The sequence below is a fragment of the Photobacterium minamisatsumaniensis genome (assembly GCF_050336695.1).
In the GTDB taxonomy this organism is placed as follows: Bacteria; Pseudomonadota; Gammaproteobacteria; order Enterobacterales; family Vibrionaceae; genus Photobacterium; species Photobacterium minamisatsumaniensis.
In genome coordinates this window covers 1-115,343 of the sequence record NZ_JAKJSI010000023.1, presented here as the reverse complement: position 1 = coordinate 115,343, position 115,343 = coordinate 1, and the positions used below count along the sequence as shown (strand labels likewise).

At 43.3% G+C, this 115,343-nt stretch carries 89 protein-coding genes, 6 pseudogenes and 1 riboswitch (1 of these 96 running past the window's edge); of the genes and pseudogenes, 61 read left to right on the top strand and 34 right to left on the bottom strand.

The window, feature by feature from the left end; genetic code table 11:
* The 4 genes from L4D78_RS13175 to L4D78_RS13160 form a co-directional block, all read right to left on the bottom strand.
* Nucleotides 1–154 carry the 5' portion of a GntR family transcriptional regulator gene (locus tag L4D78_RS13175; RefSeq protein ID WP_428467346.1) on the bottom strand. The gene continues 578 nt to the left of window position 1, outside the view, so the window shows 154 of its 732 coding nt (coding positions 1–154); its start codon is at nt 152–154; the stop codon falls past the left edge of the window.
* A gap of 218 nt (nt 155–372) precedes the next feature.
* Complete coding sequence (locus L4D78_RS13170) at nt 373–657, bottom strand: DUF1330 domain-containing protein (RefSeq protein ID WP_428467345.1); 285 nt, start codon at nt 655–657, stop codon at nt 373–375.
* 126 nt (nt 658–783) lie between these two features.
* The gene (locus L4D78_RS13165) at nt 784–1,815 is read right to left on the bottom strand and encodes an LLM class flavin-dependent oxidoreductase (protein ID WP_428467344.1); all 1,032 of its coding nucleotides are present in this window, start codon (nt 1,813–1,815) and stop codon (nt 784–786) included.
* Nucleotides 1,816–1,892: 77 nt separating this feature from the next.
* Entirely contained in the window at nt 1,893–3,506 is a 1,614-nt protein-coding gene (locus L4D78_RS13160; protein WP_428467343.1) for a BCCT family transporter, read from the bottom strand.
* 516 nt (nt 3,507–4,022) lie between these two features.
* On the opposite strand from L4D78_RS13160, the gene L4D78_RS13155 reads away from it, so the two are divergent.
* The 9 genes and pseudogenes from L4D78_RS13155 to mog all read left to right on the top strand — a co-directional run bounded on the left by L4D78_RS13155 (nt 4,023) and on the right by mog (nt 11,525).
* The gene (locus tag L4D78_RS13155) at nt 4,023–4,625 is read left to right on the top strand and encodes an amino acid synthesis family protein (RefSeq protein ID WP_428460168.1); all 603 of its coding nucleotides are present in this window, start codon (nt 4,023–4,025) and stop codon (nt 4,623–4,625) included.
* A gap of 9 nt (nt 4,626–4,634) precedes the next feature.
* Nucleotides 4,635–5,477: an alpha/beta fold hydrolase gene (locus tag L4D78_RS13150; RefSeq protein ID WP_428467342.1), complete on the top strand. Its 843-nt coding sequence runs from the start codon at nt 4,635–4,637 to the stop codon at nt 5,475–5,477.
* Nucleotides 5,467–6,945: an aldehyde dehydrogenase gene (locus L4D78_RS13145; protein ID WP_428467341.1), complete on the top strand. Its 1,479-nt coding sequence runs from the start codon at nt 5,467–5,469 to the stop codon at nt 6,943–6,945. Before L4D78_RS13150 ends, L4D78_RS13145 begins: the two co-directional genes overlap by 11 nt.
* 13 nt (nt 6,946–6,958) lie before the next feature.
* On the top strand, nt 6,959–7,474 hold the full coding sequence (locus L4D78_RS13140; RefSeq protein ID WP_428467340.1) for a flavin reductase family protein: 516 nt from the start codon (nt 6,959–6,961) through the stop codon (nt 7,472–7,474).
* 98 nt (nt 7,475–7,572) lie between these two features.
* Nucleotides 7,573–9,021 carry an NAD-dependent succinate-semialdehyde dehydrogenase gene (locus L4D78_RS13135; protein WP_428467339.1) on the top strand — a complete coding sequence of 483 codons (1,449 nt, stop codon included), beginning with the start codon at nt 7,573–7,575 and terminating at the stop codon, nt 9,019–9,021.
* Between the two features lie 56 nt (nt 9,022–9,077).
* On the top strand, nt 9,078–9,467 hold the full coding sequence (locus L4D78_RS13130; RefSeq protein ID WP_428467338.1) for a carboxymuconolactone decarboxylase family protein: 390 nt from the start codon (nt 9,078–9,080) through the stop codon (nt 9,465–9,467).
* A gap of 53 nt (nt 9,468–9,520) precedes the next feature.
* Nucleotides 9,521–10,111: an NUDIX hydrolase gene (locus tag L4D78_RS13125; RefSeq protein ID WP_428467337.1), complete on the top strand. Its 591-nt coding sequence runs from the start codon at nt 9,521–9,523 to the stop codon at nt 10,109–10,111.
* A 43-nt stretch (nt 10,112–10,154) separates the two neighbouring features.
* Nucleotides 10,155–10,775, top strand: a pseudogene (gene ribB, locus L4D78_RS13120) (3,4-dihydroxy-2-butanone-4-phosphate synthase); the annotation flags it as partial.
* A gap of 216 nt (nt 10,776–10,991) precedes the next feature.
* Entirely contained in the window at nt 10,992–11,525 is a 534-nt protein-coding gene (gene mog / locus L4D78_RS13115; protein WP_428467336.1) for a molybdopterin adenylyltransferase, read from the top strand.
* Between the two features lie 132 nt (nt 11,526–11,657).
* Here the strand turns inward: mog and L4D78_RS13110 are convergent, their stop codons facing one another.
* Entirely contained in the window at nt 11,658–12,119 is a 462-nt protein-coding gene (locus L4D78_RS13110; RefSeq protein WP_428467335.1) for a hypothetical protein, read from the bottom strand.
* Nucleotides 12,120–12,447: 328 nt separating this feature from the next.
* Here L4D78_RS13110 and L4D78_RS13105 point away from each other — a divergent pair, with 328 nt between their 5' ends.
* A complete protein-coding gene (locus tag L4D78_RS13105; RefSeq protein WP_428467334.1) occupies nt 12,448–13,422 on the top strand; it encodes a DUF1852 domain-containing protein in 975 nt (324 codons plus the stop codon).
* Between the two features lie 57 nt (nt 13,423–13,479).
* Nucleotides 13,480–14,508, top strand: a complete 1,029-nt coding sequence (locus L4D78_RS13100) for a methionine synthase (RefSeq protein WP_428467333.1) — start codon at nt 13,480–13,482, stop codon at nt 14,506–14,508.
* 87 nt (nt 14,509–14,595) lie between these two features.
* On the opposite strand, the gene L4D78_RS13095 is transcribed toward L4D78_RS13100, so the two are convergent.
* Entirely contained in the window at nt 14,596–14,982 is a 387-nt protein-coding gene (locus L4D78_RS13095; RefSeq protein WP_428467332.1) for a hypothetical protein, read from the bottom strand.
* A gap of 207 nt (nt 14,983–15,189) precedes the next feature.
* On the opposite strand from L4D78_RS13095, the gene L4D78_RS13090 reads away from it, so the two are divergent.
* The gene (locus L4D78_RS13090) at nt 15,190–15,564 is read left to right on the top strand and encodes a hypothetical protein (RefSeq protein WP_428460180.1); all 375 of its coding nucleotides are present in this window, start codon (nt 15,190–15,192) and stop codon (nt 15,562–15,564) included.
* Nucleotides 15,565–15,864: 300 nt separating this feature from the next.
* Here L4D78_RS13090 and L4D78_RS13085 read toward each other — a convergent pair.
* Nucleotides 15,865–16,080 (bottom strand): annotated as a pseudogene (locus L4D78_RS13085) (helix-turn-helix domain-containing protein); the annotation flags it as partial.
* 54 nt (nt 16,081–16,134) lie between these two features.
* Here L4D78_RS13085 and L4D78_RS13080 point away from each other — a divergent pair.
* The 11 genes and pseudogenes from L4D78_RS13080 to L4D78_RS13030 all read left to right on the top strand — a co-directional run.
* Nucleotides 16,135–16,447, top strand: a pseudogene (locus L4D78_RS13080) (acetyl-CoA carboxylase, carboxyltransferase subunit beta); the annotation flags it as partial.
* A gap of 315 nt (nt 16,448–16,762) precedes the next feature.
* Entirely contained in the window at nt 16,763–17,695 is a 933-nt protein-coding gene (locus L4D78_RS13075) for a glycosyltransferase (protein WP_428467331.1), read from the top strand.
* Nucleotides 17,692–19,638 (top strand): Gfo/Idh/MocA family protein, encoded by a 1,947-nt coding sequence (locus L4D78_RS13070; RefSeq protein ID WP_428467330.1) that lies wholly within the window; start codon nt 17,692–17,694, stop codon nt 19,636–19,638. Before L4D78_RS13075 ends, L4D78_RS13070 begins: the two co-directional genes overlap by 4 nt.
* On the top strand, nt 19,635–20,804 hold the full coding sequence (locus tag L4D78_RS13065) for an MFS transporter (protein ID WP_428467329.1): 1,170 nt from the start codon (nt 19,635–19,637) through the stop codon (nt 20,802–20,804). Before L4D78_RS13070 ends, L4D78_RS13065 begins: the two co-directional genes overlap by 4 nt.
* Before the next feature lie 73 nt (nt 20,805–20,877).
* Nucleotides 20,878–21,384: pseudogene (locus L4D78_RS13060) on the top strand (acetyl-CoA carboxylase carboxyltransferase subunit beta); the annotation flags it as partial.
* A gap of 421 nt (nt 21,385–21,805) precedes the next feature.
* Nucleotides 21,806–22,738 carry a hypothetical protein gene (locus tag L4D78_RS13055; protein WP_428467328.1) on the top strand — a complete coding sequence of 311 codons (933 nt, stop codon included), beginning with the start codon at nt 21,806–21,808 and terminating at the stop codon, nt 22,736–22,738.
* Complete coding sequence (locus tag L4D78_RS13050; RefSeq protein ID WP_428467327.1) at nt 22,722–23,447, top strand: hypothetical protein; 726 nt, start codon at nt 22,722–22,724, stop codon at nt 23,445–23,447. The genes L4D78_RS13055 and L4D78_RS13050 overlap by 17 nt, the downstream gene beginning before the upstream one ends.
* 47 nt (nt 23,448–23,494) lie before the next feature.
* A complete protein-coding gene (locus L4D78_RS13045; protein WP_428467326.1) occupies nt 23,495–24,070 on the top strand; it encodes a hypothetical protein in 576 nt (191 codons plus the stop codon).
* Between the two features lie 696 nt (nt 24,071–24,766).
* Entirely contained in the window at nt 24,767–25,537 is a 771-nt protein-coding gene (befA, locus tag L4D78_RS13040) for a beta cell expansion factor BefA (RefSeq protein WP_428467325.1), read from the top strand.
* 263 nt (nt 25,538–25,800) lie between these two features.
* Nucleotides 25,801–26,061, top strand: coding sequence for a hypothetical protein (locus L4D78_RS13035; protein WP_428467324.1), 261 nt, complete (start codon nt 25,801–25,803; stop codon nt 26,059–26,061).
* A 90-nt stretch (nt 26,062–26,151) separates the two neighbouring features.
* Entirely contained in the window at nt 26,152–27,171 is a 1,020-nt protein-coding gene (locus L4D78_RS13030) for an adenosine deaminase (protein ID WP_428467323.1), read from the top strand.
* A gap of 324 nt (nt 27,172–27,495) precedes the next feature.
* On the opposite strand, the gene L4D78_RS13025 is transcribed toward L4D78_RS13030, so the two are convergent.
* On the bottom strand, nt 27,496–28,047 hold the full coding sequence (locus L4D78_RS13025) for a hypothetical protein (protein ID WP_428467322.1): 552 nt from the start codon (nt 28,045–28,047) through the stop codon (nt 27,496–27,498).
* Between the two features lie 165 nt (nt 28,048–28,212).
* Between L4D78_RS13025 and L4D78_RS13020 the strand changes: the two genes are divergently transcribed.
* On the top strand, nt 28,213–28,695 hold the full coding sequence (locus L4D78_RS13020) for a glutathione peroxidase (RefSeq protein WP_428467321.1): 483 nt from the start codon (nt 28,213–28,215) through the stop codon (nt 28,693–28,695).
* A gap of 115 nt (nt 28,696–28,810) precedes the next feature.
* On the opposite strand, the gene L4D78_RS13015 is transcribed toward L4D78_RS13020, so the two are convergent.
* From L4D78_RS13015 to L4D78_RS13005, 3 genes are read right to left on the bottom strand one after another with little or no spacing between them, the layout of a single operon-like run.
* Complete coding sequence (locus L4D78_RS13015) at nt 28,811–29,656, bottom strand: DmsC/YnfH family molybdoenzyme membrane anchor subunit (RefSeq protein WP_428467320.1); 846 nt, start codon at nt 29,654–29,656, stop codon at nt 28,811–28,813.
* Between the two features lies 1 nt (nt 29,657).
* Nucleotides 29,658–30,275, bottom strand: a complete 618-nt coding sequence (locus L4D78_RS13010) for a DMSO/selenate family reductase complex B subunit (RefSeq protein WP_428467319.1) — start codon at nt 30,273–30,275, stop codon at nt 29,658–29,660.
* A gap of 10 nt (nt 30,276–30,285) precedes the next feature.
* On the bottom strand, nt 30,286–32,721 hold the full coding sequence (locus L4D78_RS13005) for a DmsA/YnfE/YnfF family dimethyl sulfoxide reductase (RefSeq protein WP_428467318.1): 2,436 nt from the start codon (nt 32,719–32,721) through the stop codon (nt 30,286–30,288).
* Between the two features lie 343 nt (nt 32,722–33,064).
* Between L4D78_RS13005 and dmsD the strand changes: the two genes are divergently transcribed.
* Nucleotides 33,065–33,649 (top strand): Tat proofreading chaperone DmsD, encoded by a 585-nt coding sequence (gene dmsD / locus L4D78_RS13000; RefSeq protein ID WP_428467317.1) that lies wholly within the window; start codon nt 33,065–33,067, stop codon nt 33,647–33,649.
* Between the two features lie 27 nt (nt 33,650–33,676).
* On the opposite strand, the gene L4D78_RS12995 is transcribed toward dmsD, so the two are convergent.
* Nucleotides 33,677–34,648, bottom strand: coding sequence for a CHAD domain-containing protein (locus L4D78_RS12995; protein WP_428467316.1), 972 nt, complete (start codon nt 34,646–34,648; stop codon nt 33,677–33,679).
* 218 nt (nt 34,649–34,866) lie between these two features.
* Here L4D78_RS12995 and hppD point away from each other — a divergent pair, with 218 nt between their 5' ends.
* Nucleotides 34,867–35,946, top strand: coding sequence for a 4-hydroxyphenylpyruvate dioxygenase (gene hppD, locus L4D78_RS12990; protein ID WP_428467315.1), 1,080 nt, complete (start codon nt 34,867–34,869; stop codon nt 35,944–35,946).
* A gap of 59 nt (nt 35,947–36,005) precedes the next feature.
* Here hppD and phnA read toward each other — a convergent pair whose 3' ends face one another.
* Genes phnA through L4D78_RS12965 form a run of 5 tightly spaced genes read right to left on the bottom strand, consistent with a single transcriptional unit; the run spans nt 36,006 to nt 40,448 of the window.
* Nucleotides 36,006–37,232, bottom strand: coding sequence for a phosphonoacetate hydrolase (gene phnA / locus L4D78_RS12985; RefSeq protein ID WP_428467314.1), 1,227 nt, complete (start codon nt 37,230–37,232; stop codon nt 36,006–36,008).
* Between the two features lie 18 nt (nt 37,233–37,250).
* Nucleotides 37,251–37,958: a GntR family transcriptional regulator gene (locus L4D78_RS12980; protein ID WP_428460794.1), complete on the bottom strand. Its 708-nt coding sequence runs from the start codon at nt 37,956–37,958 to the stop codon at nt 37,251–37,253.
* Between the two features lie 16 nt (nt 37,959–37,974).
* The gene (gene phnE, locus L4D78_RS12975; protein WP_428467313.1) at nt 37,975–38,766 is read right to left on the bottom strand and encodes a phosphonate ABC transporter, permease protein PhnE; all 792 of its coding nucleotides are present in this window, start codon (nt 38,764–38,766) and stop codon (nt 37,975–37,977) included.
* On the bottom strand, nt 38,753–39,580 hold the full coding sequence (locus L4D78_RS12970) for a phosphonate ABC transporter ATP-binding protein (RefSeq protein ID WP_428467312.1): 828 nt from the start codon (nt 39,578–39,580) through the stop codon (nt 38,753–38,755). The genes phnE and L4D78_RS12970 overlap by 14 nt, the downstream gene beginning before the upstream one ends.
* A 1-nt stretch (nt 39,581) precedes the next feature.
* Nucleotides 39,582–40,448: a PhnD/SsuA/transferrin family substrate-binding protein gene (locus tag L4D78_RS12965; RefSeq protein ID WP_428460791.1), complete on the bottom strand. Its 867-nt coding sequence runs from the start codon at nt 40,446–40,448 to the stop codon at nt 39,582–39,584.
* 344 nt (nt 40,449–40,792) lie between these two features.
* On the opposite strand from L4D78_RS12965, the gene L4D78_RS12960 reads away from it, so the two are divergent.
* On the top strand, nt 40,793–41,563 hold the full coding sequence (locus L4D78_RS12960; RefSeq protein ID WP_428467311.1) for a DeoR/GlpR family DNA-binding transcription regulator: 771 nt from the start codon (nt 40,793–40,795) through the stop codon (nt 41,561–41,563).
* Nucleotides 41,564–41,634: 71 nt separating this feature from the next.
* Nucleotides 41,635–43,467 carry a glutamine--fructose-6-phosphate transaminase (isomerizing) gene (glmS, locus tag L4D78_RS12955; protein WP_428467310.1) on the top strand — a complete coding sequence of 611 codons (1,833 nt, stop codon included), beginning with the start codon at nt 41,635–41,637 and terminating at the stop codon, nt 43,465–43,467.
* Nucleotides 43,468–43,720: 253 nt separating this feature from the next.
* On the opposite strand, the gene ltrA is transcribed toward glmS, so the two are convergent.
* The gene (ltrA, locus tag L4D78_RS12950; RefSeq protein WP_428467309.1) at nt 43,721–45,193 is read right to left on the bottom strand and encodes a group II intron reverse transcriptase/maturase; all 1,473 of its coding nucleotides are present in this window, start codon (nt 45,191–45,193) and stop codon (nt 43,721–43,723) included.
* Nucleotides 45,194–46,135: 942 nt separating this feature from the next.
* On the opposite strand from ltrA, the gene L4D78_RS12945 reads away from it, so the two are divergent.
* From L4D78_RS12945 to L4D78_RS12875, 15 genes and pseudogenes are all read left to right on the top strand, one after another.
* Nucleotides 46,136–47,893 (top strand): ABC-F family ATP-binding cassette domain-containing protein, encoded by a 1,758-nt coding sequence (locus L4D78_RS12945; protein WP_428467308.1) that lies wholly within the window; start codon nt 46,136–46,138, stop codon nt 47,891–47,893.
* A 14-nt stretch (nt 47,894–47,907) separates the two neighbouring features.
* The gene (locus tag L4D78_RS12940; RefSeq protein ID WP_428467307.1) at nt 47,908–48,702 is read left to right on the top strand and encodes a class I SAM-dependent methyltransferase; all 795 of its coding nucleotides are present in this window, start codon (nt 47,908–47,910) and stop codon (nt 48,700–48,702) included.
* Between the two features lie 739 nt (nt 48,703–49,441).
* Nucleotides 49,442–49,539, top strand: a riboswitch (guanidine-I (ykkC/yxkD leader).
* Nucleotides 49,540–49,599: 60 nt separating this feature from the next.
* On the top strand, nt 49,600–50,673 hold the full coding sequence (locus tag L4D78_RS12935) for a putative urea ABC transporter substrate-binding protein (RefSeq protein WP_428467306.1): 1,074 nt from the start codon (nt 49,600–49,602) through the stop codon (nt 50,671–50,673).
* Nucleotides 50,674–50,706: 33 nt separating this feature from the next.
* Nucleotides 50,707–51,519 carry an ABC transporter permease gene (locus L4D78_RS12930; protein ID WP_428467305.1) on the top strand — a complete coding sequence of 271 codons (813 nt, stop codon included), beginning with the start codon at nt 50,707–50,709 and terminating at the stop codon, nt 51,517–51,519.
* A gap of 10 nt (nt 51,520–51,529) precedes the next feature.
* A complete protein-coding gene (locus L4D78_RS12925) occupies nt 51,530–52,315 on the top strand; it encodes an ATP-binding cassette domain-containing protein (RefSeq protein WP_428467304.1) in 786 nt (261 codons plus the stop codon).
* A 10-nt stretch (nt 52,316–52,325) separates the two neighbouring features.
* On the top strand, nt 52,326–53,090 hold the full coding sequence (locus L4D78_RS12920; RefSeq protein ID WP_428467303.1) for an urea amidolyase associated protein UAAP1: 765 nt from the start codon (nt 52,326–52,328) through the stop codon (nt 53,088–53,090).
* 11 nt (nt 53,091–53,101) lie between these two features.
* Nucleotides 53,102–53,740 (top strand): urea amidolyase associated protein UAAP2, encoded by a 639-nt coding sequence (locus L4D78_RS12915; RefSeq protein ID WP_428467302.1) that lies wholly within the window; start codon nt 53,102–53,104, stop codon nt 53,738–53,740.
* Nucleotides 53,741–53,830: 90 nt separating this feature from the next.
* Nucleotides 53,831–57,424, top strand: coding sequence for an urea carboxylase (uca, locus tag L4D78_RS12910; protein WP_428467301.1), 3,594 nt, complete (start codon nt 53,831–53,833; stop codon nt 57,422–57,424).
* A gap of 18 nt (nt 57,425–57,442) precedes the next feature.
* The gene (gene atzF / locus L4D78_RS12905) at nt 57,443–59,236 is read left to right on the top strand and encodes an allophanate hydrolase (RefSeq protein ID WP_428467300.1); all 1,794 of its coding nucleotides are present in this window, start codon (nt 57,443–57,445) and stop codon (nt 59,234–59,236) included.
* A gap of 999 nt (nt 59,237–60,235) precedes the next feature.
* Nucleotides 60,236–62,179, top strand: coding sequence for a PTS mannitol transporter subunit IICBA (locus L4D78_RS12900; protein ID WP_428467299.1), 1,944 nt, complete (start codon nt 60,236–60,238; stop codon nt 62,177–62,179).
* A 77-nt stretch (nt 62,180–62,256) separates the two neighbouring features.
* Nucleotides 62,257–63,402 carry a mannitol-1-phosphate 5-dehydrogenase gene (locus tag L4D78_RS12895; protein WP_428467298.1) on the top strand — a complete coding sequence of 382 codons (1,146 nt, stop codon included), beginning with the start codon at nt 62,257–62,259 and terminating at the stop codon, nt 63,400–63,402.
* 83 nt (nt 63,403–63,485) lie between these two features.
* The gene (locus tag L4D78_RS12890; protein ID WP_428467297.1) at nt 63,486–63,842 is read left to right on the top strand and encodes a hypothetical protein; all 357 of its coding nucleotides are present in this window, start codon (nt 63,486–63,488) and stop codon (nt 63,840–63,842) included.
* A 133-nt stretch (nt 63,843–63,975) separates the two neighbouring features.
* Nucleotides 63,976–65,004: pseudogene (locus L4D78_RS12885) on the top strand (PTS mannitol transporter subunit IICBA); the annotation flags it as partial.
* Nucleotides 65,005–65,147: 143 nt separating this feature from the next.
* Nucleotides 65,148–65,678, top strand: coding sequence for an MltR family transcriptional regulator (locus tag L4D78_RS12880; protein WP_428467296.1), 531 nt, complete (start codon nt 65,148–65,150; stop codon nt 65,676–65,678).
* A gap of 215 nt (nt 65,679–65,893) precedes the next feature.
* Nucleotides 65,894–68,758, top strand: a complete 2,865-nt coding sequence (locus tag L4D78_RS12875) for a TolB family protein (protein ID WP_428467295.1) — start codon at nt 65,894–65,896, stop codon at nt 68,756–68,758.
* A gap of 284 nt (nt 68,759–69,042) precedes the next feature.
* Here L4D78_RS12875 and L4D78_RS12870 read toward each other — a convergent pair whose 3' ends face one another.
* Together L4D78_RS12870 and L4D78_RS12865 are read right to left on the bottom strand one after the other, a co-directional pair.
* Nucleotides 69,043–70,299, bottom strand: a complete 1,257-nt coding sequence (locus L4D78_RS12870; RefSeq protein ID WP_428467294.1) for a maltoporin — start codon at nt 70,297–70,299, stop codon at nt 69,043–69,045.
* Nucleotides 70,300–70,518: 219 nt separating this feature from the next.
* Nucleotides 70,519–71,433, bottom strand: coding sequence for a LysR family transcriptional regulator (locus L4D78_RS12865; protein WP_428467293.1), 915 nt, complete (start codon nt 71,431–71,433; stop codon nt 70,519–70,521).
* Nucleotides 71,434–71,647: 214 nt separating this feature from the next.
* On the opposite strand from L4D78_RS12865, the gene L4D78_RS12860 reads away from it, so the two are divergent.
* Nucleotides 71,648–73,297, top strand: coding sequence for a glycoside hydrolase family 13 protein (locus L4D78_RS12860; protein ID WP_428467292.1), 1,650 nt, complete (start codon nt 71,648–71,650; stop codon nt 73,295–73,297).
* A 130-nt stretch (nt 73,298–73,427) separates the two neighbouring features.
* The gene (locus tag L4D78_RS12855) at nt 73,428–74,525 is read left to right on the top strand and encodes a tyrosine-protein phosphatase (protein ID WP_428467291.1); all 1,098 of its coding nucleotides are present in this window, start codon (nt 73,428–73,430) and stop codon (nt 74,523–74,525) included.
* A 45-nt stretch (nt 74,526–74,570) separates the two neighbouring features.
* Here the strand turns inward: L4D78_RS12855 and glgX are convergent, their stop codons facing one another.
* Entirely contained in the window at nt 74,571–76,520 is a 1,950-nt protein-coding gene (gene glgX, locus L4D78_RS12850) for a glycogen debranching protein GlgX (protein ID WP_428467290.1), read from the bottom strand.
* A gap of 368 nt (nt 76,521–76,888) precedes the next feature.
* Between glgX and L4D78_RS12845 the strand changes: the two genes are divergently transcribed.
* The 6 genes from L4D78_RS12845 (at nt 76,889) to L4D78_RS12820 (ending at nt 86,964) form a co-directional block, all read left to right on the top strand.
* Nucleotides 76,889–78,244, top strand: coding sequence for a carbohydrate porin (locus L4D78_RS12845; protein WP_428467289.1), 1,356 nt, complete (start codon nt 76,889–76,891; stop codon nt 78,242–78,244).
* Nucleotides 78,245–78,380: 136 nt separating this feature from the next.
* The gene (locus L4D78_RS12840; protein ID WP_428467288.1) at nt 78,381–79,262 is read left to right on the top strand and encodes a MalM family protein; all 882 of its coding nucleotides are present in this window, start codon (nt 78,381–78,383) and stop codon (nt 79,260–79,262) included.
* A gap of 132 nt (nt 79,263–79,394) precedes the next feature.
* Nucleotides 79,395–81,215 (top strand): alpha-amylase family protein, encoded by a 1,821-nt coding sequence (locus tag L4D78_RS12835; protein ID WP_428467287.1) that lies wholly within the window; start codon nt 79,395–79,397, stop codon nt 81,213–81,215.
* Nucleotides 81,216–81,448: 233 nt separating this feature from the next.
* Nucleotides 81,449–82,636, top strand: a complete 1,188-nt coding sequence (locus L4D78_RS12830) for a potassium/proton antiporter (RefSeq protein ID WP_428467286.1) — start codon at nt 81,449–81,451, stop codon at nt 82,634–82,636.
* A 211-nt stretch (nt 82,637–82,847) separates the two neighbouring features.
* Nucleotides 82,848–84,032 (top strand): maltose/maltodextrin ABC transporter substrate-binding protein MalE, encoded by a 1,185-nt coding sequence (gene malE / locus L4D78_RS12825; RefSeq protein WP_428467367.1) that lies wholly within the window; start codon nt 82,848–82,850, stop codon nt 84,030–84,032.
* A 124-nt stretch (nt 84,033–84,156) separates the two neighbouring features.
* Complete coding sequence (locus tag L4D78_RS12820) at nt 84,157–86,964, top strand: amylo-alpha-1,6-glucosidase (protein WP_428467285.1); 2,808 nt, start codon at nt 84,157–84,159, stop codon at nt 86,962–86,964.
* Nucleotides 86,965–87,093: 129 nt separating this feature from the next.
* On the opposite strand, the gene L4D78_RS12815 is transcribed toward L4D78_RS12820, so the two are convergent.
* The 3 genes and pseudogenes from L4D78_RS12815 to malK all read right to left on the bottom strand — a co-directional run bounded on the left by L4D78_RS12815 (nt 87,094) and on the right by malK (nt 89,471).
* A complete protein-coding gene (locus L4D78_RS12815; protein ID WP_428467284.1) occupies nt 87,094–87,276 on the bottom strand; it encodes a hypothetical protein in 183 nt (60 codons plus the stop codon).
* Nucleotides 87,277–87,387: 111 nt separating this feature from the next.
* Nucleotides 87,388–88,188, bottom strand: a pseudogene (locus tag L4D78_RS12810) (alpha/beta hydrolase).
* A gap of 173 nt (nt 88,189–88,361) precedes the next feature.
* Nucleotides 88,362–89,471 carry a maltose/maltodextrin ABC transporter ATP-binding protein MalK gene (gene malK, locus L4D78_RS12805; protein WP_428467283.1) on the bottom strand — a complete coding sequence of 370 codons (1,110 nt, stop codon included), beginning with the start codon at nt 89,469–89,471 and terminating at the stop codon, nt 88,362–88,364.
* Between the two features lie 610 nt (nt 89,472–90,081).
* Here malK and malE (L4D78_RS12800) point away from each other — a divergent pair.
* The 3 genes from malE (L4D78_RS12800) to malG all read left to right on the top strand — a co-directional run bounded on the left by malE (L4D78_RS12800) (nt 90,082) and on the right by malG (nt 93,811).
* Entirely contained in the window at nt 90,082–91,263 is a 1,182-nt protein-coding gene (malE, locus tag L4D78_RS12800) for a maltose/maltodextrin ABC transporter substrate-binding protein MalE (protein ID WP_428467282.1), read from the top strand.
* A 65-nt stretch (nt 91,264–91,328) separates the two neighbouring features.
* A complete protein-coding gene (gene malF, locus L4D78_RS12795) occupies nt 91,329–92,909 on the top strand; it encodes a maltose ABC transporter permease MalF (RefSeq protein WP_428467281.1) in 1,581 nt (526 codons plus the stop codon).
* Between the two features lie 11 nt (nt 92,910–92,920).
* Nucleotides 92,921–93,811 (top strand): maltose ABC transporter permease MalG, encoded by an 891-nt coding sequence (gene malG / locus L4D78_RS12790; protein WP_428467280.1) that lies wholly within the window; start codon nt 92,921–92,923, stop codon nt 93,809–93,811.
* A 488-nt stretch (nt 93,812–94,299) separates the two neighbouring features.
* Here malG and L4D78_RS12785 read toward each other — a convergent pair whose 3' ends face one another.
* The 3 genes from L4D78_RS12785 to L4D78_RS12775 form a co-directional block, all read right to left on the bottom strand.
* On the bottom strand, nt 94,300–95,562 hold the full coding sequence (locus L4D78_RS12785; protein WP_428467279.1) for a GGDEF domain-containing protein: 1,263 nt from the start codon (nt 95,560–95,562) through the stop codon (nt 94,300–94,302).
* A gap of 152 nt (nt 95,563–95,714) precedes the next feature.
* Nucleotides 95,715–96,269: a DUF1415 domain-containing protein gene (locus tag L4D78_RS12780; protein ID WP_428467278.1), complete on the bottom strand. Its 555-nt coding sequence runs from the start codon at nt 96,267–96,269 to the stop codon at nt 95,715–95,717.
* A gap of 97 nt (nt 96,270–96,366) precedes the next feature.
* Nucleotides 96,367–98,367, bottom strand: coding sequence for an exoribonuclease II (locus L4D78_RS12775; RefSeq protein WP_428467277.1), 2,001 nt, complete (start codon nt 98,365–98,367; stop codon nt 96,367–96,369).
* A gap of 322 nt (nt 98,368–98,689) precedes the next feature.
* On the opposite strand from L4D78_RS12775, the gene L4D78_RS12770 reads away from it, so the two are divergent.
* The 3 genes from L4D78_RS12770 to L4D78_RS12760 all read left to right on the top strand — a co-directional run bounded on the left by L4D78_RS12770 (nt 98,690) and on the right by L4D78_RS12760 (nt 104,487).
* Nucleotides 98,690–100,381 carry a sensor domain-containing diguanylate cyclase gene (locus tag L4D78_RS12770; protein WP_428467276.1) on the top strand — a complete coding sequence of 564 codons (1,692 nt, stop codon included), beginning with the start codon at nt 98,690–98,692 and terminating at the stop codon, nt 100,379–100,381.
* 301 nt (nt 100,382–100,682) lie between these two features.
* Nucleotides 100,683–102,581 (top strand): DEAD/DEAH box helicase, encoded by a 1,899-nt coding sequence (locus L4D78_RS12765; protein ID WP_428467275.1) that lies wholly within the window; start codon nt 100,683–100,685, stop codon nt 102,579–102,581.
* A gap of 202 nt (nt 102,582–102,783) precedes the next feature.
* The gene (locus L4D78_RS12760; protein WP_428467274.1) at nt 102,784–104,487 is read left to right on the top strand and encodes a phospho-sugar mutase; all 1,704 of its coding nucleotides are present in this window, start codon (nt 102,784–102,786) and stop codon (nt 104,485–104,487) included.
* Between the two features lie 114 nt (nt 104,488–104,601).
* Here the strand turns inward: L4D78_RS12760 and L4D78_RS12755 are convergent, their stop codons facing one another.
* Nucleotides 104,602–105,057: an exoribonuclease R gene (locus L4D78_RS12755; protein WP_428467273.1), complete on the bottom strand. Its 456-nt coding sequence runs from the start codon at nt 105,055–105,057 to the stop codon at nt 104,602–104,604.
* Between the two features lie 229 nt (nt 105,058–105,286).
* On the opposite strand from L4D78_RS12755, the gene mrcB reads away from it, so the two are divergent.
* From mrcB to L4D78_RS12740, 3 genes are all read left to right on the top strand, one after another.
* Nucleotides 105,287–107,653 (top strand): penicillin-binding protein 1B, encoded by a 2,367-nt coding sequence (gene mrcB, locus L4D78_RS12750; RefSeq protein ID WP_428467272.1) that lies wholly within the window; start codon nt 105,287–105,289, stop codon nt 107,651–107,653.
* A 99-nt stretch (nt 107,654–107,752) separates the two neighbouring features.
* Entirely contained in the window at nt 107,753–108,301 is a 549-nt protein-coding gene (locus L4D78_RS12745) for an NUDIX hydrolase (protein ID WP_428467366.1), read from the top strand.
* Nucleotides 108,302–108,623: 322 nt separating this feature from the next.
* Nucleotides 108,624–109,919, top strand: a complete 1,296-nt coding sequence (locus L4D78_RS12740) for an L-cysteine desulfidase family protein (RefSeq protein WP_428467271.1) — start codon at nt 108,624–108,626, stop codon at nt 109,917–109,919.
* A 23-nt stretch (nt 109,920–109,942) separates the two neighbouring features.
* On the opposite strand, the gene L4D78_RS12735 is transcribed toward L4D78_RS12740, so the two are convergent.
* The 3 genes from L4D78_RS12735 to L4D78_RS12725 all read right to left on the bottom strand — a co-directional run bounded on the left by L4D78_RS12735 (nt 109,943) and on the right by L4D78_RS12725 (nt 112,357).
* Nucleotides 109,943–110,230 carry a Rho-binding antiterminator gene (locus L4D78_RS12735; protein ID WP_428467270.1) on the bottom strand — a complete coding sequence of 96 codons (288 nt, stop codon included), beginning with the start codon at nt 110,228–110,230 and terminating at the stop codon, nt 109,943–109,945.
* Nucleotides 110,231–110,510: 280 nt separating this feature from the next.
* A complete protein-coding gene (locus L4D78_RS12730; RefSeq protein ID WP_428467269.1) occupies nt 110,511–111,296 on the bottom strand; it encodes a RelA/SpoT domain-containing protein in 786 nt (261 codons plus the stop codon).
* A gap of 257 nt (nt 111,297–111,553) precedes the next feature.
* The gene (locus L4D78_RS12725) at nt 111,554–112,357 is read right to left on the bottom strand and encodes a nucleotidyltransferase family protein (protein ID WP_428467268.1); all 804 of its coding nucleotides are present in this window, start codon (nt 112,355–112,357) and stop codon (nt 111,554–111,556) included.
* Between the two features lie 346 nt (nt 112,358–112,703).
* Between L4D78_RS12725 and L4D78_RS12720 the strand changes: the two genes are divergently transcribed.
* Nucleotides 112,704–113,036: a hypothetical protein gene (locus tag L4D78_RS12720; protein ID WP_428459006.1), complete on the top strand. Its 333-nt coding sequence runs from the start codon at nt 112,704–112,706 to the stop codon at nt 113,034–113,036.
* Nucleotides 113,037–113,159: 123 nt separating this feature from the next.
* On the opposite strand, the gene L4D78_RS12715 is transcribed toward L4D78_RS12720, so the two are convergent.
* The 3 genes from L4D78_RS12715 to L4D78_RS12705 all read right to left on the bottom strand — a co-directional run bounded on the left by L4D78_RS12715 (nt 113,160) and on the right by L4D78_RS12705 (nt 115,112).
* Nucleotides 113,160–113,525 carry a HopJ type III effector protein gene (locus tag L4D78_RS12715; RefSeq protein ID WP_428467267.1) on the bottom strand — a complete coding sequence of 122 codons (366 nt, stop codon included), beginning with the start codon at nt 113,523–113,525 and terminating at the stop codon, nt 113,160–113,162.
* Nucleotides 113,526–113,591: 66 nt separating this feature from the next.
* Nucleotides 113,592–113,984, bottom strand: coding sequence for a DUF2750 domain-containing protein (locus L4D78_RS12710; RefSeq protein WP_428467266.1), 393 nt, complete (start codon nt 113,982–113,984; stop codon nt 113,592–113,594).
* A gap of 120 nt (nt 113,985–114,104) precedes the next feature.
* Entirely contained in the window at nt 114,105–115,112 is a 1,008-nt protein-coding gene (locus L4D78_RS12705) for a transporter (protein WP_428467365.1), read from the bottom strand.
* Nucleotides 115,113–115,343: the final 231 nt, after the last annotated feature.

Sequence of the window (115,343 nt, the reverse complement as noted above, 5' to 3'; positions counted from 1 at the left end):
CGCCTAGCATGTCGCAGAGATCTCGCTCAACTAATCGATCGCCCGGCATTAGCTGGAAGTTCGTGATAGCGGTTCTGAGGGTTACTAGCACTTTCTCTCGTAAAGGAATGCGGCTATTGTCAATCTTGGTTATTTGCGAAGGTTGCCTGATCATGCTGTATTCTCACTACTGTTGAGCATTCCATTAGCAAACTGCTGGGAAGCTGAGTAAACCATTGCCTTTTTGTGTATTGCTTTGATTATACGTTGTTCTACACTGGCGATTATAAGTGATTGTTAATGCTTATGTTGATTTATTTTCTATCGACATTTAGCTCGTGGAGAGGTCATTTCGACCCGTTTTCGGAAGGTAAGGTTAAATGCGGCTTTAAACTAAGCACCTTCCACTATAGCCACTTCTGCTGTTGCGACGCCTTTGCGCTGAGCCGCTGCTTGTTGATAAGCATCAGAATGATAACACTCAAGAGCTGCATCAAACGACGGAAATTCAATGACGACATGGCGCTGACGCTCTTCGCCTTCTAATTGTTGGTAACGGCCACCACGAGCAAGTAATTTACCGTCATATGCGGCGATAGCTTGAGGGGCTAGTGCGGTATAGCGTTGGTATTGTTCTGCGTCATGCACGGTGACATGCGCAAGCCAGTATCCTTTCATGGTGTACTCCTATTTGACTAGGTGGGTATACATTCTTGAGGTATACAAAGAGAAAAAGGCCCCACGCGAATGGGGCAAGCTAGGAAAGCGAGATTGTTACAAGTGCAGTAGTTATGAATGCTATCTTCAGTTAAATTTAGGCATTACTTTGTCAATGAACAGCTGCAGAGACTTTTTCTTTTCTTCAAAACTTAGGTTGTTATCAGCCCAGTAACTGTATTGGCTGATACCTAATGTTTCGTAGTACTTCAAGCGAGCAACCATTTCATCTGGTGTGCCGATAGCAAGATTGTTGCGCAGTACTTCTTTGCTGAAGCTTTCGCCTAAGTCTTCACTGCTTAAGTGTTTTACAAAGCCATCTTTAGGCGTTTGGTTGTTACGCGCCCATGCCATGAACATGGAATACCAGCGGTGCAGGGCATCGGTACCCGCCGTCAAATCTTGTTCGTTTTCACCCACGAACGTATGGCGGAGTAACATGATGTCAGGGCGTTCAACCTGAGGGTTATTTGCACAAGCATCGTTGAATTTGTTCATTAAGTCTTGGACTTCTTCATCATCTTTTTGCAGTGGTGTCACCATCACGTTACAGCCATTGCTGATAGCAAAGTTGTGCGAGTCAGGATCGCGTGCTGCAACCCACATTGGTGGGTGTGGTTGCTGTATAGGCTTTGGTACGCTGGTGGTGGTTGGGAACTGGAATAATTCACCGTCATGGGCATAATCGCCAGTCCATAGCTTTTGCAGTGCAGGCACCATCTCGCGGAGGTATTTGCCACCATCTGCCGCAGGCATACCATTCATTAAACGGTCAAACTCGGCTTGGTAAGCACCACGGGCAATACCAAATTCCAAACGGCCATCACACATGATATCTGCTAGTGCTGCCTCTCCTGCTAATTTCACCGGGTGCCAGAATGGGGCAATAAAGGTGCCAGCGCCTAGGCGAATGGTGCTGGTTTTATTGGCAAGGTAGGTAATGTAATTAATTGGGTTTGGCGCAATGGTAAATTCCATTCCATGGTGTTCACCAACCCAAGCCATTTCAAAACCACCTTTTTCGGCAATTTGTACTAATTCGGTGAGCTCTGCCAATGACTCTTGGTGAGTCTTATTGTCATCGTAGCGTTCCATGTGTAGGAAAAGAGAGAATTTCATAGCAGTGTCCTTTCTGAGATGTTTTGTAAGAGGCTGGCAAGCAGCCTCATTCTTTTCTATTTATTGTCTGCAATATCTTATTTCGATAACGCAGATGCGGGCTCTAACGATTCTGTTTCATTTCTGACTAATGGTTGCGGTGACTCTTGATACTCCGTACCAGCGTACAGATCTTTCATAAAGCAATAAGCCATCACAATTAACACCATCGAGAATGGTAGTGCTGCGGCGATAGAGGCTGCTTGTAAGCCTTCAAGGCCTCCGGCCATTAGTAGAATTCCCGCTACTAGGCCAAGCCCAGCACCCCAAACAACGCGCATCTTAATCGGTGGGTGGTTGCCACCCATTGACAATATGGTACAGATAACCAGCGTGGCTGAATCAGCAGATGTCACAAACCAAGAAATAATCATGATTGTTGCAAGTGCAGCCATTGGCCATGTTAGCCAGTGAACATTCAGCGCTTCGATTGTGCTGTAAAGCACCATTGTTAGGTTTTCATTTACAACGGATGTCAGGTCGCTTGCGGTGTATAGCTCAAGGTAAGTCGCGGTACCACCCATGATGGTGATCCAAGTAAATGCACCGAGTGTACTTGCTAGAATCCCACCGAGCATGAGTTCACGAATCGTACGTCCTTTCGAGATACGTGCGATAAAAATACCAACATACGGACCCCAGCTTAACCACCAAGCCCAATAGAATACTGTCCACCAACCTTGCCACTGACGCTCAGGCTGCGGGTCAACCCAAAGAGACATACCGATGAAGTTGGCAAGGTAATCACCCATATTGGTGAAGAAAGTACTGAATAGATAAACCGTTGGTCCAGCAATTAAGAAGAAGCCGAACAAGACGCAACTAATTCTTACGTTCCATTGACTCAGGAACTTGATGCCTTTTTGCAGCCCTGATACGGCGGAGAAGGTAGCAATCGAGCCAACAACGACAATCAGGATTAATTGGTTAACAGAGTTTATTTCAATACCAAAGAGGTAATTAAGCCCGGCATTCATTTGTGATACGCCAAGACCAAGCGTCGTTGCGGTACCAAAAAGTGTACTGAAGATTGCGAGTAAATCGACCGCGTGCCCGATTGGTCCGTATATGCGATCACCCAAAATAGGGTAAAGCGCTGAACGAATGGTAAGTGGTAAGCCTTTACGGTAAGCAAAATAAGCTAAGATCAAACCAACAAGTACATACACACTCCAGGCATTCAAACCCCAGTGGAAAATAGTTATACGCATACCAATTTGAGCCGCTTCTGGTGTGCTAGCCGCGACATTTGCCATTTCAGCAAAAGGGTTACCTTGGATATAGGTAAGTGGTTCTGCAATACTCCAGAACATTAAACCTGTACCCACCGCGGCACTGAATAGCATCGCGAACCAAGTAAAGTTGTTGAACTCTGGTCGGTCAGAATCTTTGCCTAAGCGAACTGTCCCGAACTTACTAAATGTCACCCATACCGAGAAAACAAATATTACGGCAACAGCCCCAATGTAGTACCAGCTGAAGTTTGTCGTGATCCAATTTTTTACGCCACTGTAGACAGTATTGGCTAAGTCAATTTGTAACACTGAAAAGAGGACAAATACTGAAACCATTGCCAATGAGGCGATGGTCATGGTTTGGTTAACCCCTTGAAATATTCCTTGCTTGTTAACCATATTACGATTGGAAATCATAGCAGGATTGCTCCTTTATACACTGTATGATTGTGCCTTGGATAAACTGCAGCAGCCCTCAGACTACATTACCTTCGAACACCCCTTTTTTATGTCACCAGCACATTTCTCAGCGAATGCTGTATGTGTTTTGTTGGTATACCATAACATCATAAAAGTGGACTTCAACCATTTTGTTTAACAATGAATTAACATCAATATCAATTTAAGTTATTGTATTTTAAGTATTAATTGTTTCACTTACCGAATTTCAACAAGTTTCACTCGCGACACTAATTTAACATTTTGTGATCATTGTAGATTTTTTGATAAAAGTGCCAGTAGTGGCTTAGTATAATAAACTTAACATAACTGATTGATTTTTATTGTATTTAGTCGATTTTTGTTAAAGTTACCTCTTAATCTTTGGATTAAAACGCTTTATTTTTATACKGAAAGTTTGGTATACCATAATACAGGTTGAGCGGTGGTATTGTTTCTATCGCTACAAAACATACATGAAAGAAGGAAAACGCAATGGCTTTTAATATCCGTAAGATCTGTACCTACATTGAAGAAACGCGCATTGAAGGCGGTAAAGCTGGTGATAAGCCTGTCACTATGGCAGCAGTAGCTGTTGTTATTGAAAACCCTTGGCACGGTAAAGGATTCGTTGAAAACCTACGCCCTGAAATTACAGAGCATTGCTCAGAGCTTGGTGCTCTTATCGTCGACAAGCTTATTGGTGTTATGGGTGGTGCGGAAAATATTGAGGCTTACGGTAAAGCGGCTGTTGTGGGCATGGAAGGTGAGATTGAGCATGCGTCAGCAGTTATTCATACATTACGTTTTGGTAACCACTATCGTGAAGCGGTTGAAGCAAAAAGTTACTTAAGCTTCACAAATAAGCGTGGTGCTGGTGGTACATCAATTCAAGTACCAATGATGCATAAAGATGACGAAGGTCTTCGTTCTCACTACGTTACGCTAGAAATGAAAATTGAAGATGCGCCAGCGGCGAATGAAATTGTTGTCGTATTAGGTGCTTCTGACGGTGGACGTGTTCACCCACGTATCGGTAATCGTTATATCGATCTTGAAGAAATCGCCCAAGAGAAAGCCGCCCAACAGCAGCAATAAGGAAGCGATATGGATAGCATGAAATTAGTTGATGGAACCAGCTACTTTTCATGTGGAGATGGCGAAACCGTCATCTTCATTCATGGGGTAGGTCTGGACAAATCAATGTGGGGCGGCCAAGTGGCTGGCCTCATGCAAAATTACCATGTTATTGGTTATGACATGCTTGGACACGGCGATAGCCCAGAGCCAGAAACGAATGTCTCTATTGAAGCGTATGCTGACCAATTAGAACGCTTGATAACAGCGTTGAAGCTCGATAAGCCAATCACCGTTGTTGGTTTTTCTATGGGTGGTTTGGTTGCTCGTGCGTTTGCTTTGAAGTATTCGCACCGTATTGCTCGCTTGGTGGTTTTAAACAGCGTGTTTAACCGTACCGATGAACAGCGTCAGAATGTACTTTCTCGTTGTAAAGAAGTGAAAAAATTAGGCCCAGGTGCCAATGTTGAAGCCGCCATTGAGCGTTGGTTCAGCAAGGAGTACCGAGGTGCAAGCCCTGCGCAAATTGATGCATTTAAAGCGCGCATTGTCACGAATAGCAAAAATGGTTATTTACAGACCTATCAGTTATTTGGTGAAAATGATAATTATGGTATTTCGCAACTAAACACATTGCATTTACCGGTGCTGATCGCAACAGGTGAATTTGATGTGGGTTCAACCCCTGAGATGGCCTATGGATTGGCGCGGTATTTACCCAATGCCGAGGTGGTTGTACTTGATCAACAGCGTCACATGATGCCTGTTGAATCCCCACAGTTAGTGAATGACATGCTAATAGCTTTCCTTGATGGTCAGCAGCACAGTCAACAAGAGCAAGTGACACTACAGGAGGTCGTCAATGGCGCTTGAACAATTTCAAATGCTAATCCACGGTGAGTGGGTTTCAGCACATAGTGGTAAAACATTCGAGAGTATTAACCCTGCCAATGAGCAGGCATGGGCAACATTCCCATATGCTGATGAGCAAGATGTAGAGCAAGCGGTACAATCGGCACATGCTACGTTTTTATCGCCAGAATGGGCATCTACTACCCCAGCTCAGCGCGGTAAATTACTTCGTCGCCTTGGTGATTTGATTGCTGAAAACAAAGAACAGTTAGCACAGTTAGAAAGCCGTGATAACGGTAAGTTAATTCGTGAAACCCTAGGGCAAGTGGGTTATTTACCCGAGTTTTTTTACTACTTTGCAGGCTTGGCCGATAAAGTTGAGGGTGAAACGCTGGCGCTCGATAAATCCGACATGTTTGGTTATACCGTGCGTGAACCTCTAGGCGTTATTGCTGGCATTATCCCTTGGAACTCACCACTTTACTTAACCGCTATAAAAATTGCGCCAGCGCTAGCTGCGGGTAACACCGTTGTGTTAAAGCCGTCTGAGCATGCGTCTGCCACTCTACTTGAGCTTGGTCGACTGGTACTTGAAGCGGGATTCCCTGCTGGTGCTGTAAACGTTATAACAGGTTACGGATTACCATGTGGTTCAGCACTGACTCGTCACCCATTAGTTCGCAAAATTGCGTTTACTGGTGGTAGTGAAAGCTCTAAGCATGTTATTCGAAATTCGGCTGAAAACTACGCTAAGTTATCGTTAGAGCTTGGTGGTAAATCCCCAAACATTATCTTTAATGATGCCAATATTGATAGCGCAGTAAATGGTGCGGTAGCGGGTATTTTTGCCGCGGCAGGCCAAAGCTGTGTGTCGGGTTCTCGTTTGTTGGTACAGCAAGACATTTATGATGAGTTTGTTGCCAAGTTGACAGCACGTGCTGAACAAATTGTGATTGGCGATCCGTCACAAACTGAAACAGAAATGGGTCCAATGGCGACGAAAGCTCAGCTTGAAACAGTTGAACGTTTTGTCGATATTGCCCTTACCGAAGGTGCCAAGTTACGCACTGGCGGTAAGCGTCCTGATATTACGCCGGGATGGTATTACACTCCGACTATCTTAGAGTGTACCAATCACAATGCCACCGTGGTTCAAGAAGAAATTTTCGGACCTGTCGCGACAGTCATTCCATTTGCAGATGAAGCGGAAGCGCTAGCATTAGCAAACGACAGTAAATACGGTCTTGCAGCAGGGATCTGGACTGAAAACTTAGCCAAAGCACACCGCATGATTAAAGGCATTCGCTCTGGCATCGTATGGGTTAATACCTACCGTGCGGTCTCAGCCTCTGCACCAATTGGTGGTTACGGTCAAAGTGGCTATGGCCGAGAATGTGGCAGTGATGCGATTAATGAATTCACGCAGTTGAAAACTGTCTGGATTAATACTTCATCAGAGCCAATGGCTGACCCATTTACCATGCGTTAAGAAGGGAATCACAATGACAACACAACAAATAGAACAACAAGCTGTATCGACTGATTTATACAAAAATATCATGGGTCAGTTTCCAACAGGCGTTACTGTGATCACCGCTTATAACGATCTTGGCGATATTGTCGGCTTCACCGCAAGTGCGTTTAGCGCATTATCGATGGATCCAGCTTTGGTCTTGGTATGCCCAAGCTACACCTCAGATTCATATCCAGTGATTCGCGACACCAAGAAATTTGCGATTCATATTTTGGCTGATGATCAGCAAGCCGTGGCTTACCAATTTGCTAAAAAAGGAATTGATAAATCAGAAGGTTTGAATATTCGTAAGAGTGAACATGGTCTACCTGTTATCGAAGGTGCTTTGGCTGTGCTGGAATGTGACCTATGGAACGATTATCCCGGTGGTGATCATGCTATTTTGGTCGGTCAGGTTGTGAATGCTGAACTGGCGAATACTGAGGAACAGCATCCATTGCTTTATTGCCGCAGTAAAATGGGCAGTCTGCCTGAACTGGGTTAAAAGATTAAGTAGCTGGCTTATCGTCTGTGGTACCAATATGGTGAGAATAAGTCGCTTGGCACAAAACTAAATAAAGATGCTAGAAGGAATAATTCACCATGAAGCTAATTGATTCGAGTTTACTAAAGCAGTCATGTTACATCGCTGGACAATGGGTAAAAGCCACAAACGATGCCACTGTACCGGTATTGAACCCATCAACAGGCGAAATTATTGCTTACGTACCAGAGCTGGGTCGTGAAGAAACGCTGTCAGCAATTGAAGCGGCAGAGCAAGCGCAGAAAGCGTGGAAGAAAACCACAGCCAAAGAACGTTCAGTAATTTTACGTAACTGGTATCAACTGCTTATTGAAAATGCAGATGACTTAGCTGCAATTTTGACCGCAGAGCAAGGTAAGCCGCTCGCTGAAGCGAAAGGTGAAATTACTTACGCGGCAAACTTTATTGAATGGTTTGCAGAAGAAGCCAAGCGTACTTACGGTGAAGTAATTCCAAGCCATAAGCCTAATTCTCGCCTTGTGGTCAGCAAGGAACCTATTGGTGTTGTTGGGGCGATTACCCCGTGGAACTTTCCTGCAGCGATGATCACCCGAAAATGTGGTCCAGCCTTTGCCGCAGGCTGTGCGGTGGTTTTGAAACCTGCACCAGAAACACCATTAACCGCACTCGCGTTGGCAGAGCTTGCCGAGAGAGCAGGGTTACCCGCTGGGCTATTTAGTGTTATTACGGGCAAGGCGGTTGAAATCGGCGGCGAGTTAACCAGCAGTAAAACCGTGAAGAAAATCTCTTTCACCGGCTCAACGGCTATCGGTAAATTGCTGATGGAGCAATCGGCATCTTCGGTGAAGAAGATGTCTCTTGAGTTAGGTGGTAATGCGCCGTTTATTATCTTCGACGATGCCGATCTTGATGCGGCGGTTGAAGGCGTGATGATTGCCAAGTTCCGTAACGCCGGACAAACCTGTGTTTGTGCTAACCGTTTGTATGTACATGATGCTGTTTATGATCAGTTCGCACAAAAGCTGGTTGCACGGGTCGCCGAGTTAAAAGTTGCAGATGGTTTTGAGGCTGGGGCGACAATAGGTCCATTGATTAATAGCGCTGCGGTTGCCAAGGTACAAAGCCATGTTGATGATGCACTTAGCAAAGGTGCGAAACGTATTTTCGGTGATGAGCAGCCGCAAGGTACTAATTTCTTCCCACCACAGATCCTCACAGAAGTCACCGATAACATGCTGGTGGCAAGAGAGGAAACGTTCGGTCCATTAGCGGCGTTATTCCGCTTTACAACCGATGAAGAAGTGATTACCCGCGCAAATGATACAGATTCAGGGCTAGCTGCTTATGCCTACACTCGTTCATTGCAGCGTGCATGGCGAGTAAGTGAAGAGCTTGAATCTGGCATGGTTGGGATTAACGAAGGATTAATCTCGACCGAAGTTGCACCATTTGGTGGTGTAAAAGAGTCTGGCCTTGGTCGTGAAGGTGCTCGTCAGGGGATAGAAGATTACATGGAAACTAAGTATGTGATGATGGGAGGCCTTTAGGCCCCCCACTCAATAATGCCTCTAAAAAGAATGATCAAATCAATAAGGAAGTGAAAATGAGCGATAAGTTTGAGGAAGGCTTAGCCATTCGCCGTCAGGTATTAGGCGCTGATTATGTTGATGCATCTATTAACAATGCGACCGACTTTACAATGCCAATGCAGGAGTTAGTCACTAAATATTGCTGGGGTGAAGTATGGGGACGTGACACGTTGCCACTGAAAACCCGTAGCATGATTAACCTTGCAATGATCACCGCCCTAAATCGCCCGCATGAGCTTAAGCTGCATGTTCGTGGTGCGCTAAATAATGGTTGTACCAAAGAAGAAATCCGCGAAGTGCTTCTGCAAACTGCGATTTATTGTGGTGTGCCAGCCGCGATTGATGCTTTCCGTACCGCCAAAGAAGTGATTGATGAGTACGAAAGTGAAACACAGCCAGCTTAAGCATCATTAACTGTAACGGCGCTTGATACCGACATAACACCAAGGAGGAAGGTATGCTGCATAAAACAATTAACTTTTGCTCACAGTGTGGGGGCGATAAGGTACTGATGCAGGTACCTTCTGGTGATACACATCAAAGGCCAGTGTGCCAGCTATGTGGTCATGTTGTGTATCAAAACCCAACGGTTATTGCGGGTTGCATTATCGAACATGAAGGTAAGTTTTTATTAGGTAAACGCGCGATAGAGCCGATGAGTGGTAAATGGAGTATTCCGGCTGGGTTTATGGAAAACGGCGAAACCGTTGAACAAGCTGCTGTACGAGAAGTGCTTGAAGAAACTGGCGCAACCGTTGAAGTGCTTGGCCCTTATTCAATCTTCAGCGTTCCGCAGATGAATCAGGTCTATATTATCTTCCGTGCACGATTCGTTAGTTTTCAGCAACCCTTTGGCGATGAGACCGAAGAGGTTGCCTTTGTGACTAAAGACGAAGTACCATGGCAGGCTTTGACGTACCCTGCGATAGGCCAAATACTTAGCCGTTATATTAATGAAGAAGATCACGGTCAATTTGGTTTATACATGGGGTGTTATGAGCAAGGGTTGGTACATCCGTTTGGCAACAGTAACCCTTGTTTGAATTAAATTATTTGAAGCTACAAATTCCACACGGTTCAGAGGACGTAACATGGCGATCAGTAACATCGAAGACATCATTGAAGATATTCGATTAGGAAAAATGGTGATCTTAATGGATGACGAAGGTCGAGAAAACGAGGGTGATCTTGTTATGGCGGCCGAGTGCGTGACGCCTGAGCACATTAACTTTATGGCGCGTAAGGGCTGTGGACTGATTTGCTTAACTCTGACTGCAGATCGTTGTGAACAGCTTGATTTGCCTATGATGGTTGAGAACAGCACTGACCCACAAGGCACTGGCTTCACGATTACTATTGAAGCTGCAGAAGGTGTAACAACCGGTATTTCGGCTCATGATCGTGCTCATACTGTACTCACTGCCGTTCGTAAAGATGCGAAGCCTTTAGACTTAACACGTCCCGGTCATATTTTCCCACTAAAAGCACGCGATGGTGGTGTATTGGTTCGTGAAGGGCATACTGAGGCTGGCTGTGATTTAGCACGTATTGCGGGTTTTGAGCCAGCAAGTGTAATTGTTGAGATCATGAACGAAGATGGCACCATGGCACGACGTCCAGAGCTTGAAGTGTATGCGCAAGAGCACGGCTTGAAGCTGGGCCTGATCTCTGATCTTGTGGCGTACCGCAAGCTGACAGAGCAGCAACTTGAAGAAAGTGTTGCTTAGGCACAGTTGTTGTCACGGCTGCTAAATTGAAATAATGGCAAGTATATAAAAGCTCTGGTAATTACCAGGGCTTTTTTATTTTAAGGTGTTTATCATTGCAAGATAATTTCTTAAACTTGCATCTGAAATGATTTATGACTAACTAGAATAAATTGCTGGTTAGTTGGAAACAAAAGCAAGGCTTAGCCTGAGGAATAACAAATGACTAAAGCAAAAATCGGTATTGTTACCGTTAGCGACCGCGCGAGTGCAGGTATTTACGAAGATATTTCAGGGCAGGCAATTATCGAGACTCTGAACGATTACCTGACATCAGAGTGGGAACCAGTATATGAAGTTATCCCTGATGAGCAGGATGTCATTGAAGCAACGTTGATCAAAATGGCTGACGAGCAAGATTGTAGCCTGATTGTTACCACTGGCGGCACTGGCCCAGCAAAGCGTGATGTAACACCAGAAGCAACTGAAGCGGTATGTGACCGTATGATGCCAGGTTTTGGTGAGCTAATGCGTGCGGAGTCGTTGAAATTTGTACCAACGGCTATTTTATCTCGTCAAACAGCAGGCCTTCGTGGTGACAGCCTAATTGTAAACCTGCCAGGTAAGCCTAAGTCAATTCGTGAGTGTTTGGACGCAGTATTCCCTGCTATTCCTTACTGCATCGATCTGATGGAAGGTCCATACCTAGAGTGCGATGAAGCAGTAATTAAGCCTTTCCGCCCAAAGAAAAAGTAAAGAAAACAGCTAGCGTTGCTAGTTTGTCTGATAGATAAAACGCCGACTTAATGAGTCGGCGTTTTTGTGTTACACCTAGAACAGAAGTCTCTATTACTTTTGTATTGAAGTCATAGCGGACAGAAATACAAATTATTTTTGCTGATTTAAGGTAAACCACACCTCAGTGATGACTTCACTGGTGATACCGTTTTGTTCGGTAATCACTCGGTTGCCACCAACCAATATTCTCTCACCACCTGATAAAGGTAGCCGTGACGATAATTTCTGGGCTGAATGGTTAAGCCCCATGTTCAAGTTGCTTTCAAAGGTTACGGAAGAATCAATAAATACAATGAAATCTTTTCCGGGTACTTCAGAACGCTTGACTAAGATTGTGCTAGTTTCAGCGCTGTTATCTCCTAATTTGAAAGATGCAGAATCATCCATGTTAATCACGAAAGTACTTCTCTGTTCTTGGCCGTTGCCAAGCCGTACAGGTTCAATTATGGCTTGGTACGATGGATTATCTGATGCATCTATAATTACCAAATTATCTGCGATAACTGGAATTGAAAAAGTTAATAAACCTGCAATTAGAACACGTATTATCATAGTGACCTACTTCCTCCATTTATAGCTTTCTAGTTTATCAAAAGCGTGTGTTAGCTTCTCAAGAGCAAAATACACTCAGTTATTCCACATCATGAATTTCTCTCATGTTCTATGTGAAACAAAAGCAATTTTATTCAACTAGCGAACCAAGTATAAAAAAGACTGCTCTTAGCGTTAGGCAAATTACAGTCGTTTTAAATCAGACTATTCATCGTAAATAGCAAAAGACTGTGAAAATTAACGATTGGGAAAATAAAAACAGAACAACTCCCATTAAAAGCAAGAAATAAGTTCAGTTTTTTCTAAGGAAATAGGATACCAAATTACTATGAATAACGATTTCACATTTGCAATTAAGAGTATTTGTTTTGATGAAAATTATCAACCATCAGACAATACTCGTACCACGACTAACTTCGCTAATTTGGCTCGAGGCAATAGCCGCCAAGAGAATCTGCGTAATGCACTAAAAATGATTGATAATCGTTTTAATGCCTTGGCGCATTGGGATAACCCTAAAGGTGACCGTTACTCTGTCGAGCTTGAAATCATTTCTGTTGATATAGGTATACAAGGCTGTGGTGAAGCCTTCCCGTCGATTGAAGTACTGAAAAATAACATCGTTGACCACAAGACTAACGAACGCATTGAAGGCATCGTAGGGAATAACTTTTCCTCTTACGTGCGAGACTACGATTTTAGTGTTCTCTTGCTGGATCATAACAAAAACCAACCCCAATTCAGCATTCCGAATAACTTTGGCGATCTGCATGGAAAGCTCTTTAAGTATTTTGTTAAATCAGACTCATATAAACAGCATTTCAAAAAGCCACCAGTGATATGCCTGAGCGTATCTGATAATAAGGTTTATCATCGCACCGACAATCAACATCCCGTTTTAGGCTTTGAGTATCGGCCAAATGAATCTTCTTTGACCGAACAATATTTCAAAAAGATGGGATTGCAGGTTCGCTATTTTATGCCGCCGAATAGCGTTGCACCTTTGGCTTTTTATTTCTTTGGTGATTTGCTGAATGATTATTCTAATCTAGAGCTCATAAGCACCATTAGCACGATGGAGACCTTCCAAAAGATCTATCGACCTGAAATCTATAATGCCAATGCTGTTGCAGGTAAGTGCTACCAACCAAATTTGAAGAACTTGGATCATTCATTAACTCAAATTATTTATGACCGTGAAGAACGCAGCCAGCTAGCGGTTGAGCAAGGGAAATTTGCCGAGGAGAATTTCATCAAACCATATCAAACGATTCTTGAGCAATTGTCTGCAAATTACGCTTAATCGATAACGAGAACCCATATCTAGAATCCATACTTTGAATCACGGGCAGCATTGACTATGAAAACACTATTACCGACTTCAACAGCTGGCAGCTTACCTAAGCCATCTTGGCTAGCTCAACCTGAGACACTTTGGTCACCTTGGAAATTACAGGGTGAGGAACTCATTGATGGCAAGCAGGATGCTTTACGTTTGTCTTTTCAAGAACAGCAATTCGCAGGGATTGATATTGTCAGCGACGGAGAGCAAACACGCCAACACTTTGTGACTACGTTTATTGAGCACCTTAGCGGCGTTGATTTTGAGAATCGTAAGACGGTTAAGATTCGTGATCGCTATGAGGCGAGCGTCCCGACCGTTGTTGGTCCTGTGACCCGCCAAAAGCCAGTATTTGTCGAAGATGCCAAGTTTCTACGCCAGCAAACCACGCAGCCTATTAAGTGGGCTTTACCAGGCCCGATGACGATGATCGACACGCTTTATGATAACCATTATAAAAGTCGCGAAAAGCTCGCTTGGGAATTCGCCAAGATCCTTAATCAAGAAGCTAAAGAGTTAGAAGCGGCGGGTGTCGATATCATCCAGTTTGATGAGCCTGCCTTTAATGTGTTTTTTGATGAGGTCAACGAGTGGGGGATTGCTTGTTTAGAAAGAGCAATCGAAGGACTTAAGTGCGAGACGGTTGTTCATATTTGCTATGGCTACGGTATCAAAGCCAATACCGATTGGAAAAAGACGTTAGGATCTGAGTGGCGACAGTACGAAGAAGTGTTCCCTAAACTGCAGAAATCGAATATCGATATTATCTCGCTAGAATGTCACAACTCACATGTACCTATCGAGTTACTTGAACTTATTCGAGGTAAGAAAGTGATGGTAGGTGCGATTGATGTCGCAACCAACACAATTGAAACGCCAGAAGAGGTCGCCAATACACTGCGAGAAGCACTGAAGTATGTTGATGCCGACAAGCTTTACCCTTGCACCAACTGCGGTATGGCTCCTTTGTCTCGCGAAGTGTCTACAGCCAAGCTCAATGCCCTAAGCGCAGGTGCCGAAATTGTTCGAAGAGAACTATCTTCTTAGTAGTAATTGAAACTACTCATGTTAAGGAAAACAAAACCAAGAGCCACTCTCTTGGTTTTGTTCTTTGGCACTAAACAACTAGCCCAATCACTCAACAGTTTCAAAGTAGAATTTGTATTCACGTACACCATCTATCTGAACACCTTTTTCTCTCAACTCAAGGTACTGCTGAATCTTAACCGTTCTGAAATCCATATCCTTCAGCGCAAGGATTATCCGTAGTTCATCCATTGAACGTGACTTAGCAGCAGAACTGCAAGTACCGCAGATAACATGAGCCTTTGCCTTAAAACCTGTTTTATCAAGCCAGTTAAGCTCTTTCGGTTCTTTACGCTTACCACAGAAGTAACAGTGGTTATTTTGCTTTAATGCTGCCTGCTCCCTTAAAGCTTTAGGGCTAAGTGATTTGTTAGCTGGGGCAGTGTTGGTCTTCTTACTACCACTGAACATAGAAAACTGAACTACATTAGACATTTGGATAACTCTTACTAATCAAGGTGTATTCGTTTAGTTGACAGCGTATAGCTGAACATTATTGTTACGTGCCTTTGTATCCTATTTCTTGTGCATTCAATTAGTCAAATAATCCACGGCAATCCAGCCTTCAATGTCTATTGAGATAGTATTTTGCTAGAAAATGCGCATAATCGTGCTATACAACACTCAAAGAAGAAATTACCTATGACTGATTTTCAATATTACTTTCACCAACTGCCTTGTTTTAACTGTAAAAAAACCAAAGTAAGCACTGATCTTGGTTGGTTAACGGCTGCGATGAAAGATGATGTTCAAGCGCAAGTGGCTGCGATTATCGCGCAAGGCAACGTTAAGCCAGATCTTTCGGTGAACGTATCATGTACTAAAGACGAAGCGCGTGATTACTTATTGTTGAATTTCTACGGTTACTCAGAAGAAGAACTAGCGAATCAAGTTGAAGCGGAAGATGAGCAAGAAGTGGCGGATGAAATAACAGAGCTACTGGCAGATGGTAACGATACAGCAGTCTTCGAACACGAAATCGCACTGCAAAGTTGTACTGATTGCGACATTGATTAAGAGTCCAACCAAGCGTAATCATTAAATTTAAGCATGTGCATCATGCATAACATGATGTTCAATTTATTTAAGGCGCTAGCAGAGTAGAGTTTGCTAACGCCTTTTTCGTTTCTGCGGTTTTAGTTAAGCACAATTCATGGAGCAGGTATTGCTTTTTTCCTATCGCAACTTCCTATTACTGACTTACTTTTCTCCAGAGGTGAGTTAACCTCGTAGATCGGCTAAGAAGGTTCTGTCGGGTGTTACCAAGTGCCGTCTCCCTAAGAACCCAGCGTGCAACTAAGCCTCCACAAAGGCATCGTGATGACCGGCATCCGTCGGGGCTATTCTCCGTGTGGTTCTGTCGAAAAGTCGTGTATCTAGACGTTCTTCAAGCAAAGCTATATGACGGCTTACATTTGATGTCGGTAATCTAAGAAATTCCGATGCTCGTTTAAAGCTCTTTTTCTCAGACACACAGTGAAAGCTCCTAAGCCACTGCTGGTCAATCTTATCAAGCGCTCTCAATAGTCCCATTATGTAGGATAATAAAGCCAATAATCACCACTTTATTACCGGAAATAGGCCTATATAATACCAGAGGGTGTATGGACTAAATGTCCCTCATGTAATTAGCCCCTTTACCGTATGGCTCTTAAGGGGAACCTAGAGGTATGTCTGAAATGCAATCATCATATGAGAATGGCTGCACGATGCCGCTTAGACAGCTTTCTGGGTAAAAAGGGGGGGAAGTCGAGATTACCAGTGAACATGAGCCTAAAGACATACTGAATTTTAAGGATCTGAAACGTTACAAGGAACGCCTTGCTCTAGCCCAGAAAGGTACAGGGGAAAAAGATGCCTTAGTTGCGATGAAGGAAAGCTTCTGGGCTTACCAGTTGTTGGGGTATTGCGCACATTTCATCGAAAAGTTCATTTCAACGACTTAAATCTAAAAGAGAATTTCTCAACCATCCTGAATCGGATATTAACTCTAATTCCTTGGAGCTTCTCTCATTAATTAATGCGCCCGTGGGATCATGGGTCGCTTACCCACGTTCCATAAATGTCAGAGATTTGAACTGCATCCCACCGAACTCATATTGACAAGACAAACTTGAGAACTAACACCCATGAAGTAGTGCACTCAGTTGCTTAATGGCTATTCACGATTAGATTAATGGCTTTCCTAAGTAGTTAAGTAACGAAAGGTGTATCAATGAAGTTAAGTGTAGTTATACCTACATATAGTTGCCCTGCTTTGCTCCAAGGCACATTGGAAGCATTATCCAACCAAACTATATCTAAAAGTGAGTTCGAAGTTATCATCTGCGATGATGGTTCCACGTGCGACAACCAAGCCATTGTGGCTATGTTCTCCCATAAACTGAATGTACAGTACTTGTGGCAAGAGGATAGAGGTTTTCGAGCAGGTGAAGCCCGAAACAAGGGAGTAGAGCAATCATGTAGCCCCCTCATACTCTTTCTGGACTCAGGTGTTCTCCCACATCAACAGGCACTTGAACATCACATTCAAATCCATAATACACACCAAAATCGAGTAATTATCGGCTATGTATATGGCTATATGTCAGATTATTTAGATCAAGCTTGGGGGATAAAGTCCAGTGCTGACTTATCAGACTTCGTCATATCTCCATATAATGTTGCTAACACAATCAGAGCCCTAAAGTTCAACTTAATCATGGATGTCCGAGAAGGCCGCTACCTACGATACGGGGACAGGATTCAGGAATGGGAGGTGCCTTACGACATTTTCTGGACTTGTCACGTATCCATGACCAAACGTACCTTTCAGCAAGCCGGTGGCTTCAATACCAGATTCAACGAATGGGGCGGAGAGGACTTCGAGCTTGGAGTGAGACTGCACCAACAAGGAGTGCAGTGGTCATTAAATCGGGAGTGCTGTTCTATCCACCTGCCGCATAAACACGAGGTTAAAAACGAACAAGCCAAAAAGCAACGAATCCGAAAGTGTATCGCCTCTGTAGTTGAAGAACATGCTAACACCGAACTCGATTGGTATCGAAAAGCACTCGATGTTCAGTCTGACCATATCGATGTCAATGGGTTTGCTATGAGTAGCAAAATTAGGCAGCTAAAAAAACAAGACTTAGGAGAATGCGCATGAACATAGCGATATTAGGTTGTGGGTATATTGCCTACTACTACAGCATGGCTTTAGTAAACCATTCTTCCGAGATAAACGTAATAGGGTACTTCGACACAAATCCTGAGAGGTGCAAAAAAACCGCGGAACACTTTAACAAGTATGCATACCGAAGTTTCGCTGAACTACTGAATGACAATCAGATAGATTTGGTTGTCAATCTGACAGTTCCTGGCGAACACTTCTGGACCAACATGGAAATCATCAATGCTGGCAAAAATGTGTATTGTGAAAAACCACTCGCAGGGACATTAGAAGAAGCAGAAATTTTGAAGGAAACCTCCGAACGACTCGGTGTAATCCTTTCTGGTGCACCATGTAGCCACATGGCCGAATCGGTAGCAAAAGTGGCTGAACTACTGGCTGAAGATGCAATCGGGAAAGTTCGCTTTGCTGAGCTGAACATGCATGATTTTCGAGTCGATAGTAATCGACCGGATCTGTGGTTCAATCCGTTGAACGTGCCATGGAACTATCACAATGAGTTCGAGGTAGGGTGTACTGCGGAGCACTGTTCATATTCACTATCAATAGCCACAACTCTTTTTGGTCCAATCAGAGAGGTTGCCAGCAGCGCGCACATTGTAGTTCCGGAGAAAAAAATAAACGATGATGAAACTGTTCACTGCACCACGCCTGACTACACAAATGCGGTACTAACATTTGACCATGGTGTATATGCGCGCTTGGAGTGCGGGATAGTAACAAACAAACCTGATCGCTCTGTAGTTATCCATGGTGACAAAGGCACTATAAAAATTGTTGACTGCTGGGACTATCTTTCCCCTATTCAGGTGATGCAACTAGAGAGAGACGCATACGGGAGAGGATCTAAAGAGTATGAGATCACATTTGACAGAAATAACTCATTTATTCACGACTATGGCTTAAACATGGACCAAGGTCGGGGACTAACTCATATCCTGAATAATATAACTAATTTTCAAGATGTTATTAGTTCCACTGCGCAGATTATACACATCACTGAACTGACGCAACTCATTAGTGAAGGGAAAACATGTACCCCGACAACAGCTTTTCGACACATTGAACTTTGGAAGGCAATCACACAGATACGAGCTACCTGGCTAAGTAGAGCCAAACATCATTGGTCGGTGGTACCCGAAAGTAATCAGCCGCTGGTAAAGCACCAACTAGCTAGCATACCAAGCACAATACTGTCAGAAGCAAACTTGGTAAACAACAAGCTAATCACTTCCCGTATTGAAGACAATGATCAATCTCTACTTTTGTGGCTAAGTGATCCAACACAAACGGCATACCTGCCACTCAACATGATTGAATTGTTATCTTCCCCTAGCTTATGGGAGCACTGTACAAACAGATTATATCTTGGGGATGGCTTTATGTATGATTCAGCGACTAAGAGTCAGCTAAGGGAAAAGTACCCCAATGGTAAGCTGAAAAGCTTGTCAGCTAACGTTACTGTAAATACAACCAACTGGAACAACATCACTTGCGAAGGCAAAATTATAGCTCTTCAACAGCTTCTGCTAAGAATGTTCTACATCAGGGAGCATCAAGCAGTGCAGGCCGTCACGCTTGTAGAGTGCGCAGAATCTTCACTCACAATTGAACTCCATTGGCAAAAAGGCTCTGTCGACATAATCACAATCACCATGGACGATTCGCCGCAGACTACCCCATTTCGCCTGCAGGCAAACTTTGTAGACTTCGACAAAGTAAGTATAGACTTGAGTTCAGGGTCAGCATTGGACTTCACTTTCGAATCAGGCATTACATCTGTAATCAACCATATCAACTGGGCGAACATGGGCCACTGCAAAGTGAACAGAGTTTGGGATCAGGATATCTTGAGCACTTTTCTATCGACACTGCTCGCTGTGCGCGAAAGTATATTACAAGCGAGGCCTGAACTATGAATATTAAGTTTGTTATGTACCTCTCCCCAGCCTTATTCCTGGGACTAGGGGCTGCTTTCTTCAACCCATTGCAAAGCACTTTTTTTATCGCGGGTAAAGGTTTAAGCCCTGATATCGTGGGAATCTACTTGGCTTGTTCTACGGGTGTTGCGCTAATCACTAGCCAAATAGTAGGTGCGCTGTCCGATAAAGGACTTAACCGGCGTTCGATTATCCAAGCGTCAGCGGTTTGTGGAATGATCGGGTTCAGCCTCATGGGTAGCCTAGACAACATCATCGCGCTGATGGCTGTAGGCCTGACTTTTGTTTGCTTAGCTACGATTGGCGCCCCGCAGGTTTTTGCTATGGCCAAAGAGAAGTATGAAGGTGATAGCACGTTCCTCCTTGCCGCTATGAGGGCTTGTATTTCTCTGTCTTGGGTATTCGCTCCACCTCTCGCTTTCTTGGTCGGAGCCATCTATGGATATGAAACCGCGTGCTTCCTCACATCTGGGATGTACGGCTTAGTCCTCATATCAAGCTTCACCTTGCCCTCATATAAAAGCTCCAAGAAAAAAGAACCCCAAAAAGAATATGAGACTAGTTCAAACAATTCACTATATGTGGCTATACCAAGCTTGGCTTTACTGTATATGGCAGTCAACAATTACATCATGCTGATGCCGGTCTACATAACAGAGACATTAGGGTTCGAGAGTTGGGTACCTGGTATGCTTTTTGGAGTTACGGCGGGTATTGAGATCCCGATAATTCTCCTTACCGCAAAACTGACAAAATACATAAGCCATTCAGCTCAAATGATAATAGCGTCAGTAACCGGCTTGATATATTTCACTTTGTTCAGCACTGCCTTCGATTCTATTGAATACCTAATTGCAATCCAGCTATTCAACGCAGTCTCAATTGCATTCAGTTCAACTTCTGCTCTGCAGATCATGCAGCAGATACTTCCAACTAGGATTGGCTTTGCTTCTACCGTTTATTCGAACAGCATCGCTGGCGGAATGGCTTGTGGTGCGTTGCTAGGCGGGCAAGTTGCATCCACTATGGGGTATGAAGCTGCTATGTTCTTTAACGCGGCACTATGCATAGGATCAGTTTGTTTTTCGCTGATTCTTTGGCAGAAACTTTCACCGAATAAAAAAGTCATGGCGTACAGCAAATAGCTAAGAAGCTGACTCCAGAGCGATATGACCTCGCTTCTGGCGAAATGAACTTTTCGATGAAATGTGCGCAAAACCCTTTGTTGCCTGTGCATTCGAATTCTCGTTCATGGCTGGCTCAATGGGTTCAGTTGTCGGAGCTCGCTTCGTTCGGGCAGTTGAAGCCGCTATTGATGCAAATTGTGGGTTAGTTTGCTTTTCTGCCAGTGGTGGTGCTCGTATGCAAGAATCCCTAATGTCGTTAATGCAAATGTCAAAAACCAGCGCTGCGTTAAATAGTTTATCCAGTGAAGGACTGCCTTATATATCTGTATTAACAGACCTAACATTGGGTGGTGTATCGGCGAGCCTAGCCATGCAGGGAGATATTAACATCGGTGAACCAAAGGCAATTATCGGGTTTGCAGGGCGTCGCGTCATAGAGCAAACCGTTCGTGAGAAATTGCCCGAAGGTTTTCAGCGAAGTGAATTCCTTTTAGAGCATGGCGCTATCGACATGATTGTGGATAGACGCGACATGCGTAAACGAGTAGGAGGGCTAATGGCTAAATTGACTAATGCAACTAATTCACTAGAGGCGTAGTTTACAGGTGTTGTTGTGAGGTTGTCCTATCGAACTGAATTTTTTGCCAAATCTGCATGAAATATTTCGAGCTATACAAGGTTACGATGATCACTTTTGTCCCGAACCTTGCAAACCGACAACGATGGTGTTTGACGTTTTGGGATACGAGAAGTTATCTGAGGGCGGGAATCTTGGCGGTTTACTCTAACGAGCTTCTGTCCATTTTCAACTTAGTAAGAAGCTTATACAGCTGAGTTTGCACTGCACCGAGATTAGGCAGAACTAAAAAGAAGGATTCAGGTAAACGTCGTTGTGAAGCTTTTCTGAACCAGATATCGCAGTGTTGATATATGCAATAAATTGTAACAATAAAAAGAAAGTTCGATATCTCGCGATAACATCGTTGTTGCTGCCCACTGTCTCGGTGGCATCGATTGATATGCCTCATCCCACATTGAAACTCTCCGAGTCTCGCTCTCTGCTTCCCAGCGGGTCCATCGATTTCTCCGACAACCCGGACGGCTATCCCTATCATGATTATGTGCCAATGGATGCGTCTTTGATCCTTGAGAGCGGGGGTACCTTAAATGAATACCTGTTTACTTCGGGTTACGAGCTTTCCGCCGAGAAGGCTAATGCAGCACTAGATAAAGAAAGATTTACTTCTTCAACGGTCGGTATTCACGATTTTTATCCGCCGTATTTTGTAAAAGCCGATCTGAAGCCAACTGTTCATTTTCAGGATTTCTACAACCCCTTTTGGCATCAAACCCCAAATGCAAGGCAGTACTGGCTCTACTATATAAACAACATCTGGTTCTTTAACCACATCTCCGACTGGGAGTCTGTCGCTTACTTCTTTGACAAAGACTTCCAGCCTGTTGATGCGGTTTATTCCACGCACTATGAAGCCAATAAACACAGTTGGGCTAATGTGAACAAGGTGGGAGGGTCACCACTGATCTATGTCTCTAACGGCGGTCACGGCAGTTATGCACACAGAGGTGAAACTAAGTTTGGTGTGTTTACGGACTATCACCGCGGTGAGAAAGAATCGGTCAGTATTTCTAATGTCGTTAATTTGTCCTCTACTGCTGGCGCGGGTGTTTTGGCTTTCTCAGCACCTTGGGGAGCCACTGGTGACGGTTCGGCCCCGCAGGGTCCAAGGTTGAGAGTGGACAAAGATCAAGTGGTTCTTGATTCATACCGCGCGAGAAATCCATACAAAAACTGCGAGACCTATCCTGATGTTGAAATGTATGGGACATCAGTCAGTTTGCCGGAATACGGCGTAGCGATTGTTGAAAGTAGCAACCGAGATGCGTCTAAAGAGAAAATAGAGGCGCTGCTAAACTATGGCCCTCATCGTTGAGGTCATTGATAACCCTTATGTGGGGCTCAATGACTATGAAGTATACGAAGCGTTTACCAAAGACGTGAATGGCAGTTTCTATTATGTACCGGAGATCAAACGTGGTGACAGTACGCGTTTCGCTGAGGCATTAGATGAAGCGCTTACTGCAGCTTTGACGCCAGTGATCTCATCAGTTACCCCTAATGTGGTAAAAGCCAATAACAAAGATCAGAGTGTCAACGTGAAACTGCTCAATGTAAGTTGGACGGGCAGCGAATCGGTTGAATTTGGCGATGAGTCGGACCTGCGCATCCCTGGGGTTCTGGGTGAATTTGATGGACAACTTGCAACCGTGAGCTTCAATGTTGCTCGAGCGTTAGAGGCGAAGTGCTATAACCTTTACGTTTCCGGCGCTGACTACCAAGTTGAGTCTGAATGTGCGTTAGTGGTAGAAGAAAGTCCTGTTGATATTTACTCTTTGTTGGCAGAGTTGCGAGCGATCGTTAAAATTGCAGATATCTATGACTCAATTGAAGGTATGTTGTTGTATCGTATCGATATTATATATATCCATATTGCCAATGGAGACTTTACAGTCGCGCAAAGCTATCTGGCTGACTTTAGTCAGTGGGTTGAAGCTCTTAGCGGTTTCCTAGTGCCTACTGAGGATGTGAGCGCCATAACATCAAAAGTTGATGAGGCGATTGACGAGCTTGACGCGATGTAAGTCGTATCTGACTGATAAGTCGGTCATTTAATTTGAGGAGACCAGCAATGTTTAAAGTAAAAGAATGCCGATGGGAAATTCTTTACGCCACATTATTGCTGGTCTCTTTTGGTTATTTGGTGCTTGTCTTGCGCGCAAGTCGAAGCGCAGACTTTTTCTTAACTCAACTTAGCCTCGGAACCCCGCTTTACCTTGGCTACTACATCCTGTCTTCTGACTGGTTGAAATCCAATTTAATCAAGATGCTGACTATTGGTTCTGGCGTTGGTGTTGGTTTGCATGCGACTGCCGGTATTCATTTGCAGTTAGATAGTTATGTTCTAGAGGCGCTGGCGATGGTTGCTCAACTATCTGTCGTTGTGCTCGTGAATTTGTTATTGGTCTCGACGTGGTTTCGTCTCTTTCCTGCGGCAATCCGCTCTCCTTGGTTTGCTGTCGCGACTTTACTTATCGGTGCCTTGCTGGCATTCAAATTGATTATGCCGCAAACTATTTGGGGCGCAATTGTGTCTGCGGCTCAAACTCAAACTATTTCTCTCTCCTTGTTTGACCCACTGATGCAAATTTTTGTGGTGCAGGGGGGGGCTGGCAGTGCTTATTCTTCCTTTTCAGATCGCAACTAAGCTACGGGGCTGTCCTCTCGACACAACCGTGTCTTTGTGTGCAACAACGACCATGGCGGTGAATGGTATGGTGGGCTATCTTACGATGTTTGGCTTGTACTCGAACTGATTCTGCCAATGGCTCGAAAGTTTGCGAGGACTGGAAGTAATGGAGTTAATTAAATCGATGTATTCAAAACTTGATTCAAATCGTATCACCCCTCGTCGCGTCGGTCTCCAGGAGAGAGTCGCAATTAGGAATGAGCAGTTAACAAACTACTCTGGCGTTAAATATGTTTTTCGTAGTCTCACATATTCAAGCGAATTTTTCGTCTATTTCAGTAAGTCGCTAAATCATTTATGTCCAAAAACGATTTACGATTCCATAAATCAAAAAATGCTCTTAGACGACTAAGGGAGTTTTGACGATGAAATATCGGTAGGGTTACTTTTGTGGACTATGCCTTATTGGCTTCGTCGTAGCCTTTACGGCGGTTGATAAAATAGTCAACAATGTAGATCCCCGAAATTGGCGGGGTAGCAATGACATGATATCCCCAAGATTATCTTGTAGTTATGCTGGCGAGACTACGATCTTAACGAAGTTAAAACATATATAGTATTCTTATGGTTAACAATAAACGGAATGAATTATATTTTTGTACACTTGATATTCTAATTGCTGAATTAGAATAATGCTGTACGAGGAGATATAAAATGAAGTTAAGAACACTAGTGATTGCATTGTCACTTGTTACCGCTCCGGTACATGCGGGGTGGGATGAGATAAAAGATGCTGCTTCGACGCTTGGCGATGAGGTAGGAAAAGGATCGAAAGAAGCGTGGGATAGCGTGTCTGATTTCTCTAAAGAGACATGGGATTCAGTCTCTGAGTGGGGAGAAGATGCTTATAACACTGCTGGTGAATGGACTGATGCATCTGTCGAGACCAGTAAAGAATGGCTAGATGCAGCAGATGCTAAACTCGACGAAATGCTAGAGCCCGAAACGGCAGAGGAAGCAAGGCTTGCACTCGATACAATGGCTGATACTGCGTTAGTAAGGCTGTTTAATGAGCAACCATCAGCCAAGCTATTGTTTGATAGTGCATACGGCTACGCGGTATTTGACTCCCGTAAGTTCTCGCTCATGCTGCATACTAATCAAGGTGCTGGTGTGGCGGTTAACCGTCAGAACGATCAGCATACTTACATGAAGATGTTTGGCGCAGGTTTAGCCGCGGGGTTTGGTGGCAAGTTCTACCAGCAAGTGATTTTGTTTGAAGATCAAGAAACCTTTGACGGCTTTGTTAAAGATGGCTGGGAAGCCACTTCTGAAGCTGGTGCCGTTGCAGGTACAGAGAGCGCAGAGCTGACGGCTAAGTACAATGGCGGTATGGCCATTTACCAAATTGGTGAAAAAGGGTTATTGCTTGATGCTAATATATCGGGTTCCAAGTACTGGATTGATGATGATTTAACGCAGTAACGTTGTTACAGGAACATGCTTCCATAGCCTCAAGGCTATCGCTTGTACGCTAAGATATTTTTAGAAGTGTCTACCTTGAGGCTACCGTTTTTCCTACATGTTATTTCTCGGCTCACTTCAAATAAAGTATGCAAAATCAAATGCCTTGGTAGAATAGTTATATAGATGTCAGTAAGTGATCATATTTTTATCAATTAGCTTTGAAACCCACTATTTTACTTATTATAACTAAACCTCAAGACTAATTTGATGAGGGTTAGGCAATGGATAGTAAACGTACTTGGGGCTATATATCATTGATGTTAGGCTGCGTTTCTTTGTTGTGGGGCGGTATCGCAATTAGCGGTTTTCTTGGTCAATCACAGGTTACTCACGATATCGGAGGGCTACTTGCCATTACTGGGCAGGAAAGCATTTATGCCGTTGCTGATATCAAAAACAAGTATCAGCTTGTTGCGACAATAGGGCTTATTCTTTCACTGTTCGGAGCATGGATGATGAAAGGGCAGTGGGATAAGCACTAATCTGTCGATGCCTCTAGGTTATGCCTTTCCGCTCAATGAGTTCAATAAGCTACACTCATTCATAACATAACTGTTAGAAGGTGGTGAGCGATGAAAGGATTTGTGAGCGGATTACCTAAAGTTGAATTGCATGTGCATATAGAGGGTACACTTGAGCCCGAACTCATGTTTACTCTCGCGAAAAGGAATGGGATCGCATTATCTTACGACTCAGTGGAAGCGGTAAAGCTGGCCTATGAATTTGATGACTTGCAATCGTTTCTTGATCTTTATTATCAAGGCGCACAAGTTTTAAAGACTGAGCAGGATTTTTACGACTTAACTTATGCCTACCTTCTTCGTTGTAAAGAAGAACATGTTATTCACACTGAAATTTTCTTTGACCCTCAAACCCATACTCAGTCTGGTGTTAGCTTCGATACGGTGATCAAAGGCATTGATCGTGCTCTGATTGATGGCCAAGAGAAGCTTGGTATTTCTAGCCAGTTGATCATGTGTTTTCTTCGTCACCTCAGTGAAGACGCGGCGATTGAGACCCTGCGCCAAGCATTGCCATATAAAGACAAGATAATTGCTGTTGGGCTTGATTCGTCTGAACAAGGGCACCCACCCGAGAAGTTTCAGCGTGTTTTTAAGATGGCGCGAGAAGTGGGCTTTTTAACCGTGGCGCATGCAGGGGAAGAAGGGCCCGCAAATAACATTGTCAAAGCGATTGAGCTGTTGCATGTATCACGGGTTGATCACGGGGTGCGATGTACTGAAGATGCACAGTTGGTACGACAGCTAATTCAATCAAAAATGCCGCTGACAGTTTGTCCCTTATCGAATACGAAACTCAAAGTTTTTGCTGACATGTCAGAACATAACATTGTCCAACTGCTTGAGCAGGGTGTACGTGTAACCATAAATTCAGACGACCCGGCTTATTTTGGGGGGTATATGAATGCAAATTTTATGGCCATTGCCACGACATTCAATTTGTCAAAGCAGACTGTTGCACAGTTTACAGAGCATGCTATAGAGGCGAGTTTTATTAGTGATACTGAAAAATCAGTACTGCATGAGCGTCTTCAGCATTACTTAGCGATTCAATTTAAGCCTGTGATTTAGTTTATTTTTGGCTTGGAAGGAAGAAATTAAGATAAAAAAAACGCCTATCAAATCCATGATAGGCGTAGAAAAATAATTAAGGAACAACATATTTGAAGTGCATGCATAATATCGACTGTTTAAAAATCACACAACGATCGATTTTGTAAAAGTTGTATGTACTTATGTTAAAACGCTTTGTGCTCAAAAGCTTGCCAATAAGATTATTTTTCAGTCAATGTGCTTTTTTCATAAACTTGGCATTAAACCCTTATCTATGTAAGGGCTTAAAGCGCTGAGTTATCAAATTTGTTACAGTTTGAAGACACTGAAGAGGAGAAAGACTTACGAAAATAGACGCTTCAATGCATTTTTGATTGTTAATAAAAAATCCGAATTGGGCTTATTTTTGTGATTGAATTCAATACCCGTGTAATAAGCTTGCATGAAGGCTTGACGCTGAGCATGGAATTGCTGGTCATCTGTGTCAGTTAGCAGTGTATTACTCAGCTCGATTGCTTGTTCGTTTGTATAGCTCACTTCAATACCGCAATATCCTTGTGCTAAAAACCACATCTGAGCAATAACGGATAACTCAAGGTGATTCATGGTTTTGAATTTACTTGCATGCTCTTTACCCACATGCTGACTGAATATTTGATTCATATCGGCGATTTTGTTTTGTGTTGCCGTGAATTCTTCTGTTGTTACCTGTACTGATTGCGTTAGTAAGCCAAGGGCAAGATCATGCTGGGGCTTATCGGGCTTTTGTTCGCATACTTGGGTAAAAAATGCAGAACGATGCGCAATAAACTGAGTCGCATAATCACGTTCGTCGGTATTGAGAGGAAGTTGGTCAAGGCCAATCAGATTCAGCGTGTCTTCAAGCGTTTTCATGAATAAGTCGATAATCAAAAGCAGTTAGGAAGAGTATACGTAATTCATAAATCGAAGTAACCTTAATCCATAGCCATTGTAATGGGGTAATGATGAATCAATTAGAACCCTCTTTCTAATTGATTCGCATACACTGGCGAATAACGACAAATGAAGGGAATAGGTATGTCTGGTTTTTATGAATTATCTGCTAAACGCATCAACGGCGATCTAGTATCGATGAATGAATACGAAGGCAAAGTGGTGCTGGTAGTGAATACCGCGAGTGAGTGCGGTTTTACGCCGCAATATCAAGGGTTACAAGAACTGTTTGCTAAGTATGAAGAGCAAGGGCTGATTATTTTAGGCTTTCCTTGTAATCAGTTTGGTGGTCAGGAGCCCGGAGAGAATACCGATATCGCTCAAGCCTGTCAGATCAATTACGGTGTGAGCTTTCCAATGTTCGGGAAGGTGGATGTTAATGGCCCTGATACTCATGAAGTCTTCCAGTATCTAAAAAAATCATTACCGGGCTTAATTGGGCAAAAGGTGAAATGGAATTTTACTAAGTTTCTAATTGGCCGAGATGGCAAACCTGTGAAACGTTATGCGCCAACTAAAACGCCAGCTGCAATAGAAAAAGATATTGAACGCGCTTTACGACGTTAATACAAGGCTGCACGTTCTAGAGTATTAGATAGAAGAAGGGTGAAATGACAATGTCATTTCACCCTTCTGGCTTATTTTCGGCAAAGCTTATGTTAACAATACCTATGAATAGGCATTAAATTCCAACTGTCATGTGTAGGCCATAGAAGACGCCGCGACCAATAAGCTCTGATAGTAGGATCAGAGCAAAGCTAAGTGCCATAACAGGCACGCCTGGGCGGCTATTCATTAAATTTGGAATAAACCATACCGCGAGTGCAGCCAGCAATAGGCCGACACGAATGATTTGTAGCTGTGCCAGATTAGGGATCAGTTCTGCTGCTGTGGTAACAGAAGTCTGTATTTCACTAAGGCCGATCATTTGGCTAACCAACGCCATTAGGCTTAGCATAACGGCTAATGACCCAACAAAAGGTAGAGCTCGGTCTAAGCCTGCCATTTTATGCTGTGAACTGGTCAAAAGTAGATGACCGAAAATCAAACCTGAAATCACCATGGTGCTCATGAATGCAATCGGTGTATAGACGGTGTTCCAAGTTGGAACCGTGTCTAACAAGTACAATTTAGTCATCGAGAACATGAAGCCACCGCCAACAACCATCGCGGCAAGTAGCAATAGTTTACGTACTTTCTCTGGGCCTTTATCAAGCACTTCCAGCAGCCAGTAACCACCACCTAAAGCAAAGAATAAGCTACCGGTAAAAATCTCATTCGATAACCAAGAGCTTCCGACCATATTCAGCGCATTAAAAGCGCGCAGCGGGCTGCCTAAATGAAGTGTTGAGGCCGCAAAGCCTAGCCCCATAAGTACCCAAACAAAGAACATGGCTTTATGCAGTCGGTCACTAACACCAAAACATAATTTGCCGCTCAAGACCACGGCAGCCAGTAGAATAAATGCACCGACTGCCGTTTGCGCTAAGACGGTGAATAGAATTAACGGCCATTCATGCCAAGCCATGTTATACCTCCTTCGGATTTGCTAGGAATCCGCTGCGGTCACCAGTAGGGCGGGCGTGGCGGTTTGATTTAATCACAATGTTTGGTTTGGTTTTCAACGATGATGGTAATGGAGCCACATCAGCATTGGTACCATATTTTGCTCTCAGCTCATCAATAGGGCCAAACTCAAGTGCACGTAATGGGCAAGAGCCTACGCAAATTGGTTCGAGACCTTGGCCGACACGTTCGTAACAGCCGTCACACTTAGTCATGTGGCCTTTTTCTGCATTGTATTGTGGCGCACCATATGGGCAAGCCATTGAACAGTACTGGCAGCCGATACACTTGTCTTCGTCTACGATGACTAAGCCGTCTTCTTTCCGTTTGTGCATAGCACCTGATGGACATACCTTGGCACAGGCTGGTTCATCACAGTGGTTACATGCGATTGATAGGTAATAAGAGAAGACATCTTGACGGAACGTCGCGCCTTCTTTCACCCAGTTACCCCCAGTGTATTCATAGACACGGCGATAGTTTACGCCGATATCCAAATCTTTGTTATCTTTGCACGATAGCTGACACGTTTTACAGCCTGTGCATTTGCTTGAATCAATATAAAATCCGAGTTGTTTCATGATCTAAACCTTATGACTTCTTCACCAGCTGCACGTCGACTAAATTGGTATGTTGTGGATTACCTTTTGCCAATGGGCTCGGGCGTAGGGTAGTCAGTACGTTCATGCTACCACCGTGATCCACCCCGTTTTTGTCTGGTGCATACCAAGCACCTTCACCGACAGCCATGACGCCAGGCATCATCCGAGGGGTAACTTTTGCTGTTAGGTGTGTTTCACCACGTTCGTTGAAGATGCGGATAGGGTCATCGTTCTTGATCCCACGCGCTTCGGCATCCATAGGGCTGATCCACACTTGTTGAGGTGCAGCTTCCATTATCTGGGTGATGTTTCCGTAAGTGGAGTGAGTACGAGATTTATAGTGGAAGCCCGTTAATTGCAGCGGGTATTTACTGCGTTTCGGATCGTCCCAACCATCATGTGTTGAGGTATAAACGGGTAATGGGTGAATTACATCGTCTGATGGAAGCTCCCACTCGGCAGCAATATTTGCTAAACGCTCAGAGTAGATCTCAACTTTACCTGACGGTGTATTAAGCGGGTTGCTGTCTGGGTCTTTACGGAAATCGGCGTGCGCAACAAAATGTTCCATCTTGCGCTTGTAAATGCCTTGCTCACGCATCGCGTCAAAGCTTGGTAAAGCAGGATCAATCTTACGGGTTTCTGCATATAGGTGACGTAGCCAACCTTCTTGATCTCGGCCTTCAGTAAACTCTTTTTCTATACCAAGACGTTTAGCAACCTCTGTACAAATGTCATAGATGCTACGCGCTTCGAATACTGGCTCAATAGCTTTGCTGGCGAAAATGAAATATGGCATGTTTGCCGCTGCGCCATCCATACAGAAATCGGACTGCTCAGAGGTCGTAAGATCTGGCAGGATGATATCAGCGTACTTTGCAGAAGACGTCATGTGGTTATCAATGACCACAATCATTTCACAGGCTTTGTCATCTTGCAGGATTTCATGAGTACGGTTGATATCAGAGTGTTGGTTTACCAAGCTGTTACCTGCGTAGTTCCAGATAAATTTAATTGGTACATCTAATTTGTCTTTACCGCGAACACCGTCAGCTTTAGCCGTCATCTCTGGGCCACGGAAGATAGCATCGGTCCATAAGAAGAAAGAGATGGCTGTTTTAACGGGATTCTCAGGAATAGGGAAGCGAACAAATGGAATAGATGCGTTACCTTCACGCGCTCCTGTACCGCCACCCGGAATACCGACATTACCTGTTAGAATTGATAGCATCGAAATCGCACGGGCAGAGAGTTCACCGTTGGCATGACGCTGAGGTCCCCAACCTTGGAAAATAGCACATGGCTTAGCTGAACCGATCTCTCGCGCTAGTTTGATGATGATATCAGCGGGAATCCCTGTAATATCAGCAGCCCAAGCAGGGGTCTTTTCTAGGCTATCAGCGTCACGTCCTAGAATGTAGGATTTGTAGTCAGAATTTGCTGGCGCAGAGGCTGGCAAGGTCTTCTCGTCATAGCCCACACAGTATTTATCAAGAAATGGCTGATCAACCAAATCTTCAGTGATCATCACATGCGCCATACCAGCAACAAGCGCGGCATCAGTACCTGGACGAATTGGGATCCATTGATCTTCACGGCCACCAGCGGTATCGGTATAGCGCGGATCAATCACGATCATTTTTGCGTTTGAACGCTGTTTTGCTTCTGTTAAGTGGTGAATTTGACCACCACCAGACATACGGGTTTCTGCTGGGTTGTTACCAAACTGGACAATCAGTTTAGTATTCTCAAGATCTGAGAATGAATTATTCGCGCCGCTACCATAGGTGTAAGGCAAGCTTGCTGCGATTTGTGCTGTTGAATACGTACCGTAGTGGTTTAGATAACCACCGCTAAGGTTCATTAGGCGAGCAAGTAAACTTGAACCCGGAGGCCATGACTTAGTCACCGTACCGCCTAGCGTACCTGTACCGTAGTTCAGGTATACCGCTTCACTGCCGTACTCTTTGCGGATACGAGTGAGGTTGTTGGTGATATCGTCAAAAGCTTCATCCCAGCTAATGCGCTTAAATTTGCCTTCACCACGCTTACCCACACGTTTCATTGGGTATTTCAGGCGATCCGGATTGTAGACGCGGCGGCGCATAGAACGCCCACGTAAGCAGGCACGTACTTGGTGATCACCATAAGTATCGTCACCGGTGTTATCGGTTTCGACCCATTTAATTTCACCATCCGCGACATGCATTCGCAATGGGCAACGGCTACCGCAGTTAACGGTGCAAGAGCTCCATACCACTTTATCGTCGGTATTTGTTTGCGTTGAAGCAGCAGCAGGGCTTGATTTAAAGGGTAGGGATATAGTTCCAGCGACAGCGGCAAGTCCACCTATCGCTGAACTTGTCTTAACAAATTCCCGACGAGTAAACTTTGGTGCTAATAGCTGTTTTAATTTGGTTTTCATAGCACGACATTCTCTGTGTTATTAATGACACATGTATTTAGATAGGTCGCCTACTTATTTAGAGGTAGGTGACTTTTGTCTATTTTTCTCATGCCGTGCTACTGGTTAACTTTGTTTTCTGTCAATAAATGGTATATATGCGAGCACATCGAATAGTTGCATACTTAATACGTGAGGAGTATCTCATTTTCAAACAGGGCATCTGCAGGTAATGAGAATCATTAATTTACTGTAGGTGTTTAATAGCATTGAAGTTTGTTTTAGAGCAAGTTACTCGCTTTAGTGATCAGATAATGTGTTTATCAATAAAGGTATATCGCTGTCGATATTATTGAGAGGTAGCATGAACAACATTGCAACAATTGCGCGGATTTTAGGTAGTTTCTTTTATTTTCCGTTATCGCATGAGAACAATGCACAGCTGCTGGCTGCATTAAAAGAAAGTGATGATATTAATGAATCACCGTTTGGCGAGTTGGTTGAGCTAATAGCAACAACAGAGCAAGAGGCTGTTGCGCTGGACTTCCAACAATTATTTGAAGGCTGTGAAGTCATGCCTGCTCCGCCATGGGGATCTGTATATCTGGATCGTGAGCAGATTGTTTTTGGTGATTCAACCATTCGTTATCGTCACTTTTTAGCAAGCATCAACATGTCACTTGATACGGGAATGCGTGAACCAGAAGATCAATTTGGTCTGATGTTAATGGCGATAGCGAATATTATTGAAGAAAAGCAAGATGTTGAATTGGTAAAAGTACTTTTGGCTGAACATATACTACCTTGGGCAACGCATTATTTAGAGTTGGTGCAAAAACATGCACAGACCAAGTGCTATTCATTGCTTGCTGAAATTGCACAAGCATGGCTGGGTATGTTGCAAGAAGAGCTTGAAATAACGGCAAAAGATTTAAAAATTTACTTCTAATGCCTTGATAACGGTATGCACGTACTTCTATAGATCGGGTTCTACCTTCAATGAACGATAAGAATCGAGATTAACGGGTAACATAAAAGTGGTGAGTTGCTCAATGGCTTGGTTACGTACAGTAAGGTGATTAGTTTGAGTTATATTCAATAACTCGCTGATTGCCTGATAACGTTTGCTGCTGACTTTCTTCTTCGTAAGGTAGTCAGCAAAGAATGCTAATTGCACTGAAGAATCATTAAATTCGCCGAGCTTATCTTGTAACTGCTTCAGTTGATTGATTTGTTCTTTCACCGATTTCTTCGGTAATAAAGGACTAAAAAACTCGAGTAAATACCGAAGTTTTTTACAGTTAATTCGTAGATGATGGAGATCTGTGTCGGGGCTTTGCTGTGTGATATGCAAGCAACAATGCTCTACCTGTGTGAAGTGATGCCATAATATTGACCGCCCCTGTTTAAAGTCATTACTTATGGCTGAGCGTTGTTTCGGTGTTTTTAATTCTTCTAATTGTTCACTGATATGTTGGCATTGTTGTTGGTACTGATCTTCCTTTAACCACTTTTTAAGCGCTTTAAACGCAATACCTCGTTGATCTTGTAACTCATCAAAAAAAAGCGTTAATCCTTGGTGATAACAGTGCTCAAGATCGTAGAAGTAATCATCCATTTTCAAAAGAAAAACATCCAGATCCCGTAGTTGATTGGTATTTTGCATCAAGATCTTAAGAACATCTTTAAGGTCACTTTTCTGCTGCTTGGTAAATAAGGGCTTTAATAAGCTGATTAAAGCCCGACAGCGGCGTAAAGACACACGGTATTGATGTAAAAACTCAATATGGTCATCGCGGATGATCCCTTTTTCGTGTTGTCGTGCATGTTGAAACTCAGCGCTTAGGAAATGGTAAGTCGGGAGGGAATACTCAGTGTTATGCGTTAACGAAACGACTGCTTTTTTACGTTTGGGTAATTTTAATTGATCACGTTTTGTAACTGTCATTATCCACCTCAAGCAGCTCTGTATAACCTTAGCGCTTAATTGAATTCATGGTGAGTAAAAGGATGAGAATAATGATGAAAAACTACAGCTGCCAGCTAAGCGGGATATTGGCAATATGACTTTACGCACTGACTTTACATTTCATTAACACTGTTTGAATTGATGACTTCTCATCTTTAGCGACTTACTGCTAATTCTATAGTAAGTCGATAAAAAGGATGAGTGAGATGACTGATAACCCATTAGGTACAAATGGCTTTGAGTTTGTTGAATACACCGCACCAACCCCTGAAGGCTTGGCGAAGCTAAAGCAGCTATTTCATTTGATGGGCTTTGCGGAGGTCGCGCAGCATAAACACAAGTCGGTTTGGCTGTATCGTCAAGGGAGCATTAATTTTATCGTGAACGGTGAAGCGCATTCACAAGCCTCTGGATTCGCAGGTGTGCATGGGGCAAGTGTTAACGCAATGGCTTTTCGTGTCGCAGATTCAAGCCAAGCGTTAGCTTATGCAGTTTCGCAAGGGGCGACAGCGTGTCCTGCACAAGCAGGGCCAATGGAACTTAATATTCCCGCAATTTATGGCATCGGTGAATCATTAATTTATTTAGTTGATCGCTATGGTGATCACGACATCTATGAAGTTGATTTCGATTATTACCCGGATTATCAAAAACGGCTTGCTGCATGCGATGCTGGTTTAGGGGTTATTGACCATCTTACCCATAACGTAAAACGCGGCAATATGGATCTGTGGGCAAGCTTTTATGAACGCATTGCTAACTTTAGGGAAGTACGTCACTTTGACATTAAAGGTAAAATGACCGGTTTATTGTCACGCGCAATGACAGCGCCCTGCGGTAAGATCCGTATACCGATTAATGAGTCGAGTGATGACAAATCTCAGATAGCCGAATATTTAGAGCAGTATAATGGTGAGGGGATCCAACATATCGCCTTAAGTACTGACGATATTTTTGCGACTGTCACCAAGTTGAAAGCAAACGGTGTCGGTTTTATGAATACGCCTGATACTTATTACGAAGGGATCAGCAAGCGTGTACCGGATCACCACGAAGATGTTGCTAAGTTAAAGGGACTAAAAGTCCTAATAGATGGTGATGAAACTGGTATTTTACTGCAAATATTCACGGATACGGTTATTGGCCCTGTGTTCTTTGAAATTATTCAGCGCAAAGGTAACGAAGGGTTTGGTGAGGGTAATTTTAAAGCCTTGTTTGAATCTATCGAGTTAGATCAAATTCGACGTGGTGTACTGAAGGTTGGGAATGAATCCTGAATAGCAGTATGTGCAATGTCATTTAGCCGGTTAGACCGGCTAAATGATTTTAATCGTACTTATTCAGTCATCGCGAGGTAGTAAGCATCAAAGTTTCTTAATGGGCTTAAAATTTCATTGTTCAGATTAAAGTYTGTCACCAATGGAATTTGCTGTTCACTGATCCCACCATGAGAGCGCAGCGTCCCACGAAGGTGGCTTAAATCATGATGCTCGCGTGATTTACCCACTACATAGTTTTCTTCCGTAACAATTATAATGTCACCAATGCGATCTTCCGCTAGTTCAAAACGTAGTGCCGCTTCATTTTTTGTAAGAACCTCTGACACCCCTTCGACTTGCGATAGATATACTCTGATATCTTCAATTAAGTGGCTTTCTTCAACATATACCGCGGCAAAAGATCCTAGCGCACTGTGGTGGGCAACATAAGGGTCAGTAATTGGCAATATGGTTCGGAATGATCCGGTATCGAAATGTGCAGTTAAGATTTCATCAATGAACACAATATTCGCCTTTCCTTCATGGTCAGTTTTTGCGTTCATGCCATGATCTGCAGTGATCACCAATTTAGCACCGAGTTGATCGAGTTGGCTAAAATAGCTATCTAGCATGGCGTAAAAGCTTAGTGCACCTTCTTGCTCTGGTGCATAGGTATGCTGGATAAAGTCGGTTGTGGTCAGGTACATTAAATCGGGGGTTTCTTGCTTTAACAAGGCAACGCCAGCCTTGAATACGAATTCACTGAGCTCTGGGCTATATACATCAGGTGTCTCCATACCAATAACAGCCTCAGCATTATCGATACCATGCTCTGCGAGTGTGGTTTGGTTCGCAAGCTCTGAAGAGAAACAAATAGCTTGTTTTTGGCTGCAATCAAGGCCGTGACTAAGCATGGCACGTAGTTTGTCTTTTGCTGTAATCGCGATGACTTTAGCACCAGCATGGTGAAACTCACTTAAAATCGTAGGAACGCGCAGTAGCTCAGGGTTTGTCATCATGACATCTTCAGTGCCATTGAAGTAAAAGTTACCGCAAATACCGTGTTCTGCTGGTGGTGTCCCCGTAATAATCGACATGTTGTTCGGGTTGGTGAAACTTGGGATCACACAATGTGAAATGTGGTTAAGCTGTTTTTGATACAGGCTTGCCATGTATGGCATTCGCCCCTGCTTAATTGCTTCTTCAAAGTATTCTGGGGCATTGCCATCAATACAAATAACAACAACAGGTTGAGATGGTAGACGGTATTGACGATTGTTAATTGTGAGTGCGATGTTTTTCATTTTTTCTTTTCCTTAAGATTAAAATACCAATTCAATGCTGTTGTGAGGCCAACAACCGTCGCTAAATTCTATTAATGTGCCATCTTCAGCTACATTGAGCGAAGTGGTAAGTAATGCAGGTGTTGCAGAGCTTTGCTCTAGCCACTTTGCATCTTCTTCGTTTAAGAAGCCTACGCGTACTCTTGTTTCCAAGCGTTGGTAATGCTCAAAGCCGTAATGCTTATAGACACTTGTGACACTTTTATCTTCTGCGTAGATTCGATCAAATTCAGGGAAAATATGTGTCGGAAAATACTTCCTGTTGAGCAGGGTGGGTAATCCATTGACATACCTTAGGCGCACAAGTTGCCAGACCGGTTCAAATTCTTTAATCCGTAATTCATCAGCAATATTAAATGTTGCTGGAATTATGGTTAAAGAAAGGGTTTCCGATTCAACCTCCATATCAGAGGCTTCTAACCCAGTAGCAAATCGTTGGTCGCCTCGGATTCGGTACTGGCTTAATCGTTGTTTAACAAATACGCCTTTACCGTGAATGGAATAGATAACGCCTTGCTGTTGCAATAAGTTAAGAGATTTACGAACGGTCATTCTTGTCACGCCAAATCGTTCTGCCAAGATATTCTCACTTGGAAGCGCAGTATTTGGCGGATAGATATCTCGTTTGATTTCATTCAATAATGTTTCGTAAATTTCTCGCCATATGGCTTTTCTTTTTGTATTCATATTCTTCTATAGCTGACTATTTAATTATTTTTCTACGTAAAAAGTTACTTAATTGTTCGACTGATAACACAAGAACAAAAATCATTAAGATAATGGTTGTTGCAGTGCTGTAGTTAAACATGTCCATGGCAACTTTTAGTTCAATGCCTATCCCACCTGCACCCACTAACCCGAGAATAACGGAGGAGCGGGTGGCTTTTTCCAGAGCAAAGATGGAATCATTAATAAATGACGGCATCGCGTTAGGAATAACCGCGGCAAAAGTGACATCTAAGGTGTTACCTCCCATGGTACGTATTGCTTCTTGTGGTCCTTTATCTTGCTCTTCCATTGATTCAGCAAAAAACTTACCTAAGAATCCAATGGTATCAATTGCAATTGTCATGGCTCCGGCAATCGGCCCTAAACCGACGGTAATAACAAACACTAATGCCCAGATGAGATCGGGTACCGTCCTGAAAAATGAGATAGTATTTCTCATAACAAAGCGTATTGCCGGATGAGATGAAAGGTTTCTTGCGGCAAGTATGGCCATCGGAATACTGACGATGATACCGATAACGGTGCCACACAGTGCCATCAAAAACGTTTCCCATAGCAATTTGCTGAGCATCTCAATACGCGTGAGGTTGGGCGGGAACATTTGATCGATTAAGCGACCAATTCTAGGTGCACCATCAAGGATGGTTCCAAAATTAAACCCTATTTGGGTAAATGCGGTATACACCAAAGCAAACGCCACAATACCGAGTACAAAGGATAGCGATGATGGTGTTTCAAGACGCTTTGGTAGCTTAAGCGTAGTCATAAATCGCCCCTAACTTCTCAACAGTTGTATCGCTACTGGCAACATCGAGATCGACTTTGCCATTTTTTAGTCCAATAATGCGATCTGCATATTTCACGGCATGGGATAGGTGGTGAGAAATAAACACCAAGGTTACATTTTTCTCTGATGCTAATTTAGAAAATAACGACATAATTTCTTCACCGGCTACAGGGTCAAGGCTGGCGACAGGTTCGTCGGCAACGATTAAGGTAGGTTGTTGCATTAAGGCTCGGGCAATTGCAACTCGCTGAGCTTGACCACCTGATAAGCTGCCTGCAGGGCGAGCGGCGAAATCAGCTAGGCCGACTTGTTTCAGGCACTCTATCGCTTCTTCTCTAAGGTGCTGTGGAGCGGTAGTCTGAGTCCAACACAATGGCCGAAAACGTGTTCGACCTAATGCACCGTGAAGGACATTAGAAAGCACGGATAAGCGCCCCATAATATTGTGTTTTTGGTGAACAAAACCGACCTTCGCTAATATTTGTTTATTTGCTCTGCTACCTTGGTTGATATGAAGCGATTGGCCAAAGAAACTCACTTCTTTAGCTCGGCTTTCGATAATGCCAAGACAAGCGCGCATTAGTGTTGATTTCCCCGCCCCGTTAGAGCCGATGATGGCAATTTTATCACCTTGTTCAATATCAAGATCTAAGCCTTGATACAGGTAGTCAGTTCCATTAAATGTGACGTGAAGATCCCTGACTTTCAACGCTTGCACACTGGCTTGGGTTTGCGCTTGTGGACATGCAATATCAAACAGAGAGTGCTCTTGTAATGTATTTGCAGCTGACATGTTATTCTCCGAGGAACTTGTCAAATGACATCAGGCCTACAGATTGGTACATACGACGAATGTAGTCATAATCGCTATCGTCAACGTCTGTGAGGAAGCGCCCACCAGTGTACTTTTTATTCATTTCAGCACTCATGATAGCGTTAAGCATTTCTTCCTGATTGTCTGCAAAGGCACGGCGAACGAGTTCGATGTCTGATTGTGATACATGCTTACCTGCAACAATTTGGTCATTCGGTAGGTCGGGGCCACGGCCGATGACCTTAAAGCCCTCATTAGGGAATAGCTTTCTGATGCCATCGAGGTAGGCACTACTAATAGCAACGGCATCGACATCACCACGTAGCATGGCTTCGACAGATACATTGCGATGTAGGTTTAATGCTCGGTAATCAACACCTTGTTTCAGGCCATGATCAGATAATAGCTGGGCAGGAGCGAGGTGTTGAGAGGTTGAACCAACATCACCAAAAGCGATGGTTTTCCCTTTGAAGTCCGTCAGACTATTCAGCTCTGAATCTGCAGTCGTAAAAATTTTGCCGAAGTAATTCATTCGCTGCCAACCGACGACTGGCGTTGCTTTTGCTCTTTGACGAAAAATCACATATTCAGCAGGGCCAACTAAAGCAAAATCGAGTAGTTCACTATTCAGAGCTTCAACCGCAGAGTTACGGCTGCTAACGGGATAAAATTCGACACTCTTTCCTGTGAGTTCTTCTAATTTTGCTTTGAATGGCCCGAAATTTGTATGTAAAGCCTCAAGCCCAGCAACTTCGGTCGCGGCAAATTTAATGGTATCAGCGGCTAGCGCGACCGGACTGATTATAAGCGAGCAAGCAACAGCGAATTTCTTAAATGACGACTTCATATTTAGCATCCTGGCTATAGAAATTGAATATAGGTAAAAATGGGTCTTGTATACGCTTGTCACCACTTGTGTATACAAGGTGTATTATTGATTGAGTTTATGACAGTGAGATAAATATCCGTGACATTAAGATGATGCTTTTATGTCTTTACGCAGCGGGTCTATAGAGAGTGCTGTTTAATTAAAGAGCAGTTCAAATCGGCAATAAGTTTCGAAGCGAAACTTATTACCTTGGTTTTGGCTCTTTTAATGCCTTGATAATAGGACTTTAAGCAAAATAATTGTGCTTTAAGTTATGTTGTGAAATAATTTACCTATAATTTAAGTTCTGAAGTGAAATTTAAGTGCGTAAACGAAACACTCAAGTAAGAAGGCATTCGATTACTCAGCTGGTTCAGCAAAAAGGTGAAGTCAGTGTTGAGGCGCTTTCTGAGCTATTCGAAACATCGGAAGTTACGATTCGAAAAGATCTCACTTATCTAGAAAAAAGCGGCCAACTTCTTCGACGCTATGGTGGGGCGATAGCTTTGCCACAAGAAGCGGTCGATGAAGTATTGAATGAATCTGATCACACCTCTGCCGCGAAAGAGTGTGTTGCCGATGCTGCCATCGCGTTAATCCGAGACCATAATCGCATTGTGATTGACTGTGGCAGCACAACGGGCGCATTAGTGTCTAAGCTTGGTAGCAAGAAAGGCTTAGTGGTTATGACGAACTCATTGCCTCTTGCGAATGCAATTAATGAACTTGAAAACGAACCAACACTTCTGATGACTGGCGGAACTTGGGATAGTCATTCTGATTCGTTTCAAGGTCAAGTGGCCGAGTCGGTACTTCGTTCTTATGACTTTGACCAACTATTTATAGGTGCAGACGGTGTTGACCTTTCCCGTGGCACAACAACATTTAACGAATTAATTGGCCTTAGTAATGTCATGGCAGAAGTTGCTCGTGAGGTCATCGTAATGATTGAGTCTGAAAAGGTTGGAAGAAAAATTCCCAACCTAGAACTCGGTTGGGATGCCATTGATATCCTTGTTACAGACAATGGCTTACCCCATGAATACAAAACTCAAATTGAATCTCATGGCGTAAAAGTTATTTGCGCCAAGTAATAATTAATCTCCCCCATTTCCCAATTTAGTCGGTTTCTATGGGGCAACAATATTTAAAATGGAGAAATAACATGTGTGGAATCGTAGGTGCGGTAGCACAGCGTGATGTAGCAGAAATTTTAGTAGAAGGTCTACGTCGTCTTGAATATCGCGGATATGACTCAGCAGGTGTGGCTGTTGTTGACAGTGAATCGAACCTAACGCGCGTTCGTCGYCTAGGTAAAGTGCAAGAGCTAGCAGACGCAGTAGAAGCACAAGAAGTGCTTGGTGGTACTGGTATCGCACATACTCGTTGGGCAACACACGGTGAGCCTTCTGAAGCTAACGCCCACCCACACATGTCTGGTGACATTGCGGTCGTACACAATGGTATTATCGAAAACCATGAAGCGCTACGTACTATGCTGCAAGGCCGTGGTTATGAGTTTACATCACAGACTGATACTGAAGTAATTGCTCACTTAGTAGAGTGGGAGCTTCGTACTTCAGATTCTTTGGTTGAGGCGCTACAGAAAACAGCTAAGCAACTTGATGGTGCTTACGGTACTGTTGCGGTAGACCGCAAAGATCCAAGCCGCATTGTGGTTGCTCGTTCTGGTAGCCCAATTGTAATTGGTTTCGGTGTGGGTGAAAACTTCCTAGCATCAGACCAACTTGCTCTATTAAGCGTTACTCGTCGCTTCATGTACCTAGAAGAAGGTGATGTCGCGGAAATAACCCGCCGTGAAGTCACTGTTTTTGATGCTTTTGGCGAACGTGTTGAGCGTGAAATCGCAGAGTCGAACGCTGAGCATGATGCAGGTGATAAAGGTCAATACCGTCACTTCATGCAAAAAGAGATCTTTGAACAACCAACAGCATTGATCAATACAATGGAAGGTCGTATTACGGACAATGCAGTTGTTACAGAAAGCATTGGTGTTAAAGCGGTAGAGATTCTTAATAAAGTCGAACACGTTCAAATTATTGCCTGTGGTACTTCTTATAATGCAGGTCTGACGGCGCGTTATTGGTTTGAATCATTGGCTGGTGTTAGCTGCGACGTTGAGATTGCCTCTGAATTCCGCTACCGCAAGTTCGTGACTCGTCCAAATAGCTTGTTGATTACGCTTTCTCAGTCTGGTGAAACGGCTGATACATTAGCCGCGCTACGCTTAGCGAAAGAAAAAGGCTACATGGCAGCTATGACAGTATGTAACGTGGCTGGCTCATCGCTTGTTCGTGAATCTGATTTTGCCTTTATGACTCGTGCAGGAACAGAGATTGGTGTTGCTTCTACGAAAGCTTTCACCACGCAGTTGTCGGCACTATTAATGTTAGTGACAGCACTCGGTAAGCAGAAGCAGCTGATTAGCCGTGAAAAAGAAACGGAAATTGTAGAAGCGCTTCATGCACTACCTAAGCAAATTAATGCAGCTTTGGCTTACGACAAAGAAATTGAAGCATTGGCGGAAGACTTTGCCGATAAGCACCACACGCTATTCTTAGGTCGTGGTGAGTTCTACCCAATCGCAGTTGAAGCATCACTAAAACTAAAAGAAATCTCGTATATCCACGCAGAAGCGTACGCCGCTGGTGAGCTGAAGCATGGTCCATTAGCATTGATTGATGCTGATATGCCAGTAGTGGTAGTTGCACCAAACAACGAGTTGTTAGAGAAGCTAAAATCGAACATTGAAGAAGTGCGTGCCCGTGGTGGTTTATTGTATGTTTTCGCTGATGAAGACGCAGGCTTTGAAGCTGATGAAAACATGAAGATTATTACGATGCCTCATGTTAGCGACATCACCGCCCCTATTTACTACACGATCCCGATGCAGCTACTGTCTTACCATGTTGCCTTAATTAAAGGCACAGATGTCGATCAGCCTCGTAACTTGGCTAAAGCGGTAACGGTTGAGTAATAGAGTTTAGATTGAATTGTTGGTGTGTAGAAAAGTAATAAAGTCTCATACCAAGCAATAAAGAATCATACTAAAAAGGCAGTGAAGAGTTATCTTCGCTGCCTTTTTGTTTGTTGTAGACACATTTCCTAAATTGTTTTTGTCGGGTGGACGACACTTGTTACCAAGTGCCGTCTCCCTAAGAACCCAGCGTGCAACTTTCACTGCACTAGGCTCAAGCCTCCACAAAGGCATCAAAATGATACCCAGCAACTTATAACGCAGTCGGGATAGGCTCTCTCCAAGAGTTACGAGCTAGCCTTTTGGACTTTCTCTTTTCCAAGTATTCTTGGTATTGAGGGTCAAATGGTGTCGCTGYACTTCGGATTTTCACATGCCTTTCTATCGGTACTTTGGCTATTTGGACGAGATTGAACTGGCAATCCATATCCGTAATCTTCTGCCAACCGTGAAACTGCCATTGGCCTTTGCGGTTGATGAAGTATTTTAGGGCGATCCAAGTTCTAGATTTTGTTGGATGACGCCTTTTAGCCCAGTGCCATAACGTATGGAATAGCTTGTGACCTACATATCCGAATACCTGTTTAGCCACGCAGTGTCGATAGTAGTTCGACCMCCCCCTGAGTTTCGGATTTATCAGTTTGATAAGATCATTCACTGAAAGGGTTACGTGCTTTTTGATGAGTTCACGCAGATTACTTAAGAATATCAACGTGTTGGATTTACTCGGCTTAATGAGTAATTTTCCTTTGTACTTCCTATGATTGAAGCCTAGGAAATCAAAGCCATCGTTGATGTGAGTTATGTGCGTTTTCTCTTCGGAGAGTGTTAAGCCTCTTTCCGCTAAGAAGTCAGCAATCAACGGTTTGATATCGTTCTCAAGCACTTCCTTTGAAGCGCAAGTGACCACGAAATCGTCGGCGTAACCAATAAAGTTGGCTCTAGCGCCCTTTTTGAGGGCGGTGAACTTTATCTGTTGTTCAAGGCCAGCGAGAGTCATTAACATCAAGGTTGGGGATATAATCCCACCTTGAGGCGTGCCTTCGTTGGTGTCATAGAACAACCCTTTGTCTACAAAGCCAGACTTTAGCCATTGTCCCAACATACGCTTATCAACGGYAACATTGTCCATCAGCCATTGATGCCCGATTTTGTCGAAACAGGCTTTGATGTCCCCTTCAAGAACCCATTGCGCTGAACGTTTCTGACTCAGGCAGATAAAACACTGCCCGATAGCATCAGCTGTGCTGCGTCTTGGTCGAAAACCGTAACTGTTAGGGTCGGCAAGGCTTTCCGATACGGGCTCTAACGCTAATAGGTGAAGCGCTTGTTGCGCTCTGTCTATCATACACGGGATACCCAGTGGTCGAAGTTTGCCGTTCTTTTTGGGGATATAGATGCGCTTGAGCGGTCTAGCTTGATAAGCTTTTCGACTCATTTGATTAACTGCTTTCATGCGGCGTGTATCTGTATTCCAGATAACACCATCTATTCCAGACGTTTTACTGCCTTTGTTTTGAGATACTCGCTTAACAGCAAGAAGTTTTGCTGAACGCGAGTGAGTCAGTATCCATTGCAAGGCTTTCACTTTGCCGTGTTTACCTTCTCGAGTTGCCTTTGCGATACGCATCTGAAGCTTTAATACATGCGACTCAACAGATTTCCAGTCGACGGACTGCCATTGAGCGCTGTCAGGAGAGGCACTAATCTCTTTTGAAATCATCATTTGCGTTTCTCCTTGAATAAAGTTCTTCAAATTCTCTCGCAACGGGAGACCAGTCGGAAGTGGGCTCACTTTCGTGATCAGACATTAGTCTGTATCTGCATCGTTACAATGCAGCCTTCGCTTTTTCCAACCTCCTATACCTGCATCACTATCGGCCACACAGGCTTTCCCAGAGGGAGTGATACAGGCTTACCGTGTTCCGTATGTCGCGCAATGTCAGGGTAGATGCCCGCTATGGTGCGAAGAGTTCAATGATCACGAAAGAGCATGGGGCAATCTCTTTCCGACTCTCGTGCCTTTTGSCTACAGCGTATTAACCACTTCCGCTGTTTCATCACATAACGCACCTTACGCGGATTCACTTCTGTTCATCATACTGACTACCTAGCACTCACCCGATTGTGGTTATCAGGAGGATCGTCCTCTTACGATTTAGATCCCGATTGGCAAATGCCAATCTTCGTTACATTGTCGGAGCCGCTACTTTATTCAGGCTCTTAGGTTCATCTGGTGATACAGATGGTTCACACATTAAGCGGTGAACAGCGCTTCATACGACTTCACGTCGCACGCCCCATTATGAGTTAGAGCAAGCGATCTAGTTGCAAGCTTAGCTGCTCAATTCAATAAGTTTCTTTAATACAGAAGCCATGACCTCATCAGGTCGTTCTAGGTAGACTTATAAAATTTTATTGCTAAAATACGCCGAATTAATCCACAAAACAAAAAAGGAGGTTAACCATGACTTTGTGTGCTTTTTTCTTCGCGCACTTTTTTGGCAATCAGCCAAGCTCAAGTTTATCTGGTATCGTGCTGCGATAACCGAGCTTGAGCGAAGAAACAATTAAGACAGTCTAGAGTCTCTTCCCTCTAGCTTACGAGGTTATTGTCAGCAATTTCTGACGATAGGCGTTGTTTCGCCTAAAAAAACTTGAGTAAGCAATGAGCACTTTATTATCTGCCCAATCTATTGATTTTCACACCACTTCAGCACCTTTGTTTGAAGAGGTTTCTTTCACCCTAAAACAGGGTGACCGTATCGGACTTGTTGGTCACAACGGCTGCGGTAAAAGTACGTTATTAAAACTGCTTTGCGGCAAAATAGAACCCCGCTCAGGCGATATCTCAATCGCCAAAAATTGTCTTTTAGAGCAAGTAGAGCAGCACCTGCCTTCCGAATTAGAGCATTTGTCTATGCTTGAAGCAGTCGTTGCAAAACTCCCTATAGACGAGCGTTATCAAGAGCAATGGCAAGCTGAATTTCTTCTTTCTGATATGGGCTTTTCACAACAGGATTGGAGCCTAAACGCTGGAACTCTAAGTGGAGGGCAGCACACACGCCTTTTGCTAGCTAGAGCACTCATCTCACAACCAGACCTCTTGTTGCTTGATGAACCTAGCAACCACCTAGATCTACCTACACTAATATGGTTAGAGCAGTTCTTATTGAATTGGAAAGGTAGCTTTGTCCTAGTTTCCCATGACAGACGTTTGTTAGATAAAGTGACAAACTGCACTTGGATTCTTAGAGATAACTATCTTAGTTATTTCCAACTTCCCTGTTCACAAGCTTTACAGAAGCTTGAAAAAGTTGATGAGGCTGCACTGCAACGCAATTTGACTGAACAAAATGAAATTGACCGTATTGAAAAAAGTGCAAAGCGCTTAGCTATCTGGGGGCGAGTCTATGACAATGAAGATTTGTCTCGAAAAGCTAAGCACATGGAGAAGCGTTTAGAGCGACTAAAAGACTCCCAAACCCAACTAACTTCAGGTACTCCTTGGCAACTTACCTTAAAAGGAGAGTCTATGAGAGCTGATAGGCTATTACGCCTATCTAGTTTAAGCGTTAAGCCTTCACTTGATGCACCTGAACTGCTTCAGGTTCTGGAGCAACAAATCAAGAGTGGAGATCGAGTTGCAATAATAGGTAGCAATGGCTGCGGTAAGTCGTCAATGCTCAGAATGCTGTGGCAAAACTATACACAACAGGCAGATATTATTGACAAAATTCAATTTCACCCTCGTTGTCGGTTAGGTTTTTACGATCAAAACCTGAAGCAGTTGGATGACAATGACTCGCTTATTGATTCATTAGGTAAGTTTTGTGATCTACCAGAAGAGCGTCGAAAAATGGCTCTGATCAGTGCAGGTTTTGAGTTTACTCGACATTCACAGCTAATTAGTAAGTTAAGTGGCGGAGAGCGTTCCCGTTTACTGATGCTTGGGCTTTCTCTAGCTCAGTACCACCTACTAATGTTAGACGAGCCAACAAATCACCTCGACCTAGATGGAAAAGATGAGTTGGCTGACACCTTGAAACAATTTCAAGGGGCAGCGCTGTTAGTGACTCACGATAGAGAATTAATCGAAAAATGCTGCAACCGCTATTGGTTAATTAAAGATGGGGGACTAAGTGAACGACATGATCTTGAGAAACTATACTCGGACATTGACTCTGTAGTGGGCAGTTCAAGTGATGCCACTGAATACACGACTGAAAAAGAAAAAGTAATTGAGCCTATACACAAGAACTTTATTAGTTGTACACCTGAAGAGGAGATGCTGAAAAGGTTGTTTGATTTAGAGACTTTGCTAGAAGATGACTTACGACGTAAGCCTAAGCATCAAAAGCAAAAACTACAGCAAAAATGGCGTGATGAGATAGAGCAAATCACCACGAAGTTACGCCTAAAATAACGAGTGGATACAAGATGACTAATAGTAATAAAAAAACTCCTGCTTCTGTTACAGAGCACAATAAAAACGCTTGGGATAAGTATGTTGATGAAGAAAGAAGTTGGACAGTACCTGTTTCAAAAGAAGCGGTAGCACTCGCTAGAAAAGGAGAGTTTTCATTGAGCTTAGGAGCAGATGGAATTGTTCCACGAAACTGGTTCCCTGAAGATTTTCAGGGTAAAAAAGTGCTTTGTTTGGCGTGTGGTGGTGGTCAGCAAGCACCTATATTGGCGGCAGTTGGCGCTGATGTAACAGTTATGGACATATCACCTAAACAACTCGCACAAGATTTGAAAGTCGCTGAGCGTGAGAGTTTGAAAATCAAAACTGTTCAAGGTGATATGCGTGATCTGTCTATGTTCAAGGATGGGGACTTTGACGTTGTTTTTTGTCCAGTATCAATAACCTATATCCCTGAGTTGACAGCCTTTTATGCAGAAGCTTATCGAGTATTAGTCAGTGGAGGTATTTTCATGTTGGGAGCACCTAATCCAGCAATCTACCTCTTTGACGGAGATCTTTGGGAACAAGGGATCTATCAGATTTCGAACTCATTACCGTTTAATTCACTTGATGAGTTGGATGATGAACAAGCTAAACAGTTTATTGAAGAAGGTCGAGCAATGGAGTATAGCCACACTCTATCTAGTATCATTGGAGGGCAAATAGCAGCGGGGTTTGTTATTGATGGCTTTTACGAAGAAAACCTGAACGAGGGACTAAGTGATTACATCCAAGATTGTTTTGCAACTAGAGCTCGTAAGATCTAGAACATAAGTCAATAGAAATACGGCATCCTATAGTTGGGGTGCCGTCCATGTAAGTGTCAGGTTTAAAAGCGTGGCATGAATTTAACTAACCCACTAATTCCAAATTTACGTATTTACTCTAACAAGGTTTTGTCCATATACGAGTCAGCCTGTTCAGATTGACTCATTGTGTCCCTTTATCTATTAGCTCCATGTTTAACGAGAGTTTGGAGGTAGAACTTTACCCTACAAAATGTTATCGACGCATGGCATCACCATATGTAAAGGCTGGTCAGCCTCGCGTTTACTGGCGGAGCCCTGCTTTGCGTTCTTGCGTTAACCGTATTTCGCGCAGCATGTAAAGTGAGTTGTCGTGCAGCCTTTGGAGTAGATGTTATTTCAGCGAGCTTAAGCGCTTGTTCCTTAAATTCTGTGGTGTGCTTGATGCATGTTTTGATGTTTGTCATTGTTTACCTAGCTAAGTGACTTTACTCGCTTAAAGAGGTGCTTAAAGCTGCTGATACAGGTCACGACAAGTAGCTTATAAAATTTATACGAATCCAATTTCACGCTGCACCAACTTGTACATCTTTGCACTATGAAGGTGCTTTAGCTTTGATAAATCAGGTTTTTATTTGAGTTTAACCTATTGTTTATGGTGACTTTAGAATTGGCACGATATTTGTATTACTTATAAATGTTGCTCAGGAGAATAATGTCAGAGAACAAGATTTTGATCGCAAACTCTGACCACAATTTGGCAATAGACATCTAGGGTTCCGGCTGTAAATGCAGTGTCTGGGTCGAGAGATGTCAACCTCACACGAGGTCACACGGAGGGATAGAAGCCCGGGAGATCAAACCAATTTGGTTATGCCTCCTGTGCCGGTATCTAAGTGACTCGTGGAGGAAACCCCAATGAAATCTCAAATTAAAAAAAGCCTGTTTGCAATGACATTAGGCGCTACATTATTTACTTCTGCATATTCCCCATCAGTGCTTGCTGAAGAAAAACAAAAGTTCACCCTTGCGTGGTCTATCTATGTTGGTTGGATGCCTTGGGATTACGCTGATCATAGTGGAATTCTCGATAAGTGGGCAGACAAATACAATATCGAGATTGATGTGGTACAAGTTAATGACTATATCGAGTCAATCAATCAATTCACTACAGGTCAATTCGATGCAACGGTCATGACCAATATGGATGCATTGACGATTCCAGCTGCCAGTGGGGTTGATTCAACCGCTCTAGTTGTGGGTGATTTCTCTAATGGTAATGATGGCATCGTACTTAAAGGGAATAAAAGCCTTAAGGATCTTAAAGGACAAGATATCAATCTTGTTGAGCTTAGCGTTTCTCACTACCTAATGGCTCGTGCATTAGAAAGTGTTGGTCTTAGTGAAAGAGACGTAAAAGTAGTCAACACCTCTGATGCTGATTTGATTGCCGCCTTTAGCACAAACGATGTGACCTCAGTCGTTACTTGGAATCCTTTATTGAGTGAGATCACTGCTCAACCTAATACTTCTCTTGTCTTCAACTCCTCAAACATTCCAGGTGAGATTATTGACCTCTTGGTCGTGAATACCAATACGCTAAAAGATAACCCCGCTTTAGGTAAGGCATTAACTGGTGCATGGTATGAAATCATGTCGATTATGCAGTCACCATCAAAGGGGGATGAAGCGAAATCTTTTATGGCGCTAGCTTCAGGAACAAATCTCGATAACTATAAATCCCAGTTAAATGCCACCAACATGTTCTATTCTGCACAGGATGCGGTGAGTTTTACGACAAGTCCTAACCTGATGAGCACAATGCAAAAGGTAAGTGAGTTTTCGTTTGAGCATGGCCTTTTAGGTGATGGCGCACCAGATGCTACTGTCATTGGTGTTGAAACACCTGCAGGCGTCTATGGTGACCCAACCAATATAAAACTTCGTTTTTCTTCTGAATACATGCAGATGGCAGCAGATGGCAAGCTGTAATCGCGGTATCAAGTTATTGAGTACGGAGTTGTTATGACTAAAGTAATTAATCGTTACCCATCTAAGTTTGGGCGAGTGATATTGGGTGTGATGCCGTTTCTTATCTTGCTTGTGGCTTATTTGGTCGCATCGGACGCCAGATTGGCTGCTAACTCTGCAGACAAGCTACTTCCTGCATTTAGCAGCTTCGCTGACGCGATTGATAGAATGGCATTCACACCAAGTAAGAGAACGGGTGAGTACCTCATGCTGCAAGACACCTTGGCAAGTCTTGTTCGGTTAGGCTGGGGAGTAGGAGTAAGTGCCTTGTTGGGTTTATCACTTGGCATCGCTACAGGGATTATACCGCTGGTACGTTCGTCACTATCACCAGTGATCACTGCGGTTTCACTGATTCCACCAATGGCGATCTTGCCAATATTATTTATTTCTTTTGGTGTCGGTGAGCTTTCTAAAGTGGTGTTGATCGTGATTGGTGTCGCTCCAATCATTGTTCGTGATATTCAGTTACGAGTACAAAGCCTACCAGATGAGCAATTGATCAAAGCACAAACCTTGGGAGCAAACAGCTGGCAAATTATTATTCGCATTATATTGCCCCAAATTGTCCCTAAGCTAATCGAGGCGGTACGACTTACTTTGGGCAGCGCCTGGTTATTTTTAATTGCTGCTGAAGCCATTGTTGCAACTGAAGGTTTGGGCTATCGCATATTCCTTGTTCGTCGATATCTTTCTATGGACGTAATTCTGCCTTACGTGATGTGGATTACGATATTGGCATACAGCATGGATTGGCTCCTGCGACTGGCATCCCAAAAGTTAAGCCCTTGGTATCACCAATCTTAAGGAGACAGTAATGGCTGATCAGAAAACTATTCTAGAAATTAAACAGGTATGGAAGGAGTACGGTGGCAATATCGTATTGGAACGCCTCAACCTGACCGTTAATCAAGGTGACTTTGTTAGTATCGTTGGCGCGTCTGGTTGCGGTAAAACTACGTTTTTAAACATGCTGTTAGGCACAGAAACACCATCGCGTGGAAGTATCATTTTAGATGGTGAGCCGCTTTCCCAAGAACCAGGAATAGAACGAGGCATTGTCTTTCAAAAATACTCGGTATTTCCTCACCTGACAGCACTAGAAAACGTGATGCTGGGCTTTGAGTTTGAATCTCAAGGTGTCTCCAGCAAGTTGTTTGGACGTTTGTTTGGTGGCAAAAAACAGCAGGCAAAAAAGCAAGCACAAGACATGCTGGTTCAAGTTGGTCTGCTATCCGCTCAAGACAAGTACCCTCATGAGCTTTCTGGCGGTATGAGGCAGCGTTTGTCGATTGCTCAGGCATTGATCAAAAAACCAAGAATCTTACTTTTGGATGAACCGTTTGGAGCGCTTGACCCTGGTATAAGAAAAGATATGCACGTATTGGTTAAGTCTCTTTGGAAAGAGCAGAATCTGACTGTGTTTATGATCACACACGACCTTGGCGAGGGTTTCCATTTGGGCAATAGATTATGGGTCTTCGACCACTCTCGGCACGATGAGCAAGCACCAGAACGATTTGGCGCACAAGTAACGTTTGATATTCCGACAGAACAGGTTAATCAAGCAGAACCCGAACTATTACTTAAAAAAACGGCATAAGGAATTGAATATGTTATCGGAACAGGACGTGATTTTTTCAGATATGCTGCCAGGTGCAGCACACTGGTCGATGGTCGTGCCTAAAGGGCGCACTGTGCGTTTTAAAGATGTCGAAGGAGGCGCAAACTTAAGTGTTCTTTTCTACAATCCGGCGAATCTATTAGAGCGTTACAATGCACCAGATACGTTGAAATGCCAGCATACATTCAAGCTATCAACGGGTAACTGCTTGTATTCTGATATGGGCCGAATCTTCTGTTCTATCGTTCGCGATGATACAAGATGGATTGATACCGCTTGTGGGGTGGCGAATAAGAAAAAAGTCGCTCAAAAGTGGGGTGAGCGTAGCTACCAAACTGAGCGTAACTTGTGGAAACAGAATGGTTACGACGCTCTGTTGGTTGAAGTCGCAAAATATGGTCTAGGTAAACGTGACCTTGCGGCAAACCTAAATCTATTTAGCAAAGTTGCGACTGATGAGGTAGGAAACCTCAAGTATGAGTCAAACCATAGTCAAGCGGGTGATTGTATCGAGCTGCGTTTTGAGATGGACACGCTAGTGGTGATGACCACTTGTCCGCATCCACTTAACCCTTCAGAAAGCTACCCATATAAACCTGTCGAGCTAGCGCTATTTGAGTCTGAACCATTACTAGCTGCTGATGAGTGCCTCAACCATCGTGAAGAAAATGTACGTGGTTTTGAGAATAACCGCCGTAATGTTGCATCTGTAAAGCCCGATGGCGAGCACCATGTAGTCAGTCACTGTTGTTAAAGGAGTAGAACATGATTGTAGAAAGTCAATTAGAGTCTAATAAAGCGCTATGTCGAGATGTGGTACCTGCCGGGGACTACTACATGAAGGTAGTAAAGAAAGGGCAAACTATCCGCATTTTGGATTTAGAGGGAAACCAAGCCGCTGACACTCTGTTTTATAACGCCAATGACCCTTCAGAGCGTTATAGCGCAATTGATACTATTCGAGAACAAGGTAACGTCTACCTGAGCGCTGGTACACAGATCCTCTCAGATCTTGGTAATGTCATGCTAGAAATTGTCGCTGATACTTGTGGAAGGCACGATACTCTAGGCGGAGCGTGTGCGACAGAAAGTAATACAGTTCGCTACGCTATTGATAAAAAATGCATGCACGCTTGTCGTGATAGCTGGCTGCTAGCTGTTGCTGAGAACGAAGAGTTTGGTATGACCAAGCGTGATATTACCCACAACATCAACTTCTTTATGAATGTCCCTGTTACGGCGGAAGGTGGATTGACCTTTGCTGATGGTATTAGTGGTGCAGGTAAGTATGTTGAGCTAAAGGCACATATGGATACCATCGTACTGATGTCTAACTGTCCACAGCTCAATAACCCGTGTAATGCCTATAACCCAACACCTATTGAGGTTTTGATTTGGCAATAATTCAGCAAGGCAGCTGAAGAACGAGCAAGGGACGACCCTCGTAGATGCTCTTTGTTGTTCCAGGACGACCTGGATTTTAGGGATAAAGTTATGTTTAGTAGGGTATTAATTGCTAACCGTGGAGCCATTGCTTGTCGAGTAATCCGCACATTAAAAAAACTCAATATTGGAAGCGTCGCAGTCTATAGCGAAGCGGATTGTCAAAGTTTACATGTTGTCGATGCAGACCAAGCTTTTTCGTTGGGTAAAGGTGGCGCATCAGACACTTATCTAGATCAAGATAAAATCATTGCTATTGCCAAAGAATCTGGCGCTGAGGCTATTCACCCTGGTTATGGCTTTTTAAGTGAAAACCCTGAGTTTGTAGAACGTTGTGAAAATGAGGGTTTGGTTTTCTTAGGGCCGACAGCAGAGCAAATGCGAGGTTTCGGTCTAAAACACTCGGCACGTAATATTGCATTGCAAGCCCAAGTGCCTCTATTACCTGGTACTGGACTTCTTAAAGATAAGCAGCAAGCATTAGAGGAAGCGGAGAACATTGGCTATCCCGTGATGCTTAAAAGTACAGCTGGTGGCGGTGGTATTGGTATGCAGTGCTGCTTTTCTAGCGATGAGTTAGCCCTGGCGTTCGACAGTGTTAAGCGTTTAAGTGAAAATAACTTCAGCAACAGTGGTGTCTTTTTAGAAAAATTCATTGAAAAAGCACGCCATATTGAGGTGCAGATTTTTGGTGATGGCAAAGGACATGTAGTTGCACTTGGTGAGCGAGATTGTTCTGCTCAACGTCGAAACCAAAAAGTGATTGAAGAAACCCCAGCCCCAAATTTAAGTGATGAAACTCGTCAGGCACTGCAACATACCGCGGTGCGTTTAGCGCAAAAGGTGAACTATCGTAATGCTGGTACGGTGGAGTATGTTCTCGACCAACAATCACAACAGTTTTATTTCCTTGAAGTGAATACACGCTTACAGGTTGAGCACGGGGTTACCGAGGAAGTGTTTGGTGTCGATCTTGTGGAGTGGATGATTCATCAAGGTGCCGGAAATCTAAACCTACATGAGTTGGGGGCTAAGCTGGAACCCAAAGGGCATGCGATTCAAGTGCGCCTATATGCTGAGGATGCCAATAAAAATTTCCAACCATGTGCTGGTTTAATTAGTCATGTTGAATGGCCAGCGTTCGAAAACCTTCGTATTGAACATTGGATAGAAGCGGGGGTTGAGGTGTCGCCTTTCTTTGATCCTATGCTAGCGAAAGTGATTGTCTCTGCTGAAGACAGACCAACGGCGCTAATACAGCTTAAGCGGGCGTTAGATGAAAGTATTATTTATGGTATTGAGCATAATAAATCGTACTTAAGTCAATTATTAAGTAGTGAAATGGTAGAGACAGGTGAGATCCTGACTCAGTCTTTGAATCACTTTGTGTATCAACCAAATACTTTTGATGTCATCAGCGGTGGTACACAAACCACTATCCAAGATTACCCCGCTCGAACGGGCTATTGGGATATCGGCGTTCCGCCTTCAGGGCCAATGGATTCACTTAGCTTTCGTCTAGCAAACAAAATCTTAGGTAATGATGAATCCTGTGCTGGTTTAGAAATCATTGTTTCAGGGCCAGCCCTTAAATTCAATCAAGCAACGTCCATCGCACTCACAGGCGCAGAGATTCAAGCTTCTCTGGACGGGGTGACAGTCACCGCGGGAAAGAGCGTTTTAGTTAAAGCGGGTCAAACTCTCAAGCTTGGTAAAATTTCAGGTGGTGCAAGGACTTACCTAGCGGTGCAAGGTGGGATTAATTGCCCTGAATATTTAGGTAGTCGCTCAACGTTTACTCTTGGCCAGTTTGGTGGGCATGCTGGGCGAGCACTGGTGGCTGGTGATGTTTTACATATCAACTCTAGCACTCAGCGGACTGATAAAGTAGAAGGACACTCAGTTACCCAATCAAACTTTACTAATGAATGGGATATTAGGGTTATTTATGGCCCTCACGGTGCTCCAGACTTCTTTACTGATGATGATATTAAGTCATTCTTTGCGGCGCAGTGGAAGGTCCATTTTAATTCTAGTCGTACGGGGGTTCGCCTGATTGGCCCTAAACCTAATTGGGCGCGTAAAGATGGCGGTGAAGCGGGTCTGCATCCTTCGAATATCCATGATAATGCTTATGCAGTTGGTACGATCGACTTTACTGGTGACATGCCCGTAATTCTGGGGCCAGATGGTCCAAGCCTCGGTGGATTTGTTTGCCCTGCTACGATTATCAAGGCTGACCTTTGGAAAATGGGTCAATTAAAAGCGGGTGATGAAATTCGCTTTATACCTGTGTCGGTCGTTGATGCGGAGCAAGCCGAGCTAGCACAATTGGCACAAATAGAGACTGGCACCATATCAGAGCTCACGTTGTCCGCTGCTCGACTAGACTCACCAGTAATCAAAACCATCCCAGCAGAGCGCTTTGGTGAACGAGTTGTTTATCGGCCAAGTGGGGAGGACTATTTGCTGGTTGAGTATGGTCCACAGGTGTTAGACATTCGTTTACGATTCCGTGTTCATGCGCTGATGCTTAAGCTGCAACAAAAAGAGTTAAAAGGCGTTAGTGAGTTGACTCCAGGTATTCGCTCTTTACAAATTCACTATGACAACTTAACGCTGAGTCGTGAAGCGTTGCTATCTGAGTTGGAAATGTTTGAAGCTGAGCTAGACAATATTGATGAATTGACGGTTCCTGCAAGGGTCGTGCATTTGCCACTTTCTTGGGATGACGAAGCGACACGTTTAGCCATCCGCAAATATGATGAGGTGGTTCGTAAAGGTGCACCTTGGTGCCCTGATAACATTGAGTTCATTCGCCGTATCAATGGTCTTGATTCTGTTGATGACGTGAAGAAAACGGTATTTGATGCTAGCTACTTAGTGATGGGCTTAGGGGATGTATATTTAGGTGCGCCAGTCGCAACACCAATGGACCCTCGCCACCGCCTAGTAACAACTAAATACAATCCAGCACGAACGTGGACACCAGAGAACGCTGTCGGTATTGGTGGTGCATATATGTGCGTTTATGGGATGGAAGGACCTGGTGGTTATCAGTTTGTCGGTCGTACCTTACAAATGTGGAATCGCTATCGTCAAACAGAAGTGTTTAGTAAGCCGTGGTTGCTGCGATTTTTTGACCAGATTAAGTTTTATGAAGTGAGCGCTGATGAATTATTGGAGATTCGTGAGAAGCATCCGTTAGGCCACTACCCCGTTAAGATTGAAGAAACCGAATTTTCACTTGCAAGTTATCAAGTACTTCTTGATGAGCATGCTGAAGAGATCAAACAGTGTAAAACGCGTCAGCAGACCGCATTTGAACAAGAGCGTCAGCGTTGGGAAGAGTCTGGTCAAGCTCATTTCGTGGCAACCGAGATTGAGCAATCATCAGTTCAAACGGCACTAGCTGATGGACAAGAGGCTATTGAGAGTCATGTGGCTGGTAACATTTGGCAGGTGTTGGTTGAGCCTGGTCAATGGGTAAAAGAAAATGATGTCGTGATGATCTTAGAAGCGATGAAGATGGAGTTAGAGGTTGTTGCAAGTGTTTCTGGCGTGATTGATGCAATTTGCCATAACGAAGGTTCACAGGTTTATGCTGGAGAACCTTTGATTGTTGTAAATACTTGTGAAGCTTAACGATTCTAAGGAAAGAACATGACAAATCCAATGACAAAAAGCCTGTCGGAACCGATGACAATCCAACAGCTAGTAATGGCATATCGAAGTGGTAAACTCAGCGTTGCTGAGTTCCTGCATAGTAAACTCGAACAAGCACGCGGTGATACAACAAACTCTTGGCTGTCTCTTATCTCAGAGACTCAACTTGATATCTACGTAGATCGATTGATGGAACAAGATAGTGAAAAGCTTCCTCTTTTTGGAGTACCTTTTGCAATCAAAGATAATATTGATTTGGAAGGTCTGGAAACAACAGCGGGTTGTAATGCGTACCGGTATCAACCAGCACAGTCAGCGTTTGTGGTTGAGCTATTGATCAAAGCCGGTGCAATTCCTTTGGGAAAGACGAACCTTGATCAGTTTGCAACGGGATTGGTAGGCACTCGAAGCCCTTGGGGAGCAGTTAAAAACAGCTTTGACTCTGATTATATTTCAGGTGGTTCTAGCTCAGGCAGTGCGGTTACGGTTGCAACCAATCAAGTCTATTTTTCTTTGGGTACAGATACTGCTGGCTCAGGCCGTGTTCCAGCCGCGTTTAACAATCTGTACGGATTAAAACCAAGCAAAGGTTTACTCAGCTGCAGTGGAGTTGTACCTGCGTGTCGAAGTCTTGATTGCGTGACCTTTTTTGCTAAAACGGCAGACGAATTAGCATTACTTTATAGTATCGGTGTTAGCTACGACGAACGCGATTGCTTTGCTCGTAATGCTGTTGAACAAAACTTCGGAGAGCATAAGAGTTTTGCAAACCTCAGAGTGGGCATTCCTACCGAAGAGTTGCTTGAGTTTTTTGGTAATGACGAGTACCGAAAGTTATACGCTCAAGCTGTCACCCGTCTTGAATCTATGGGTGCAGAGGTTGTCCCATTTAACCTTAAGCCTTTCGTTGAAGTCGCAAACCTTCTCTATCAAGGTCCTTGGGTGGGAGAGCGATATGCCGCTATTGAAGCATTCTTCGAGAGTAATGCGGAGCAATGTTTAGAAGTGATCCAAACTATTATCGGCAGTGCTAAAGATCAGTCGGCGGTAGATACTTTTAAAGCGATCTATCAACTTCAAGAGTATAAGGTTCAGTGTGATAAGTTAATGGATGAAGTCGATGTAGTATTGACACCCACTGCAGGAACTATCTACACCATTGATGAAGTGAACGCAGATCCTGTTGCGCTCAATTCAAATCTTGGCTATTACACTAACTTTATGAATTTACTAGACTATAGTGCGATTGCTATACCTAGTGGATTCACGAATGCAGGTTTACCGTTTGGCGTTACCTTGTTTGCTCCGGCATTCCATGAGCAAATGTTGATACAACTTGCAAGCCAGTGGCAAACATTGATGGGCTTACCGTTAGGTGCAACGCAGCTCGAGCTAGATGATACAGAGAATGTTGATTTGTTGGTTTGTGGTGCTCATATGAAAGATTTGGCTTTAAACCACCAACTTAACGAGTTGGGAGCTAATTTTAAAAAGCAAACTACGACTTCAGCACATTACTCACTGTATTGCTTGGCAGGGGAGCCACCATTAAGGCCAGGTTTGGTGCGTAATAAGCAACAAGGTAAAAACATTGAAGTGGAAGTATGGCGTATCCCCAAACAAAAGCTTGGATCATTACTTGTTCAGATTCCTCATCCGTTAGGCTTAGGTACTGTTGAACTTGAATCAGGAGAGTGGATTAAAGGGTTCATCTGTGAGTCTATTGGACTTGAAGGGGCAACCGATATTACTCGGTTTGGAGGATGGCGGAATTTTTTATCTGAGACTTAAAGGCTGTTTAGTCAGATAAAGTTCAATTCAGATGGTAAATGGCGGTCTAGTGCCTCGCTCACTGGCTCGTCATTTTAATTTGTTTCGTAAACACGTTGATACATTGGGATAGTGGCAATTTTCGATGGAGCTTTAATATCTTTCGACAGCACTTGTAGGTAGGACTAAGACATACCCCAATTAGGCAACAATACTGTACGTGCCTATTCATTTATTGGCCTAAATAATAAACATATTTGGTATGTTACTTTATTACTCACCCACCATATTTCATTATAGAAGCAGGGCTTATAGTCCTGCTTTTTTTCGTTGAATGGTCATTTGACGATATGGAACGATTTCACTTTCTCAAATATGTAAGCCTTATAAATACGATAGAGAGATGATCAAATATTCATTGTTTGTGACAACAGGTCTTGGCTGTTTATTCGATGTTGAAATAAGTAAATCTAGATACAACGATTGTTTGTTTTTTATAAAGAGTACCGCGGTACGCACTTAATCTTGAGCGAATCTGCTACTTAAGAGGTAGTAATGACGGGGGCTGCGGGAAGATTAATAGGCTTGTTAACCTGAAATAAAATTACAAAATGACAATTGCGTTTAAAGTCCTATTTTATTCACGATGCGAATAAAATAGCAGTGGTGATCTGCATCACTTATCTAACTGACCTTTATTGAGTAAAAGAATCATAGTGTGATGCTCATCACTAAATATTTTTATTTCGAATATTCATTTATGTGACCGGGGTCGCCGTGATTGTCGTTGACTTATTAAGATCTAGTTTAATGTAGCTTACTTTCAATCAGCGTTTGTGATGAGTATCACGATAATTTTTTGTTTCATAATATTAGAAGGTGATTTATATCACAAAAAACCCGTCATCAGTTCGGTTTAAAAATTCTGTGTTAGATTAATTGGGTACTAAGCAATCGACGGTTTTGGCGAACCGTTACCTATAACAGAACTTATAACTAAACATCAGACGGGGAATCGACATGATATCACCAGATGCAAAGATCAAGATACAAAATTTTGGGCGCTTTCTATCTAATATGGTGATGCCTAATATTGGCGCGTTTATCGCGTGGGGCTTCATTACTGCACTTTTCATTCCAACGGGTTGGTTCCCTAATGAAGGACTAGCGAAGTTGGTCGGTCCAATGATCACCTACTTATTACCACTGCTGATTGGTTACACTGGCGGTAAATTAGTGGGTGGTGAGCGTGGTGCCGTAGTCGGTGCAATTACCACTATCGGTGTGATTGTCGGTACTGACATCCCGATGTTCATGGGTGCCATGATGGTGGGTCCTTTAGGCGGCTGGGCAATCAAGAAGTTTGACAGCTGGGTCGACGGTAAAGTGAAGAGTGGCTTTGAGATGTTGGTGAACAACTTCTCTGCTGGCATCGTAGGTATGCTGTGTGCCATTTTAGCTTTCTACATGATTGGCCCATTTGTGAAGGTCTTGTCATCAGGATTAGCTGGTGGGGTAAACGTACTGGTTAACGCAGGGCTGCTTCCTCTTACATCTATTTTTGTTGAGCCTGCGAAAATTCTTTTCCTCAACAATGCGATTAACCACGGTATCTTCTCTCCACTGGGAATTCAGCAGGCAAACGAAGTTGGCCAATCTATTTTCTTCTTGATTGAAGCTAACCCTGGTCCGGGTTTAGGTATTCTGCTTGCTTACATGGTGTTTGGCCGTGGTACGGCTAAACAAACGGCGGGTGGTGCGTCAATCATTCACTTCTTCGGTGGTATTCACGAAATTTACTTCCCGTACATTCTTATGAACCCACGTCTAATCCTTGCTGTTATTGCTGGTGGTATGACAGGTGTGTTCACCTTAACTGTTTTTAATGCTGGTATTGTATCACCAGCATCTCCGGGCTCTATCTTTGCCATCTTGCTGATGACCCCTAAAGCGTCATTTATTGGTGTGATTCTCTCTGTTATCACCTCAACAGCAGTATCGTTCAGTGTGGCAGCACTGTTGATGAAAACGCAGAAAGTAACAGATGAAGAAGGTGATGATCTTGCTGGTGCAACCAGTAAAATGAAAGGCATGAAAGCCTCTTCAAAAAGTGCAAACTCTCCGATTATTGCAGAGTCAGGCTTCAACCTAGCAAACATCAAAAACATCATTGTTGCCTGCGATGCCGGTATGGGTTCAAGCGCAATGGGAGCAAGCCTACTACGTAAAAAAGTTCAAGAAGCTGGTCTTAATATCAACGTCACTAACTGTGCCATTAACAGCTTGCCGCAAGAGGTAGATATCGTGATTACTCATAAAGATTTAACCGAGCGTGCACGTAAGCATGCAGCCAATGCCAAACACCTTTCGCTAACAAACTTCCTTGATAGCCAAGTGTATAACGATCTCGTCACCAGCATTGTGGCGGCAGGCAGCCCGAAGGCAGCCAATGATGAAACGATGGTAAAGGTTTCTCCAGTTGCAGCGAACGAAGATAGCTTTGAGCCACAAGCACCGCAGGTTTTTCAAATTCAAGCCGAGAATATCCACTTAGGCCTGAAAGCAAACAGCAAAGAAGAGGCTATCCGTTATGCGGGTGAGCAACTAGTGAAGTTGGGCTATGCAGAAGCCGAGTATGTAGATGCGATGTTTGAGCGTGAAAAAATGGTTTCAACATACTTAGGTGAGTCAATTGCGGTCCCACACGGTACGGTTGAAGCAAAAGATAAAGTCATGAAAACCGGCATCATTATTTGCCAGTACCAAGAGGGTGTGCAATTTTCCGATGATGAAGATGACGTTGCGAAGTTAGTTATCGGTATTGCAGCCAAGAACGATGAACATATTCAGGTAATTACTACTATCACGAATGCACTTGATGATCCGGATGCGATTGAGCGTTTGACCACGACGACTGATGTCGCTGAAGTGCTAGAGATTCTAGCCGGTGAAAAAGCCGCTTAATTTATCCAATCATTAAGACATACCGAGGCCGGTGTTCCCCCTCCGGCCTCGACTCCAAATTTAAGGTAGAAATTATTATGAAAGCAGTACATTTTGGTGCAGGAAATATCGGTCGTGGTTTTATTGGTAAATTACTAGCAGATGCGAACATTGCCGTGACATTTGCCGATGTAGATAAGCCATTGGTTGATCAGCTAAGCCATGATCAGTCATACAAAGTAAAAGTTGTTGGTAGTGAGTGTAAAATTGATACCGTAACGCATGTCACTGCGGTTAATTCTGCTAGCCAAGACGTTATCGATCAGATTATCCATACCGATATGGTGACGACTGCGGTAGGTCCAAACGTGTTGGATATTATTGCAAAAACTATCGCAACGGGCCTTACCCACCGCTTTGAAGCAGATAACAATAACCCATTGAATATCATTGCTTGTGAAAACATGGTGCGTGGCACGACTCATCTTAAAGAAGAGGTTTACAAGCACCTGAACAGTATCTACCACTCTCAGGCTGATGAGCTCGTTGGCTTTGTTGATTCGGCTGTTGACCGTATCGTACCACCGTCAGAAGCTGCCAATGATGATCCACTTGAAGTGACCGTTGAAAGTTTCAGCGAGTGGATTGTTGATAAGCAGCAGTTCAAAGGTGATATTCCTGCTATCGAAGGCATGGAAACGACAGATAACCTTATGGCTTTTGTGGAGCGTAAGCTGTTTACTCTGAATACTGGCCACATTGTAACGGCGTATCTTGGCGCGCTAAAAGGTCATGAGACAATCCGTGACGCGATTGAAGATGAAGAAGTGCGTGAGCAAGTAAAAGCAGCAATGCAGGAAAGCGGTGAAGTACTGATCCGCCGTTACGGTTTCGATCGTGACACGCACAATGCTTATATTGAGAAGATCCTTGGCCGTTTTGCTAATCCATATCTGCGTGATGAAATTGACCGTGTAGGTCGTCAGCCTATTCGTAAATTAGGGGCGAATGATCGTCTAACGAAGCCTTTGCTTGGTACGATGGAATATGGTGTTGAAAATGGCACTCTGCTTAAAGGTATCGCGGCAGCATGTAAATACACTAACGATTCTGATCCACAAGCCATTGAGCTTCAGGCTTCACTGAAAGGGATTGGCCTGCGCTCTACATTGGCGAAGTACACTGGTCTTGATGCTGAGAGCGAAGAGGCTAAGCGCATCGAAGCTATATATCAGTCGCTATAAGTAATACTAAAAGAGAGGGGCTGTGGCTCCTTTCTTTTTTGGTATTCATTAAACAAACTTCAAGTAGGGAACGCAGTAAGATAATGAGACAGGTGAAGAATAAATTCAGTGTTGGTGATATGGTCATCGTCAATCGCGGGATGATTGACCCTGATTTCGGCCAAGAAATATCAGGATGGGTTGGTACTGTAGAGAGCCTTCGTTATCTCGACCATACCGGTTTCATGTACAAAGTACGCTGGAGTCTTGAAACACTTAGAGAAAGCAGTGTTTTGCGAGTGTCATGTGATGAATTGGGGCTAGATTTTGAGACTATGCAACTGTTAGACCCTGATATTTCACTTTATTCATCAGCCCGTGCGAAACAATTTTTGAATAACTACGTGCCTTTAAAGATGACGCCATACGAAATAGCGCATACTTATGGGGCTTATTGTTAACATCATATAGTGGTAAATATTGCGGCTAAAAACGATACTGTGAGATAGACATTTGTGCGAATTGCCTTGATTTGATAGAGGTATATGTACACCGTAGATTGGTTTTTAAGAAAGACGAATGATGGGATGATTTATGCTTTCACCAGCAACGAAAATTAAGATACACAGTTTTGGCCGTTTTCTTACCAATATGGTGCTCCCTAATATTGGTGCATTTATCGCTTGGGGCTTTTTAACTGCGATATTTATTCCTACAGGCTGGTTCCCCAATGAGAGTTTGGCTCAGCTAGTTGAGCCGATGATCATTTACCTATTACCATTACTGATTGGTTATTCCGGCGGTAAACTAACAGGTGGCGAACGAGGTGCCGTCGTTGGTGCTGTCACCACGATGGGGGCGATTGTTGGTACTGATATCCCGATGTTCATGGGGGCAATGATCCTTGGCCCGATGGGAGGCTGGATAATCAGGCGCTTCGATGAAGCTGTAGAAGGTAAGGTAAAATCGGGTTTCGAGATGCTGGTGAACAACTTCTCGTCCGGTATTATTGGTATGATCTGTTCGATCATTGCTTTCTTCATGATAGGACCTGCCGTCAAAATCCTGTCTGTTTCGTTGACTGCGGGTGTAAACGTCATGATTGATATAGGTTTACTGCCCTTAACATCAATTTTTGTCGAACCTGCTAAAGTACTGTTCCTCAACAACGCGATTAATCACGGCATATTTTCACCGCTAGGGATCCAGCAGGTGAGAGAAGCCGGTGAATCAATGTTCTTTCTGATAGAGGCTAATCCAGGCCCTGGGCTGGGAATTTTGCTTGCTTATATGGTCTTTGGGCAGGGGATGACTCGACAGACTGCTGGGGGAGCTTCCATTATCCACTTTTTTGGTGGTATACATGAAATATACTTCCCTTACATATTGATGAAACCAAGGCTGATTCTTGCGGCAATTGCTGGTGGAATGACAGGTACGTTTGTGTTGGCTTTCTTTGATGCAGGAATGGTATCTCCAGCCTCTCCAGGCTCGATTTTCTCTATTCTGCTACTAACACCCAAATCTTCATTAATAGGGGTGGTGTTATCCATTGTTTCTGCTGCTGTAGTTTCCTTTGTCATTGCAGGTATTTTATTGAAAACAGAAAAAGTTTTTGATGAAAAGATGAAAAATACAGCGGATACGGCTTCTTAATGGATTTTAAGGTAGTTTTGATACCTGAGCCCCAGATGATACAATCGCTAGATATAACATCAGCTTAAGGAGGCTAAGCGCTATCCTTTTGTTACAGAGATACTTAATTTATGGCACATCGCGACCAAGAGTCTGACATTTTAGAGCGTCTCAATGATGCCCCAACCGTTCGAGGGTTTGTCATCACTTCAGTGGAAGTGTTTGATCAGGCGGTTGAAAATTTAATTCAGCGGATTTTTCGCAAAGATGATTTTGCCGTAAAGTCTGTTGTTGAACCGTTATTGGGTAATGCTGGCCCATTGGGTGAGTTGTCCGTTAGGTTGAAGCTACTGTTAGGGCTAGGCGTCGTTCCTCATTCGGTATATCAAGATATTGAAGCATTTCTAACATTACGTGATTTCCTAAATAATGATGGTAGTGAGTATGGGTTTACCGATCCAGCGATTCTTGACCCTATTAAAAAGTTGCATGTAATGAGCCAAATGGGTGTTGTACAACTTGAGATCGCTCCGCCATCTGATGAGGCCGATCTTATGTTTTACAAGATGCAACTGGCACGACAAGAGCAGGTAATCAAATCGGCACTGGCATTGGCTGTTTCAAGTATTTGTGCTGAGCTTGATAAGGAAAGTCCATTCTAGCTTTGTAGGGTAAGTGGCACCCCATCACAGAGTTAATCAAGCCTCAAATTTGATCATTGATAAAAGCAATCGTCTTCGGATGATTGCTTTTTTTCGTTTAGGGGTAGAAGCTTAAATGAAATAGATATGCCTAAGTAATCTAGGTATAAGTAACTTGGGTATAAGTAACTTGGTTATAAATAACTTAGGAATAAAAGCGACAAATGGATGTGTCGATGCGAAATCGAAATAAATTAAATAGATGGCGAGGGGCACTAGCAGCCCTTGCTATGAGTGCCAGTGGTATTGTTACTCCGGTTTTTTCCGCGCCAGTGGGCTGGGAAGAGGCGGGTAAACCATGGCTAAGCCAGAGTACTCCACATTTCACCATTCACTACGAGAAGGGGCATCAAGAAGTTGCCGAGCGAGCATTAGATATTGCTGAGCAGGTGCATCGTGATTTACGCCCATTCTTTAGTAGCCTTCCTAGCAATAAAACCGAAATTGTCTTGGTTGATGATTTCGACTTCTCCAATGGTTGGGCAACCCCGTTGCCGTTCGCTCAAATTCGCCTTTATATGAGCCCACCAGAAGAGGGCAGCGATCTAGCATTTAGTGATGAGTGGCTGCATATGTTGATCCGCCATGAATATGTGCATATCGCTCATATGGAGTTGGCAACTGGTGCGCCATCGGCGCTGCAAAAAGTATTTGGTCGTCAGGGATTTTTGTTCCCACATGCACTGACTCCCTCAATGCTGATCGAGGGATTAGCGGTTTACCTTGAAGGAAATCCGACTGACACCAAAACAGATCGAGGTTATGGACGACTGCAAAGTACTAACTATGCGATGAAAATGCGGATGGAAGTCGCTAGCGGTGATTTAAAACCCTTAAACCAAGTTGTGGTGGCAGATAGGGAATGGCCATTAGGTTACCAATATCTATACGGTGCTTATTTTGTGCAGTATTTGGCTCAGACCTACGGCGAAGAGAAGGTCAGCGAGTTCCTCGATAACTACAGCAGTCGTTTGATCCCGTATTTTTTACTCAATCGCACCGCGAGACAGACGTTTGGCAAAGACTTTAATGCGCTATGGCAAGACTTTACTCGTGAGCTAGAGTCATCGCTGGCTGATGAATTACAGCAGGCAAATATTGACTATGCTGGTGGCGAGTTACTTGATGAGTCAGAGCCACTACCTTATCTGCAAGTGATGGCGACTAGCCAAGATGGTTTACTGGTTAATCGAAATACAGGTGAAGATAGACCCGAGGTTGTGCGTTGGCAGCCGCAATCGTTAAGTTGGCAAACACTTTCTGCGAGTAAAAATATCACTTCCTTGGATAGCCACCCTAACAGTGGAATTGCCGCTACTCGCCAAATAAGTCGAGCTGACGGCCGGGTATTTAATGATATTTACCTCTACCAAGAGGGCAGGTGGCAAGCGATAACCGAGAGAGAAAGGTTTAAGAAAATAATCTGGTTTCCCGATGGTAAGTACCTACTTGCTATGAGAAAAGTATCAGGCGTGAGTGAGCTCTGGCAAATTGACGCAACGAATCCAAAGGCAAGAACCTTACTATGGCAAGCTGGAAAAGGTGAGATTTTAGGGAGTTTTGATATCTCAAACGATGGGCAACAAGTTGTTGTCGCTATGCAGCGTAAGCAGCAGGGCTGGAACCTAGAACAACTGGATATCACAACAAAGCAGTGGCTGCCCATTACCAACACCCGAGCCCATGAATCATCGCCGAGTTATTTGCCGGATGGCCGGATCATTTTTAGCGCAGATTATGATGGTGTTTTTGATGTGTATGCACTGAATGTAGGCCGCGGAGAGATTGAACGTTGGACGCGAGAAATTGGTGGTGCATTGAAACCGATTTGGCAGCCAGAGTTAGGTTTGGTGTACCAAAGTTATGGCTCGCAGGGCTATGACGTGAAGACGATGGACAAGCCGATAGTACTTGCTACTTTTCCAGTCAGCCAGCATAACGGGCAATATGATTATCCTGATGTAGTGCAGCAAGCTGCTGATAAGACTCAGCCGGAACCTTATCAAGCTTGGAATACCGTGAGACCACATAATTGGCTACCACTGATCTATGTTGATGATGTCAGGACACAATTAGGCGCATTCACCTTTGGCGCAGATGCTCTTGGGCGTAATAACTATACGTTGTCAGCACTTTGGGATGTAGAAAATGATGTTGGTGATTTTACTGCAATATATCAATACGATAATCGCTGGCTAGCAATACTGAATAGTAGCCATAGCTACACCAAGTTATCTCTGGGTGAGCAAAGTGGTTACCGTATTACTCGTGATGATTACTTTGTGTTACAGCGTAACCATATATTAAATGGTTTTGAAGATCAGCTGAGCCTTCATACCGGCGCATATATTGATAGGGAGTCATTAGTTTCCCAGCCGAGCTTTGCTTCGGTTTATCCATATCGGGATCTTAATGAATCTTTAGTTGGTTTGGCGGTAACGTTTGATAACCGAGAAAATTACCTGAATGTACCCGGTGTAGGCTGGGGGCATTATCTTGATGTGGTAGCAGAAACCAATGAGGTGATCAGCAGTGATTATGAAGGCCAAAAGTATCAGGCACAGTGGAATGGAACTTGGGATCTTCCGGGCAGAACAACGCTTACCGCAAGGCTAGCTGGTGGTTATGCTGATGAAGACGCTCAACGCTTTGGTATTGGTGGTACTGATTTGGCTGAGGAAAGGCGCTTATTTGGTCGTGATAGCCAAGGAATACGTGGTTATGATGATAACGCCCAACGTGGTGAACGATATTTCACCCAGCGCCTTTCACTGACCACTTGGTTGGCACGAGTAGAGCGAAATTGGTCACTTTATCCTATTGGTTTGGGTGATATTTCTGGAACAGCATTTGTTGACTCAGGTGCTGCATGGGATAGCGGTGAATCCCTTGAACAGTTAACAGGTGCAGGCGTCGAGCTTACTCTGGAAGCCAAACTAGGGTATGGGCTACGATTTCCTGTCACTATGGGGTATGCCTATGGCTTTGATGATGAGCTAGGCAAAGATCAATTCTATTTTAGAGTCTCTAGTTTATTTTAATTATTGCTATATCAATACTATAGACAAGAAAAGGCCAGCGACTGCTCAATGCCGATCGGTTAAGCAAAAAAGTGAATAGTTAGTCGTTATTCTAAGTGCTTTCAAAACAGAAGAACCCAGTAATCACTGGGTTCTTTCATTTCTAACCATCAATTAAATAACGGACTGTAATCTTAAGCGAATGGCGTTAAGCGACTGCTGGCCTTTTTATCGTAATCTACTTTAGGGCTAGACACTCAATTGCGATTACTCAGGTGGGGGGAGGCTTTACTTATCGGAGGTGACTACCACCAAGCTTCTACTTGAACGCCGACGTTGAATTCAGAATCGACCGTAGAGACGACGTTGTTCTCATCAATGCTATCGATGTTTGAGAAGTAGGTACCGTAGAGACGGATTTCAGGACGAGCAAAGAAGCCTTCTCCTGCGTTCCAAGCTTGTGCGATAGTAATTTTTTGGCCGGATAGATCTTGACCGCTGATATCTTGGTTACTGAAGTAGCCTGCTTCTACGATGGTTTTGTGGTGCTTATCCCAGTTGTATACTGGTCGAATTACGGCGGATAGATAAGTGAGATCATCTTTCTGATCCGATTCGATGTCATCGATGGTTGATGACCAAAGTAGTTGGTGTCCAAGATCGACTTTATCAGTAAGACTAACCACACCCCAGTTGATCAAACGATATGCACTGCCGCCATGCTCGGTTGTCGCATGGTACGCTGTACCTGCACCAAATGTTGCTAACTCTTTTGCATAGCCTTCTGTACCGTACTGGACCACGGTTTTGTTGAAGCCGTTATTAAGGTTTTGGGTTAGCTGAGCCGTGGCCATCACACCGTCTTTCGATTCTTTTGCTTCTGCTGATGCATCGCTTGAAGGGTTGGTGATAGCGTAGTTAATACCGAGTTCGAGATCAGCATTGCTCCAAAGGTTGATCCCAGCATAGCGCATGTCGATGACATTAACATTTAGTGCTTCACCGCGGTTACCAGTGTCTTCGACATCATTATCATCGTTGCGGATCACCGCAAAAGAGAACTGGCCATCACCAAGGTTGAGGTTTTCAATACCGGCTCCAGAGCCTGAAGTATTCCAGTAGTAGAAATCAGTAATGTGAATATCATGGCGCTGGTAGTATCGCTTACCGGCCCAAAGGGTTGCTTCTGGTGCAAAGTTCAGCACGCCAGTGGCTTGAACATTTAGCTGACGGAAATCAATGAAGCCGTTTTCTTCATCATCCTTTAGCGATTCGAAAATGTTAGAGCCGTCGCTACCCACTGCAAGCATAGAATCAAAGAAGAAACGTGCACCATCTTCGTTATAAATTTCTTTACCTAAACCAAATTCAGCAAAGGTATCAGCTTCGTTCCCTAAGCGACCTAGTTGTTGTTTATTGAACTCGACATTTTGACCGTTATCACCGCTGATACCGATACCAGCACGAGCGTAGCCATGGAAAACAAAGCCATCGTCGGCAAAAGCGCTAGGGGTTAACAGCGCAGTACTGATCGCTAAGGCTGCCAAGCTTTTCTTGCTCATGTTCATTGGTAAAACTCCTACATGGAAAATTGTAATCTATCTTTTGTGAACTTTTGTAATTAGTGGGAAAGTTCCCATTTCTTGGTGCGAATGATTGCAGCGAATGAATCTGGCGTAAATGGGATCGTTCCCATTACGTGAATTAGTTCACAATCTTCTTATGTGAAGACAGTATTTATTCGAAAAATAACAAAAAAGGAGCGAATTAAGATTATCTGTTTACGGAATAAAGCTTTCACTACTGTGGGATAAAACAGATTTAATATCAGCCACATGAGAAGCTAGTTGTTCGTTTAAATGATAAATGCCAACCGTGCCAGTCTGGGGCGGGGAACTGTTAGGTAGGGGCACAATATCGAACTGAGAGAAGTAATTGGTCATGCTTTTTGGGTAGGGCATGACTGCTTTTGTACTCGCAAGTAGGTCGATGCTCGCGGTGAGAGAGTTTATTTCATAAACAATTCTTTCCCCCAATTGTTTGCGTTCTTTTTCTTGTTGCTTGGGGTGAGGGTTTTCAATGAGGTGCTGATAGGCTTCCTGATCTGGGGTGACTTGGAGTAACGGATAAATTGTCGTCTGTTCGTAAGATGCTTCACTCAATAATAAGGGGTGTGTACGATGTACAAATTGCGCTTCTTCATCTTGTAGTAACGGTGAGAAAGTGACATTGCAGCGATGCGATAGTCCGTGAATTTCATGGCCAATAAACAGGTCAATATGGCCATGAATCAACATATCCATTAGCTTCAGGTGATTGCCAAATTCAAGCTGAATAGAAATTGCAGAGTATTGTTGACTGTATGTTTGTAAGGCTTCTTTGACAAACACTTCCCACCACGCATCACCTGTACCCATTTTAATCTTTTCGGTTTTTCGGGCTTTTAGATCGGCAAGCTGGTGTAGCATGGCATCATGGCGACGGCTAAGGTCTAAAGTTTGTTCTTGGAGTAGCTTGCCATACTCAGTGAGTTCGACCCCTTTTGAACGCCTAATAAAGAGATCAACACCAAGACTTTTTTCTAGCTTTTTCATGTTATTGGTAAGTGTGGGTTGGCTTAAGCTAAGTTGTTCAGCTGCAAGACTAATATTACCTAATTCAGCAATCGCTAAGAATTGGCGGTACTGCTTATCCATCGAAGAGAGACCTATAAAAAACCTTTGCTAGCAGTCTCACATTTTTTGAAATCCATCACAAAGTGAAACTAGGTAAACTTGTGATCTATATCGTCAATAATGATGGTGATATAGGTAAAAGCTATATCACTTTGAGGCGAGTGTATTTTTCTGACAGCGATAAAAACCATAATATAACGCTCAATACGATACCATTATTATTTTGAGGTTTGCCATGAACGTTACCCCTAAATGGTGGCACGATGCCGTTGTTTACCAAATTTACCCTCGTAGCTACTGTGATTCCAATAATGATGGGATGGGGGATTTACGTGGGATCATTAGTAAGCTTGATTACCTCAAGACATTAGGCGTCAATGTACTTTGGTTATCACCGGTATATAAGTCACCAATGGATGATAATGGATATGACATTTCTGACTACCAAGATATTGCACCAGAATTTGGTACGATGGCTGATATGGATGAACTGTTAGCAAAAGCGAAGCAGCGTGATATCCGCATTATTATGGACTTGGTTGTTAACCATACGTCTGATGAACACCCATGGTTTAAGGAAGCGCGAAAGTCGAAAGATAACCCATACCGTGATTACTACGTTTGGCGCAAACCTAGTGACGGTGGCGGTGTACCAGATGAGATGGGGTCGGTTTTCGGTGGCAGTGGTTGGGAATTTGACGAGCAAACAGGTGAATATTTTCTACATATTTTCTCTAAGCGTCAGCCTGATTTGAACTGGGAAAACCCAAAGGTTCAAGAAGAAGTCCATAACATGATGAACTGGTGGATTGAGAAGGGAATTGGTGGTTTTCGCCTCGATGTTATCGACCTTATCGGAAAAGAAATTGATAAGAAGATAATAGGAAACGGCCCACGCCTACATCCGCTGATCCAACAGATGAACCGTGCAACATTTGGCGATAAAGATCTACTGACTGTTGGAGAAACATGGGACGCAACACCAGAAATCGCTAAACTGTACAGCGATCCTGCTCGTGAAGAGTTCTCTATGGTTTTTCAGTTTGAACACATTAGCTTGATGTGGGAAAACAAAGATAAATGGCGACCTATAAAGCTCGACCTACCTACCTTCAAAAAAGTATTAACCAAGTGGCAAGTTGAGCTTGAAGATAAAGGCTGGAACTCGCTGTTTTGGAATAATCATGATTTACCACGTGCTGTTTCAAAGTATGGCTGTGATGGCCAGTATCGCGTTGAATCCGCGAAGATGCTGGCAACGACACTTCATATGATGAAAGGTACGCCATATGTGTACCAAGGTGAAGAAATCGGCATGACCAATGTCGCATTCGATACTATTGAAGACTACCGCGATATAGAGACCCTGAATTTCTATAAAGAACGCACAGAAAACGGTGTTGCACCTGAAACCATGTTAGCGGCTGTTCACGAAAACAGCCGTGATAATGGACGAACACCCATGCAATGGGATAAATCAGAGCATGGTGGTTTTTCGGCCGCTGAGCCTTGGATTAAAGTAAATCCCAATTACCCTGAAGTAAATGTGAGTGCGGCATTAGAGGATCAAAACTCAGTATTTTATCATTACCAGAAGCTCATTCAGCTTCGTAAATCGTTGCCTGTTATTGTGTATGGCGCGTTTGAAGCTGTATTTGAAGAGCACGAAAAAGTCTTTGGTTATGTTCGTTCAAATCAAGACCAGCGCCTATTTGTACTCAATAACTTCACCAACGAAGAAGTAACTTTGGCAATTCCTGAATACCTTCAGGCAGAGCAGGTTGAATGCCTGATCTGTAACTACGATTTACACCAGCAGCTCAAGGGATCTTTAACGCTAAAACCTTATGAGTCATTTGCAGTCTTATTGCCTAATGTTCACTAATTATTCACTGCGGTTCATTGCTAATAAGCTCTGAATTTTGGCTCTATTCATCATAATGGGTAGAGCCTTTTTTCGTTAGAATCGAGAAGAAATAGCAGGATGTTTAATCAGTATTAGAAGTATTAAAAACTTGGGAGAAGATATGCATTATAGTGTGAATAATGGAAATGTTAATTTTAGCTTACCTAAATCAATGAATAGCCTTTACCTCGTTGGTACGTTTACTCATTGGCAAGTTCAAGACTCATTTAAACTTGAGTTAGTTAATGAGAGATTAATGCTCAGTAAACCATTTTCTGAGTTTAATAAAATAGGTAATTCTGGTTATGTTGAATATGTCATTTGGGATGAAACCCTATGTTCGCCATTGCCTTTTGATAACAGCACACCGCAAGGGCACTACTTTAACAATCAATTTAATCAGGGATATAATTACTTATTGTTTCCAACGCAGCCTTCAAAGCTGCAATGTGAAAAAATATCAAAAGCCTCCAAGCAATCATTTAAAATAAAAAACACATCTGAGTCATTTTCTTCAAAAGAGCAGTTAGCTAATTTTAGACCGGTACTTGGGGGCACCTTGAAGCGAGGTTGTATATTTCCTTCTTATCATCCAGTTGTTCAATCCCGCGCATCACACCTACAACTTCAAGCTATCGAAATTAAGCGGCAAGCTGCCGCTATGGTGTTAATAGAGAAGCATCGTATTCATAGTGTCATTAACCTGTCTGATTCAAGACAAGCACTGGAGAGCTTTATGCCAAAGTTACCCTCTAGTTATTATAAAACCTGCTGGGATGAGCAACGTATTCATAGCTTACCTGTCGCCTATGAAACCGTATATTTTATGTCTGATCGTAATGAAAAATTTAATGATGAGGAATTGGGATTTCAAGATGGCATACGTCGCTTGATAACACTGATTGCTAATCATAAAGGGCCTTACTTAGTCCATTGCCGATTAGGTTCTGATAGGACAGGGGTGATGTCGGCATTTTTGCAATTATTCATGGGAGCATCAAAAGCGGAGGTTAAAGACAGTTACCTGATAACAAATGAGCTTGGTATCGGTGAATACCGAAGTTTTAGGTTGCTAGAATATGCACTGCAAGCTTGCTTGGGGTTGGACTGTTTTGAATCGGGGAAGCAAAGTGTAGATGCCTATCTGATGAAACTTGGAATATCAAAGGCAGTTTGCCAACAAGCAGAAATGAATTTATCACGTTAACTAAGCCCAGCACTCGCTGGGCTTTAGTTTGTCTAGTTACGTGGATTATTCACGGTATAAAATGGTCAATGATTGTGAGCCCTGCATATACGTCGTTTGGACTTCACGACTACCAAGTGTTGATTCTGATGTATCGCAGACAACTTGCCACTTATTGCCGCTTGGTAAGCGATAGCGAGTGGGGATATCAGAACTATTAACAAGGAACATGAGCTCTTTTCCATCTTTGAATAAGCCTAGGTACAGGGCAAACGCTTCAAGCTGTTGCCAGTCTTCAGCATTCATTGTTTGGCCATTAGAGCGGTTCCAATGAATACGGTGATGGCCCCGGTTATGGCCACTGAAGGCTCGAATAAACGGTGACATAATGGCTTTGCGTCGTGTCAACATCGTTGCTAGCCAAGCACTGAATTCTGCCTTGTTTTTACTTGGTGTCCAATCTGCCCAGCTTATTTCATTATCTTGGCAATAGGCATTGTTATTACCACCTTGTGTATGCGATAACGCATCGACAGCAAGAATATGAGGGATCCCGAAACTAAATAGCAACGTGGTCATCAAATTACGCTTTTGACGCTCTCTACGGTTCAGTACCGTATCGTTTGTTGTTTCGCCCTCTACACCGTGGTTATTCGAACGATTATCGCCATGGCCATCACGGTTATTTTCCCCGTTAGCATGGTTATGCTTGTGGTTATAAGAGACCAAGTCTTGCAGCGTAAAGCCATCATGGTAGGAAATAAAATTAACTGATAGTTTATCTGGCCACTTACCGGCACTGAATAAGTCTCGCGACCCCATTAGCCTAGTTGCAAATTCCTTAACGTTATTTTCTCTACATAACCAATAGCTTTTCATGGTATCGCGGAATTTGTCGTTACATTCATTCCAGCCGCGCGGGAAATAACCGAGCTGATACCCATCCGGTCCAATATCCCAAGGCTCAGCGATTAACTTTATTTGTTGTAAGACAGGATCTTGGGCGATGGCCTTAAAGAAAGCACTTTGGGTATTAAACCTATCGCCATTTCGTCCGAGCGTTGCGGCGAGATCAAAGCGGAAGCCATCTATTTTGTAATGCGTCACCCAGTGTCGAAGGGTATCAAGCACAATATTAAGGCTTGGTTGGTATGTAAGATCTAAGGTATTACCGCAGCCCGTGTAGTTACGGTAATTTTTATCACAATCTTGCAAGTAATAGCTTTTATCTAGGCACTTAAAGTGAAACCTAGGGCCGCCATCGCCACTTTCTGCCGTGTGGTTGAAGACGATGTCCATGATAACTTCAATGCCATGGCGGTGAAGTTCTTTCACCATGGTTTTCATTTCAGTTACCGCGTTATGGTGAGCATAGCGTGGCTCAGGTGCCATAAAGCATAAACTGTTGTACCCCCAATAGTTCACCTTATCCATTTTGAGCAGATGTGGCTCTGACATGCAGGAAGTGACAGGGAGTAGCTGTAAACTCGTGATACCTTGTGCTTTATAATAAGCAATCATATCAGGCTGGCATAAGCCGAGATAAGTGCCTCGGTATTGGTCGTTCAGTGTTGGGTGGCTTTGGGTAAAGCCTTTTACATGCGTTTCAAACAATACCGTTTCTTCATACGGTATTTGCGGTAGTCGAGTGTTTTCCCAGTCAAAATAGTGTTCGACAACGACGGACTTAGCAAAGTCCCAACTTTTTTGTGCGGTGAATGGCTCTACATAAAAAGGCGTTTTATTTAATGCTTGTGCATAAGGGTCTAAAATCAGGCGGTATTCGCCTTTTTCTTTTATTTGATACCCATAGACCTGACCTTCTGTTATTCCCTCTACAAAAGTGTAATGAATATCTAAATGTTGGTTATCAAGGTCAATAATGTTTTTATTATTATTTTTGTCGAATAAAACTAATTTTATATCTTTATTTTCTGAGCTGTGAATGGAGAAATTACAACCCTCATCACATAATGTAGCTCCAAGTGGAAATGGTTGAGCGAATCTTGCAAACATCCTGTACATCTCTTTACTAAYTTCACACAGATACCTTTATTTAATAGGTAAACTTTTTCCAGTCAAGAGTTGTTTATTTTTTTATAAAAAATAATTGTTTATTTTTTTACTGACTATTTCAACAATATTTAATTTAAGTGACAGGCGTCTTGTTTTTTCTGAAGATCTCGTAATTTTATTTCAGTTTTACGCCTATCATCCGTGAGGCGTATCACGAATAGAATCTCCCCCCTTATTCCTACGCCCCTCTACTCCTCCCTCCTACTCCTTACTTGGGATGATGTATGAATCTGTATCAAGCCTGAATATGAGTCCCGAAAAGACTGCTAGAGAGCAGTTACAAATAAAATATAAGAAGGGACATATCTATGAAACACAAGTTAGTACCCGTAGCAGCGGCACTACTTACCGCACTAGCCTCGTACAACGTTGCTGCTGAATCTGCCACTGACATCATTACAGATGGTTGGGAAGTACACGGTTACGGTTCGATGAACCTACGCTTCGATGAAAACTTCGCGACATTTGATGGCGATATGGGTAAAGAAGATTACCGTTACGCTAATACTGCAACAAGCGAAAGTACCAACCAAGTCGAATTTGTGATCAAGAAGCACACTGAATTCCAAAATGGTGTTTACAGTGACTTCGTGATCCGCTCTGAATACGGTAATGGCAACACCCACGCATATTCATCTGAAGGTTCTCAGAAGAAAAATACTGATGCTCAGTTTGAAATAAAAGAAGCGTACGTTGCTCTAGGTAACCTGCCTTATTTACCTGCCAACTCTGAAATCTGGGGTGGTCAACGTTTCTTAAACCGTGCTGCGGGTATTCTAACGGGTGAATTCTGGAAGCAGTCATCAGGCGTTGGTGCGGGTCTTGAAATGAATCTGGACTCTGGTCATAAGACTGGTGTTGCAATGATGTCTGTTGACCCAGATGCTGGTGCTGGCTTTGTGATTAACGAAGGTGACGACGGCAACCAGACGATTGCTCCTGATTACTCAGATGAGCGTCAAACTGTTACGTCGTTAGATTTTTATTACTACGGTGTTGAAGCGCTAGGTGGCTCATTTGATTTCGATCTGAAATTAATGCGTGCTTCTCGTACTAACCCTGAAGTTGGTTCTGATGATGCTGACCGTGGTATCGGTGGTTCAATTACCTATAACCGCGATTTCTATGGCTTCGATGGTTGGACACAAACTGCAATTGGTTATGGTACAGGCCTTGCTTCTAACCGTGGTGTGAACTTCGGTAGCTGGAGCGGTGGCGGTGCATTTAGTGAAGACTCTAAGTCACTATTCATCACCTCTTACGGTGTTGCAAATATCGGTTCTAACTGGCAGCTAGGTACAGAAATCACATACTGGGCACCAGAGAATGTTGACTGGGGTATCACAGGCGATCGTACCGATGAAGTTGAACGTTTGATCATTGCTGCTCGTCCAACATACAAAGTAAACGACAATCTACGTCTTGAGTTCACAGGTTCATATGCTATTGAAGACTTGAACCAGAAAGCTTGGGGACGTTCTGATGAGAAGACTGCATTCTACAGCCTAGAAGCTGCTTCAGTATTTACGGTTAATGCTGACTACTTCGGTCGTCCACAAATCAAACCATACGTAACATGGTTCGGCGCTGATGATGAAGCTGCTGCGAACAATGGTGATAAGAGCCAGTTCGTATTCGGTGTTCATACTGAAATCTGGTTCTAAATCACATTTCTGTCAAGGCAGCCTTTAGGCTGCCTTTTTCACTTCAATATGAGTGTATATCTATGGGTTTTTTGAAGTAAATTAGCTAAAACAAATAGGTATGTACCCATAATAGTTAAAGGGTATTGGAGAAAAAATGAAAATTATAAAAACTACCATTGCGGCTTTGCTTGCGGCAACACTATTGGGCTGTGCCAATTCCCCATCCACAGAAATAGTTAAAGATGTAACAGTTACAAAACAAGCATGTTGTTCTACTTTCAGTGAATTCGCTTGGATTCCGATGAACGGTGACAGCATAGACTTTGCCATAGATGAATACTCTCAGGTTGGAGACTTTGCTGAAGGAAAGAGCTTTTTCGCAGGGTTTGCATTACCTGAAAACGTAGAAAGAATGCAAGTTAATTTGAAAAGCTGGATGCGAAGTACCGGTGTGTTTGCACCAAAGGTACTGCTACTGAGCCGTGACTTTCAGATTGTCGATACTATAGAGCTAGACCAATTCACCGTTGCACCTTCAGATATGTTCCGCTTATCTAGCTACCGTACTCGTTTAACGTTGGATCAATCGTCGACACCATATATGGTTGTTTATTCTCCGCTTGAGTATCGAGAAGGTGAAATTCAGATACCTCACCCTGAGCGTATTCGTGCGGAAGAGTTAGGTTTAGCGCGTCCAATGGTGACTGACCCAATTATCCAGCATCAAAAATTTGGCTCTCTTGAATTGGACTTAAAACCATTAGCACTTCGCTCTTATCGTGCGAATGAAGTGCCAAACTCAGTCAAAGCTGAACCTGTAAAACAGGTGCCATCACAATCTAAAGCACCAGTAGAAGCTGCTGTAGCGGCAACATCGGTTCAAATGCTGCCTGAAAGCGAAGCTTTTTATAACAGTCAGATAGAAGCCGCAGTTAAGAATAACGATATGCAAAAAGCGTTGTCTTTAATGGAAGAGGCGAAGCGTGCTGGTTCAAGCAGTGCTGAAGCAACGTTTTTGGAACTGATCAAAAAGTAAGGTTTCATTTTAATTTTTATTCCCGTCATTTCAGGGTGTTTTGAATCCTCACTCTGTATACATTCGGGTTTACCGGGCAAGCACTCGCTTGCCCGCTCTCTTATCTATTTCTTTTCGCCTGAGTTATTATTCATGACAAATCTTAAGCATTCTAATCTCTACGAGAATTGCTCTCTCAAGTCCAAGAAAGAAGTGGTGTACCAAGTGTTCACCCGATTATTTGGCAATACCAATACCACGAATAAGCCTTGGGGAACCCTAGAAGAAAATGGCATTGGTAAGTTCAATGATTTCACCGACAAGGCATTACGTGAAATTAAACAGTTGGGCGTTTCACATATTTGGTATACCGGTGTGCCTCATCATGCCCTCGTTCGTGACTATAGCGAATATGGTATTGGTAATGATCATCCGAGCGTGGTCAAGGGCCGTGCAGGATCGCCATATGCGGTGAAAGATTACTATAACGTAAACCCAGATCTTGCGGTTGATCCCGCCAATCGCCTTGAAGAGTTTCAAGCATTGATTGAGCGAAGCCACCGTAATGGTTTAAAGGTGATCATTGATATCGTGCCTAATCATGTTGCTAGGCGCTACCAAGGGCTAACGAACCCTAAAGGTGTGGAAGACTTTGGTGCGTCAGATGACAGCACGATTGCATACCACCGTGATAACAACTTCTACTATATTCCAAATGAAGCGTTCACCATGCCCGTGCCAAAAGATGGCTACCAACCTTTAGGTGGGAAAGAGCATCCAAGCCTAGCCGTTCCTTTTATCGAAAAGCCAGCTAAATGGACGGGAAATGGTTCACGTTTGGCTCAGCCAGACTTTGATGACTGGTATGAAACCGTTAAGGTCAACTACGGTATTAGTCCTGATGGCAGCAAAGATTTTGATGAGCTACCTGAAGGTTATGATAAACAAGATCATGCTGCCCACTTTGAATTTTGGCAGCAGCGTAGCGTACCTGATTCGTGGGTCAAGTTTCGCGATATAGCATTGTACTGGCTTGCGATGGGAGTGGATGGTTTCCGTTATGACATGGCCGAGATGGTACCTGTCGAGTTCTGGAGCTATATGAATTCGTCGATTAAACAGGTTAACTCTGATGCTTTTTTAATGGCCGAGGTATACCAACCAGATCTCTACCGCGATTATATCCACCTTGGGAAAATGGACTATTTATACGATAAAGTGGACTTATACGACACACTGAAACTTGTGATGCAGGGTAAGGGGACGACGGATGCGATCGTAGATGTGCAGGCACAGCTTATGGATATTGAGCACCATATGCTGCATTTTTTGGACAACCATGATGAGCAGCGTGTCGCGAGCCCAGAATTTGCAGGCAATGCCAATAAGGGCAAGCCAGCAATGTTGGTTTCCACTGCATTAAGTACCTCACCGACCATGATCTATTTTGGTCAGGAAGTTGGAGAAGCGGGGGCTGAAGATGCCGGTTTTGGTTTAGCGTCTCGTACCACAATTTTTGATTATTTCGGTGTACCTAGTCATCAGCGTTGGATGAACAACGGTGCGTTTGACGGTGGTCAGCTGACTGAAAACGAGCGTGAGCTACGCGATTTTTATCAGCGACTGCTGAGCTTTTCATTAGAAAGCACAGCGTTGATGGGCGAATACCAAGAGCTGCACACATTTAATCGAGAGCATAGTGAAGGTTACACTGATCAACTGTTCACATTTAGTCGATTTGATGAAGAGCAAAAGTTAATTGTGCTGGCAAACTTCGCTGATAAGACGCAAGGTGAAGTGACAGTGTATTTACCGGCTTCTTTAATTGATAGCTGGCAGCTAGATGATGGCAGCTATCAGCTGCAAGAGGTGCTATACAAACGGCATAATGCCACTTTAACCGTAGAAGCTGGGATAGGGAGTATAACCTTAGATATACAGCCGTTGGACAGCCGAATACTGTCCTTGAAGTGATGACAAATTGATTTATATAAGCCGCTTATTTTAGCGGCTTTTTTTTGTATTTTTATTAATAATGGATTGAATCTTAAAAAATTAGGTCAAAATGCCAATAAATTACAATTAGTAACACATTATTGCATGATTTATTTGAGCTTGTTAGTAATCGTTAACCTGCATTCAATATAGTGCATGATACAATTAACGTTACTAGATTGTTATTTATCTGCATTGTAGGGAGAAGTCTATTGAGCACAGAGTTAATTATGTTAGGGATGGCTGCATTGATCGCCGTTGGTATCCTACTTCACAAGCCATCAAAGACGCTGGGCTTACCTTCATTGCTTATTTTCATTGGCGTAGGTTTGTTATTTGGTAATGGTGAGTTTAATTTTGTCTATGATGATTTAGCATTAACGTCATTTATCGGCTCGCTAGCGCTTAATATCATAGTGTTTGTTGGTGGGTTAAACACGTCCAAAGCCAGTATTAAAGTCGCCTATAAAGAAGGCGGGCTGCTTTCTACCGTCGGTGTCTTACTAACCACAGTTATCTTTGGTGGCTTGCTATATTTTATTACCGATTTCAATATTCTAACGTGTATGCTTTTTGCTGCGGTCGTTTCGTCGACCGATGCTGCTGCCGTTTTCTCAATTCTAGAGTCCAAAAAACTTAAATTAAAAGAAAGTACAGACACAGTCTTGGAGTTTGAGTCTGCTACCAATGACCCCGTTGCGTTATTAATGGTCGCTATTTTAACTGAGATGCTAGTTAACACTGGGCAACCCGTCACTGGCATGCAGATAGGCATTGAATTAGTTCAGCAAGTCGTTGTTGGACTGGGTGCGGGATATTTGATTGGATGGTGTTGTGTTTGGCTACTGAATAAAATCAAGCTGGAAGAATACGGCTTGATTCCTGTCTTTATTTTGGCAAGCTTTTTTATCGCTGCTTACGGTAGTGATCTACTTGGTGGAAATATCCTAATTGCATCCTATGTTGCAGGTGTATTTATTGGAAATGAATTGAAGCGTGGTAGAGAAGTCAGTAAACACTTCTTTAATAGCCTCTCATGGCTTGCACAAGCGCTGATGTTTATCATTCTCGGATTACAATTTTTTCCAAAAGAGCTATTTGCAGATATTGTCTCGGCGATACTACCTGCCATCGCACTAATATTTATTGCTCGACCTGCCGCGGTATTTTTAACTTATTTACCATTTAGGAAGGTATCGCTTAAGAAGAAGTGCTTTATTTCGGCTATTGGCCTGAAAGGAGCCACACCGATTGTGTTTGCGTTGATCCCTGCCTCGGCTGGTGTCGCCGGCGCGCAAGAGATGATGCATATGGTGTTTTTCATTGTATTGATATCGGTCATGTTGCAAGGCTGGGCCATTGAACCCTTGTCTAATAAACTAGGGCTTAACGATAAGTAATAATCGTTAGACAATTTATTTTTATAAGACGGCGAAGAAATAATTTCTTCGCCGTTTTTTTTGAAATCATGAAWATAACCAATAACGAATAAATGTGTTCAATTTCACAGAGTTGGATTAAAGGCGTAGGGGGCGTAGGCGGAGGGATGATGCTCATCTTCAGTGGGAGGAGGAAAATGCCTGTATTAAATAAAAATGATGGAAAATGACAATGAAACGTGTGATGAAATCGTTCGCTCTATGCTCGTTAACCGCCGCTCTGGCTTTCCCTATGGCTGCTTCTGCAATGCAAGAAGGTGAAATTCTTATTTGGATTAACGGTGATAAAGGCTATGAAGGCCTAGCCGAAGTCGGTCGCCAATTTGAAGAAGATACGGGTGTAAAAGTTAACGTTCAGTACCCTGACACACTGGAAGCTAAATTCCAGCAAGTTGCTGCGACAGGTGGTGGTCCAGACATTATCTTTTGGGCTCATGACCGTTTTGGTGGTTATGCTAAATCCGGCTTGTTGGCTGAGATAAATCCTTCTCAAGAATTTAAAGATAAATTGGTTGATTTTAGTTGGGACGCAGTGACCTATGACGGAAAATTGATCGGTTATCCAATTGCTTTAGAGTCACCATCGCTTATTTACAATAAGGACCTATTATCTGAGCCACCTAAAACATGGGAAGAGCTCTACGCTATTGAAAAAGAAATGGCGGCGAAAGGTAAGAAAGCCATCATGTGGGATATAAAGAATGCTTACTTCACGTGGCCAATGATTTCTGCCAATGGTGGTTATGCTTTCAAGAAAACTGAAAACGGTTTTGATGGTAAGCAAGTTGGTATCAATAACGAAGCAGGCGTTGCTGGCTTAAGTTTCTTGGTTGATCTTGCTAATAAAGGTGTTGTGTCTGCAGATATGGACTACGCCGTATCTGAAGCTGAGTTCAACAAGGGCAATGTTGCCATGACGATTAACGGCCCTTGGTCGTGGGCTAACCTTGAAAAGTCGAACCTGAATTACGGCGTTGCTGTTTTCCCGACATTAGATGGTGGTAAGTCGAACCCATTTGTTGGTGTATTAAGCGCTGGTATTAATGCGGCAAGCCCGAATGTGGACTTGTCTGTTGAATTCTTAGAAAACTACTTGATCACTAATGATGGTTTGGCAAAAGTGAATGATGACAAACCGTTAGGTGCGGTGACGTTAAAGTCATTCCAGCAAGAGCTTGAAAAAGATAGCCGTATTGCAGCTTCGATGATCAATGCTGAAAATGGCGAGATCATGCCGAATATTCCAGAGATGACACCTTATTGGTTTGCTGAAGGTGCAGCGATTGAGAATGCCTTACTTGGTCGCCAAACAGCACAAGAAGCTTTAGATACCGCGGTAATTCAGATCCTAAGATAAGCTTATGGTAATGAATAGGCATCAATATTAACAATGCGCAGCCTCCTATGAATTTAGGGGCTGCGTTTTTTGTATAAACCAATCATTTATTGGTTATACCGACTTCATTTTGGAACTAATGATAGTGAACACGATAGAGAAAGCGCCTTTTAGTGAACAGATGTATGTTAAAGGCACCTTTAATGGCTGGGGGGATGATACCCCGATGGTATATGTTGGAAATGGCTGCTACGAAGCTGTGATCTGCTTCTCGGCAGATGTACATAGCTTTAAAATTTCTGATCAACAGGGCAGTGAAGCATTGTGTTTTTCTGCTGATAAGTTTAAAGCGGTTGAATGCCGGCTAGACCAGTCGCAGACTTTGATCCCAGCTAAGGGGATCGGTAATGATCTCACGTTCAACGCGCCTGATACTGGTTTATATACTGTAACTATGACGGTATCTGATAATGATCAGATGTTGATAATTGCCTCTGGTGGAGAGAATAATGACTGTGAACCAACACGCGTTCTTTTTAAGTCGAAGCATGTTGTAGAGGCAGGTAGATCTGAGCTGGAGGCGAAAGGGGATAAGGTGCTAGCTCCGGCAGCGTTGTTTGAGCAACTAGCGATCCGAGTTGAGCAACCAGCACCGTATGTATTTGGTGACAATATTGATGGTTATTTTGATGGCATGACTCATGGTTATGTCGCCACGGGTAAGTATCGTCATAAACAAGGTTGGTATCTTGGCTGTTGTGCAACTTTCGCTGGTGGCGAGATCAATGATAAAACAGCGGCGACTTATGCAGATATTTTACCTTATGGTGTCACCCACTACTTTGATAATGGCGCTCAAGAAACCTTTATGCTGCTTTCAGGGCAAGCTTCAGGCCAGCGTAGTGCTGCGATTAAGGTAACATCACCAGAGCCAGCGCATTTATCGGTTGCACCTCAGCTTAATATCGCAATGGACAGCTCGGAAGTGGTTAGCTTTGAGCATGGTGTAGTTTACTGTATTGCGCCGCAATTACGTCAAGCTGGTACACCTTCTTTCATTGCAATTTGCGCCAATCAGTCACATCAGTTTATAGAAACAACGTTTGAGGCAATGCCAGCCCTAAAAGAGGTTGTTCACTTAAGTGGGCATCACACTAAACCACTAGTTACTTCAGTTGATGCGGTTAGCGAGATGACGGTGTATCTCACATTCGCAGAAACGGAAGAAGAAGCTATTGCGCATGCAAATAGCCTATTAAAGCAAGATGGCGAGGTAACTCACAGACAACAAGTGTATGACATGTTGACACATTCGTATGTTTGGACATCAGATATTGAATATAACCGCGCATTAATGTGGGCAAAAGCAGCGGGCAAGGTGTTTGTTTCCAATGAATTCGGGAAGGGAATTTGGGCAGGTTTACCTTGGTTTAAAGACTGCTGGGGGCGTGACTCTTTCATTGCTGTCCCGGGTATTACGCTAGTTAATGGTGATTTTGATGATGCTAAAACCATTATTGATAATTTTGCTTCAATGCAGCTAGCTGACCAAGACAGTGTTAATTATGGCCGGATCCCCAACCGTGTGACTAGCCTAACCAATATTATCTATAACACGACCGATGGTACGCCGTGGATGGTACGTGAGATTTGGGACTATTTACGTTATAGCGGTGATAAAGACTACGCAAAAGCGGTGTACCCTGTTGTACAGACCTATATCGCGGGTATTGAAAAAAATTATCTTGATCAGTACGGCTTGATGACACACCGAGATCCTGATACTTGGATGGATGCCAAGCTGGAAGGCAAGTTACCGTGGTCGGCGCGGGGCACACGTGCAAATGATATTCAGGCTTTATGGTACACAAGTTTAATTGTTGCCGTCGAATTGGCGAAGCTAAATGGTGATGAACAAAATACCGAGCACTATCAGAAAATGGCTGACAAGGTTAGTCAAAGCTTTCAATTGCTATTTTGGGATCAGCAACAGTCACGCTTAGCCGATCGTTTATATCAAGATGATCAACGTGATCTGCAAGTGCGTTCAAACCAGTTAATGACGGTAACAGTCCCATTTGATAATAGCTTAGTAGAGAAAAGCGTAGGGGCTAAGGTTGTCAAAAATGCAGTGAGCGAGCTGCTGTTCCCGTGGGGGATCACATCGTTGTCGCAACATGATCCTATTTTCCATCCGTACCACGCTAATCGGGATGAATACCATAAAGATGCGGCTTACCATAATGGTACTATCTGGGGCTGGAATGCTGGGTTTACCGTGTCGAGCCTGATTCAATATGGCTATGCAGATTTCGCTTATGAGTTAACCAAAAATCTTGCAGATCAGATCCTCAATATTGGTCACCGAGGCGCAATGAGTGAAAATCTCGATGCATTCTTGAATGAGCAAGGAGGGTTAACGACAACAGGTACTTACGCACAAGCGTGGTCAGTCTCTGAGTTTACGCGTAACGGATATCAAGATTATCTTGGTTTTAAGCCTGAGTTATTATCTGGAAAAGTCGTGTTATCACCGTGCTTGCCAACAAGCTGGCAGCACTGTGATGCAGTGTTGAGGTTTGGTCAATCAAATGCGTTGGTTGTAAGCTATCAATTAGCAGAAGGTCATCTTCAACGTTTTGAATTTGATTACCAGCAACCAGCTACAGAACAAATAGAACTGATCCTAGTTGCTGAAGATAAAGCTAAGTACTGTTTGATGGTGAACTCGGACGAATTGCCGGCGAAGGTCGATTTTGATCCGATAAGCGCAACAGCGTTTTTAAATGGCCTGCCGGTTCGCTTAGTACTTTCTCAACCTAGCTTTTCCTCTGTTATCGGAGAACTTGAATTTGCACAACCTGATACAAGTATCGAATTTCCGGTATTACAAAAACAGCACGTATTACAGCGACAAGTTGAACGAGCCAACCTCGCTCAAGCGATAGACTAAATATTATTCACGAACTGTATTTTTGAATCAAAGTGAAAGCGCTGCCATTGGCAGCGCTTTTTTATGGTCGTCGGTCAAGCGGATATATACCTAAGTCACAGGGTATAAGGAGCAGCATGGTTTATTGGCTTAGTCATTCTCCATGAAGGTACGCCCTTCGATGGAGTAGGGCTCATTGTTATCGTATAAGCTATGGTTCCCTCTAAGCTGGTTTAATTTGGCTTCTAAGGCTTTTGCTTCCTGATAATTCCCATCGTTATAAGATAAATCGATACGTTGTTCGATATCTTCGATTCTGTCATGGCTGCTCATGGCACGATCCTCCATTTTGAAACTGACTGCTTCACGGTTTCATTTTTGAGTTTAGGAGCTGTTGTGGGCTTGTTCCACCTAGAATCTAAACTGTCCCTTATCAGGTTTGGATCACTTTACGTAAAATTGTTCAATCATTGCTGGGAAGCGTGAAGCCCAAGCGCATTCACTATGAATACCGCCTTTATCAATATGAAATTCACAGTGAAGCTGCTTTGATTTCGCGCTGAATTGGTTAGCTACGTCGAGAGCAAGATCATGATAAAGTGATGGGAAGGCTGGATTACTTGCATCACTTGTTTCATTAGTGCCAATATCCATATAAATATCGATGGGTTGGCTGATTTTTTTGTTATGAATAAACGTCTTCATTGGCTTAGCTGAAAACCAAAAAGCGGGAGAGAAAATCCCAGCTTTGGAAAATGTGTCTTGGTACTGGAGGATTGCGTATAGGCTGATGAATCCCCCCATCGAGCTACCTGCGATGGCGGTATGTTCACGAGAGGGCATACTACGGTAATGAGTATCAATGTATGGCTTTAATGTATTCACCAGAAAGTCACAATACGCTTTTCCTTCCCCTCCTTGCGTTAAGCTCGCTTCATGCCAACCCGATAATTCATCGATTGGCGAAAAGGGCCAAGGTGAGTATTCATCACGTCGTCCTAGATTCCCTCGAGCCTTACTGCAATCGACTGCAACGACAATGATACCCGCAGTTTTGCCTGTAGCCTGTAAGGCATCAAAGTGTTCAGCCGCCTGCTAGCTAGCCCCTGCAATACAAAGCTCGGGCTCAAAAACATTCTGCCCGTCATGCATATAGAGCACGGGATAGGATTGTTCGCTAGTAAAGTAATCAACTGGCAAGTAGATACGAACAGTACGTTGCCGGTTGAGCTGGGGGATAGGCATATTTGCAATAGTGACCATCCTGCTTGCATCGTAACGTTTGGTATTTGGGTCAAAAAACATCGCGTCTCTGTGCTTTTTAGGTCAATGAAGAAGGACAAAAAAGGCGCAGTGATGAGAATCGACAGCGCCTTTACTTTTATCTGTACTCTTTATATTAAAGAGGGGGGAGAGCGTTACGCGCCAGGTTCTTTGTATAAACGCTGGCAAGCGCGGCCATCACTGTGGAATAAGTGACAGCGGTGAGCAGGAAGACCGATTTTAAAACTATCACCGGCTTCAATGTCTAATGTGTCAGGACGACGGTAGATAAAATCAGCATCCATGTGATCAAGATGAATATACGCTTGAGTTTCATAACCCAACTTTTCAACAACTTGTACTGTACCTTCAATACAAGCATCACCGTCTTCACAAGGAACAAGATGCTCAGGACGGATACCCAGTGACATTCGGTCGCCTTTGGTCACGGTCGAGCCGTCAACTTGAATCCAAAATGCATTGCCGTCAGCCATTTGAACCATGACGCGCTCAGCTTCAACTTGTTCAATGAACACGCTCATAAAGTTCATTTTTGGTGAGCCAATAAAGCCAGCAACAAAACGGTTTTTTGGGTAATGGTATAACTCGAGTGGTTTGCCAACTTGTGAGACGAAGCCATCATCAAGTACAACAATCTTCTGAGCCATGGTCATTGCTTCAACTTGATCATGCGTAACGTAGATCATGGTTGAACCAAGTTGCTTGTGCAGTTTTGCAATTTCAATACGCATTTGAACACGTAAAGCTGCATCAAGGTTAGATAGTGGTTCATCAAGTAGGAAAACATTCGGCTGAGAAACCAATGTACGACCAATAGCAACACGCTGACGCTGACCGCCAGATAGGGCTTTTGGCTTACGTTCTAGTAGGTGGCCTAATTGAAGGATCTCTGCTGCATGGTCAACGCGGCGTTTAGTTTCATCTTTATCTGCTTTCGCTAACTTCATACCAAACGACATATTGTCGAATAGGTTAAGGTGCGGGTAAAGTGCGTAAGACTGGAATACCATGCCTACACCACGCTCAGAAGGTGGTGTGTCATTCATATGCTTATCGCCGATGTATAAGTCACCAGATGTAATATCTTCAAGACCTGCGATACAACGTAGAAGGGTTGATTTACCACAACCCGATGGACCAACAAATACTACAAATTCCCCTTCAGCGATGTCGAGATCGACATTTTTGGAAATCAGGTTATCTCCATATGCTTTACATACATTTCGTAAAGTAACACTCGCCATCGAGCCTATTCCTCTAAGTTGTTGTTGCCAGCAAGGCCACATGATATTCGTGCGTTACCTTGCTGGTAAAGAATTTTTCAGTGAAGTTGAAGAAAAAACGGGTAGAAACGTCTATTCATTTACGGGAATAGACGACTACCCTGACTAAAATCCAATTTACTTACTTCCCCAAGAAATAAAATGGTGCTGTCGTCTCTAAAAAATTGGTTACTGTAAAAAACAGTTTCAAATAAGCAGTGAAGCTCTTCAACTACCCTGTTGGGTATGTTTTGTATTTTTGCTCACTATAGGAACAGAAACATCCTCCTTATCAATAAATAAAAAGGGGGATGAGGGGGGGAGGAGTACTTGGATCACACTTTGTTCGTCACAGGGCTGAATGGAAGATTTATTACAAGTAATATGTGCGGTGTATCACAATCGAAAGTCGTTATTAGAGCTGCATCACTAATCGAAACGACGTAGATCACGATTTTCACACTTAAGGGGTGGGGGCGTAGAACACAGGATGATGCCATAGGCTTGATACTGATGGATTATATAGCCTGAAAATTGTGTTGCAGAGCGTGCTCTGTGATACAGCCAATAACAATCATGAAGGATGTTAACAATGAAGAAAGTCCTCAGCACAGTCGCATTTTGTACCCTTGCTGCTTTAGGTTCTGTTTCTGCACACGCCGCTATAGAAGAAGGTCAACTTACCATTTGGATTAATGGTGACAAAGGTTACAACGGCTTGGCCGAAGTAGGTAAACAGTTTGAAGAAGATACAGGCGTTAAAGTGACTGTTGCTTTTCCAGACAACCTAGCAGAGCGTTTCCCACAGGTTGCAGCGGCAGGTGATGGCCCTGATATCGTTTTTTGGGCACACGACCGTTTCGGCGGATACGCAAAAGCAGGTCTACTTGCTGACATTAACCCATCTCAAGAAATGAAAGATAAAATCATTGATTTCACATGGGATGCTGTTCAATACGATGGTAAGTACGTAGGTTACCCTGTTGCTGTTGAAGCACTTTCTCTTATTTATAATAAAGACCTAGTGCCGAACCCACCTAAAAACTGGGAAGACATTGAAGCATTAGATAAAGCGCTGCAAAAAGATGGCAAAAAAGCCATCATGTGGAACTTAAAAGAACCGTTCTTTACATGGCCAATTCTAACGGCTGACGGTGGTTACGCATTCAAGTTCACTGCGAACGGCTATGACGTAAAAGATGTTGGTGTTAACAATGCTGGTGCGAAATACGGCATGAACTTCATCAAGTCACTCGTTGATAAGAACGTTATCTCTCCTGATATGGATTACAGCATCGCCGAAGCTGAATTCAACAAAGGTACGGTTGCAATGACAATCAATGGCCCATGGTCTTGGGGCAACATTGAGAAATCTGGCATCGATTACGGCGTAGCACTTCTTCCTAAGCTTAATGGCAACCCTTCTAAGCCTTTCGTCGGCGTATTAACCGCTGGTATCAGTGCTGTTTCACCTAATAAAGATCTAGCGGTTGAGTTTATTGAGAACTACCTACTGACTAACGAAGGTTTAGCACAAGTTGATGCAGATAAGCCACTGGGTGCTGTAGCACTTAAATCTTTCCAGCAGACGCTTGATAAAGATGCCCGCATTGCAGCAACAATGAATAATGCAATGAACGGCGAAATCATGCCAAACGTTCCACAAATGACAGCTTTCTGGTATGCGCAAGGTAACGCGATTCAGAATGTTGTTGATGGTCGCCAAAGCGTTGATGATGCGCTAGATGCAGCCGCAGGCCACATTGTTAAGTAACTCCTTTTACGGGGAGAGGTAACTCTCCCTATTTTTATTTGTCATTTTGCTAGCAGGGAGCTGAGATGCAGTCAGTTCAAGGTGCAGGACTTTTAGATTCTCAAGAAAGTCCAAAATTAAATTATCGTAAGTGGCTGAAATGGTCACTTCTTGGCATGATCGGTTCGGTTAATGGTTATGCTACTGTGTTGATGTACGCACAAGGTGAATTTCCTTTTGCACTTCTTACCGTTGTTCTAACAGCACTTGCTCTTTATATTTTCGGAAGTAAGAAAACCTACGCTCATCGCTATATTTATCCGGGCATTGCCGGGATGATTGTGTTCATTATATTCCCGCTTATTTATACGGTTGGGCTAGCGTTTACCAACTATAGTGCATCGAATCAGCTTTCTATGGAGCGGGCACAATCGGTGCTCCAACAACGGTCATTCCTTGCGGGTGAAAGCTATGGCTTTGATCTTTACAAGGTTGATAATGGTCACCAGCTAATCATAAAAGCAAATGGTGATTTACTCGCTTCCGATGTGTTTGATCTTGCGAATCCGCCTGCAGATGAGCAAATGAATTTACGTCAAGTAGATGTTGTTCAGGGCGAAAAAGAAATTATCAGAACCATTGTTCAGAACCGTGCAAACTTAAGCTCAATTGAGCTTGGCATGCCGAACGGTGATGAAATCCGCATGAGTGGCTTACGTAAGTTTGCTGCAGAAGTGCCACTGTTTACCCTCCAAGATGACGGTGAAACACTGCTGAATAACCAAACTCATCAGTTGTTTAAACCGAATATGGAAATTGGTTTTTATCAACCGGTTGATGACAGCGGTCAGTTTACGGATAAGCCTATTTCACCAGGATTTGTTGTTGGTGTTGGCGCTGCGAACTTTGAACGTGTAATGACCGATGACGGCATAAAAGAACCTTTCTTTGGTATCTTTATTTGGACGATTGTCTTCGCCTTCTTAGCGGTTGCACTGACATTAGCATTAGGCATGGTATTAGCTTGTATCGTGCAGTGGGAGCCACTGAAAGGTAGCGGTATCTACCGAGTACTTTTGATTCTTCCATACGCGGTACCATCGTTTATCTCGATTTTGATTTTCAAGGGTTTGTTCAATCAAAGCTTTGGTGAGATAAACATGCTGTTGGAAGCGATGTTTGGTATTAAGCCTTCATGGTTCTCTGACCCGATTATGGCACGAGTGATGGTTGTAATGGTGAACACTTGGTTAGGTTTCCCTTACATGATGATCCTATGCATGGGTCTGTTAAAGTCGATTCCTGATGACTTGTATGAAGCCTCTGCTATCGATGGTGCAGGACCAATCCAGAACTTCTTCAACATTACATTACCAATGTTGATCAAGCCGCTGACACCGCTACTGATTGCCAGCTTTGCTTTTAACTTCAATAACTTTGTAATGATTCAGCTACTAACGTCTGGTGGTCCAAATATGGTGGGCACGTCAGAGCCTGCAGGTTATACCGACTTGCTAGTAAGTTATACCTACCGTATTGCTTTTGAAGGCGGTGGTGGTCAAGACTTCGGTCTAGCTGGTGCAATCGCAACAATTATCTTCCTATTGGTCGGTGGTATGGCACTACTTAACCTGAAATTTACTAACACTAAGCTTGAACAGGACTAAGGAGAAACGTCATGCCAATGGTTCAATCTAAGACATTAAAATATCGGGTATGGGCAACACACTTGGGCTTGTGTTTGTTCTTAGCGGCAACAATTTTCCCACTGTTGATGATCATTGCGATCTCATTTCGTGAAGGTAACTTTGCTGGTGGTGAGCTTATTCCAAGTAACCCAACGCTTGACCACTGGCGACTAGCCCTTGGTTTCTCGGTGACAAATAGCGATGGCAGTGTGACACCTCCACCATTCCCAGTATTGTTATGGCTGTGGAATACTATAAAGGTAGCGGGTATTACATCGGTCATTATCGTTGCGTTGTCTACCACCAGCGCTTATGCGTTTGCTCGTATGCGTTTTAAAGGTAAGAGCACGATCCTGAAAGGGATGATGATTTTCCAGATGTTCCCTGCAGTACTTGCACTTGTTGCTTTGTATGCATTGTTCGACCGTTTAGGTCAGTACATTCCATTCTTGGGCTTAAACACCCACGGTGGTTTGATCTTCTCTTACCTTGGCGGTATCGCACTGCATGTTTGGACAATCAAAGGTTACTTTGAAACAATCGATGGCTCGCTGGAAGAAGCCGCAGCGCTTGACGGTGCGACACCTTGGCAGGCATTCCGCTTAGTACTTTTGCCATTATCGGTCCCGATTCTTGCGGTGGTCTTTATTCTGTCTTTCATCGGGGTTGTAACTGAGGTACCTGTAGCATCACTATTATTAACTGATGTGAATAACTACACGCTAGCGGTTGGTATGCAGCAATACCTTTACCCTCAGAACTACCTATGGGGTGACTTTGCGGCAGCAGCAGTATTGTCAGCGATTCCAATCACGACAGTCTTCTTACTCGCACAGAAGTTCCTTGTTGGCGGTTTGACCTCTGGCGGTGTAAAAGGATAAGAATAAAATAATCGAGATGGGTGATTTCCCCTTATCATCTTTGAAAGAGCTTTGCTTCATTTAGCGAGGCTCTTTTTTTATGACACTTGTTGATTATTTGGCGCATTAATACAACGTAAATGTACGAGTCCATAAACGCCTCTTATTGATGTAATGGCATTATTTTACTTACTCATCAAGCGCTTATGAAGATAAGAGGGAGCTGAATATTGACTGAAAACATAATTAAAATAACTATATTTTTGTTTAGCATGAAGGATTTAGCTGTAATATAATACGTATAAGGTATTTTAAAAGTACCTTAATGAATAACAATAAGATGGTTTGTTTTTCACTTAGACAAACCACTCCCAAGTTTGGGTCTTAGCATTGGTTTGGCCGCCGATCTGCTAGGATCAACCCGAGCTTAATTATATTATTGGCGTTGCTGCATAGCTGGGCTTACTATTCTTTATGATGATAAGTTTCTTTAGTAACCGAAACCCGATTTATAATCGGGTTTTTTTATGCCTAGCGCTTACCTGATTTCTCCCAGAGGCTTTAGCATCGTAGAGCGCTTTGTCTGCTGCTTTTAAAACAAGTTGAGGTTTTGGTTCAAGATAACTATCTGCGACACCGATACTTACTGTAATTCGAACCTGTTTTTTATCGACGCTTGTTTGTCTATTTTCCATACCTGCGACATTATCTTTTGGCCTTTCAGAGTGAAGACGAAGAATGAGTGGGTAATTCGCTATTTCTTGTCGTAAACTTTCAAGTGTTTCAAGGCACTCAGATACCTCTTTTCCCTTGAATAAAATCGTAAACTCTTCACCGCCATAACGAAAAACTTTTGCGCCACTGTGGTGATTAGACAAAATACTCGCTACGAGTTGGAGTACATTATCACCGGTTTGATGACCATAAGTGTCATTGAATTTCTTGAAGTGATCGATGTCGAGCATGGCAATCGTATATGAGCGACCAAGGTGTTTAAGCTCTGTTTCAAGCGCTCTGCGTCCAGCAATTGAAGTAAGTTGGTCGATATAAGCAAGCTCATGGCTGCATGTGATGAGGTTAAGTAGCAGTAGGATAGAGGCGATTGAAAATGCAGTACTTGAGATAAGGGGATATTGAAAAAAAATAAAGGTGATACCTGTAAAGAGTGTACAGATGAATAGAGCTTGATCATCACTTTGGTTACGTTTTAGGACTGTCGATGCCTGTACGGCACAAGCTAAGGCCGATATCGAGATTATGACTACGGGTAATGGTGAGAAAGGCTGTGTATTAAAGAAGTTGCTTTCCCATAATGTCGAAAGATTAACATCTTTAAAGTGCTGGACAACAAGCATCCCCCAAGCTAGTTGGCTAACAATGAAGCCGATATAAGTGATGTTAGAGCGAGAAAAAATCCGCCTGTTCTGGGTGAGGTGAAGGTTTAGGATGTTTAAAGGTAATAAAAACGCAAGCAGTGTATAGGTCAGCATTGTTTGATTCACAGCAAGCGGTGATTGCAGTTCGCTCTGGATGATGTAATAAGCAATGAGCATCAACAAAGCAGCAACCGAGGTTCTCCCTTGGTTAAACAGCTGGCCTAATATGATAGCGATAGGGAGTAGCGTATAGGGAAGTAATTGTAGCAGCTCTTCGTAAGATACAAGTGCGTGTTGTAACGGCTGAAGGCATAGCAATGCAGCAAAAGCAAGCAGGCTTGGTAAGGAAAACCGAACAAAGGCATGTCTAAAAATTGAAAAGGGTACTAGCTGCATTTTTTGATTACTTTACCAGTATAAAAGTCATTAGTTGGTGATTAATTAACAGCGGCTACCTGTAAAAGGTAAATTATAGCGTAGCTTACCGAGATACGATGTTGGTAGCTGCTGGTATTAATTATGCTAACTTTTATCGACAAAGCTATAAATTACTTTAGAAAAGGAAACAGCTTGTTTACTTCCTCATCACTGAGGCTCTCGACGCATTCGATATTTCGTTCTGGGATCCCTTCAGGGTCAGGGTAGTGCTTCAGTACCTTTTCCATGCTGTCTTCACGGATTAAGTGAAAGATTGGGTAAGGGGAACGATTAGTCAGGTTTTCCGCATCATCGGGCTGGGTGCCTGCAAAGCAGTAGTTTGGGTGGAAAGTGGCAACTTGATATTTACCTTCGTACCCACATTGGAAGACCAGCGCGTCAACTAAATCAAGAAATTGGTTGTAGTCATCGAAGTCACTGAACAGCTGTGTTGCAACCACTAATGTTGTTTCTAGATCGGTAACGGCTGTTTCATCGAGCTTCTTAAGCTGTTGAAAAATATCTTCTAATAGTGCCTCTTCGGAGGTACTGGTATGAAGATGGATTTTAATTTGGTTATTACGGTTTGGCTTTGCGGCAAAAGGGCACAGATTAAGCCCAATAACGACGTTTTCGAGCCACTGCTGTACGTCTTGTACTGTGGCAATATTGTTACTTTCTGACATAGCTGACTAATCTTTCTAATTGGTTTTAATTTATAGATATAAAAAAGAGCCAGCTTTTTTGCTGGCTCTAGGATTTTAGCTAAATGATGGCGAGAGATTAAGCTTTTTCAGCTTCGTCTTTCTCTGACTCAGCTTCAGTGACTGGGAATTGCTTCACTGGTTTTGCAACAAGTTGGCGTGTTGCCGTGCGAACTTCGGCTAGTTTAACTTCAAAGTTATCACCGAGTTGATACTCTTGGATTTTATCTATATTGATAATACCAAGCTCACCGCTGCACTCGATTCGAGATTTGTCATCAACAATCAACGAACCAGGAATAAAGGCCGCAGCCCCATTTTCCAGTAAGCGAACACGCATACCAGCACGGTTAATATCAAAGATCTCTGCAGTGAATACCGTTTCGTTTTTAACTGCGTCTTTTAATAGGCGAATGTACAGCCAATCTGCAACATCACGCTCAGCCATACGGTGGCTGCGACGGTGAATAGCAATCTCTTCACCAACGTTATCGTCTGGTGTTTGGCTTGGCGTTTGACCTGAAATAAGAGCCTTTAATAAGCGATGGTTGATCATATCGCCATATTTACGAATTGGTGATGTCCAAGTCGCATATACGTCTAATCCCATTGCGTAATGAGCTGCTGGTTTGTTACCAACGTCACTGTATGCTTGGAACTTACGTAGGCGGTTATCAAGATATGTGCTGTCTTGTTCATTCAACCAACGGCGTAGTGCACTAAAGCCATCTAACGTAAGCAGCTGTTCTTTCTCAAATGGTGCTTCAGCTTTGGTCAAAAACTCCATTGCAGTATCCAGTTTTTCTGGATTGAAACCGTTATGGTAGTTAAAGACACCCATACCAAACTTAGCTTTTAATGCACGGCCAGCACAAATGTTCGCAGTGATCATTGCTTCTTCGATCATGCGGTTTGCGGTACGACGTGGATCAGTATGAATGGCCACAACATCGTTGTCTTCACTCAACTCAAAGCGGTAGTCTGGGCGATCTGGGAATACAACAGCGTTGTTAGCGCGCCAGTTACTACGTGCATTAGCAAAATCTTTAAGTGCTGTTATTTGCTCAAGGATAATGTCATTTGGCGCCCAATTTTCACACTGACCATTCTCTAGTAAGTCTGATACGTTGTTATACGCTAGACGACCTTGCGATTTAATCCAAGCAGCAAAGAAATGGATGTCATCTTGAATAACACCATCTTGATCGACGCTAACGCGACAACACAGTGTTGGACGTTTTTCATTTTCAAGCAGTGAACAAAGCTCATCACTTAACTCGCGTGGCAACATAGGAATGTTACGGCCAGGCAAATAAATAGTGAAACCACGTTCACGAGCTTCATCATCCATCTTGTCACCAACCGAAATGTATGAGGTTGGATCGGCAATAGCGATGGTTATTTCAAAACTGCCATCCTCTTTCTGTACGGTGTAGATCGCATCATCCATGTCTTTGGTTGATTCGCCATCTATCGTAATGAAAGGCAGTTCAGTCAGGTCTTGTCGCTCAAGGCCTTCTTCAAGCATTGACCAACTTTCTTGCGGTGCAGGCTCTGCATTCGGCAAGTTGTGGCGGGCAAGTGTTACCCACCAAGGTGCAATTTTGTCGCCACTATCTGTAACTTTCTCAGTGATGTCACAAAAGAACGTTTTATTATCAGCCGTAAGAGGGTGACGTGTAAGGTTTGCAACAACCCAGTCGCCTTCTTTAAGCAGTTCTGGGTTTAATCCTTTCACTGGACGGGCTTTAATCGCATCTTTTAGCTGAGGGTGATCAGGGACGACGTGTAAACGGTCGCGGATCATTTTCACTCGGCCAATGAAGCGAGTGAAAAACTGTTCCACTAACTCTTGTGGCTCAGCAACTTCACGTTCTTTTTCTGTACGAATAACCGCCACAACACGGTCACCGTGCATGACATTTTTCATATAGGTAGGTGGAATGAAAATGCTTTCCTTATTGTCGACTTCAAGAAAGCCAAAGCCACGATCGGTTGCTTTGATATTGCCTTCTTTTTTAGGAAGCGTTTCCTGAATCTGTTTTTTTAGCTGTGCTAATAGAGGATTATCTTGAAACATTATGCCCGTTCTCAGAGTGTTAACAAGCACACTATAAGGCCTTCAGGGCGTAAAACCAAGTTTAACCCAATGAAGATCACGGGATTGTCACTTTTGTTCAGAAAAAAGGTTTTTTTGAGTGAGATTTAAAATGGGTCAACAGTGACCACTATTCACCATGCTAACCGTAAAATTACCAGCACATATTGCCTTGGTGAAATTATGAATAATCGCTTGTCACAATCCCCATCACAATGATTTATAAACCTTTTCAAATTTGGTAATAAGTTGAAAACAAGAAAAATATTGGTAATAAAAATATCAAGTTAGGTTAGGTAGAACTATGGAGTCAAAGACAGTATATAAGTTTAGTCAGTTAGCCGATCAGCTAGCGAGGCAGGCCAATATGGAACGTTGGTGCCATTGCTTATTATCGACATTCAAGCATGAGCTTAAGCTTGAGTACATAACATTCATGGTCGAACATAATGATGAAACCAGAGTGTTTGCAAGCTGGACGAAATCAAAGTTTAAATTTTACAATCGCCCCCTTCAATTAGAAAACTATAACGGTGTGCCTTTGGGTCCCTTTAACCAAGCGAAGCAAAGTGGGCAGTTTGTACGTACTTATGTAAGTAAACCCTATAAGTCGATATGGGGAGAAGAGGAAGGGCAATGGTGTCAGATTCTATTGCCAATTAGTATGCATTCGCGTCCTGTTGCCTTTATATATGCAGAGACAGATCAGCCCGATGTGTTTGAAGCCCGCTTACAGCAGGTGGAAGACCTACTGATGTTATTAGCTTCAGATGTTAGTGCACGGATTTTACAGCAAGAAGTATTAGACCAGCATTTAACACGGCGCAGTGTTGAAGCTGAACTCAAGGTGAGTAACCATTCGATTAACCAATACTTATCGTTACTGAAAAGGCTTCATGATGTCAGCTTAGAGTTATCGAAAGCTGAAAATCTAGAGGTGTTATACAAAAATGCAGTCATGCTAGGACGTAAGTATTTGGCGATTGATCGTATGGCGATATTTTTGACAGACTTCGATAAAAATGAAATGCGCGGTACATACGGCACCGACCCAGATGGCCATCTAGTTTCACGGCGTGCATTCATGAGCTCAATACCAGATCATCCTTTAGTTAATGAAGCACTCAGCCGTAAAGACCACGTCGTCGTAAAAGAGAATGCACCTTTATATTACGGAACAGATAAAGTGGGCACTGGTTGGAATGCGATGATAGCTATGTGGAATGGTGAGCGTTGCATTGGTTGGATTGCTGCAGATAACTTAATTAATCAACGTACGTTAACTGAACATCAACGAGAAATTCTAAAGCTATTTGGTGCTGCTCTTGGGCAGCAAATTGTGATTAGGCGTAATCATGACGAGTTGAGTAAATTGAATCATCAATTAGAGGCACGGGTTAATGAACGAACTCAAGAACTGCTTGCTTCAAATCAAGCACTTGAAAAAGCCAACCAGCAACTTGAGCAATGGTCGATGCAAGATGGTTTAACGGGGATTGCGAATCGTCGTTTTTTTGATATCACTTTAAAGCGTTATTGGAATAAGGCGCTTACAAAGAAGGTCCCACTAAGCTTAATCATGATTGATGTTGATAATTTTAAGCGATTTAATGATCAGTACGGGCATATGGAAGGGGATGCTTGTTTGAGGAAAATTGCTGCTACATTAGAGAATGTGGTCAAAAGCGATAAAAGCGTAGTGATAAGTCGCTTTGGTGGGGAAGAATTTGCCTGTTTAATTCCAAAGTCTTCTATTAAAGCGGTAAAAATGATCGCTGAGAAAATGTTAGAGGCAGTTTTACGCTTATCAATCAGGCATGTAGGAGCTGAAAGAGGCGTAGTCACAATCAGCCTTGGTTGTCACACTGTCCTCCCAACCGAGATGATTAAAGAGAACGTGCTTATGGGAGGGGCTGATAAAGCGTTATATCAGGCAAAGGCGTACGGGCGTAATCAAATATTCCAAAATGAAACAAAGGGTTTTACGAGTGAATAAAGGTGATATTTCTTATTTAAAGGTGAACACAGAAGAGGTAACTCCTACCATTTAAAGGAAAATATGATGGTTYGAGGCGTTTTAATAGCCAGTTATGGGTTAGCTGTCAGCCTTATTGTTTAAATAATAGGTGCTTGAAAGTTATTTTGTGACATTGCTCAATTTTTTCTGGCATTTTATCGAGTAATGGAGCAGAATACGCGCCTCATATCGTCGAGGCCCATGCTTGTGGTTGCTATTGCAGAACCGTTCTTTAGCTTTAGGGGCCCCGTTTTACGTTAGATTATTTATTGGGATCCCAATGCTAGAATCTGTTACAGAATTTCGCCAATTAGATTTGGCTGACACACTTTTATCTGCTCTTGACTCAATGGGCTTCGTATCACCAACGCCAATTCAGGCGGCATCAATTCCTCTGCTTCTTACTGGTGTTGATGCACTAGGTAAAGCACAGACGGGTACTGGTAAAACGGCTGCGTTTTCACTACCTGTTCTTAATAAAGTAGACCTTTCTCAGCATAAGCCTCAGGCTATCGTAATGGCGCCAACGCGTGAACTTGCGATTCAAGTTGCTGCAGAAATCAAGGTTCTTGGTCAAAATATCAAAGGCCTTAAAGTACTAGAAATCTACGGTGGTGCTTCTATCGTTGATCAAATGCGTGCACTTAAAAATGGTGCTCACATTGTTGTTGGTACTCCTGGTCGTGTTAAAGATCTTATCTCTCGTGACCGTCTACACCTTGACGAAGTAAGTACGTTTGTACTTGATGAAGCCGATGAAATGCTAAAAATGGGCTTTGTTGACGACGTAACTTGGATCATGGAGCAAGCGCCTGAATCAGCTCAGCGTGTATTGTTCTCGGCAACTATGCCTCCAATCGTTAAGCAAATTGTTGACCGTTTCCTACGTAACCCAGAGCGTATCGACGTTGCTGGCGAAAACCGTACTGTTTCTCAAGTAGAGCAGCAGTTCTGGGTAGTAAAAGGTGTAGAAAAAGACGAAGCAATGAGCCGTCTTCTAGAAACAGAAGAGACTGATGCTTCAATCGTATTCGTACGTACTCGTCAAGATACTGAGCGTCTAGCTGATTGGCTATCATCTCGTGGCTTTAAAGCAGCTGCACTTCACGGTGATATTCCTCAGTCTCTACGTGAGCGTACTGTTGATCACATCAAACGTGGTGTTATCGATATTCTAGTTGCAACTGACGTTGTTGCTCGTGGTCTTGATGTTCCACGTATTACACACGTTTTCAACTACGATATCCCATTCGATGTAGAGTCATACATTCACCGTATTGGCCGTACTGGTCGTGCTGGCCGTTCTGGTAAAGCGATCCTATTGGTTCGTACTAACCAAATCCGTATGCTTCGCACTATCGAGCGCGTAACTAAATCTCGCATGGAAGAGATTCAACTTCCAAACCGTGATCTAGTTGCAGCATCTCGTCTTAACCGTCTAGGTGAAGAACTAGCTGTTCAAAAAGAGCAGGTTAATGTAGAAGCATTTGTTGAGCTTGTTGAAAAGCTACAAGAATCTATCGAAGTAGATGCAGTAACACTTGCCGCAATGCTACTTCAACGCCAGCAGGGTAACCGTCCGTTGTTCTACAAAGGTCCGGACCCAATGATCGCTGCTATCGAGCGTGAAGCACAACGTCGTGAGCGTCGTCGTGATGACCGTGGTGGTGAACGTGGTGGTGAACGTCGTGAGCGCGGTGAGCGTGGCGAACGTCGTACCAACAATGCTGATTGGGATACGTACCAGCTACAAGTTGGTCGTGAACAAGGTGTTCAGGTTAAAGATATCGTTGGCGCAATCGCAAACGAGCTTGGTCTAAGCAAAGAGTTCATCGGTGCAATTAAACTGGCTCCTTCACATACGTTTGTTCAACTTCCTAAGAAGATGACAGCAGAAGTTGCAGCACAGCTTAAGAAACTACGTATTCGTCAGAATGACGTAAAAGCGGTTGTTGTTGAAGGTGAAGTACTTCGCGAACACCGTGGTGGAAGCCGTGATGGTGGCCGTGGTCGTCGTGATGGTAACCGTGATGGTAACCGTGATGGTAACCGTGGCCGTCGTGATGGCGAGCGTCGTTTCGATCGTAACCGTGGCGGCGACAGCCGTGGCAGCCACCGTGGCGAGCGCAACCATAGCGCAGCACCACGTCGTGAGCGTAAGCCACGCACTGAAGACTAATATTTAGACTTCAATTGCTGAAAAAGCATAGCTAAGAAACCAGTTCCTTCGGGAGCTGGTTTTTTTTTGTATGAATAAACGTTGAGGGTGTAGCAAAGGAATAGTTTAAGTTCTTATTGGTGAAATATTGCTTTTATTCTACTTCGAAATTCAGCTTCTATACTTCATGCAGTAGGTTTGTTTGATGTTAGGGAATACCCAAATGAATAGTGAAGTATCACAGTGGTTGGCTCGTGACCCAGATCCTGTCACCAGAGAAGAACTAAAGCAGCTAATTGATACCAACAATCGTTCAGAAATCGAAGATAGGTTTTCATCCCGCTTGGCATTTGGTACCGCCGGTTTGAGAGGTATTGTAGGCGCTGGACCCAACCGTATGAACCGACTCGTCATACAAGAAACTGCGGTCGGCTTAGGGAGATATCTATTGGCCGAGGTGGCGAATGCTGCCAATAAAGGTGTCATCATCGGTTATGACGGACGCCCAGACTCGAAACAGTTTGCTGAAGATGCAGCATGTATGTTGGTCGCTTTAGGGATTAAAGTGTTTTTGACCGAGAAAGTCGCTCCTACGCCACTGGTCGCTTTTGGGGTCACCCAGCTTGGTGCTGCAGCAGGTATTGTGGTTACCGCAAGTCATAACCCGCCAGCCTATAATGGATTTAAAGTATATTGGAGCAATGGCGCGCAAATTATCCCACCACATGATACCGGTATTGCCGCCACCATAGAGGTAGCTGCAAGCGAGGCACTACCCGTCATGACACTTGAAGCGGCAGAGTTGCAAGGCTCGTTGGTATGGTTAAACTCTGATTTTTATACCCAGTATCGTGACGCCTTAACGGGCAGTACCTATTTATCAAATCATACTCAGCCGCAGGATATTAGTTTAGCTTATACCGCGATGCACGGCGTTGGAGCGGAAATGGCTGAAGCATTATTAAAAGATGCAGGGTTTAATCAGGTTTATAGTGTGCAAGTACAAAGAGAGCCCGACGGCCGTTTTCCAACTGTTAATTTTCCGAATCCAGAAGAAGCTGGCGCCATGGATTTGGTGATAGCGGAAGCACAGGAGCATAACGCTGATCTTGCTTGTGCAAACGATCCTGACGCCGACCGCTTTGCTGTTGCTGTTCGTACGGAATCAGGTACTTATAAGATGCTAACAGGGGATCAAGTCGGTGTTTTACTCGGTCACTATTTATTGACTCATGCGGTACCAGAACAATGTTTAGTTGGCACGACAATTGTCTCGTCGAGCCTACTTGAACAAGTTGCCAAATCGGTTGATGCGACGTATTTCCAGACTCTAACGGGTTTTAAATGGCTAACAAATGTCGCGATGCAAAAGCAAACCGAGCATAGCCAGTTTTTGTTTGCTTACGAAGAAGCACTTGGTTATACCGTTGGCAACACCGTGTGGGATAAAGATGGATTATCGGCTTTAGTTGCTTTCGCGCAACTAACTGCTGAGCTATCTGCTAATAATCATACAGTATGGGATAGGCTGGAAGCGATATACCGAGAGCACGGTTTGTACCTTAACGCTCAACGCAGTATTGCACTTGATGCTGGCTCTCCACCTATTGGTGATACTCTACGTGCTGACCCGCCAAGCTGTATTGCTGGGCGCAAAGTGATGATCACTGACGATCTTAAAGTATCTAAAAAAATTCATGCTGATGGCGAAGTGGAAAGTATTGATTTACCGGCCAGTGATGTACTGATCTACCGCTTAGATGATGGTTCAAGGGTGGTTGTTAGGCCTTCAGGTACGGAGCCAAAACTGAAGTGTTATTATGAAGTTATCGAGGCGATGAGCCATGAAGATACGATTGAGCATGCGCAGCAACGTGCCGAAGAGGCGATGGCTGATTTAATCAATAAACATCAAGCATCATTGTAAATTTATGCAACGCAGGCTTATGCCGCGTAGGGCATACTCAATAAAAAAGAGGCATTCTTTACTGAAGGGTAAAGAATGCCAGTTTTAAATCGAAATACAGGCGTAATATGCGGTTTACTTAGCGCCTTTTTGCTCACTTAATTCTGCATATTTGTGCAGTAAATCAGTCAGTACTTTTACCCAACCAAATGCGTCTTTTGGAGCTTTAACTAACAGTGCTTCAACTTGCTCGCAGTGCTGCTCAAGGCTAACCGCTTCTTCAAGGTTGAACGACATTGCATAGAAGTGCCATAGAATTAGGCGATACATACGTTCACTATTCTGCAGCGCATTTTCAGACTCTGAAAATGCCACGCCAACTTCACCCAAAGCAATGGCTGTCATTCGTAGCATGGCGTCAAATTGTGCCGATTTCATGCGTTCTTCACTGTCTACTTCTTCTTGCTCGAAGGTAAACAATTCTTGCATGACATCTTCTGGAACCATACGACCCACAACGCGTAAGCTAAATTCTTCTAGTTCGTGGCGCGGCATCGTTAGTAAGCATTCAAGTTTATAATCGCGTTCCATTTTATCTCGGCTTTTTTATCTGTATTAATAAGAGCATAGGTAGATATCACGCAGTTGTTCGTTTTATATACCAGTGACATTCCCGCCCTGTGGCTTGTATAGCCCTTTAAAGGGGGGCGTATTTTGAGTGATTTTAACATTAAAAGCCAGTGTCTGTTTGACATAGCGATGACACCGACGGTTTGTTCATGAGGTAAGGTCGGCGCGAACTCGTAACCAGCAAGACATTATGACAGATCAACAGAAGCCAAATAGCGATAAGCAACAAAATGCTAATCAACAAGCCGGAAAGCCACAGTTCTCAGAGCAAATGCAGGGCAACTCTCAGAGACCGAAGGGGCGTATGCGCCAATTTTTCACCTATGGCACTGTTGGTGGGTTGCTACTGGTGTCTGGTGGTTTGGTTAAGATGGGCTTCTCGATAAGCGATGAAATAACAGCGAAATTCGAAGGGCAATTATGGCAATTACCTTCCGTCGTCTATGCCCGTGAATTGACGTTACAGCCTGGCGCCATTGTTCGTTATGAAGACTTAGTGAATGAACTAGAAGTCTTGAAGTATCGTAAGGTTGATGGAGCACCAGCTAAAGCGGGTGAATATTCAACAAGCCGTTTAAAAGTGGAGTTTATTCGTCGTCCTTTTGAGTTCAGGGACGGACAACAAGGTTCACGCCATCTTATCGTTGAGTTCGATTATTCTAAAGTACGCCGCATTTACGAGGTAAGTAGTGAACGTGAATTAGGCATTGCTCGAGTAGAACCCAAGCTATTGGGAATGTTAGAAGCAAAAACCGAAGAGCAGCGTATCTACCGCTCGAAAGAGGATATGCCTCAGCCACTGGTCGATGCTTTGATTGCGACCGAAGATCGTGATTTTTATAACCATGACGGTATTTCACCAACAGCGATTGCACGTGCTTTCATCGCGAATCTAAAAGCAGGGAGGACAGTGCAAGGGGGAAGTACATTAACCCAGCAACTTGCTAAAAATGTCTTCTTAACCAGTGAGCGTAGCTTGTGGCGCAAATTCAAAGAAGCTTATATGGCGATAATCATTGATTATCGTTACAGCAAAGATCAAATTCTTGATGCCTATTTGAATCAGGTTTATTTAGCGCAAAGTGGCCGTGACGCGGTGCATGGTTTCGAACTGGGCTCACGGTATTATTTCGGTTTACCGCTGACTGAATTGCGTGTTGACCAACAGGCATTATTGGTAGGGCTAGTGAAAGGCCCGTCATATTTCAATCCGTGGCGTTATCCGGAACGCGCAGAGCGCCGCCGTAACCTCGTACTTAAGCTGATGGTCGACAATGGTGCTCTTGAGCAGGCTGACTATTTAGCTGCCGTAGAAAAGCCCCTTGATATACAGGGTAAAGGCACTATTGCTAATCGTCAGCCAGCATATTTTGGTCAGCTACAAAGAGAGCTAGAGCAAAAAGTTGATAATTACCAATCAGGGCAAGGGGTAAGGTTATTTACCACGCTAGACCCTCGCTCACAGGCAATGGTTGAACAATCTGTTCGGAAAACAATTCCTAAGCTTGAAGCGAAAGTGGGTGATGAGTTGGAAACGGCTGTTGTTATCGCAGACCGTATGACAGGTGAGATCCGCGCGATGGTAGGTGGGTCTCGTACTGGATATGATGGTTTTAACCGTGCAATTGACGCGAAAAGGCAAATTGGCTCGGTAGTAAAGCCCGCGATATATCTAGCAGCACTTGAAATGCCTAAGCGTTTCTCGTTGGCAAGTAGTTTACAAGATCGGCCGTTAACACTAAAAGGCCAAAATGGTGAAGATTGGTCACCTCGAAATTACGATCGTCAATTTCGTGGAGAGGTGCCGTTATATCAGGCTTTGGCGAAGTCTTATAACATACCGACAGTGAATCTTGGTATGGCGGTAGGGTTAGATAAAGTCATCGATACCATGTCTAAGCTGGGGGTTGATCCTAATGAAGTGCCCAAACTGCCTTCAATGCTATTAGGTGCTTTTACATTAACACCCGTTCAAGTCACACAAATGTATCAAACCATCGCCAGCGGCGGCCATCGTAGTGAATTAAGTGCGCTCAGTGCCGTTGTTGATCAGCAAGGTGATTTGCTATATCAAACCTTGCCTACATCCAATGCTACGGTGTCAGAACAAGCAGCATGGCTAACAATGTATAGTATGCAAAAAGTCGTGTCTGAGGGGACTGGGCGTTATTTGAACTCGGTATTACCATCATCTAGACTTGCAGGGAAAACTGGTACGTCAGATAAAGGACGAGATAGCTGGTATGTGGGTATTGATGGACGTGAAGTTGTGACGGTATGGATGGGGAGAGATGACAATAAAGCGGTAAAACTAACAGGTTCATCTGGACCGTTACGTTTATACGCCGATTATATTCAACATCGTGATCCTGAACCGCTAGTCATGCGAGCGCCTGAACAGGTTGTCGATTTCGATTATTACCGTGACCAACGAGGCGTATTATCCCAAAGTTGTGTTGGACAAACGCACCTACCTGCATGGGATCCGCAAGGCTCTCTTAAACAAGGTTGTGTGAAGAAAGTAGAAACATTCTTGAAGCGTCTGTTTACGTGGTAGTAATGTAAACTTAGGTGACAGGGGTGTGGCGATTTGCGCGGTGGTCACGAGATGGTTACAATGCACCGCTTTGAAACTAGCCACGAGATCTCCTCTGTCATGCGCTTATTAAAATCAACAGTATATCCTGACCTGACAAACCTTGATGGAACAATCTTTCACCGCAAAGCGGCACGAGGCATTATCCTTAATGGGGAAGATATCTTGATGTTGTACACGGAGCGTTATCATGACTACACCTTACCGGGTGGAGGCATTGATGATGGCGAAGATGCTATCGAGGGGTTGATTCGAGAGCTTGAAGAAGAAACGGGTGCACAGAATATTCGTGACATTGCTGAGTTTGGTATGTACGAAGAATATCGCCCATGGTTCAAGCCTGGGCACGATATCGTACATATGGAATCATATTGCTATGTGTGTACGATTGATGAGCAATTGGGTGAAACCAAGCTTGAAGATTATGAAGTGAAAAATGGTATGAAGCCTGTCTGGATGAATATCTTCGAAGCTATTGCCCATAATGAGCATACAATGGCGAATAGCGAGAAAAAAGGCATGTCTATTGAACGTGAAACCTTCTTGCTCAAACGTATTGTTGACGAACTGCTGCCAGTATCACAGCCAGAGTTGAAAGCTGCGAGTTAAATCGATTGGCATGATTGCATTGTGAATATTAATAATGAGTGAATTCGCTTCACTCATTATTCCCCTATCGAAAATACCTTCCTACTATTCTTAAGTACCAAGCTCCAAAAAGTGTTACCTACCTCTCAAAAGCATGTTATGGAGAAAGTTTTGCTTCAATATCATATTTTTTGGAATATTTTTCTTATAAATCGTGCAATCAAGAGAAACTATAGCAAAAGTTTTTCCATTAATACGTGTAGATTATCCCCATAAATTAAAAGGTTTACTGTGCGACAGCATGTGTTGTGAACCTGCCTCCCTACACTAAAGGTATATGACAATGAAAAAGCATTTATGGGCTGATTTTATTAAAACGGTTAAGCGCGAAGTTGTTCCTGCTCTTGGTTGCACCGAACCTGTTTCTGTTGCACTTGCCGCCTCGATTGCTACTCAGCACTTATCGGGTAAGCCTGTACGAATAGATGCTTTTGTTTCTCCTAACCTGATGAAAAATGGCATGGGTGTTGGTGTTCCGGGAACGGGGATGGTGGGGTTACCTATTGCTGCTGCGGTTGGTGCGTTAGCCGGTGTGCCAACGGCTGGGTTGGAAGTGCTTAAGAATATTACCTCTGCCGATGTTGATGAAGCGAAATCGCTGCTTGATGCGAATTGTGTATCTGTTGGTGTGGCGAAAGTGAGCAATATTCTTTTTGCCAAAGTAACGGTGAGTGATAGCACGGGTACAGCAACAGTGATTATTGCCGACAGCCATACTGAGGTTGTCTCAATTGAGGTTAACGGCGAAACCACGTTTATTGCTGACCAAAAATCAGATGCTCAGCAAGACAAAGCGAATAAAAAAGTAAATATTTTCGAAGAGGCAACCGCACAAGATATCTATGATTTTGCGTTGAACGCGCCGATTGAAGATTTAGGCTTTATTACTCAATCATTAGAGTTAAATAATGCATTGTCTGAAGAAGGACTAACAGGCAAATATGGGTTACAGATCGGTGCGACTTTTCAGCGAAATATTGACCGAGGGCTACTAACTGCCGGGTTGATGACCGATATATTACGTCGCACTTCTGCTGCATCCGATGCGCGTATGGACGGTGCTATGAAACCAGCAATGAGTAATTCGGGGTCTGGAAACCAAGGCATTGCTGCAACCATGCCCGTTGTGGTTGTTGCGGAGCACATTAAGGCGGATCTTGAAACAACGACTCGCGCATTGATGATGTCGCACTTAATGGCAATTTACATAAAGAGCTACCAAAACAAGCTATCAGCACTTTGCGGTGCAACGACAGCGTCTATGGGGGCTGTCGCAGGTATGACATGGTTACTTGGTGGTAACTTTAAGCAAGCAAGCGATGCTATTTGCAGCATGATAGGTGATATTACAGGTATCATTTGTGATGGGGCGAAAACAAGCTGTGCGATGAAAGTATCATCATCGGCAAGTGCTGCGATTAAAGCCGCTTTAATGGCGCTCGATGGAATTCGAGTAACAGGCAACGAAGGTATTGTTGCTGATGATGTAGACGTGTCTATCCGAAATATGTCAGCATTAGCAAACGGCTCTATGACGCAAACAGACGTACAAATCTTAGAAATCATGGTACATAAGTAGCCGCCATACGCTATTTTCAACCATTATGAAGAGCACTGTAAGGTGCTCTTTTTGCATTGTATGACAGAAAACTTCGCTCCGGGTGTTTTTGATGACATCTGTAAAATGAAATCAAGTCGTATTTTAGTGTACTGGTATTCAGTTTTAAAAATTAACCACTCCGACTTATCTTTCTGCGTTTCAGTATTTATGCACCTTCCTTCAATCGAGCTCTCGTCTTGCAAGTCGAGCTTTACGTCATAGTGATAAAGGCATGCTAATTCAAAGTAATCGTGAAGATTACAGTCGATAGGCTGGTAACGATTACTCATATTTTATCTCTCTAGCGTTGAAAACGTTGCAGTGACGGCCTTAAAAATACTTATGATAAAACTCTAGTTTAAGCGCCAATTGCTAGTTTAAGTTCTAGTTAATTACAATAAGCATAATTGAGATTCGGCATCTTTCACGAAAATTCTGCGGTTTGTTTTCGTTGATGTTATGTTTTTAAGACAGCGCTGCATTGAGCTACGGTATGGGCTTGGGATGAAACAGGGTTTGTAGAAGCCGTTTAGCAAACTAAACGGCCTCTACAGGGGAAGCATTATACGTTTAACTCGCAATGGTCACAGGTTGTAAATATTGCTGCCATGCGTTGTGGTATAGGGTTTTAGATGTGGCCCTTAGTTTGGCAATTTGAGCCAGTTCAAACTCTGTTATTTCACGATCTTGAGCGAGTGCTTTTCGTTCAATATTTTGCACTTGTTCATATATTTCGTGTTCATCGCCATTTTTAACTGTAGAGATAGCACTTAAGTGCAGTTGCACTTCAGCAATCATTTTTGATTTCGGTAATTGAACTAGCATTTTCAGATCGCGATAGCCTGATTCTGTGGGTGTTTTGAATCGGTTTTTAATCGCAACAACATCTACTTCTTTATTCATCAACTCGAAAGCCTGTACCAAGCTTGGTATATCGTCAGCGACAATTGACGCTCGTGCTAGATCAGTGATTTTATTTGCTTGGCCGTTTAATTCGGTATTAATTTTAATCTCAGCCCGAGTTTTACTTTTTACCGGTGGTACAACTGATTCTGTTTGAGTAATTAAGCTGATTTCGCTAATAAGGTTTGCTAACTCTTGTTGAGCTGCAGGTGCGGCATTGTACATTGCTTCAAAGTCAGCATATGGCTGCTGGATAGCATTGAATTTCCAGCTTTCAATGGCATATAAGCCACTTAAGCTACGTTGAAAGGTTTTTTTACTAGTCTCAGATTGTTTAGATGATACTTCGTAATCTAGCTCTGGAAAGCTGGCTACTGGTGACGCTACAGCTGAGCCTCGACCAAAAACCATAAGAAGAATAAAGCCAGTACGAAGTACAGATTTAATATCCATTGAACAACTCCTGTCATGCTAGTCGTCAAGACTTAGCACTATACGTAAAACGGTATCTTTAAGCGGTTTTTATGCTGCTTAGTAAAGGTGACGTATCAGGTTGTGTCGCTAGCTACACTTTATACTGAGTAGATTAACACTTCTATCTGAACACAAGATGAATTGGGAGGAATAAACAATAGGGTGGCCAAGTATCGTTTAGGCTAGTTCATTAATACGTTGGAACTAGCCTGTATCGAAGGTAATGATGCCGTGGTTTAACTTGCCATTCTTAATACGCTTGTGTTTAGCTGATCAGGCTGTAGGTATTGATACCAAGCGTCTTGATACATTTTTTGTGTTTGTTTACGCAGTACATTAATACGTGCTGTTTCAATATCATTTAAGGCTCTATTCTGTGCTAGGGATAAGCGCTCTGTTTGTTGAATTTGCTCATAAATTTTATGTTCAGGTCCACTTTTAATTTCTGCAATGCTATCAAGGTGCAACTGAACTTCAGCGATTAAATTACTTTGAGGTAGCTGAATGAGCATTTTAAGGTCGCGGTAACCTGATGGGGCGGGGTGTTTAAATCTGTTTTTGACTTCAACCACATTGGTTTCTTTACTTAATTGTTCAAAAGCATGCACTAGCGAGCCAATATCTTTAGCAACCAATGTACCGCGGGCAATATCGGTGAGGCGTTCAGTATGACCACCAAGTTCGGTTGCAATCTTGTACTGGGCACGTTGTTTTGATTTTATACCGGGTAAAATCGGGGCTGCTGATGAATGCAGGCTAATTTCTTTAAGCAGTAGCTCAAGCTCTTGCTGTGCAGGTTCAGCTTGTGCATAAAGGTCTTCAAATTGACTGTAGGGTTGGTAAACATTGTGCGATCTAAAGCTCGGGATAGAAAAAAGGCCACTAAGTGAGCGTTGAAATTTGTTCTTTGTATCTTGTGTCGGTGATGGATGCTCGATATCTGAATCGGTAAATTGAGGGATAGCTGCACCAGCAACAGGCCCACGTCCGAGAATGCATAGCAGAACAAAACAGGTTTTGAATAAAGACTTCGCGATCATTGAAACTCCTTGGTAACACCACTTAATCTTCCAAGTGGCCTAGTAAAGATATAGGGGCAGAGGTGGTGCTTTCAATATGAATCAAGATGAAAGTTAGGAAGGAAATGATGAGGTTGTGACTGGCTTCCCAATCAACTAATTTCCTGTGTGATCTGAATACAATTTTGTAAAGAGAGCTGAAACGGCTCAAAGGGAAAAGTGTTCAAATTTTGACTGGTTTTATCTAGGCGGGCGGCTGAACTTAGCTTGCTAAGTTCAATTAGTACTAGGTTTTTTATATCAAAATACGATTAATCACTGTAAATTGTTTTTATATTAAATACGTACAACCTAAAAAGGAAAGGTTTTGCAGCAAGAACTATTGATAACTTTTGCGATTGTTTGGCTGGCATTGTCTGTGGGTAGCTTTATGTTATTTCAACGCGGCTCTGACGTTGCGAAGAAACGTAAATTATGGCCAATTTACACTATATGCAGCAATGTTATTATTGGCGCGGTCATTATATATATGCAACCTCCAATGATGATGATGCTTGGTTTATTGGCCTTTATGGTGCCACTGACATGGCTAACAATACGTTCAACTAAATTTTGTGACGCTTGCGGCAATGCTTCGCGCTCGCCATTTTTCATGAAACCGCCCACGAAGTGCTCGCACTGCCAGAAACCATTAAAGTAAAGTACGACTAATTTTTAATCGTATAAACTGAATATCGTCATTATGCCCAAGTATTTATACATCATGGATGTAGAATTTACTTGGGTATTGATATCGACGGTTATTTGCTATTGCAGATAGCTATTAAGCTGACGCTTTTTGCTGTGCTATTAATGCAGTTCCTTCAAACTGAATACCTTGCCAGCCATACTTCATGAAGTGACGGATATTTTGGTGATCGGTTTTTTCTGGGTGAAGTAGTACGTCGGTACGATAATAATCGCCAAAGCAAGCCAATGTTTCAGCTTCAGTCAGTTGCTGATCTTGAGCGAAAGCAAAGATTTTGCATGAGCCTTCATTTTGTCCAGCGCCGTTATGTAACGTTTCTTTACCTAATCCATTGGTAAAAGGGGTAGGTGTGTAGACATAATAATGGCCAATGGCACTAATAACATCTTTGAAAGAGACTGTTTCTGAGCGGTTTTTGATTTGATCCAGTAGCGCGTCCATGGCTGTTTAGCTCCTAGAAAGGGTCTTAAAGACCCTTTTGTGTTAATTAGTTTTCACGTAGTTGCGTTATTTTTGCTTACGTGCTTGTTGCTTAAGTTCAAAATCTAGCTCGTCAGGGTATACAACGAGGCCATCTTCGTTTTGATTTGGGAAAATAACAATCGCGAGTTCATCATCTTCAAGGCCATGAGTCCAGCGACTATGCCACTTGTTCAAAGAAATGGACTCTGCTTTACAGTGGTCCCATTCGCCTGTTGCCCATGATTCAGCAAATTCTTGATTTGGCCAAACTGGTACGCAATCTTCATCATCAGTATTAAGCATTACACAACCATGCTCATCTGTCAGAATCCAAATTTCACGGTTAGCAACAACTTCTTTAACTAAGTATTTGTATCGTTTTTCAGTGTCATAACCCTGAATAGCTTCAACTTGGCTTGTTTCTAGCGACGTGGACATGTCTATTTTCCTGTAACACATTCTAATTCCGACATAGCATAGAGGAAAATTAGACTTTAGTCATTGTGTTAAAAAGCCCCGTAAATAATTACGAGGCTTTTATTGAAGAGTGGAGCGGGGTTATTTTAGGGTGTAAGGAATACGAACCGATAACTGGAAGTCAGGAGCATCGGCTGTTAGACCTGCTGTTGCACCAATATTAAGAGTGGTTTTGGGGCTGATAGCATAGTTAGCGCCAAATGATAATGAATCAAGTTGAAGCAGTTTCGCATCGGAAGGTGTAGAGCCGTCAATTTTTGATTTTAAAATTGTCTTATGGCTTAAACCAATACTGAAAGAGAACTTAGGGTTAACCGAGAACCCCATACCAGCGCTGAATGATATGGTGTCACCCAAATCGATGGTACTCGCTTGAAATTCTTGATCACCCGATGTCACATCAACTTCAACATCATCTTTAATATTCCAGATGTAACTCAGATTTGCATAGATAACGGCAGGATCGATTGGCATGATCATCGTTAGCCCCGGCTCAATACTTGGGAAGCCAGAGCCTGTAGGGAGCTCTTCAAAATCGTTGAGATCGTTTACAGGTACATCATAAGGTGATTTACCGGTAGTACTTTTGAATCGAAGGCTACCAATCCAGTAGGGTGCTTCCTTCATATTGATCTGATATTTGAAAGCCGCCTCTATATCACCAATATCACTACCATTGATGGTGCGTAGTGTATCGGTTGGTGTACCTGATGATGCTTCACGCTCAAAGATAGAGTCGGTACGGTATACCCATGGAATCCGGGCTTCTACCTCTAGGCGATTAGTTATACCGTAGCGGCCAGTTAGCCCAAGTGTTAACGTTGTCCTGTCAATATCACTTGCCCTAATCAATCCGACGATAAGTGAAGGTAGAACAGTATATCCAACGATGGAAACACTATTAGATGAGTTTTGGGTATAGGAGAAAGACGTATCAAGAACAAACGAGCCCTTTGGTGTCAAAACCCCTGGTAGATCTGGATCTAACAAATCGCCCCAGGTTTGAACACGTTTAGGTTTTGGTTGTTCCTGATTGGAATCAGTGGTTTCTGCTGCAACTGTCCCTGATAACAAAGCAAGAAGCGCGATAAAGCTCTTGTTATTGAAAGTACTCACGATTTCCTCACTTAAGAATATAAAATTACCCTAAGAATGTTCATTACTTATTATGCAGTAATAAAATACTGACAACATTTAATAAGAAAATGATAGACGAACTGAGAATAAGTGGTTAATTGATAATCTCAGATACAGTCTTATATATGAGATGTTTTATTCTTTTTCTTTAAAATGAGAAATGGGGGTATATATTCTTAATAT

Coding starts and splice junctions, on each gene's coding strand:
- L4D78_RS13105 (WP_428467334.1), top strand. CDS start 12,448: ATGAATAACGATTTCACATTTGCAATTAAGAGTATTTGTTTTGATGAA.
- L4D78_RS12945 (WP_428467308.1), top strand. CDS start 46,136: ATGAGCACTTTATTATCTGCCCAATCTATTGATTTTCACACCACTTCA.
- L4D78_RS12785 (WP_428467279.1), bottom strand. CDS start 95,562: ATGCAGCTAGTACCCTTTTCAATTTTTAGACATGCCTTTGTTCGGTTT.
- L4D78_RS12765 (WP_428467275.1), top strand. CDS start 100,683: ATGCTAGAATCTGTTACAGAATTTCGCCAATTAGATTTGGCTGACACA.
- L4D78_RS13020 (WP_428467321.1), top strand. CDS start 28,213: ATGTCTGGTTTTTATGAATTATCTGCTAAACGCATCAACGGCGATCTA.
- L4D78_RS13010 (WP_428467319.1), bottom strand. CDS start 30,275: ATGAAACAACTCGGATTTTATATTGATTCAAGCAAATGCACAGGCTGT.
- L4D78_RS13045 (WP_428467326.1), top strand. CDS start 23,495: ATGTTTAAAGTAAAAGAATGCCGATGGGAAATTCTTTACGCCACATTA.
- L4D78_RS12740 (WP_428467271.1), top strand. CDS start 108,624: ATGAAAAAGCATTTATGGGCTGATTTTATTAAAACGGTTAAGCGCGAA.
- L4D78_RS12920 (WP_428467303.1), top strand. CDS start 52,326: ATGTTATCGGAACAGGACGTGATTTTTTCAGATATGCTGCCAGGTGCA.
- L4D78_RS13075 (WP_428467331.1), top strand. CDS start 16,763: ATGAAGTTAAGTGTAGTTATACCTACATATAGTTGCCCTGCTTTGCTC.
- L4D78_RS13095 (WP_428467332.1), bottom strand. CDS start 14,982: ATGTCTAATGTAGTTCAGTTTTCTATGTTCAGTGGTAGTAAGAAGACC.
- L4D78_RS13090 (WP_428460180.1), top strand. CDS start 15,190: ATGACTGATTTTCAATATTACTTTCACCAACTGCCTTGTTTTAACTGT.
- L4D78_RS12725 (WP_428467268.1), bottom strand. CDS start 112,357: ATGATCGCGAAGTCTTTATTCAAAACCTGTTTTGTTCTGCTATGCATT.
- L4D78_RS12900 (WP_428467299.1), top strand. CDS start 60,236: ATGATATCACCAGATGCAAAGATCAAGATACAAAATTTTGGGCGCTTT.
- L4D78_RS12915 (WP_428467302.1), top strand. CDS start 53,102: ATGATTGTAGAAAGTCAATTAGAGTCTAATAAAGCGCTATGTCGAGAT.
- L4D78_RS13035 (WP_428467324.1), top strand. CDS start 25,801: ATGGATAGTAAACGTACTTGGGGCTATATATCATTGATGTTAGGCTGC.
- L4D78_RS13155 (WP_428460168.1), top strand. CDS start 4,023: ATGGCTTTTAATATCCGTAAGATCTGTACCTACATTGAAGAAACGCGC.
- atzF (WP_428467300.1), top strand. CDS start 57,443: ATGACAAATCCAATGACAAAAAGCCTGTCGGAACCGATGACAATCCAA.
- malK (WP_428467283.1), bottom strand. CDS start 89,471: ATGGCGAGTGTTACTTTACGAAATGTATGTAAAGCATATGGAGATAAC.
- L4D78_RS13110 (WP_428467335.1), bottom strand. CDS start 12,119: ATGATAATACGTGTTCTAATTGCAGGTTTATTAACTTTTTCAATTCCA.
- L4D78_RS12865 (WP_428467293.1), bottom strand. CDS start 71,433: ATGGATAAGCAGTACCGCCAATTCTTAGCGATTGCTGAATTAGGTAAT.
- L4D78_RS13005 (WP_428467318.1), bottom strand. CDS start 32,721: ATGAAAACCAAATTAAAACAGCTATTAGCACCAAAGTTTACTCGTCGG.
- L4D78_RS12895 (WP_428467298.1), top strand. CDS start 62,257: ATGAAAGCAGTACATTTTGGTGCAGGAAATATCGGTCGTGGTTTTATT.
- L4D78_RS12710 (WP_428467266.1), bottom strand. CDS start 113,984: ATGTCCACGTCGCTAGAAACAAGCCAAGTTGAAGCTATTCAGGGTTAT.
- mrcB (WP_428467272.1), top strand. CDS start 105,287: ATGACAGATCAACAGAAGCCAAATAGCGATAAGCAACAAAATGCTAAT.
- L4D78_RS13070 (WP_428467330.1), top strand. CDS start 17,692: ATGAACATAGCGATATTAGGTTGTGGGTATATTGCCTACTACTACAGC.
- L4D78_RS12815 (WP_428467284.1), bottom strand. CDS start 87,276: ATGAGCAGCCATGACAGAATCGAAGATATCGAACAACGTATCGATTTA.
- L4D78_RS13065 (WP_428467329.1), top strand. CDS start 19,635: ATGAATATTAAGTTTGTTATGTACCTCTCCCCAGCCTTATTCCTGGGA.
- L4D78_RS12715 (WP_428467267.1), bottom strand. CDS start 113,525: ATGGACGCGCTACTGGATCAAATCAAAAACCGCTCAGAAACAGTCTCT.
- L4D78_RS12770 (WP_428467276.1), top strand. CDS start 98,690: ATGGAGTCAAAGACAGTATATAAGTTTAGTCAGTTAGCCGATCAGCTA.
- L4D78_RS13160 (WP_428467343.1), bottom strand. CDS start 3,506: ATGATTTCCAATCGTAATATGGTTAACAAGCAAGGAATATTTCAAGGG.
- L4D78_RS13150 (WP_428467342.1), top strand. CDS start 4,635: ATGGATAGCATGAAATTAGTTGATGGAACCAGCTACTTTTCATGTGGA.
- L4D78_RS13135 (WP_428467339.1), top strand. CDS start 7,573: ATGAAGCTAATTGATTCGAGTTTACTAAAGCAGTCATGTTACATCGCT.
- L4D78_RS12730 (WP_428467269.1), bottom strand. CDS start 111,296: ATGGATATTAAATCTGTACTTCGTACTGGCTTTATTCTTCTTATGGTT.
- L4D78_RS12755 (WP_428467273.1), bottom strand. CDS start 105,057: ATGGAACGCGATTATAAACTTGAATGCTTACTAACGATGCCGCGCCAC.
- L4D78_RS12890 (WP_428467297.1), top strand. CDS start 63,486: ATGAGACAGGTGAAGAATAAATTCAGTGTTGGTGATATGGTCATCGTC.
- L4D78_RS13140 (WP_428467340.1), top strand. CDS start 6,959: ATGACAACACAACAAATAGAACAACAAGCTGTATCGACTGATTTATAC.
- L4D78_RS12965 (WP_428460791.1), bottom strand. CDS start 40,448: ATGAAGTCGTCATTTAAGAAATTCGCTGTTGCTTGCTCGCTTATAATC.
- L4D78_RS13170 (WP_428467345.1), bottom strand. CDS start 657: ATGAAAGGATACTGGCTTGCGCATGTCACCGTGCATGACGCAGAACAA.
- L4D78_RS12925 (WP_428467304.1), top strand. CDS start 51,530: ATGGCTGATCAGAAAACTATTCTAGAAATTAAACAGGTATGGAAGGAG.
- befA (WP_428467325.1), top strand. CDS start 24,767: ATGAAGTTAAGAACACTAGTGATTGCATTGTCACTTGTTACCGCTCCG.
- mog (WP_428467336.1), top strand. CDS start 10,992: ATGACTAAAGCAAAAATCGGTATTGTTACCGTTAGCGACCGCGCGAGT.
- L4D78_RS13050 (WP_428467327.1), top strand. CDS start 22,722: ATGGCCCTCATCGTTGAGGTCATTGATAACCCTTATGTGGGGCTCAAT.
- L4D78_RS12980 (WP_428460794.1), bottom strand. CDS start 37,958: ATGAATACAAAAAGAAAAGCCATATGGCGAGAAATTTACGAAACATTA.
- malG (WP_428467280.1), top strand. CDS start 92,921: ATGCCAATGGTTCAATCTAAGACATTAAAATATCGGGTATGGGCAACA.
- L4D78_RS13025 (WP_428467322.1), bottom strand. CDS start 28,047: ATGAAAACGCTTGAAGACACGCTGAATCTGATTGGCCTTGACCAACTT.
- L4D78_RS12880 (WP_428467296.1), top strand. CDS start 65,148: ATGGCACATCGCGACCAAGAGTCTGACATTTTAGAGCGTCTCAATGAT.
- L4D78_RS12745 (WP_428467366.1), top strand. CDS start 107,753: ATGCGCTTATTAAAATCAACAGTATATCCTGACCTGACAAACCTTGAT.
- malE (WP_428467282.1), top strand. CDS start 90,082: ATGAAGAAAGTCCTCAGCACAGTCGCATTTTGTACCCTTGCTGCTTTA.
- dmsD (WP_428467317.1), top strand. CDS start 33,065: ATGAACAACATTGCAACAATTGCGCGGATTTTAGGTAGTTTCTTTTAT.
- L4D78_RS13165 (WP_428467344.1), bottom strand. CDS start 1,815: ATGAAATTCTCTCTTTTCCTACACATGGAACGCTACGATGACAATAAG.
- L4D78_RS12970 (WP_428467312.1), bottom strand. CDS start 39,580: ATGTCAGCTGCAAATACATTACAAGAGCACTCTCTGTTTGATATTGCA.
- phnE (WP_428467313.1), bottom strand. CDS start 38,766: ATGACTACGCTTAAGCTACCAAAGCGTCTTGAAACACCATCATCGCTA.
- malE (WP_428467367.1), top strand. CDS start 82,848: ATGAAACGTGTGATGAAATCGTTCGCTCTATGCTCGTTAACCGCCGCT.
- L4D78_RS12840 (WP_428467288.1), top strand. CDS start 78,381: ATGAAAATTATAAAAACTACCATTGCGGCTTTGCTTGCGGCAACACTA.
- L4D78_RS13125 (WP_428467337.1), top strand. CDS start 9,521: ATGCTGCATAAAACAATTAACTTTTGCTCACAGTGTGGGGGCGATAAG.
- L4D78_RS12835 (WP_428467287.1), top strand. CDS start 79,395: ATGACAAATCTTAAGCATTCTAATCTCTACGAGAATTGCTCTCTCAAG.
- L4D78_RS13130 (WP_428467338.1), top strand. CDS start 9,078: ATGAGCGATAAGTTTGAGGAAGGCTTAGCCATTCGCCGTCAGGTATTA.
- L4D78_RS12935 (WP_428467306.1), top strand. CDS start 49,600: ATGAAATCTCAAATTAAAAAAAGCCTGTTTGCAATGACATTAGGCGCT.
- L4D78_RS12735 (WP_428467270.1), bottom strand. CDS start 110,230: ATGAGTAATCGTTACCAGCCTATCGACTGTAATCTTCACGATTACTTT.
- L4D78_RS12860 (WP_428467292.1), top strand. CDS start 71,648: ATGAACGTTACCCCTAAATGGTGGCACGATGCCGTTGTTTACCAAATT.
- L4D78_RS13055 (WP_428467328.1), top strand. CDS start 21,806: ATGCCTCATCCCACATTGAAACTCTCCGAGTCTCGCTCTCTGCTTCCC.
- L4D78_RS13030 (WP_428467323.1), top strand. CDS start 26,152: ATGAAAGGATTTGTGAGCGGATTACCTAAAGTTGAATTGCATGTGCAT.
- uca (WP_428467301.1), top strand. CDS start 53,831: ATGTTTAGTAGGGTATTAATTGCTAACCGTGGAGCCATTGCTTGTCGA.
- L4D78_RS12875 (WP_428467295.1), top strand. CDS start 65,894: ATGCGAAATCGAAATAAATTAAATAGATGGCGAGGGGCACTAGCAGCC.
- L4D78_RS13015 (WP_428467320.1), bottom strand. CDS start 29,656: ATGGCTTGGCATGAATGGCCGTTAATTCTATTCACCGTCTTAGCGCAA.
- L4D78_RS12995 (WP_428467316.1), bottom strand. CDS start 34,648: ATGACAGTTACAAAACGTGATCAATTAAAATTACCCAAACGTAAAAAA.
- glgX (WP_428467290.1), bottom strand. CDS start 76,520: ATGTTTGCAAGATTCGCTCAACCATTTCCACTTGGAGCTACATTATGT.
- hppD (WP_428467315.1), top strand. CDS start 34,867: ATGAGTGAGATGACTGATAACCCATTAGGTACAAATGGCTTTGAGTTT.
- L4D78_RS12930 (WP_428467305.1), top strand. CDS start 50,707: ATGACTAAAGTAATTAATCGTTACCCATCTAAGTTTGGGCGAGTGATA.
- L4D78_RS13145 (WP_428467341.1), top strand. CDS start 5,467: ATGGCGCTTGAACAATTTCAAATGCTAATCCACGGTGAGTGGGTTTCA.
- malF (WP_428467281.1), top strand. CDS start 91,329: ATGCAGTCAGTTCAAGGTGCAGGACTTTTAGATTCTCAAGAAAGTCCA.
- L4D78_RS12775 (WP_428467277.1), bottom strand. CDS start 98,367: ATGTTTCAAGATAATCCTCTATTAGCACAGCTAAAAAAACAGATTCAG.
- L4D78_RS13100 (WP_428467333.1), top strand. CDS start 13,480: ATGAAAACACTATTACCGACTTCAACAGCTGGCAGCTTACCTAAGCCA.
- L4D78_RS12780 (WP_428467278.1), bottom strand. CDS start 96,269: ATGTCAGAAAGTAACAATATTGCCACAGTACAAGACGTACAGCAGTGG.
- L4D78_RS12870 (WP_428467294.1), bottom strand. CDS start 70,299: ATGAGCAAGAAAAGCTTGGCAGCCTTAGCGATCAGTACTGCGCTGTTA.
- L4D78_RS12760 (WP_428467274.1), top strand. CDS start 102,784: ATGAATAGTGAAGTATCACAGTGGTTGGCTCGTGACCCAGATCCTGTC.
- L4D78_RS12845 (WP_428467289.1), top strand. CDS start 76,889: ATGAAACACAAGTTAGTACCCGTAGCAGCGGCACTACTTACCGCACTA.
- L4D78_RS12940 (WP_428467307.1), top strand. CDS start 47,908: ATGACTAATAGTAATAAAAAAACTCCTGCTTCTGTTACAGAGCACAAT.